Annotated in this window: 111 protein-coding genes, 1 other RNA gene and 2 pseudogenes (2 of these 114 running past the window's edge); 62 read left to right on the top strand and 52 right to left on the bottom strand. The window is 55.0% G+C overall.

Annotated features, from left to right (window positions below; all coding sequences use genetic code 11):
* Positions 1–827 carry the 3' portion of an ABC transporter permease gene (locus H6F75_RS18950; RefSeq protein WP_190753982.1) on the top strand. Its footprint begins 67 nt before the window's first position, so the window shows 827 of its 894 coding nt (coding positions 68–894); the start codon falls outside the window, past its left edge; the stop codon is at positions 825–827.
* Positions 828–923: 96 nt separating this feature from the next.
* Positions 924–1,541 carry a hypothetical protein gene (locus H6F75_RS18945; protein ID WP_190753981.1) on the top strand — a complete coding sequence of 206 codons (618 nt, stop codon included), beginning with the start codon at positions 924–926 and terminating at the stop codon, positions 1,539–1,541.
* A gap of 35 nt (positions 1,542–1,576) precedes the next feature.
* Here H6F75_RS18945 and rarD read toward each other — a convergent pair whose 3' ends face one another.
* The 5 genes from rarD to H6F75_RS18920 form a co-directional block, all read right to left on the bottom strand.
* On the bottom strand, positions 1,577–2,500 hold the full coding sequence (gene rarD / locus H6F75_RS18940; RefSeq protein ID WP_190753980.1) for an EamA family transporter RarD: 924 nt from the start codon (positions 2,498–2,500) through the stop codon (positions 1,577–1,579).
* 33 nt (positions 2,501–2,533) lie between these two features.
* On the bottom strand, positions 2,534–4,039 hold the full coding sequence (locus H6F75_RS18935) for an ATP-binding protein (protein WP_190753979.1): 1,506 nt from the start codon (positions 4,037–4,039) through the stop codon (positions 2,534–2,536).
* Between the two features lie 144 nt (positions 4,040–4,183).
* Positions 4,184–5,692 carry a UDP-N-acetylmuramoyl-L-alanyl-D-glutamate--2,6-diaminopimelate ligase gene (locus H6F75_RS18930; RefSeq protein ID WP_190753978.1) on the bottom strand — a complete coding sequence of 503 codons (1,509 nt, stop codon included), beginning with the start codon at positions 5,690–5,692 and terminating at the stop codon, positions 4,184–4,186.
* A 31-nt stretch (positions 5,693–5,723) separates the two neighbouring features.
* The gene (locus H6F75_RS18925; RefSeq protein WP_347710676.1) at positions 5,724–6,038 is read right to left on the bottom strand and encodes a glutaredoxin family protein; all 315 of its coding nucleotides are present in this window, start codon (positions 6,036–6,038) and stop codon (positions 5,724–5,726) included.
* Positions 6,035–6,949, bottom strand: a complete 915-nt coding sequence (locus H6F75_RS18920; RefSeq protein WP_190753977.1) for an AraC family transcriptional regulator — start codon at positions 6,947–6,949, stop codon at positions 6,035–6,037. Before H6F75_RS18920 ends, H6F75_RS18925 begins: the two co-directional genes overlap by 4 nt.
* Positions 6,950–7,099: 150 nt before the next feature.
* Here H6F75_RS18920 and H6F75_RS18915 point away from each other — a divergent pair, with 150 nt between their 5' ends.
* The 12 genes from H6F75_RS18915 (at position 7,100) to H6F75_RS18860 (ending at position 14,322) form a co-directional block, all read left to right on the top strand.
* A complete protein-coding gene (locus tag H6F75_RS18915) occupies positions 7,100–7,657 on the top strand; it encodes a Uma2 family endonuclease (protein WP_190753976.1) in 558 nt (185 codons plus the stop codon).
* A 99-nt stretch (positions 7,658–7,756) separates the two neighbouring features.
* Positions 7,757–8,389: an NAD(P)H-dependent oxidoreductase gene (locus H6F75_RS18910; protein ID WP_190753975.1), complete on the top strand. Its 633-nt coding sequence runs from the start codon at positions 7,757–7,759 to the stop codon at positions 8,387–8,389.
* 87 nt (positions 8,390–8,476) lie between these two features.
* A complete protein-coding gene (locus tag H6F75_RS18905) occupies positions 8,477–8,962 on the top strand; it encodes an anthrone oxygenase family protein (RefSeq protein WP_190753974.1) in 486 nt (161 codons plus the stop codon).
* 138 nt (positions 8,963–9,100) lie between these two features.
* Positions 9,101–9,454: a metalloregulator ArsR/SmtB family transcription factor gene (locus tag H6F75_RS18900; RefSeq protein WP_190753973.1), complete on the top strand. Its 354-nt coding sequence runs from the start codon at positions 9,101–9,103 to the stop codon at positions 9,452–9,454.
* The gene (locus H6F75_RS18895; protein ID WP_190753972.1) at positions 9,447–9,947 is read left to right on the top strand and encodes an SRPBCC domain-containing protein; all 501 of its coding nucleotides are present in this window, start codon (positions 9,447–9,449) and stop codon (positions 9,945–9,947) included. Before H6F75_RS18900 ends, H6F75_RS18895 begins: the two co-directional genes overlap by 8 nt.
* Positions 9,948–10,014: 67 nt before the next feature.
* A complete protein-coding gene (locus H6F75_RS18890; RefSeq protein WP_190753971.1) occupies positions 10,015–10,374 on the top strand; it encodes a DUF1428 domain-containing protein in 360 nt (119 codons plus the stop codon).
* Between the two features lie 330 nt (positions 10,375–10,704).
* Complete coding sequence (gene blaOXA / locus H6F75_RS18885; protein WP_347710675.1) at positions 10,705–11,565, top strand: class D beta-lactamase; 861 nt, start codon at positions 10,705–10,707, stop codon at positions 11,563–11,565.
* A 54-nt stretch (positions 11,566–11,619) separates the two neighbouring features.
* Positions 11,620–12,171: a dihydrofolate reductase family protein gene (locus tag H6F75_RS18880; RefSeq protein ID WP_190753970.1), complete on the top strand. Its 552-nt coding sequence runs from the start codon at positions 11,620–11,622 to the stop codon at positions 12,169–12,171.
* A 129-nt stretch (positions 12,172–12,300) separates the two neighbouring features.
* Positions 12,301–12,849 carry a GNAT family N-acetyltransferase gene (locus tag H6F75_RS18875; RefSeq protein WP_190753969.1) on the top strand — a complete coding sequence of 183 codons (549 nt, stop codon included), beginning with the start codon at positions 12,301–12,303 and terminating at the stop codon, positions 12,847–12,849.
* On the top strand, positions 12,836–13,210 hold the full coding sequence (locus tag H6F75_RS18870) for a glyoxalase superfamily protein (protein ID WP_190753968.1): 375 nt from the start codon (positions 12,836–12,838) through the stop codon (positions 13,208–13,210). The genes H6F75_RS18875 and H6F75_RS18870 overlap by 14 nt, the downstream gene beginning before the upstream one ends.
* A gap of 53 nt (positions 13,211–13,263) precedes the next feature.
* Positions 13,264–13,716, top strand: a complete 453-nt coding sequence (locus H6F75_RS18865; protein WP_190753967.1) for a VOC family protein — start codon at positions 13,264–13,266, stop codon at positions 13,714–13,716.
* 198 nt (positions 13,717–13,914) lie between these two features.
* Positions 13,915–14,322 carry a hypothetical protein gene (locus tag H6F75_RS18860; protein WP_190753966.1) on the top strand — a complete coding sequence of 136 codons (408 nt, stop codon included), beginning with the start codon at positions 13,915–13,917 and terminating at the stop codon, positions 14,320–14,322.
* Positions 14,323–15,008: 686 nt separating this feature from the next.
* Here the strand turns inward: H6F75_RS18860 and H6F75_RS18855 are convergent.
* From H6F75_RS18855 to H6F75_RS18830, 6 genes are all read right to left on the bottom strand, one after another.
* Positions 15,009–16,502 (bottom strand): cache domain-containing protein, encoded by a 1,494-nt coding sequence (locus H6F75_RS18855; protein ID WP_190753965.1) that lies wholly within the window; start codon positions 16,500–16,502, stop codon positions 15,009–15,011.
* 84 nt (positions 16,503–16,586) lie between these two features.
* Complete coding sequence (locus H6F75_RS18850) at positions 16,587–17,870, bottom strand: cation:dicarboxylase symporter family transporter (protein ID WP_190753964.1); 1,284 nt, start codon at positions 17,868–17,870, stop codon at positions 16,587–16,589.
* 15 nt (positions 17,871–17,885) lie between these two features.
* Positions 17,886–18,821 (bottom strand): ABC transporter substrate-binding protein, encoded by a 936-nt coding sequence (locus tag H6F75_RS18845; RefSeq protein WP_190753963.1) that lies wholly within the window; start codon positions 18,819–18,821, stop codon positions 17,886–17,888.
* 98 nt (positions 18,822–18,919) lie between these two features.
* Positions 18,920–19,708: an amino acid racemase gene (locus H6F75_RS18840; protein ID WP_190753962.1), complete on the bottom strand. Its 789-nt coding sequence runs from the start codon at positions 19,706–19,708 to the stop codon at positions 18,920–18,922.
* A 458-nt stretch (positions 19,709–20,166) separates the two neighbouring features.
* Positions 20,167–21,747 carry a HAMP domain-containing sensor histidine kinase gene (locus H6F75_RS29040; protein WP_190753961.1) on the bottom strand — a complete coding sequence of 527 codons (1,581 nt, stop codon included), beginning with the start codon at positions 21,745–21,747 and terminating at the stop codon, positions 20,167–20,169.
* Positions 21,748–21,898: 151 nt separating this feature from the next.
* Entirely contained in the window at positions 21,899–22,255 is a 357-nt protein-coding gene (locus tag H6F75_RS18830; protein WP_190753960.1) for a hypothetical protein, read from the bottom strand.
* A 481-nt stretch (positions 22,256–22,736) separates the two neighbouring features.
* On the opposite strand from H6F75_RS18830, the gene H6F75_RS18825 reads away from it, so the two are divergent.
* From H6F75_RS18825 to H6F75_RS18810, 4 genes are all read left to right on the top strand, one after another.
* Positions 22,737–23,366: a hypothetical protein gene (locus H6F75_RS18825; RefSeq protein ID WP_190753959.1), complete on the top strand. Its 630-nt coding sequence runs from the start codon at positions 22,737–22,739 to the stop codon at positions 23,364–23,366.
* 225 nt (positions 23,367–23,591) lie between these two features.
* The gene (gene ilvB, locus H6F75_RS18820; protein WP_190753958.1) at positions 23,592–25,442 is read left to right on the top strand and encodes a biosynthetic-type acetolactate synthase large subunit; all 1,851 of its coding nucleotides are present in this window, start codon (positions 23,592–23,594) and stop codon (positions 25,440–25,442) included.
* Positions 25,443–25,616: 174 nt separating this feature from the next.
* Complete coding sequence (locus H6F75_RS18815; RefSeq protein ID WP_190753957.1) at positions 25,617–26,144, top strand: hypothetical protein; 528 nt, start codon at positions 25,617–25,619, stop codon at positions 26,142–26,144.
* Between the two features lie 33 nt (positions 26,145–26,177).
* Positions 26,178–28,064 carry a penicillin-binding protein 2 gene (locus tag H6F75_RS18810; protein WP_190753956.1) on the top strand — a complete coding sequence of 629 codons (1,887 nt, stop codon included), beginning with the start codon at positions 26,178–26,180 and terminating at the stop codon, positions 28,062–28,064.
* Positions 28,065–28,076: 12 nt separating this feature from the next.
* Here H6F75_RS18810 and H6F75_RS18805 read toward each other — a convergent pair whose 3' ends face one another.
* The gene (locus H6F75_RS18805; protein WP_190753955.1) at positions 28,077–29,039 is read right to left on the bottom strand and encodes a zinc ABC transporter substrate-binding protein; all 963 of its coding nucleotides are present in this window, start codon (positions 29,037–29,039) and stop codon (positions 28,077–28,079) included.
* 111 nt (positions 29,040–29,150) lie between these two features.
* On the opposite strand from H6F75_RS18805, the gene H6F75_RS18800 reads away from it, so the two are divergent.
* Together H6F75_RS18800 and H6F75_RS18795 are read left to right on the top strand one after the other, a co-directional pair.
* Complete coding sequence (locus H6F75_RS18800) at positions 29,151–29,891, top strand: metal ABC transporter ATP-binding protein (protein WP_190753954.1); 741 nt, start codon at positions 29,151–29,153, stop codon at positions 29,889–29,891.
* A complete protein-coding gene (locus H6F75_RS18795) occupies positions 29,881–30,759 on the top strand; it encodes a metal ABC transporter permease (RefSeq protein WP_190753953.1) in 879 nt (292 codons plus the stop codon). The genes H6F75_RS18800 and H6F75_RS18795 overlap by 11 nt, the downstream gene beginning before the upstream one ends.
* Positions 30,760–30,786: 27 nt before the next feature.
* On the opposite strand, the gene H6F75_RS18790 is transcribed toward H6F75_RS18795, so the two are convergent.
* The gene (locus H6F75_RS18790) at positions 30,787–31,923 is read right to left on the bottom strand and encodes a HetZ-related protein 2 (protein WP_190753952.1); all 1,137 of its coding nucleotides are present in this window, start codon (positions 31,921–31,923) and stop codon (positions 30,787–30,789) included.
* A 487-nt stretch (positions 31,924–32,410) separates the two neighbouring features.
* Between H6F75_RS18790 and H6F75_RS18785 the strand changes: the two genes are divergently transcribed.
* Positions 32,411–33,022: a sugar transferase gene (locus tag H6F75_RS18785; RefSeq protein ID WP_242020129.1), complete on the top strand. Its 612-nt coding sequence runs from the start codon at positions 32,411–32,413 to the stop codon at positions 33,020–33,022.
* A 5-nt stretch (positions 33,023–33,027) separates the two neighbouring features.
* Here H6F75_RS18785 and proB read toward each other — a convergent pair whose 3' ends face one another.
* The 6 genes from proB to H6F75_RS18755 form a co-directional block, all read right to left on the bottom strand.
* Positions 33,028–34,182, bottom strand: a complete 1,155-nt coding sequence (proB, locus tag H6F75_RS18780; RefSeq protein ID WP_190753950.1) for a glutamate 5-kinase — start codon at positions 34,180–34,182, stop codon at positions 33,028–33,030.
* A gap of 337 nt (positions 34,183–34,519) precedes the next feature.
* Positions 34,520–35,029 (bottom strand): YqeG family HAD IIIA-type phosphatase, encoded by a 510-nt coding sequence (locus H6F75_RS18775; RefSeq protein WP_190753949.1) that lies wholly within the window; start codon positions 35,027–35,029, stop codon positions 34,520–34,522.
* Positions 35,030–35,162: 133 nt separating this feature from the next.
* Complete coding sequence (gene mltG / locus H6F75_RS18770; RefSeq protein ID WP_190753948.1) at positions 35,163–36,224, bottom strand: endolytic transglycosylase MltG; 1,062 nt, start codon at positions 36,222–36,224, stop codon at positions 35,163–35,165.
* A gap of 35 nt (positions 36,225–36,259) precedes the next feature.
* On the bottom strand, positions 36,260–36,823 hold the full coding sequence (locus H6F75_RS18765) for a DUF3727 domain-containing protein (protein ID WP_190753947.1): 564 nt from the start codon (positions 36,821–36,823) through the stop codon (positions 36,260–36,262).
* A gap of 103 nt (positions 36,824–36,926) precedes the next feature.
* On the bottom strand, positions 36,927–37,352 hold the full coding sequence (gene ruvX / locus H6F75_RS18760; protein WP_190753946.1) for a Holliday junction resolvase RuvX: 426 nt from the start codon (positions 37,350–37,352) through the stop codon (positions 36,927–36,929).
* Positions 37,353–37,366: 14 nt separating this feature from the next.
* Positions 37,367–38,596: a GNAT family N-acetyltransferase gene (locus H6F75_RS18755; protein ID WP_242020124.1), complete on the bottom strand. Its 1,230-nt coding sequence runs from the start codon at positions 38,594–38,596 to the stop codon at positions 37,367–37,369.
* 280 nt (positions 38,597–38,876) lie between these two features.
* Here H6F75_RS18755 and cruF point away from each other — a divergent pair, with 280 nt between their 5' ends.
* Both cruF and cruG read left to right on the top strand, forming a co-directional pair.
* On the top strand, positions 38,877–39,797 hold the full coding sequence (cruF, locus tag H6F75_RS18750; protein ID WP_190753945.1) for a gamma-carotene 1'-hydroxylase CruF: 921 nt from the start codon (positions 38,877–38,879) through the stop codon (positions 39,795–39,797).
* A 151-nt stretch (positions 39,798–39,948) separates the two neighbouring features.
* A complete protein-coding gene (gene cruG, locus H6F75_RS18745; RefSeq protein WP_242020121.1) occupies positions 39,949–41,163 on the top strand; it encodes a 2'-O-glycosyltransferase CruG in 1,215 nt (404 codons plus the stop codon).
* 17 nt (positions 41,164–41,180) lie between these two features.
* On the opposite strand, the gene H6F75_RS18740 is transcribed toward cruG, so the two are convergent.
* From H6F75_RS18740 to murI, 3 genes are all read right to left on the bottom strand, one after another.
* Complete coding sequence (locus H6F75_RS18740) at positions 41,181–41,651, bottom strand: CYTH domain-containing protein (RefSeq protein ID WP_190753944.1); 471 nt, start codon at positions 41,649–41,651, stop codon at positions 41,181–41,183.
* Between the two features lie 227 nt (positions 41,652–41,878).
* The gene (gene sds / locus H6F75_RS18735) at positions 41,879–42,850 is read right to left on the bottom strand and encodes a solanesyl diphosphate synthase (protein WP_190753943.1); all 972 of its coding nucleotides are present in this window, start codon (positions 42,848–42,850) and stop codon (positions 41,879–41,881) included.
* Positions 42,851–43,551: 701 nt separating this feature from the next.
* Positions 43,552–44,397, bottom strand: a complete 846-nt coding sequence (gene murI / locus H6F75_RS18730; RefSeq protein WP_190753942.1) for a glutamate racemase — start codon at positions 44,395–44,397, stop codon at positions 43,552–43,554.
* Between the two features lie 877 nt (positions 44,398–45,274).
* Between murI and H6F75_RS18725 the strand changes: the two genes are divergently transcribed.
* Entirely contained in the window at positions 45,275–46,258 is a 984-nt protein-coding gene (locus H6F75_RS18725) for an RNA polymerase sigma factor, RpoD/SigA family (RefSeq protein WP_190753941.1), read from the top strand.
* Between the two features lie 170 nt (positions 46,259–46,428).
* On the opposite strand, the gene H6F75_RS18720 is transcribed toward H6F75_RS18725, so the two are convergent.
* Positions 46,429–46,704 carry a hypothetical protein gene (locus tag H6F75_RS18720; RefSeq protein ID WP_190753940.1) on the bottom strand — a complete coding sequence of 92 codons (276 nt, stop codon included), beginning with the start codon at positions 46,702–46,704 and terminating at the stop codon, positions 46,429–46,431.
* A 499-nt stretch (positions 46,705–47,203) separates the two neighbouring features.
* Between H6F75_RS18720 and H6F75_RS18715 the strand changes: the two genes are divergently transcribed.
* The 4 genes from H6F75_RS18715 (at position 47,204) to H6F75_RS18700 (ending at position 50,901) form a co-directional block, all read left to right on the top strand.
* Positions 47,204–48,202 carry a cytochrome c oxidase subunit II gene (locus tag H6F75_RS18715; protein ID WP_190753939.1) on the top strand — a complete coding sequence of 333 codons (999 nt, stop codon included), beginning with the start codon at positions 47,204–47,206 and terminating at the stop codon, positions 48,200–48,202.
* A gap of 207 nt (positions 48,203–48,409) precedes the next feature.
* Positions 48,410–50,086, top strand: a complete 1,677-nt coding sequence (ctaD, locus tag H6F75_RS18710) for a cytochrome c oxidase subunit I (protein WP_190753938.1) — start codon at positions 48,410–48,412, stop codon at positions 50,084–50,086.
* A gap of 16 nt (positions 50,087–50,102) precedes the next feature.
* Positions 50,103–50,306 (top strand): hypothetical protein, encoded by a 204-nt coding sequence (locus H6F75_RS18705; protein WP_190753937.1) that lies wholly within the window; start codon positions 50,103–50,105, stop codon positions 50,304–50,306.
* Positions 50,290–50,901: a heme-copper oxidase subunit III gene (locus H6F75_RS18700; protein WP_190753936.1), complete on the top strand. Its 612-nt coding sequence runs from the start codon at positions 50,290–50,292 to the stop codon at positions 50,899–50,901. Before H6F75_RS18705 ends, H6F75_RS18700 begins: the two co-directional genes overlap by 17 nt.
* Before the next feature lie 93 nt (positions 50,902–50,994).
* Here the strand turns inward: H6F75_RS18700 and H6F75_RS18695 are convergent, their stop codons facing one another.
* Positions 50,995–52,149, bottom strand: a complete 1,155-nt coding sequence (locus H6F75_RS18695) for an acetamidase/formamidase family protein (protein WP_190753935.1) — start codon at positions 52,147–52,149, stop codon at positions 50,995–50,997.
* A 311-nt stretch (positions 52,150–52,460) separates the two neighbouring features.
* Entirely contained in the window at positions 52,461–54,584 is a 2,124-nt protein-coding gene (locus tag H6F75_RS18690; protein WP_190753934.1) for an FAD-dependent oxidoreductase, read from the bottom strand.
* A gap of 277 nt (positions 54,585–54,861) precedes the next feature.
* On the opposite strand from H6F75_RS18690, the gene H6F75_RS18685 reads away from it, so the two are divergent.
* The 4 genes from H6F75_RS18685 to H6F75_RS18670 all read left to right on the top strand — a co-directional run bounded on the left by H6F75_RS18685 (position 54,862) and on the right by H6F75_RS18670 (position 58,680).
* Positions 54,862–55,263, top strand: coding sequence for a hypothetical protein (locus tag H6F75_RS18685; protein WP_190753933.1), 402 nt, complete (start codon positions 54,862–54,864; stop codon positions 55,261–55,263).
* Positions 55,264–55,564: 301 nt separating this feature from the next.
* Entirely contained in the window at positions 55,565–57,112 is a 1,548-nt protein-coding gene (locus H6F75_RS18680) for an FAD-binding oxidoreductase (protein WP_190753932.1), read from the top strand.
* A complete protein-coding gene (locus H6F75_RS18675) occupies positions 57,113–57,949 on the top strand; it encodes a tetratricopeptide repeat protein (protein ID WP_190753931.1) in 837 nt (278 codons plus the stop codon).
* Positions 57,946–58,680: a succinate dehydrogenase cytochrome b subunit gene (locus H6F75_RS18670; RefSeq protein WP_190753930.1), complete on the top strand. Its 735-nt coding sequence runs from the start codon at positions 57,946–57,948 to the stop codon at positions 58,678–58,680. The genes H6F75_RS18675 and H6F75_RS18670 overlap by 4 nt, the downstream gene beginning before the upstream one ends.
* A 482-nt stretch (positions 58,681–59,162) precedes the next feature.
* On the opposite strand, the gene H6F75_RS18665 is transcribed toward H6F75_RS18670, so the two are convergent.
* Positions 59,163–59,411 carry a hypothetical protein gene (locus tag H6F75_RS18665; RefSeq protein WP_190753929.1) on the bottom strand — a complete coding sequence of 83 codons (249 nt, stop codon included), beginning with the start codon at positions 59,409–59,411 and terminating at the stop codon, positions 59,163–59,165.
* Between the two features lie 665 nt (positions 59,412–60,076).
* On the opposite strand from H6F75_RS18665, the gene H6F75_RS18660 reads away from it, so the two are divergent.
* The 6 genes from H6F75_RS18660 (at position 60,077) to H6F75_RS18635 (ending at position 64,819) form a co-directional block, all read left to right on the top strand.
* The gene (locus H6F75_RS18660; RefSeq protein ID WP_190753928.1) at positions 60,077–60,583 is read left to right on the top strand and encodes a hypothetical protein; all 507 of its coding nucleotides are present in this window, start codon (positions 60,077–60,079) and stop codon (positions 60,581–60,583) included.
* A 172-nt stretch (positions 60,584–60,755) separates the two neighbouring features.
* Positions 60,756–61,013, top strand: coding sequence for a hypothetical protein (locus H6F75_RS18655; RefSeq protein ID WP_190754211.1), 258 nt, complete (start codon positions 60,756–60,758; stop codon positions 61,011–61,013).
* A gap of 358 nt (positions 61,014–61,371) precedes the next feature.
* Entirely contained in the window at positions 61,372–61,968 is a 597-nt protein-coding gene (locus H6F75_RS18650) for an SMI1/KNR4 family protein (RefSeq protein WP_190753927.1), read from the top strand.
* A gap of 502 nt (positions 61,969–62,470) precedes the next feature.
* Complete coding sequence (locus H6F75_RS18645; RefSeq protein WP_190753926.1) at positions 62,471–62,965, top strand: RidA family protein; 495 nt, start codon at positions 62,471–62,473, stop codon at positions 62,963–62,965.
* A 141-nt stretch (positions 62,966–63,106) separates the two neighbouring features.
* Complete coding sequence (gene arr / locus H6F75_RS18640; protein ID WP_190753925.1) at positions 63,107–63,850, top strand: NAD(+)--rifampin ADP-ribosyltransferase; 744 nt, start codon at positions 63,107–63,109, stop codon at positions 63,848–63,850.
* A 297-nt stretch (positions 63,851–64,147) separates the two neighbouring features.
* Positions 64,148–64,819 (top strand): glutathione S-transferase family protein, encoded by a 672-nt coding sequence (locus tag H6F75_RS18635; RefSeq protein ID WP_190753924.1) that lies wholly within the window; start codon positions 64,148–64,150, stop codon positions 64,817–64,819.
* Between the two features lie 307 nt (positions 64,820–65,126).
* Here H6F75_RS18635 and H6F75_RS18630 read toward each other — a convergent pair whose 3' ends face one another.
* The 3 genes from H6F75_RS18630 to H6F75_RS18620 all read right to left on the bottom strand — a co-directional run bounded on the left by H6F75_RS18630 (position 65,127) and on the right by H6F75_RS18620 (position 67,984).
* Positions 65,127–65,918: an SDR family oxidoreductase gene (locus H6F75_RS18630; RefSeq protein WP_190753923.1), complete on the bottom strand. Its 792-nt coding sequence runs from the start codon at positions 65,916–65,918 to the stop codon at positions 65,127–65,129.
* A 409-nt stretch (positions 65,919–66,327) separates the two neighbouring features.
* Complete coding sequence (locus H6F75_RS18625) at positions 66,328–67,239, bottom strand: NmrA/HSCARG family protein (protein WP_190753922.1); 912 nt, start codon at positions 67,237–67,239, stop codon at positions 66,328–66,330.
* A complete protein-coding gene (locus H6F75_RS18620; RefSeq protein WP_190753921.1) occupies positions 67,232–67,984 on the bottom strand; it encodes a red chlorophyll catabolite reductase in 753 nt (250 codons plus the stop codon). Before H6F75_RS18620 ends, H6F75_RS18625 begins: the two co-directional genes overlap by 8 nt.
* Positions 67,985–68,458: 474 nt before the next feature.
* Here H6F75_RS18620 and H6F75_RS18615 point away from each other — a divergent pair, with 474 nt between their 5' ends.
* Positions 68,459–69,022, top strand: a complete 564-nt coding sequence (locus H6F75_RS18615; RefSeq protein ID WP_190753920.1) for a Uma2 family endonuclease — start codon at positions 68,459–68,461, stop codon at positions 69,020–69,022.
* Positions 69,023–69,053: 31 nt separating this feature from the next.
* Positions 69,054–70,964: a fumarate reductase/succinate dehydrogenase flavoprotein subunit gene (locus H6F75_RS18610; RefSeq protein WP_190753919.1), complete on the top strand. Its 1,911-nt coding sequence runs from the start codon at positions 69,054–69,056 to the stop codon at positions 70,962–70,964.
* A gap of 149 nt (positions 70,965–71,113) precedes the next feature.
* Here H6F75_RS18610 and H6F75_RS18605 read toward each other — a convergent pair whose 3' ends face one another.
* Entirely contained in the window at positions 71,114–72,865 is a 1,752-nt protein-coding gene (locus H6F75_RS18605; protein WP_190753918.1) for a cation:proton antiporter, read from the bottom strand.
* Positions 72,866–73,598: 733 nt separating this feature from the next.
* Between H6F75_RS18605 and leuA the strand changes: the two genes are divergently transcribed.
* Complete coding sequence (leuA, locus tag H6F75_RS18600) at positions 73,599–75,299, top strand: 2-isopropylmalate synthase (RefSeq protein WP_190753917.1); 1,701 nt, start codon at positions 73,599–73,601, stop codon at positions 75,297–75,299.
* Between the two features lie 64 nt (positions 75,300–75,363).
* Here the strand turns inward: leuA and H6F75_RS18595 are convergent, their stop codons facing one another.
* A complete protein-coding gene (locus H6F75_RS18595) occupies positions 75,364–75,954 on the bottom strand; it encodes a GAF domain-containing protein (RefSeq protein WP_242020120.1) in 591 nt (196 codons plus the stop codon).
* A 275-nt stretch (positions 75,955–76,229) separates the two neighbouring features.
* Between H6F75_RS18595 and H6F75_RS18590 the strand changes: the two genes are divergently transcribed.
* From H6F75_RS18590 to H6F75_RS18580, 3 genes are all read left to right on the top strand, one after another.
* A complete protein-coding gene (locus H6F75_RS18590) occupies positions 76,230–76,589 on the top strand; it encodes a hypothetical protein (RefSeq protein WP_190753916.1) in 360 nt (119 codons plus the stop codon).
* A 545-nt stretch (positions 76,590–77,134) separates the two neighbouring features.
* The gene (locus H6F75_RS18585) at positions 77,135–77,608 is read left to right on the top strand and encodes a DUF4383 domain-containing protein (protein ID WP_190753915.1); all 474 of its coding nucleotides are present in this window, start codon (positions 77,135–77,137) and stop codon (positions 77,606–77,608) included.
* Positions 77,609–77,805: 197 nt separating this feature from the next.
* Positions 77,806–78,018, top strand: coding sequence for a DUF2945 domain-containing protein (locus H6F75_RS18580; protein WP_190516358.1), 213 nt, complete (start codon positions 77,806–77,808; stop codon positions 78,016–78,018).
* Positions 78,019–78,142: 124 nt separating this feature from the next.
* Here H6F75_RS18580 and H6F75_RS18575 read toward each other — a convergent pair whose 3' ends face one another.
* From H6F75_RS18575 to H6F75_RS18560, 4 genes are all read right to left on the bottom strand, one after another.
* The gene (locus H6F75_RS18575) at positions 78,143–78,490 is read right to left on the bottom strand and encodes a carbon dioxide-concentrating mechanism protein CcmK (protein WP_190516356.1); all 348 of its coding nucleotides are present in this window, start codon (positions 78,488–78,490) and stop codon (positions 78,143–78,145) included.
* 119 nt (positions 78,491–78,609) lie between these two features.
* The gene (locus tag H6F75_RS18570; RefSeq protein ID WP_073609865.1) at positions 78,610–78,921 is read right to left on the bottom strand and encodes a BMC domain-containing protein; all 312 of its coding nucleotides are present in this window, start codon (positions 78,919–78,921) and stop codon (positions 78,610–78,612) included.
* A 41-nt stretch (positions 78,922–78,962) separates the two neighbouring features.
* Positions 78,963–79,550: a hypothetical protein gene (locus H6F75_RS18565; RefSeq protein WP_190753914.1), complete on the bottom strand. Its 588-nt coding sequence runs from the start codon at positions 79,548–79,550 to the stop codon at positions 78,963–78,965.
* A 42-nt stretch (positions 79,551–79,592) separates the two neighbouring features.
* Complete coding sequence (locus H6F75_RS18560; RefSeq protein ID WP_190753913.1) at positions 79,593–80,528, bottom strand: nucleoside hydrolase; 936 nt, start codon at positions 80,526–80,528, stop codon at positions 79,593–79,595.
* Positions 80,529–80,651: 123 nt separating this feature from the next.
* Between H6F75_RS18560 and H6F75_RS18555 the strand changes: the two genes are divergently transcribed.
* A complete protein-coding gene (locus H6F75_RS18555; protein WP_242020117.1) occupies positions 80,652–81,626 on the top strand; it encodes an S-layer homology domain-containing protein in 975 nt (324 codons plus the stop codon).
* A 130-nt stretch (positions 81,627–81,756) separates the two neighbouring features.
* Here the strand turns inward: H6F75_RS18555 and H6F75_RS18550 are convergent, their stop codons facing one another.
* Positions 81,757–82,077 (bottom strand): TMEM14 family protein, encoded by a 321-nt coding sequence (locus tag H6F75_RS18550; RefSeq protein WP_190753912.1) that lies wholly within the window; start codon positions 82,075–82,077, stop codon positions 81,757–81,759.
* Between the two features lie 522 nt (positions 82,078–82,599).
* Here H6F75_RS18550 and H6F75_RS18545 point away from each other — a divergent pair.
* On the top strand, positions 82,600–83,619 hold the full coding sequence (locus H6F75_RS18545; RefSeq protein ID WP_190753911.1) for a glycosyltransferase: 1,020 nt from the start codon (positions 82,600–82,602) through the stop codon (positions 83,617–83,619).
* Here H6F75_RS18545 and H6F75_RS28560 read toward each other — a convergent pair.
* Positions 83,616–83,744 carry a hypothetical protein gene (locus H6F75_RS28560; RefSeq protein ID WP_277874275.1) on the bottom strand — a complete coding sequence of 43 codons (129 nt, stop codon included), beginning with the start codon at positions 83,742–83,744 and terminating at the stop codon, positions 83,616–83,618. The two genes, H6F75_RS18545 and H6F75_RS28560, sit on opposite strands and share 4 nt — an antisense overlap.
* Before the next feature lie 45 nt (positions 83,745–83,789).
* Here H6F75_RS28560 and H6F75_RS18540 point away from each other — a divergent pair, with 45 nt between their 5' ends.
* Positions 83,790–84,320 carry a hypothetical protein gene (locus tag H6F75_RS18540; protein WP_190753910.1) on the top strand — a complete coding sequence of 177 codons (531 nt, stop codon included), beginning with the start codon at positions 83,790–83,792 and terminating at the stop codon, positions 84,318–84,320.
* A gap of 238 nt (positions 84,321–84,558) precedes the next feature.
* Here H6F75_RS18540 and psaK read toward each other — a convergent pair whose 3' ends face one another.
* The gene (gene psaK / locus H6F75_RS18535) at positions 84,559–84,834 is read right to left on the bottom strand and encodes a photosystem I reaction center subunit PsaK (protein ID WP_190516342.1); all 276 of its coding nucleotides are present in this window, start codon (positions 84,832–84,834) and stop codon (positions 84,559–84,561) included.
* A gap of 248 nt (positions 84,835–85,082) precedes the next feature.
* Between psaK and H6F75_RS18530 the strand changes: the two genes are divergently transcribed.
* The 4 genes from H6F75_RS18530 (at position 85,083) to thiD (ending at position 88,938) form a co-directional block, all read left to right on the top strand.
* Entirely contained in the window at positions 85,083–85,511 is a 429-nt protein-coding gene (locus H6F75_RS18530) for a hypothetical protein (RefSeq protein ID WP_190753909.1), read from the top strand.
* A 99-nt stretch (positions 85,512–85,610) separates the two neighbouring features.
* Positions 85,611–86,471, top strand: a complete 861-nt coding sequence (locus H6F75_RS18525; protein WP_190753908.1) for an FtsQ-type POTRA domain-containing protein — start codon at positions 85,611–85,613, stop codon at positions 86,469–86,471.
* A gap of 314 nt (positions 86,472–86,785) precedes the next feature.
* Positions 86,786–88,120, top strand: a complete 1,335-nt coding sequence (ftsZ, locus tag H6F75_RS18520; RefSeq protein ID WP_279308310.1) for a cell division protein FtsZ — start codon at positions 86,786–86,788, stop codon at positions 88,118–88,120.
* A gap of 2 nt (positions 88,121–88,122) precedes the next feature.
* On the top strand, positions 88,123–88,938 hold the full coding sequence (gene thiD / locus H6F75_RS18515; protein WP_190753907.1) for a bifunctional hydroxymethylpyrimidine kinase/phosphomethylpyrimidine kinase: 816 nt from the start codon (positions 88,123–88,125) through the stop codon (positions 88,936–88,938).
* A gap of 165 nt (positions 88,939–89,103) precedes the next feature.
* On the opposite strand, the gene H6F75_RS18510 is transcribed toward thiD, so the two are convergent.
* The 3 genes from H6F75_RS18510 to ffs form a co-directional block, all read right to left on the bottom strand.
* Positions 89,104–89,634 carry a hypothetical protein gene (locus H6F75_RS18510; RefSeq protein WP_190753906.1) on the bottom strand — a complete coding sequence of 177 codons (531 nt, stop codon included), beginning with the start codon at positions 89,632–89,634 and terminating at the stop codon, positions 89,104–89,106.
* A gap of 4 nt (positions 89,635–89,638) precedes the next feature.
* A complete protein-coding gene (locus H6F75_RS18505; protein WP_190753905.1) occupies positions 89,639–90,010 on the bottom strand; it encodes a hypothetical protein in 372 nt (123 codons plus the stop codon).
* A 211-nt stretch (positions 90,011–90,221) separates the two neighbouring features.
* Positions 90,222–90,318: signal recognition particle sRNA small type (ffs, locus tag H6F75_RS18500), an RNA gene on the bottom strand.
* A gap of 24 nt (positions 90,319–90,342) precedes the next feature.
* On the opposite strand from ffs, the gene H6F75_RS18495 reads away from it, so the two are divergent.
* On the top strand, positions 90,343–90,933 hold the full coding sequence (locus H6F75_RS18495) for an HD domain-containing protein (RefSeq protein ID WP_190753904.1): 591 nt from the start codon (positions 90,343–90,345) through the stop codon (positions 90,931–90,933).
* 6 nt (positions 90,934–90,939) lie between these two features.
* On the opposite strand, the gene H6F75_RS18490 is transcribed toward H6F75_RS18495, so the two are convergent.
* Entirely contained in the window at positions 90,940–92,466 is a 1,527-nt protein-coding gene (locus tag H6F75_RS18490; RefSeq protein WP_190753903.1) for a YifB family Mg chelatase-like AAA ATPase, read from the bottom strand.
* A 174-nt stretch (positions 92,467–92,640) separates the two neighbouring features.
* Between H6F75_RS18490 and H6F75_RS18485 the strand changes: the two genes are divergently transcribed.
* The 7 genes from H6F75_RS18485 to H6F75_RS18460 all read left to right on the top strand — a co-directional run bounded on the left by H6F75_RS18485 (position 92,641) and on the right by H6F75_RS18460 (position 99,373).
* Positions 92,641–93,120: a hypothetical protein gene (locus tag H6F75_RS18485; protein ID WP_206754692.1), complete on the top strand. Its 480-nt coding sequence runs from the start codon at positions 92,641–92,643 to the stop codon at positions 93,118–93,120.
* A 166-nt stretch (positions 93,121–93,286) separates the two neighbouring features.
* Entirely contained in the window at positions 93,287–94,783 is a 1,497-nt protein-coding gene (locus tag H6F75_RS18480) for an NAD(P)/FAD-dependent oxidoreductase (RefSeq protein ID WP_190753901.1), read from the top strand.
* A 159-nt stretch (positions 94,784–94,942) separates the two neighbouring features.
* Complete coding sequence (locus H6F75_RS28555) at positions 94,943–95,068, top strand: hypothetical protein (RefSeq protein ID WP_277874274.1); 126 nt, start codon at positions 94,943–94,945, stop codon at positions 95,066–95,068.
* A gap of 49 nt (positions 95,069–95,117) precedes the next feature.
* Entirely contained in the window at positions 95,118–95,642 is a 525-nt protein-coding gene (locus H6F75_RS18475; RefSeq protein ID WP_190753900.1) for a universal stress protein, read from the top strand.
* Between the two features lie 1,914 nt (positions 95,643–97,556).
* The gene (dnaN, locus tag H6F75_RS18470) at positions 97,557–98,687 is read left to right on the top strand and encodes a DNA polymerase III subunit beta (protein WP_190753899.1); all 1,131 of its coding nucleotides are present in this window, start codon (positions 97,557–97,559) and stop codon (positions 98,685–98,687) included.
* A gap of 126 nt (positions 98,688–98,813) precedes the next feature.
* Entirely contained in the window at positions 98,814–99,044 is a 231-nt protein-coding gene (locus H6F75_RS18465) for a DUF433 domain-containing protein (RefSeq protein ID WP_190753898.1), read from the top strand.
* The gene (locus H6F75_RS18460; RefSeq protein ID WP_190753897.1) at positions 99,041–99,373 is read left to right on the top strand and encodes a DUF5615 family PIN-like protein; all 333 of its coding nucleotides are present in this window, start codon (positions 99,041–99,043) and stop codon (positions 99,371–99,373) included. The genes H6F75_RS18465 and H6F75_RS18460 overlap by 4 nt, the downstream gene beginning before the upstream one ends.
* Positions 99,374–99,529: 156 nt before the next feature.
* Here H6F75_RS18460 and H6F75_RS18455 read toward each other — a convergent pair whose 3' ends face one another.
* From H6F75_RS18455 to H6F75_RS18410, 10 genes are all read right to left on the bottom strand, one after another.
* The gene (locus H6F75_RS18455) at positions 99,530–99,862 is read right to left on the bottom strand and encodes a type II toxin-antitoxin system PemK/MazF family toxin (RefSeq protein ID WP_190753896.1); all 333 of its coding nucleotides are present in this window, start codon (positions 99,860–99,862) and stop codon (positions 99,530–99,532) included.
* 171 nt (positions 99,863–100,033) lie between these two features.
* Positions 100,034–100,855, bottom strand: coding sequence for a lysophospholipid acyltransferase family protein (locus tag H6F75_RS18450; protein WP_206754691.1), 822 nt, complete (start codon positions 100,853–100,855; stop codon positions 100,034–100,036).
* A gap of 86 nt (positions 100,856–100,941) precedes the next feature.
* Positions 100,942–101,784, bottom strand: a complete 843-nt coding sequence (locus H6F75_RS18445) for a hypothetical protein (protein ID WP_199304000.1) — start codon at positions 101,782–101,784, stop codon at positions 100,942–100,944.
* A 57-nt stretch (positions 101,785–101,841) separates the two neighbouring features.
* Positions 101,842–102,168, bottom strand: coding sequence for a low molecular weight protein tyrosine phosphatase family protein (locus H6F75_RS18440; protein WP_190753894.1), 327 nt, complete (start codon positions 102,166–102,168; stop codon positions 101,842–101,844).
* Positions 102,169–102,342: 174 nt separating this feature from the next.
* Positions 102,343–103,428 (bottom strand): photosystem II q(b) protein, encoded by a 1,086-nt coding sequence (gene psbA, locus H6F75_RS18435; RefSeq protein WP_190753893.1) that lies wholly within the window; start codon positions 103,426–103,428, stop codon positions 102,343–102,345.
* 206 nt (positions 103,429–103,634) lie between these two features.
* Positions 103,635–103,982 carry a histidine triad nucleotide-binding protein gene (locus H6F75_RS18430; RefSeq protein ID WP_190753892.1) on the bottom strand — a complete coding sequence of 116 codons (348 nt, stop codon included), beginning with the start codon at positions 103,980–103,982 and terminating at the stop codon, positions 103,635–103,637.
* A 97-nt stretch (positions 103,983–104,079) separates the two neighbouring features.
* Positions 104,080–105,594: an FAD-dependent oxidoreductase gene (locus tag H6F75_RS18425; RefSeq protein WP_190753891.1), complete on the bottom strand. Its 1,515-nt coding sequence runs from the start codon at positions 105,592–105,594 to the stop codon at positions 104,080–104,082.
* A gap of 154 nt (positions 105,595–105,748) precedes the next feature.
* Positions 105,749–106,195, bottom strand: coding sequence for a MarR family transcriptional regulator (locus H6F75_RS18420; RefSeq protein WP_190753890.1), 447 nt, complete (start codon positions 106,193–106,195; stop codon positions 105,749–105,751).
* 34 nt (positions 106,196–106,229) lie between these two features.
* Positions 106,230–107,720, bottom strand: coding sequence for a carotenoid oxygenase family protein (locus H6F75_RS18415; protein ID WP_190753889.1), 1,491 nt, complete (start codon positions 107,718–107,720; stop codon positions 106,230–106,232).
* Between the two features lie 106 nt (positions 107,721–107,826).
* Positions 107,827–109,254 (bottom strand): folate/biopterin family MFS transporter, encoded by a 1,428-nt coding sequence (locus H6F75_RS18410; RefSeq protein WP_190753888.1) that lies wholly within the window; start codon positions 109,252–109,254, stop codon positions 107,827–107,829.
* Between the two features lie 587 nt (positions 109,255–109,841).
* On the opposite strand from H6F75_RS18410, the pseudogene H6F75_RS28225 reads away from it, so the two are divergent.
* The 3 genes and pseudogenes from H6F75_RS28225 to H6F75_RS18400 form a co-directional block, all read left to right on the top strand.
* A pseudogene (locus tag H6F75_RS28225) lies at positions 109,842–110,648 on the top strand (substrate-binding domain-containing protein); the annotation flags it as partial.
* A 1,002-nt stretch (positions 110,649–111,650) separates the two neighbouring features.
* A pseudogene (locus H6F75_RS28220) lies at positions 111,651–112,814 on the top strand (DUF4912 domain-containing protein); the annotation flags it as partial.
* An 85-nt stretch (positions 112,815–112,899) separates the two neighbouring features.
* Positions 112,900–113,276: the 5' portion of a DUF4440 domain-containing protein gene (locus H6F75_RS18400; protein ID WP_190753886.1), read on the top strand. It continues 16 nt past the right edge of the window; only the first 377 of its 393 coding nucleotides appear in the window; the start codon lies at positions 112,900–112,902; the stop codon falls past the right edge of the window.

Raw genomic sequence — 113,276 nt, 5'->3', positions numbered from 1 at the left:
TGGTGCTGATGGGGGTGGGCTTAGCCATCACCCTGGCGTTTATTCTGATTGCCCTACTAGCGCCGCTGATGCAGAGCTGGGGCTGGGTGCTTGACCCCACCACCGCCCTACAAAACCCCATCCATGAGCCCCCCGGCGGTGCCCACTGGTTTGGCACTACGCGGCAGGGCTATGACGTGTTTTCGCGTACGCTGTTTGGCACCCGCGCCGCCTGGCAGGTGGTGCTGCTGGCTACGCTGCTGAGCGTGGCGATTGGGGTACCCCTGGGCATGGTCAGTGGTTACCTGGGCGGCTGGCTCGATCGCGCTCTGCTGTTCTTTATGGATACGATCTACACCCTGCCGGGGCTGCTGCTCTCGGTCACCCTGGCTTTTGTGGTGGGCCGAGGGGTGGTAAACGCGGCGATCGCCCTCAGCATTGCCTATATTCCTCAGTATTATCGGGTGGTGCGCAACCACACTGTTAGCGTCAAGACTGAGCTGTTTATCGAAGCCGCTCAGGCGATGGGGGCTTCGACCTGGACGGTTCTGACCCGCTACCTGTTTCTCAACGTAATTCAAAGCGTGCCGGTGCTGTTTACCCTCAACGCCGCTGACGCCATTTTGGTGCTGGGGGGTCTGGGGTTTTTAGGGCTGGGTCTGCCCGAACAGATACCCGAGTGGGGAGCCGACGTGCGCCAAGCTCTTGATGCGTTGCCCACCGGCATCTGGTGGACGGCGCTGTTTCCTGGGTTGGCTCTGACCCTGATGGTGACGGGGCTTTCTCTAGTGGGCGAGGGGCTGAATGAGTTGATGAACCCCCTGCTACGCCGCGAAAACTGGCGCTAGCGCCCCATCAGGTCACCTCTAGAGATACTATCAATCCCAAGCTGACCCTAGCCTGGGCAGCAGGATCTACGTTGAGGAGAGGATAGGAGATCTGCGATGACAAAACCCTTGAAACCCCTGGCCGTTGGGCTGGCGACGGCGACAATCGCTTGCAGCTTAAGCCCTACCGCCTTGGCCCAAACCCCCAGGGCTATCATTCAAGGCCTGCAAGAAAATCAAAGTCTAATTCGCCAGTGCCGCCAGCTCAACCAGGCCGCTGAGGTGTTTGACAACACCAGCCTGGGGCCAGTCACCAATCGCCTGGGCACCCTGCCAGGAGGTACCCAAGTGCTCTTAACGGGGGTTCTGGCCCAAGGCCGTGCCCAGATCTTTTTAGAAAATAACTTTAACGGCCTGTCGTCGGTGCAGCCTATGGGCTGGGTTAGTGCCTCATTTTTAGGCCCCTGTGGCGGCCCACCGCCTGCGGTGCGAGCCTGCTTTCGAGCCAATGTGCGGCTTGCGGTGAGGGCCACAACTGCCAACGATGCCGCTATCTTGGCCAACTACAATGCTGGAGACACAATCTACGCATCTACCAATCCGCCCCGGCGTTGGGCCCCTGGCGATGGTAACACCTGGGTAGAGGTGACTATCTTTGATGGCAGCACCGGTTGGGTAGTAGAAACCAGCGCTAACGGCCAAGTGATCAATGCCAGCGCTGTGCCCTGTCCCTAGATGGCGCCAGGGCACCAACTGTTAGCAGGCTGCCGTCACACGCTGCGATCGCTCCCCCGAGCCCGCAGCGCTGTAACGGAATACAGCAGCAGCGCCGTCCAAATGCAGGCAAAGGTGACCACGTGAACTGGGGTGAACGGCTCACCGTAGACAAATACCCCCAGCAGCAGCGATAGCGACGGGGCCAGGTACTGAAAGAAGCCGAGGGTTGCTAAGGTCAGCCGTTTGGCCGCTTTGTTAAACCACAGCAGCGGCATCGACGTCGCCACGCCAGCCCCGACAAACAGCAGGGTAATCGGCAGGCTTTCCCCAAAGTGCCCCTGACCGCTGGCCGCGAGCCAGCTGACAAACAGCAGCACCAGGGGGGTAATGAGCAGGGTTTCGACTGCCAGGCCCACCAGCGGAGCCACCGCCACCACTTTGCGCAACAGGCCGTAAAACGCAAAGGAAATGGCCAGCGCTAGGGCAATCCACGGCACGGTGCCCAGCTGCCAGATGAAGTAGCCTACCCCCACCACCGCCAGCGCTACGGCCACCTGCTGCCCCCGGTACAGGCGCTCTTTGAGGAAGATAAACCCTAGCAGCACAGTCACCAGCGGGTTGATGTAGTAGCCCAGGCTGGCTTCGACGACGCGATCGCTGTTCACCCCGTAGATATATAGCCCCCAGTTAAAGGTCAGCAGACTGGCGGTCAGCAGCAGCACCAGCACTTTGCGGGGCGATCGCAGGAGCGTTTGCAAATCTCCCAGCCGCCGCTGCACCAGCAAAATGCCGACTAAAAATACCGCCGACCAGATCATGCGGTGGCTGAGCACCTCCACAGCAGAGGCAGCGCCCAACAGCTTCCAATAGATGGGCAGCAGCCCCCAAGTGCTGTAGGCCAACAGGGCATATATTGCCCCTGTCCTGTCATCGGAGCGATTGCTGGAGGCAGCCGACCCAGGTTTAGGTAAGGTCAAAGAAATCGCCGCTCAAAGCACACATTCTAACGACTAGGGTCGCCTGTGGTGAATGGGCAGCCGCACCACCATCGTCGTCCCTTCACCGGGCTGGCTGCGAGCTACTATATTGCCGCCGCAGTACAAGAGGAGCTGCTGCACAATCGATAACCCTAGACCGGCCCCTTCGGTTTCAGCAGGGGGCAGGTTGCGGCCTCGATAGAAGTGCTCAAAAATGTGGGGCAGATCGCTGGCCGAAATGCCGGCACCGGTATCGCGCACTTCAATCTCGGCGTAGTCTGTGGTGCTAGAAGCCGTTACCCAGACCTGGCCACCGCTGGGGGTGTATTTCAGACTGTTATTCAGCAGGTGAATCATCACCTGTCGCAGCCAGCTGTCGGGGCAAAGCACCGGCGGCACCTGGCTAGGGATGGTGTAGGCCAGCATCACGCCCTTTTCTGCGGCCAGGGGCTGGTAGGTGCTGACCACCGGCGGCACGGTTTCCGACAAATTTAGCGGGTCGAGCTGAGCCTGGCTAACGCTGGTCTCCATCTGCAACAGGTTGAGTACGCCGCTAATCAGCGCACTCTGGCGATCGCACTCATGGCTGATCATCTCCATATACCGCTGCCGCTGGGGAGGCTTGAGGTGGGGCGAATCGAGCAGAGTCAGGGCAGTTTTGATGGTGGTGAGGGGAGTGCGCAGTTCCTGGCCCACTGTATTGAGAAAATCATCCTTGAGGCGCAGGGTATTGATCAACACCTCGTTTTGAGATGACAGGCTCGACATGTTTAACGCCTGTCGGCGGTAGGTCGAGGCCGACTGGCGCAGGTGTTCCTGGCGCTTGAGCTGCCAGTTGAGCCAGCGATCGACCAGGGTCAGGTAGGTTGGGGTGAGTGAGTGAGTAGGCCGTAGCTGGGGCCACTGCTGGGTCAGGGCAGCCAGATCAAGCCCGGCATCGGCGGTGACCCCTTGCTCAATCTGGCGGCGAATGGCACTTACCACGGTCGCCACCAGGTCAGGATTAATGGAACAGCACACTGACAAATACGACGATCGCGCCGCCGTCGCTTCTCCTAGGGGCGGCGAGGCCTCATCGTCATCCTCTGGGTCGCGTTGGTCATCCGCGGTCAGTCGCTGACTTTGTGCTGTGGGCGTAGCCGACAGTGGCTGCAGCCGGTGGGCAATCAGCATGGCCGCAAAGGACTCAGACTGCACCACCACAAAGTAGTCGCCTCGCCAGGTGTGGCTCTCCGGCAAAGGCACCACGATTTCGTTGCCCAAGCTAGGCGAAGGTTCTGCATCAGGGCGCGCAAACCGCAGCACCCGATGGGGCAGCTCCAGCCCCTGGCCGTAGCGCAGCACATCCTCATTCCAGGGATCGCCCACCGGCAGCTTGACCAGCAGGTGGGCCTGAATGTCGTGGGCTTCGAGGAACTCTACAGTCGATTGTAGAATTGCCTTGAACCCCTTGGGTTTTACCTGGACATAGTCTGGGGCTGCCGCAGTAAGCTGTAGAAGCCGGTGCAGCGACACCTCTTGTTCTTGGTAAGACTGCATAGTGCTCCAACGGGCCGGGGCCAGGCTAGCGCCTACCCAAAATCAGAGCAGCACTAACACCTATTAGGGTATCTTTAACCACTGAAAATGGCGGTGAGAATGTTGCGTGTATTCACATAACACCGCCACGTTGACCTTAAATTGTTAGCCCGAATACCGTTTTTCGAGAGAATGGCGCGCCTGTTCGCGATCGTCAAAGTGGATTTTTTCGGTGCCGAGAATCTGGTAGTCTTCGTGCCCCTTGCCGGCAATCAAGATGCCGTCGCCGGGCTGGGCCATAGAAATAGCGGACTGAATCGCGGTAGCGCGATCGCCCACCACCTGATCTGCCCCTAGCGTTGCCGGAATGCCCGCCACCACATCGCGCAGAATCTGCTCGGGGTCTTCGGTGCGGGGGTTGTCGGAGGTGACGACCACCACATCGGCCAGCTCGTAGGCAATGCGACCCATCTGAGGGCGCTTGGTGCGATCGCGATCGCCGCCGCAGCCAAACACGCAGATCAGCCGCCCCGGCACAAAGGGCCGCGCCGCCGTGAGAGAACTCTTCAAACTGTCCGGCGTGTGAGCATAGTCCACAATCACGCTGATGTCCTGGGCCTCAGAAATCTTCACCTGCTCCATGCGTCCCGGCACGCCGCCAAAGCCCGGCAGGGCGGCGGCGATTGTTTCTAGGGAAACGCCCAGGTGCAGGGCCGCACCCACCGCCGCCAGCAAATTCTCTAGGTTAAACTGCCCCACCAGCGGTGAGCTGAAGGGCACGGTACCCACTGGGGTCTTCAGGGTTCCGGTGACGCCGTTAGCCTGGTAAGTGAGATCGCCGGTATAGAGGTCGGCGTCAGGATTCTGGGTGCTGTAGGTCCACACCCGGTCTGCTGGGAGTTGGGAGACAAGGCGATCGCCGTAGGGCGTATCGATATTCACTACCGCACGACCCGCCAGATAGGCCTCGCTAAACAGCAGCGCCTTGGCCTGGAAGTAATCCTCCATGTCGCGGTGATAGTCGAGGTGGTCCTGGGTCAGGTTGGTGAAGACCGCCACCTCAAAGGGACAGCCCCATACTCGCTTTTGAGCCAGGGCGTGGGAGCTAACTTCTAATACCGCGTAGCGACAGCCGGCATCCCGCGCGGTTGCCAGTTCCGCTTGGAGTTCTACCGCAAAGGGAGTCGTGTAGAGAGCGGTTTTCTGGTGCCCGGGCCAGCGAGTGTAGAGCGTTCCCAGCAGTGCTGTGGGCTGCTCCGCTGCATTTAACAAATGCTCGATCAGGTGGGTGGTTGTCGTTTTGCCGTTGGTGCCCGTGACCCCCACTAGCCCCATCTGTCGGGCCGGGTAGTTGTAGAACCGCGCCGCCACTTCGGCACAGGCCACCGACATATCGGTCATGGGCACCACGCAGGCATCGTCCTCTGCAGGACGGGTCGCTAGCGCCTGGGTGGAGACTAACGCCGCTGCGGCCCCCGCTTCCACGGCACTGGGCCAAAATTCACCGCCATCGACCCGGGTGCCTGGCATGCCAATGAACACATCCCCCGGCTGACAGGCGTGGGAATTGGTGCACAGGCCCTTGATTTCAGCATCTTCCGCTTCTGTAGCCAGGGTGAACCCGGGTACAATCAGCCCGGCAGGCAGGTCCTCAAGCAGTTGGCGCAGCTTCATGTCAGCAACTCCTCACATCATTGAAGTTGCCCTATTCTGCCTTACTCTGGCCCATATAAGTCTGTATCAATTGCTCCACCTTGGCCTGGGGTGCCCGGGGCGACAGGCGCGGCAGGGGAATTTCCTGGGGGCCCGATTCTTTCTGAATCACTTGGCACAGCACCGGAATCTCGTACTGGTAGCGCTGAAACCAGTCGTCGCGAGTGGTGATGTCGCGCACCTCTAGCTCAAAGGGCAGGTGGGCGGCGGCCACGAGTTTCTCTTCGAGCCCTTCGCACAGGTGGCAGCCGGGCTTGCTGTAGAGCACAAATTTGGTCACGGGGTCAGTCACGGGAAGGACGCTCACTGCACGATCGCTCGGTAGGCGCTGGGGGTGGTGCCGGTGGTCTGGCGAAACTGTTTGCTCAGGTGGCTATGGCTGTTGAACCCACACAGCAGGGCGATTTCCACAATAGAGTGGTTGGTTTGTTTCAACAACTGCTTGGCCCGCTCGACTCGCTGTTGCAGCACGTACTGGTAGGGAGCAACCCCCATCGCCTGCTTGAACTGATGGCTGAAATGGAAGGGGCTGAGACCTGCGATCGCCGCCAAATCAGCCAATTTTAGGTCGGCATCCAAGGCTTCGTGGATGTGATCGAGCACCGGCAAGAGCTGACGCTGGAGTAAACCGCTGGGATGAATAGGCAATTGTGGTCTAGCTATGGCGTACTGCCGCAGCAAGTGCACCGCCAGCAGGTTAGTTAACGACTCGACGTAGAGCCTGCCGCCGGGGTTGGCCTGGTTGAGTTCGTCGAGCAGCATCAGGGCGATCGCCTCTAGCCGCCCATCCCGTAGGCGAAACTCGGGGATGAGCTCGATGCGATCGGGGTTTAATCCCAGGGATTCTTGAGCGACGGTGGCCATAAAGCCAGAGTTAAGCCGCAGCTCGACGTAGTGGTCGTCGTCCTGCCAACGGGCAAAAAACGCGGTCTGAGCCGGAGTAAGGGAAATATCGCCTTTACCGTAGAGGCTGCTATGGGTTTTGCCGTCTTTAATCTGCAAAAATCGCACTGGACGGGCCGACAACGACAGACAGACCATGTGCTCCGTGTCCGAGGCGATGCGGCATTCCCCCGGCGGATGCTGAAACTGCCCCACCTGAATATGCTCCCAGCCCAAGGCTTGACTCGACAGCGTCGGCAGGCAATCTAGCGCGGTTTGAGCAGTGACTAGCTGGTTGTGGCGAGCCCTGATATCAGCGGGTTTAGCTGCATTCATCGGTAGATTCTCCACCTTGGAGCTAGGTTGAGCTAGGCCCAAACAATTCGCGAAGCTATCCGTCCCGGAATCTGCCCAACTCTCTCAAGTCTATCTGGCAGAATGGAGCGATAGGCAAACTCTCACCCTGAATGGCGGCAAGAGATAGCGATGACCCCTCACGTTGCACTTGCAAAATGGACTCTTGAGGACTACCACCAGATGATTGCGGCGGGCATTCTCAGCGATCGCCGGGTGGAGCTTTTGAACGGAGAAATCATCGAAATGCCCCCCGAAGGAGAACCCCACGCCTACTACAGCCGTACCAGTGCAAAATACTTAGATCAATTGCTGGGCGATCGGGCTGAAGTACTGCAAGGCAAACCAATGACGAGCCCTGCTACCCAGTCAGAACCTGAGCCCGACATCGCTGTGGTACAGCCTTTGGGTCGGGAGTATCTCAGGCACCACCCTTACCCAGAAAACGTTTTTTGGTTGATTGAGTTCTCAAACACTAGCCTCAAAAAAGACTCCGACCCAAAGGCCAAGGCCTATGCTGCCGCAGGCATCGCTGAGTATTGGATTGTCAATCTTCAAAAAATGGAGTTGATAATGATGCGAGATTTACTCGACGGCAGGTATCAATCGGAGATCATCCTGACCACGGGAACGGTGACACCGCTCTCGTTTCCCGATGTTGAGATATCCGTACGGCGATTGCTAGATTAATTGTCAGCTCGCCGCAAGATTTTGACAGCCTCCCAAGAATGAGATAGCGCCAGGCCAGGGAGGTTTCCTAGGCTAAACGGGTACTGACTGAGAGGCCCTATGGCACATCTGCTGCACATTGATTCTAGTCCGCGGGACGATCGCTCCCACTCTCGCCGCATGACCCGCGAATTTGTCGAAGCCTGGCAACAGACTCATCCCCATGACACCGTCACCTACCGCGATGTCGGTCGCCAGCCCGTACCCCATGTGGATGAACCCTGGATTGTTGCCGCCTATACGCCAGAGGAGCAGCGCACGCCGGAGCTACGGGAGGCGCTCAGGGTGAGCGATCGCCTGATCGACGAACTCATCGCCGCCGATACTCTAGTCGTCGGTGTACCCATGTACAACTTCAGCGTGCCCAGCACCTTCAAAGCCTACATTGACCAAATCGTTCGCACTAGCCGCACCTTCGCCATCGACCCTGAGGATGCCGAAGACCCCTATAAACCGCTGCTCCACGGCAAAAAAATGTTTGTGATCACCGCCCGGGGAGCCTCCGGTTTTGGCCCCGGCGAGCGTTACGGCCACATGAATCACCAAGATCCGTACCTACGGGTGGCATTTGGGTTCATTGGCATCACCAACATCACCTTTGTGCATGTCGAAAACGATGAGCACAGCAGCGAAAGCTTAGCTGCCTCCATTGCAGCAGCCCAGGCCCAGGTGGCAGAACTGGTTGCCGCCTGATAAGGCCTTTGACTCAAATAGCGGGTGTGATTTCAAAGATCGAGCTTTCGTCACCATCACACCCTCAATTTCCCATCAGGAGCCACTATGCCCCCTATTGATGCTGGATTCGCTCTCAAACTCTGCACTGCCCTCGGTTGTGGACTAGTTGCTGGAGTCTTCTTTGCCTTTTCTACCTTTGTAATGCAAGCCCTAGGCCAGCAACCACCGGCCCAGGGCATTGCCACCATGCAGTCGATCAACATCACCGTGATCAATCCCTGGTTTATGGGTGTGCTGTTTGGCACAGCAATAGGCTGTTTGGTGCTGGTCATCACCTCACTGATCAAGGGCAACCCACCTAGCGCCAGGTATCTGCTCATTGGCAGCCTACTCTACCTGCTCGGCACCATTCTCGTTACCATCGCCTTCAACGTGCCGCTCAACGATGCCTTGGCAGCCGTCAGCCCAGATAGTGCTGAGGGCGCAACCCTCTGGGTCAAGTACCTCACCAACTGGACGCTGTGGAACCACGTTCGCACCGTAGCAGCCCTAGCGGCAGCGGCATTGCTCACTATCTCTCTCAATCCGTAGGGTGGTTGTCCACCATCTATTTGCAGCGGCAACGTTTGGGATGTAACAGTTTGTGCGATCGCCCCACCACCCCGTTGACACTTCTATTTAGTACATTTAACCTATCAGTTAATTAACTGCGCGGTTAAATACAACTGAATGCCCACCGACCCACTGAGCGTCACCTTTGCAGCCCTAGCAGATCCCACCCGGCGCGCCATTTTGGCGCGGCTCACCCAGGGCGAAGCCTCGGTCACCGAGCTAGCTAAACCCTTTCAAATGAGCCTACCCGCTATCTCTAAGCACCTCAAAGTGCTAGAACGCGCCGGCTTGATCACCCGCAGCCAAGAGGCACAATGGCGACCCTGTCGTCTAGAAGCCGACCCTTTGCAAGATGTCGCCAGTTGGATCGGGCAATACCGTCAGTTTTGGGAGGAGAACCTCGATCGCCTAGACGACTACCTGACCAAGCTCCAAGCCGAACCGCAAACTCAGGAGAACCCCAATGGCTAACGCTTCGACATCCACCCCTCAGTCTGACCGCGAAATTGTCATTACCCGTTTGTTCAATGCCCCCCGCGACCTGGTGTGGCAGGCCTGGACCGATCCGGCTCACATTGCCCAGTGGTGGGGGCCAGAGGGTTTTACCACTCGCGTTGAGGAAATGGACCTCCGGCCCGGCGGCCAATCGCGCTACGTCATGGTCGGTCCCGACGGCACCGAGTATCCCGTCCAGGGCGTGTTTCGTGAAGTCGTGCCTCCAGAACGTATCGTCACCACCGACGAGTTTGGCGAGGGTTACGAAGAAATTACCGACATCGACCTGCCCCAGGGCATGGTGATAACAATCTTATTTGAAGATTTAGGCGACCAAACCAAGCTCGCCCTCCACATTTCGCACCCCACCGCCGAAGAGCGCCGCAAGCACGAAGAAATGGGCGTGGTTGCCGGCTGGAACTCTACCCTCGACTGCCTGGCCGAGCATTTGACAGGCGTTACAGCTTAATGGGCAGCAAACGAAAATCTTTTGGCTAAGCAGCCATCAATTCAACCATTGTAATTAGGAGAGCACCATGACCTATGTTGATGGGTTTGTTTTAGCGGTTCCTACAGCTAATAAAGCTCTATATAAGCAGCACGCAGAAACCGCAGCTCAAGTGTTCAAAGAGCACAGCGCCACCAAACTGGTGGAGTGCTGGGTCGATGACGTTCCTGAGGGCGAAGTGACGTCATTTCCCCTAGCCGTCAAACGTCAGGACGATGAGACGGTTTGTTTTTCTTGGATCATCTGGCCCTCACGGCAAGTCAGAGATGAAGGCATGCAGAAGGTCATGGACGATCCGCGCATGCAGCCTGAAGCAACAGGGGCTGAAATGCCCTTCGACGGCAAGCGCATGATCTACGGCGGCTTTGAGATGATTGTTGAGGTGTAGTTTGGGCTAGAGCGATCGCTCTCCTTATCCGTTAGAAAAAATCATGCCCAGTCTTGCTATGACAGTGCCCCTCTAGGGTTTAGTCGGCTTTATTCTGTGGACAATTGCCGTTGTTGTGCTCCTACTAAGGTTGTTCTGCTAATTGTCCGCCGGCATTCATATAACGGGCTTGAACACAAATGGGCAAGTGATCAGCCTAGGCGTTGAGTTCATTTGTCTCATTGCCTGATTGCGCTGGCTGTCTTTAAATCTCGTGAGCTGGACAAGTACTTGAGTACTGTGTAAAGTTAACTCCGCGTTCAAAAATTGCTCTTTTAGGAGATCGATATTGTGGCTCGTGCCTACCGATGGTTCTTTGGGTTAGCCGTCAGCGGCTTGGTTGCGATGCCGCTACCGCCTGCCGCTGCTCAGTCCAGCGTGGAGCCGATCGCACCGACGATCGCTCAGCAAACGGCCAGTGTAGAAGCTCAATTTGCTCAACACTTTCAAGCCCTGGGAGTGGAAGGGGCGATCATCATCCACGATCTGAACCAGAACGTGACCTATGAGCACAATCGCGATCGCAATCGCCAAGCCTTTCTGCCCGCTTCTACCTTCAAAATTCTCAACTCGCTAATTGCGCTTGAAACTGGAGTAATCGCCAACGATCTGGCTATCTTGACCTGGGATGGCGTTGAGCGCATGGTGCCCGCCTGGAATCGAGATCAAAACATGCGAACAGCGTTTAACCTGTCCGCCGTCTGGTTTTACCAGGTGCTAGCGCGGCGGGTGGGGCACGATCGCATGCAGCAGTGGGTCAATGAGGCAGGCTATGGCAACCAAACCATTGGTAGCCCCGATGCGATCGACAGCTTCTGGCTAGAGGGCGACCTACGCATTACACCCCAGCAGCAGATTGAGTTCTTGCAACGCCTGCACCGCAACGAATTGCCTTTTTCAGAGGCGACAATAGCTACGGTCAAAGACATTATGATCGCCGAGCGCACCCCCGACTATACGCTGCGCACCAAAACCGGCTGGGCTGGCTTGGGAGAGGCCGATCAACCGCAAATTGGTTGGTACGTCGGCTATCTCGAACGGGGGGACAACGTCTACCTGTTTGCCACCAACATCGACATTCGCCGTGATGCCGATGCCCCAGCCAGGCTTGAGCTGACCCGCCGCTGCTTTGAGAGCCTAAATCTTTTGTAGCGTAGTCCAGACCGCCGAAAACCTGACTCCATACCGGGAGCAAGCAGATCTGATATGGCCACCATTTACTACACGGCTACTAGCTTAGATGGTTTCATTGCCGACCCCAATAATTCCCTCGACTGGCTATTTCAGTTCGGTGAGCTAGAGCCGAACACATTTGACGATTTTTTGGCGGGGGTAGGTGCGATCGCCATGGGCTCCACCACTTACCAGTGGATCTATGACCACGATTTTTCTGCTGAGGCAGAGACCCCCCAACCCTGGCCCTACAAAGTACCGGCCTGGGTCTTCACCTCGCGCCAGCTGCCAACAATTGAGAATGCCGACGTTCGTTTTGTCAGTGGCGATGTCAAGCCCTTTCACCAGGAGATGGCGGTCGCCGCTGGCGACAAAAATGTGTGGATTGTCGGCGGCGGCGATCTGGCGGGCCAGTTCTACGATGCTGGCCTACTCGATGAAATGGTTGTTCAGATTGCCTCGGTCACCCTAGGCGGCGGCGCTCCCCTGTTTCCGCTGCGGATCGATCCACCCCTAAAGCTGCTGTCAGCCAAAACCTACGGTCACAACTTCGTGGAACTGCACTACCAGGTTCCAAGCCGATAAAAAGATCAGGCAATTTCACGCCTGCCTAAACTGACACCCTTGAAGATTCATTTCGCCTCTCGACAGATTAGTACACAAAAACTATATTAGTTGGGCGGCTAGCCAACGTTGAATCAGCAGGTAACAACCATGCCTGAGTCAAGCACCATTACCCTGCGGCCCGCTACCTTAAGCGACCTAGGCCTACTTCGCCACTGGGATGAGCAGCCCCAGGTGATCGCTGCCGACCCCAACGACGACTGGGGTTGGGAGGTAGAGCTAGCCCGCACCCCCACCTGGCGCGAGCAGCTCATTGCTGAGCTTGGCGATCGCCCGATCGGCTTTATTCAAATCATTGATCCGGCCCAGGAAGACAGCCACTACTGGGGCGACATACCGGCCAATTTGCGGGCGATCGACATTTGGATTGGCGAAGCTACTGAGTTGGGCAAGGGCTACGGCACCACCATGATGCGGCTGGCCCTAGCTCGCTGCTTTGCCGAGCCACTAGTGACGGCGGTGCTGATTGACCCGCTGACCAGCAACACCCGCGCCCACCGTTTCTATGAGCGGCTTGGGTTCAAATTTGTGGAACACCGCCGATTTGGCGACGACGACTGCTCAGTCTATCGCCTTGATCGAGCCGATTGGGCCGATGCAACACCGGATCCGGAGAGCATAGCCAATGTCGATCGCTGAGCAACGCGTCATTCCAGCGCTGCGCATTACTCAGTACGAGCGCAGCAAGTTATTTTATCTCGACCAGCTTGGCTTTGAGCTGGAGTGGGAACATCGCTTCGAGCCGCATTTTCCCGTGTTTATGTCTGTGGCCCGTGATGGTATGCGGCTCTACCTATCAGAGCACCAGGGCGATTGCCAGGTCGGCGGTCTAGTGCATTTTGTCGTTGAAGACGTCGCGGCTTGGTATCAGGAATTTCGCCAGCGCGCGGTATCTGTCACCTATCCGCCCAACTATGACCTGGGCTTTTGCCAAATGACTATTACCGACCCCGACGGCAACCAGTTGAGATACATGGAACCCACAAGCAAGGGAGCCTAACTCAGCATTCGGTTCAGACAATAGGCAACCACTTCACTTTACGAGGCAACCACATGGTTAGTAGGCTCAAACCACCTGGGGCGACAATAATTCCAACCCTGCGATACAACGATGTAGCGGCGGCAGTGGAATGGTTGTGCAGAGCCTTTGGCTTTGAAAAACATCTTGTCGTGCTGGAGGATGACGGCACCGTTGCCCACGCCGAACTTACCTTTGGCAACGGCATGATCATGGTCGATCCAGCCCGCGACGACGCCTTTGGCCAGCTGCAAAAGCCCCCTGGTCAAGCTGGAGCGGTTGTCTGTCAGAGCCCGTACATCATTGTCGATGGGGTTGACCAGCACTATGCCGATGCGATCGCCGCCGGAGCAGAAATTGTGGTTGATATCCAGGACCAAGATTATGGTGGCCGCGACTATTCGTGTCGAGATCCTGAGGGTTACCTGTGGAATTTCGGCACCTACGACCCGTGGAGCACTACATCCCCCGACGAAGTAGCGGCTTAGCTCAACGCGCAACACATCCAGTTGAGGGGACCGCTATGCAAGTAAATCCCTATCTATTTTTCGATCGCACCCCTCGGACGATCAACCGCGGCTACCTAAACTGCTTGCGTTAAACCGTAAGGCGAACCAGTTTGCCCATGCTGGACTGGTTTGACCCAGGCAAACTGCTTCTATCTAAACTTGTCAGGCTGAGACTTTATGACCCTTGAAGAGCTACAAACTGAACTTGCCGAGATCAACCGCTTGGTGTCTAACTTACAAACGTCTGCGGTTTTAGAGAAATACTACGCCGAGAACGTCGTCATGATTGAGGGAGATGGAACGGTGACCTCAGGTAAAGCAGCCTGTCGCCAGGGTAGAGAGATCTTCTTTAAGGACATGCTGGTTGAGTCTAGGCAGTCACAGTTTATTAGCCAAGATGTCGCTGTTTCGGCAGATCAAGATTACGACTTTGTCGTTGTCTCTAACTGGTACAACGATTTCACAATAAAAGTTGGCGATCAGTTAATCGAAAATAAAAGCAACCAGCTTTCAATTGGCTTTTGGAAGGATGGATTAGTTGTTAAAGAGAGCTACAACTATCCTGTCATGTCGATCAGGCAATAACCTCTCCACAATCCTCGGATTTTCACACCGAAGCCGCGTAGAATCCAGAGCTGTCAATATTGTCAGGCCACAACATCCCATCAATCGGAATGTTGTGGCTTGGCCTACAGGGCACGGACAACAGACCCTACCGTTATCGACATCGCAGGGCGATCGCTCGATCAGAGTTTTGCCGAGAGGCTGAAAGCATTAGAGCACAGGGCTTTAAAGGTATGCCCGATCGCTGAAGTTGCAGGTTGTAGTCCTAAAAACGATCGCACCTTGTCTGCTTGCAGTATCTTGTAGTACGATGTAGCATATTGAGGCGCGATGCTTATGCGCCTTCAAAGTTATGCAGACATAGTTGCTCAGGCTAATGACAAGCTCTGGCAGCCTGTTGGCGCCGAAAAGGCGCAGCAGGCTGGTGTGGTTTTGCGGGTAAAGACCTTTGCGGGTCGGTCATCGCCAAAACGGTCGCGTTTCCAGTCTTAACCGCCGAGCGCTAACCACCCAGCCGAGAAAAATCATGCTGCTCTACCTTCGCATCCCCGATTACTCCAAAGATAAAAGCTCCAATCCGCCGATTCCTGAGCCGACAAACGTTCTGCTGCAGAACTCGATTGATCGCCATCACCAAGCAACTGCGAGCAAACTTTACCAACGCGCCAGGGAGGACTATTTTTGTCAACGACGTTTAATTCTCTGATCTAAACTCCAGATTTGGCCGTTTCGGCTCCCTTGCTCTTAGCTTCAGCGATCGCAGTTTTGCCGCTGTTGCGATCGCGCAGCACTTGAGCTTTAGCCACCAAATCTTGGAAGAAGTCAGTTTCAACAATCTCTTGCACCTGCTTTTGGCGCTTGGTTTCATCGATTTCAATCCGGAGGTCGCGCACCTGCTGCTTCAGCTTTTGTTCGCGGCTGTAAACTTGCTGAGCCATGCGGTCAAACACGCGGGCGAGCTGACCAATTTCGTCGGTGCGGCGGGCGATCGCCCCTAGCTGACCCAGCTCAAACCTCTCAGCCTCGATGGCGGCGGCCGTGCGAGCAATGCCGAGCACCGGGCGGGCAATCAGGCGATCGGCCATCAGCACCGCCGCCCCAGCTGTTAGTCCTGTAAAAACAGCGATCACTCCCAGCAGAGTGCGCTTGTTGCGGTTGACCTCCACCAGATAGCTCGACTCGGGTATGACCGTGCCTACTACCCAGTCCAGCTGCTCTAGGGGGGTAAACGAAATCGAGTAGCGCTCCCCGGTAGCCGGGTCTTTAAAGGAGAAGCGCTGCAATTCGTCTAAACCCTCTAAGTCAATTCCCTGATCTCGCAGGGTTTGGCTGGCAATTCTCAGCAGCGAGTTTTCTACCGTATCAAGCTGCTGAAGGTGAGGGTCGGCGGCATCTTGCCCTTGGGTTGGCATCACTTCGGCCACGTCGGTAGAGGCAATCAACTCCTGCTGAGCATTGACAATAAAGGCCTCGCCCCTGTGACTACCCTTTAACTGCTCCAAATAGTGCGAGAGCTGAGTGAGTTCAATACCCACTCCAATCACCCCCCACACGTCCCCTTGAGAATTGACCAAGGCCGTAGTGGCATCTAACCCTGGACTTTTGGTCGTGCGGTAGACGTACACTGTCCAGGCTCGTTTTTGAGGTGACTCCAGGGCGCTCCTATACCAGGGGCGATCGGGGGCAAAGAACGATGGCTCCATTTTGTAGGTTTCAGTTTCCACTGGCGTGAACCCCTCAGCTTCAGCGCTGTAGGTATTCACCGTAGCCGTCGTACTTTGGCTTTTCTCATCCCAATCGCGCAGGTGAAAGTGCAGATTGCCATCAGGCGTGCGCTGAGCGCCAAAAAAATCGCCGTTGGCTTCGCCGTACTGCACCCAGGTAAAGTTGGGGTTAGCTCGCAACACGCTGAGCAAAAACAGCTCTCGATCCGTAGGATTGGTCAGATCGATCAAATTCTGTCCCAGGCTGCTGTTCAAGAGTGACTGCGCCGACTCTGCATTGTTAAACAGCTTCTCCACCTCTTGGGAGGTACCTAGAGTGATCTCCTGGTTCACCTGGTCAACAATGGTGTCAATGTTGCGCTTTGACACCAGCGACCAGGGCACGTAGACGATCGCCGCCGTCGTCCCCACCGTCAGCAGCATGGCTCCCACAAGGGTGGCTTTAAGACCGGGCGGTTTAGGAAAGCGAAGGGGCATGGGGAGGGGTAGGTAGAAGGCAGAGAGTAAATTGAGTGGTGAAAGCGAGAAGTCAGTGAGACAGGTGCCTACCACCTCATCTCTCTACTGCTCGCGCTCCGCCACCAGAGCTGTAGCCGCCATCCCCGTGTGCACAATGCCCAGGGTACGGAAGGGATCCATCAACGGGTCAATGGCAATAAATAGAACGAGCACCGCTTCTAAAGGAAGCTTGAGAGGATCCAGCACCAGACCCAGCATAGTGAGGGTAAGAATGCCCGTCACCCCAGAAGTGGCCATCCCCGCCAGAATAGAGCCCACAATTACTATGCCCAGACCAGCTAGTCCTAAATCGCGCTGATAGAGCTGCACCACAAATAGTGTGGCGGAGGCAAAATACACCACTGAGCCAAAGCGACACAGGGTAATAGCCAGGGGCGTTACCAGGTTTGTAGTTTGCGAATTGAATTTGAGGTGATCGCTGAGGCTAGTGATTGCCGCCGGCAGGCAAACTAAGCTGCTGGAGGTAGCCAGAGACAGAATGGTGGGATCTTTAAGGGCCAGCAGAGTGGGCCATAGCCCGGCCCCCGATCGCCGCCAGATCACCAGGGTGCTGATCAGGTAGATCAGGGCAAAGGTTGCGATCGCCACCACCACAAAGTCGACCATCGACAGCAGTACCTCTATTCCCACTTGAGATAGTTGGTAAGCCAGCAGACTGCACAGCCCGAAAGGCAGCAGATACGTTAACCCATAGATCACTTTGTTGAACGCTTGGTAAAGGCTGTCGAGGATATCAAATAGGGCAGCCGTGGTAGAGGCTTTGACCAAGCCCAGCGAAACCCCAAAAATCATGGCAAACAGCAGCACCTTTAGGGTTTGACCTTCGCTGAGGGCCGCAAAGATATTGTCGGGCACCATGCTGTTAACCAGGGTATTAACGTCGCTCCCAGAAGCTTCCGGTAGGGGTCCACTCAGGGCCATTTCCAGATCGACGCCCGACTGGTTGACCAACACCCCCAGCGTTTGCAAGGTATCTGTGGTGAGGTTGCGACCAGGGCCAGCTAGGGCGGCGATCGCGACGGCGATCGCGCTCACCCCTAGCAGACTCAGTGGAAATACCACCACAATGCGCTGCACATATTGCCGGGCATCGTGGCTCTGCATCAGTCGCCCCAAGCTGTTGGTAATGGCCGCCAGCAAAATCGGCAGCACGCACATCTTCAGTAGCCCTAAATAAAGCGTGCCAAAGGGCGCAATCCACAGGGCCACCTGAGGCTGGGTGGTGCCAATCAGTACGCCCAAGCCACCGCTGATCAAAATGGCCCAAGGGCTACGCAACCACTCAGCAGAGACCCGGCGGGGAATGTAGGCTTTCAGAGGAACCATGGGTGTTGTCAAATATTAGGGTTGCGGCGAGCTTTGGGCAGCCCAATAGGCGGCATATTCATCCAGCACCGTATCTACGGTGTATTGGGCCGTCAGAGTATCTAGGTACTGATCGACAAAAGCGAGTAGATGGGCACTGCTCCAGGGCAGCACCACAGCTAATGAGTCTTGAGTATCGGTCAGGGCAATAGTTTGCAGCTTCAGAGCCGCATCGGGCCGGTTGCGCACCACCTTCTTTACTTCCAGCTCATCCCGGTAGGCAGCCAAAATGTCGCCCTGCACCACCGCCTCCACAACGTCTTCCCAGGTGGGGTATTCCACAATGGTGGCTTGGGGAAACTTCTGCTTCAAAAAACCCACGTAGGATGATCCCTTAATTACCCCCACCTGGCCGCGCAGATCGCGAATGGTTTCAACTATCGATCGCCCCTGGGTTTGCTCCGCCATTTGCAGACGGTTCACCAGCAACCCCTGGCGCATGCGTAAGTAGGGCCGCGAAAAGCGCACTCGCTGCGCCCGCTTTAGGGTGCGGCTAATTTTAGAAATCGCTAAATCGGCCTTCTGGCCATAGACCGTGTCAACCACCTGGTCAAAGGTTTGGGCCGAGCGGGTAATGTCCAAGCTCACCCCTAGCTGGTCAGCCAGGGCGCGGGCCAGTTGAATATCCAACCCACTAAGCTGTTCTGTCGTCTGCATAAAAAACGGTGCATTGTCTTGGCCCAGCACCGCCACCGTCAGCTTGCCTCGCTCCAAAATACCTTGAATATCCGGTGGCATCGCCGGCAGTTGCACTGGGGCTGGGGCAGAAGCAGCTGGTCGAGCCTGAACAGATCCGGTGGCACGAGTCGCGGTGGCATTGGTGCTAGTAGCTGCCTTGGGGGCTGCCTGAGCCCCATCGCTAAAACAGAGGGTTAAACCTAAACAGATCGGCAGCACGAATCCAAGCGCCAAATTACTTAGCCACTCGCTGGTTATCGCCCCCCTAAACCTCGTCCAAATTCTGAGGTAAGGATCCCGAATTATCACTATTTTTTGAGCCATGCGTTCTCCTAGGCGGCTTGCCAGAGCGGCAGAGACCGAACGCCCCAGGCCAAATCCAGCGTGATGTCGGCCACTACCTCTAACGGATCCACCCAGGGCAACGGAAGCGATGGCATTTGGGCGAATGCCACAGACAATTCTGTGCAACCCGCTATTACTACCTCGGCTCCTTGGGTTTTCAGCCAGCTTGTCGCCTGCTCCAATACAGTCAATGCTTTGATAGATACCTGGGTCCCTGTGGTTTTTATTCCCCAATCGGGGTGGTAGATCGACTGCATCACCAAATCTTGCCAGGGAGACTGCGGCTCAAAACCCATGGGGGTGAGCCCCATCTGACTTAAGCTGCCGTTGTACAAGCCGCACTGCACCGTACCGTCGGTGGCCAGCACTCCAATCCGCTGCACGTTGGGGTAGGCCTGGCAGACATAACTTGTGGTGCAGGCCATCAGGTGAATCCAGGGAATACTGACTTGGGCCTGGACCTGGTCGTAGACACCATGGGCCGTGTTACAGGTCACGATTAAAAAGTCAGCCCCGGCTCGCTCCAGCAGTTGGGCATAGCGCACCAGATCCGGCACGCAGTCGGGCCCAGTGCCCTGCAAGCTGGCCGTGCGGTTGGGAATCGTGGTGCCGTTAACCAGTAGCCACACGGGATGATCTTGATCCCCCTTGGCACCCCGGCTCACATTTCGCTGAATCAACCGCTGCTCAAACTGCACATGGGCCATCGGGCCAAGGCCGCCTAAGATTCCCGGTACAGCGACTTGTCGATTTGGGGAGGGTAGCGGCGCAGTCATGGAGATCCTTAGATGAGTCTTAGGTCAGAACAGCTAATGACCTTTAGAGGCTGCGTTCCTAGCTGGCAGCAACTAACGGGTCAGTTAAAGGCATTCCACCGCCATTTCTATAACAATGCTTTTGACTAAAAAGGGGAAGTATGACCAAGGGTTCTGAGCACAAACCAATCCAGCACGGGGTTCAGTAGGGCGGTGTGACCCGTTACAGACACTGACGGAGAATGGCTACGCCATACCTATCAATAGCCTTGGCACAAAAGCTCTGCCTGAGATTGCCCAGGAGAGTCAAATGAATAGCGGCCATAAGGCGCAGAATTTAGCAATTTAGCCAAAAACCCCTAAGTTTTAACGATCAGCTGAGAAAATAGGTCTGTTTTCTAAGGGCAATTACCCATGCATCAAAAAAGGAGCCCTCTGTAGAGAGCTCCCATAAAGTTCACAGCGATCGCTTGAGCGGCTTACAGCGTTTTAGTCTCTAGGGGCAAAAATACCGTCAGCACTTCGCCAGCCTGGGGACGCTGCCGCACGATGAGTTTGCCGCCCAAGGCCTGAAACAAATTCTTGGTGGCGTTGAGGTTGAGGCTAAGTCCCCCAGTTTCGGGCTGAAACATGAGCAACTGCCCCAAGGCCTTAAAGGGCGATGAGAAGGGATCATGCTTGAGCTGGTCATCACTACCGGTGGGGGGCAGCGACTGAAACTGAAGCTTGAGCTGGTGCCCAGCTAGGGTGACCGCCAGCTCAATGTGACTGTACGGGGGCAAGCTGTGGGTAAAGCGATCGATTAACCCAGTTAGCACCTGGGTCAGCATGGCCGGGTCGCTGTTCACCATGGGCAGGCAGGGGGGTACATTCACCGTCAGACTGAGGTTGCGGCGACTGGCCTGCTGCTGCCAGCGAGGAATGGCATCGTCAAAGAGCTGGTTGAGGGAAATGGCTGACAGAGGCGATCGCGGTCTAGCCGTCCGATCGGTCTCTAGTTCCACAGCCCGAAAAATCAGGCTAAAGCGATCGATCTGCTGAGTGCATTCGCGATCGATCAGCCGCAGCCGCTTACCCACTTCATCACTGATATCTTTGCGCTTCAGCAGCGATCGCGTCAGTGTGCGAATTGTCGTTAAGGGCGTACGAATTTCGTGGGCCATCGCCTTGAGCAGTTCGGTGTCGGGGCTGCTCTCCGCGGCGGGCTCAGGATTTGCGTCAGTCGCACTGCCGAGCACAGATTCAAAATGAGGGGGCGAGTCAGTCTGAAAAGCTGCCACGGTAGGGCGAGCGGGCAGCGCTAAGGCCGGCATGGTCACAGCCGATCCGTGGACCTCAGCCTCTGCTGTTCCATGGGGCAGATGGCGCAGTTGTGCCATGAGCAAATGGCTGTAGCGAGTTACCAGACGACAGTCGGGCTCGACGGGAGGAAACTGGTCGATCAGGCGATCGAGGGCCGGCACCAAAGGGGGACGGGTAGCCATAACGCGATCGCGCAAGCGCTGCCAGCCCTGCTCCACCACTTCAGGGGCAAAGGAAAACTGAAACTGAGGTAACCCGTGGGCATCGTAGCCCAACACCAATAGTAGGCTGATGTGCTGGGTTAGCAGCAGACAAAACCGTTCTCCCACTAACGGGTCACTGCCGGTTAGGGGCACCATCTGCAGATCACAGGCGGGAGCTGCGGCTGCACCCTTTCCTTGCCCCGGCAGCAGAGGGCGGGTTACGGCCAGAATCTGCTCCAGCTGTTCGGGCACCAAAAGCCAGTGAGCTAACCGCTGCCCCTTGAGGCGATCGGGCAGCACCGGGAACGGCCCTGACAGCACCCCTCCCATCAGCGGCATTAGCCCGCCCGCCTCTGCCGATACAGAGTCTGGAGGAAGTTCGAGTAGCAGTCTGATTAGAGCTGTGAGACCACTCAGCCACTCTTGCTCAGCCTGAATGTGGGCCTGGGGCACGCTAGAGCCGGCTCCAGGCTGCCAATAGGCATCCTCTGGCCATTGGCCAGAGGGAACCTGCTGCTCACTGAGCAACGGACTAAGGGGTAGAAACTGCTGCACCAAGGCGTCACCTGTCTCTGCGATCGGCCAACTACGGCACTTAAGCCACAGTCAGCAGGTTGCCCACTCCAGACAACCCACCGTCTATTACGAGACTACGCCCTTAATCATGATTGAGCTATGGGTAGAACCGAACGGAAACCCGGCCAACCTATCCAAACCAGCTCGACGGAATGGGCTCAGCCTCAATCCGTTCGGCAATAGGGCGACGCTGCTCAATCTCAGGTCGACCCAGCAAAGCCTCAATTCCTTGGTGAATCAGCTGATTGATCTGATTGTGCTGTTCAGAAGAGTAGCAGTGCCCCGACGGGGCCATATCGCAGGCAGTGCTGCTGTCCATCGTGACGTAAACCACCGGCAGCCGAGATAGAACATAGGCCGTCAGTTTTTGCCGCAGTTCAGGAACCGCAAAAACCTGGCGATATTCATAGAGCGGATAGGCCGCTAAAATAGCGTCGATTTTATCCGTTACGATCGGTAAAGTTAGGTTGACAATGGTCTGAGCCATTCGAATTAACTCCAGGAGTATTGGGCGGCAAGATCAAGAGTAGGTACTTCACTCACAGACTAGGGATCAATCTAAACAAGTTAAGAAAAGCCTGTGAGCAAGATCAAAGAGTTGAAAAACTGGTTCACCAGATAGACCAGCTCAGCTTGAGGATTGATTTGAAGCGACGGCTAGAGCCGGTTATTAGAAATGTCTAAAGCTTTGAAGTGAAGCACCTCCTAACTGACCTTAGATATTCCCTATATATGTGCGCCAATGGCGATCCCCCTATGTAAGTTTTAGGAAAAAATCATTTTTCTCTTGCGAACGATTATAAAAACTACGTAAACTGAATCGTTTCTCAATCATTGTTTTTTCGGGCAGGAGTGTTGTTCTCCTAGCTATTACGTTGCGTGATCTACTGGGCAAAGATTGACTCAATCAAGAAAAAATGTGGTAAGCAGTGGCATTACGACAGATTGTTTTATTGATATGTGGCGGCATGCACCCGCCTAGCTACACGGGGCAGATTTTGGCCGCGATCGCCAGAGATGAGGTGTTGAGTCGTCACAGTCAGACTGTCTGCGCGCCCCAGCATGGGTTGGACGTGCTCTTGCCTTTTGCCCTACGCCAGACTCTTAAAGGCAGGGCTGAATCGAGCTGTGAGCCGGCAAAAGCATCAAGTACCAGCTCCTTGAGAAATACCCTGGACAGCACCCCTCCTGGAGATGCCCCGCCAGCGCTCATCATTTGGGCGTTTAGCGCCGGCTGCGTTGGGGCGGCTGCCCTGGCTACTCACTGGCAACGTTATCAAGCTCCGGTGCTGGCCCTCTTGATGGTGGATGGCTGGGGAGTCCCCCGCGACCCTGAGGTGCCAACCTATCGGCTCAGCCACGATCGCACAACCCACCACACCTCCCGCTGTTTGGGAGCAGGAGAGATCGATTTTTACGCAGACCCGGCCGTGCCGCATCTCCACCTGTGGCAGCATCCTCAATCGGTAGTGGGTTGGGCCGCTGCGCCGGGGAAGACTAAGGAACGCTTGACCGCTGCCGATTTTCTATGCCAGCGATCGCGCCATGCCATCGACTGCTACACCGCCGGTTCATTGTTGAATATCAACACCCCATAACCAGGTGGCCCAAAGTAAGCCCTGTGGCGACGATGACCCTAGCCTCTGCTGCTAATATGATGAGGAAATGTTCTTCATTTAACAGCATTTAGCACCACGATTCCTGTAAAGCAGCGGCGGTGAGCCTATTCACTGCCCGTGTGGCCTGAGGGAGAAAATGTTCTGACTTTATTTTCTTCTTAACTCATGCAACCTAGCCCTAGCCCAACTCAAGCACCCGCCGCTATGACAACTCCCATTGCCGCTCCTAACAGTGTTCTCGTGCGCCGCGCCTCTGGCGCTTTTGCCCTGATCGACAGTCTCAGACGGCACGGTGTAGAGCATATTTTTGGCTATCCGGGTGGGGCTATTTTGCCTATCTATGACGAGCTGTACCGAGCCGAAGCCGCTGGGGGCATCAGTCATATCCTAGTGCGCCATGAGCAGGGTGGAGCCCATGCCGCTGACGGCTACGCTCGCGCTACAGGGAAAGTGGGAGTCTGCTTTGGCACCTCTGGCCCTGGCGCTACCAACCTGGTCACCGGCATTGCCACCGCCCAAATGGACTCGATTCCCATGGTGGTGATTACCGGCCAGGTGCCCAGCCATGCGATCGGCAGCGATGCCTTTCAAGAGACCGATATTTTCGGCATTACTCTGCCCTTGGTTAAGCATTCCTACGTTGCTCGTACCCCTGACCAAATTCCACGCATGGTGGCGGAGGCCTTTTACATTGCCCAAACCGGTCGTCCTGGCCCGGTGCTGATCGACATTCCTAAAGACGTTGGTCTAGCGGATTTTGATTACGTGCCTGTGGAGCCTGGCCAGGTAAATCTGCCCGGCTACAAACCTACCATTAAGGGTAATCCCCGCCAGGTCAATCCCGCTTTGCGCCTGCTGCGTCAGAGCGAACGCCCTCTGCTTTACGTGGGTGGCGGTGCCATTACCGCTAACGCCCATGCCGAAATTCGCCAACTGGCAGAATATTTTCAAATCCCTGTGACCACTACGCTGATGGGTAAGGGCGCTTTTGATGAGCATCACCCCTTAGCCCTTGGCATGTTGGGCATGCACGGCACCGCTTACGCCAACTTTGCCGTCAGTGAGTGCGATCTGCTGATTGCCGTAGGCGCTCGCTTTGACGATCGCGTTACCGGCAAGCTAGACGAGTTTGCCTCCCGCGCCCAGGTTATCCACATCGATATTGACCCGGCTGAGGTGGGCAAAAATCGCGCTCCCCAGGTGCCGATTGTGGGTGATGTGAAGCAGGTGTTGACCACCATGCTCATCCGCCTAGAGGAAGAAAATCAGCTGCCTCCCCCTAACCAAACGGCGGCCTGGCGCGATCGCATCGATCGCTGGAAGCGCGACTATCCCCTGGTGGTGCCCACTTATCCTGACGAGCTATCTCCCCAGGAAGTGATTCACGAACTCGCTATTCAGGCTCCCCACGCCTATTTCACCACCGATGTGGGGCAGCACCAAATGTGGTCAGCTCAGTTCTTGAAGAATGGTCCCCGCCAGTGGGTGTCAAGCGCTGGGCTAGGCACCATGGGCTTTGGTATGCCCGCCGCTCTGGGGGTACAAGTGGCGCTGCCCAACGAAACAGTGATCTGCATCAGCGGCGACGCTAGCTTCCAAATGAACCTGCAAGAGCTAGGCACCCTGGCTCAGTACAACATTCCAGTCAAAACAGTGATTGTGAACAACGGCTGGCAGGGCATGGTGCGCCAGTGGCAGCAGGCCTTCCACGGCGAGCGTTACTCCTCTTCTAATATGGAAGTGGGGATGCCTAACTTTGAGGTGTTAGCCCAGGCCTATGGCATCAAGGGCATGGTGGTGCGCGATCGCGACCAGCTCACCCCAACGGTGGCGGCGATGCTGGCCCACGACGGCCCCGTACTGCTCGACGTGCGCGTGCGCCGCAACGAAAACTGTTACCCCATGGTGGCCCCTGGCAAAGGCAATCACCAAATGATCGGTCTACCTGAGGTACATGGCACTGGCAGTAGTACAGGTCTGACACCCTGTGTTAGCTGTGGGCACCAAAATGTCTCAACCAGCAACTTCTGCTCGGAGTGCGGCACAAAGCTATAGAGCATAAAAACATCATTTAAGGTTGTAGAAAGGTTCAAGATTTAGAGAGTGATCTTAACTTTTTGGACCTTAAACTCTAGCCCTTAAATGACTCATTCATTTTGCCGGTTGATGGCTCAAATTTTTCAGAATGCAGTATCCTGACTTCAGTTTCATTACTGGTGTGGGTCATCTATGTCTGCTGCGCTGAAATCCTATGTGCCCCGTCCGGTGCCGTCTCGGCCTAGGGCAGCGACAGCACATGCCCAAAGCTCCGCCACTCGACCAGCAGAGGTTAGGCCGGGGGTTTCTGCGCCAGTGGTGCTGCCCCAGGCCCCAGGCTTAAATTCTAAGAGCCCACTAGTGCGGCGACTGGCCCAGCTGCATCTAGTGTCATCAGCGCTGACTGCGTCTTTAGTAGCGCTGACCCTAGTGAGCTATGGCACGTCGGTCTATGTCAATCGCCAGCTCAATCAGGCCAGTCAGCAGCTCAATCGCCTGCAGCGCAACGAGCAGCAGCTCATCACCGCCAATGAGGTGCTTAAAAATCATTTAGCCCAGCAGGTGGAGGGGAGTGACATGGGCTTTCAGCCACCTCAGCCGGGCAGCGTCATCTTTCTCAAGCCGGCGCAGCAGGCTGCTGTGGCGATGCCGACTCCCGTACCAACATCGCTCATGGGACGATTGGCGCTACCCAAGGTGGATGTCCCTTTAGGTTATTAGGCCCTAGCCTCACCATTTACCTGCGTTGCACCCATGGCTAGCTCTGCCTACTCTAACCGTCGCCGCCGTCGCCGCAAACAGCCTCGCCCACCGGCGGTAGTTCCCTTCAACCCAGCAGCCAACCGGGTCAGAATCTTGTTGGTGTGGGGGTTGCTGGTGCTGTCGCTGGTTGCGATCGCAGGGCGGTTGGCCTGGCTACAGCTAGCCCAGGGTGACAGCTTATCGAGCTTGGCCCAGCAGCAGCGGCTCACATCGCCCGTAGAGCGGCAGGTGCGGCATTCTATTGTCGACCGGCAGGGCAATGTGATTGCCGTCGATCGTGTGGTCTACACGCTCTATGCCCATCCTCAGCTGTTTGATCTATCAATTCCAGAGATGGCAGCGACCCTCAGCCCGCTGCTAGAAAGCCCAGAGTCCAATCTAATTAGCCAGTTTAGCCAACAGCCGACCGGCATTCGGCTCGCTGACGGGCTACCCGAAGCAACGGTCGATCGCCTGCGCGCTTTGCGCCTCAACGGGCTCGAACTACACCCCCAGCAGCAGCGCTTTTATCCTCAGCAGCAGCTGTTCGCCCCCATCGTCGGCTTTGTCAATTTTGACGGGCAGCCCCAGGCAGGTTTAGAAATTGCCTATCAAGACCAGCTGGCACTCACGCCAGCCGAAGCGGTATCTCCAGCTGAGACGGAAACTACTTTAGACACCTATGGGCCTCCAGCGCCTGGTTCTAGCACAGAGGCTGCCGTCAATGACAAAGCCTCCCCAGGGGGGGATCGCTCTGTAGATCAACCTAATAAAAATACTGAAAGCAACACCGCTAGCTCGGAGCTAGACAGCACCGCCAGCCTGCGCCTCACCCTCGACAGTCGCCTACAGCGGACTGCCCAGCAGGAGCTACAGGCAGTGGTCGATCGCCACAACGCCAAACGCGGCACGGTAATGGTAATGGAGGCCCAAACCGGTGAAATGCTCGCCTTGGCCAGTGTGCCCACCTACGACCCCAACCAGTATTTCAAAACTGACCCCGAAGCCCTCAAGACCTGGGCTGTGAGCGATCTCTACGAACCTGGCTCCACCTTTAAACCAATTAATATTGCGATCGCCCTAGAAGCTGGACTCATCAGCCCCGACGAAGTTGTTAACGACAGCGGCCAAATGCAGTTTGGCGAATGGAAGATTAGAAACCACGACTACGCCACCGCTGGCGGTCGCGGGCCGATTTCTATCACTGACGTTCTGAAGTATTCCAGCAACGTGGGCATGGTGCGCATCATGCAGAAGATGCCCGCCGCCGATTACTTTACCTGGCTTCAGCGCCTCAGCCTCGATCGGCCCACCGGCATAGATTTACCCGCAGAAGCCACCGCTCAGATGAAAGACCGTGAGCAATTTGTTCGCAGTCGAGTCGAGTCAGCCACCACCGCCTTTGGCCAAGGCTTTTCGCTATCGCCGATTAAGATGGTGCAACTGCTTGGCACCCTGGCCAACGGCGGCAAGCTAGTCACTCCTCACGTAGTCAGCGGTATGGTTACCGAAGCTGACAACGAGGTGTGGGCTCCAGACCGTCCCCAGCCCAAGACCGTCTTTTCGCCCGAAACCACCCAGCAGGTGCTCACCATGATGGAGGCCGTAGTCAGCGAGGGCACTGGCGATGCTGCCAAGTTATCCGGCTACCGCATTGGGGGCAAAACCGGTACGGCCCAAAAGGCGACTGTATCGGGGGGCTATGGCCGAGGCCGAGTCACCAGTTTTGTAGGCATCTTACCCATCGAGTCACCCCAATACGTGGTGCTGGCCGTGATCGACGAACCCCAGGGAGACGATGCCTATGGTTCAACGGTCGCTGCTCCGCTGGTTAAGAAGGTGATCGAAGCGCTGGTGGTGCTTGAAGGGGTACCACCCAGTGCCGCTGCTACCCCTTAGCAGGGCGATCGCTCAAAAGGGAGATTCTGTAACTGTGCCGCCTAGGTTTTCAACAATCGATCGCGTGTTGGCCGCCATCATCTTGAGATAGCTATCTCCGTCACTACCAGGAGCACCAATAGAGTCAGAATAGAGAGCTTGGGGTGCCAAAGCCACCCCAGATTCATTGGCCACAGTCGTAATCAGCTGTGGATTAATGGTGGTCTCGGCAAAAATGGCGGGTACTCCCAACCCCTTGATCGACGCAACCAGCTGCTGCACGGTGCGGGCACTGGGTTGCTCCTCGGTGCTCAGACCAATCAGGGTGCCCGCTACTGTGAGACCGTAGGCGTTGGCATAGTACTGAAAAGCATCATGGGTCGTGACCAACTGCCGCTGCTCTGGGGGAATGGTAGCCGTTTGGATCTCGACCCAACCGTGGAGCTGCTCAAGTTCGGCAATGTAGGCAGCGGCATTAGCAGTAAATAAGTCTGCCTGGTCAGGATCTAGCTCAATCAGCTGATCCCGAATTGTCTCAACCATGGGCACTACATTGCTCACATCGCCCCACACGTGGGGATCAGGTACGGTGGTTGTCCCTTTTTGCAAATCTAGGGGCGGCACCACCTCACCTACGGCTACCCGCTGGGCTTCTACTCCCGCCGCATTGAGCAGTCGAACCAGGTTGGGCTCCAAGTTGTAGCCGTTGTAGAAGATCAGGTCGGCGTCTTCAAAGGCAATGGTATCAGCGGGTACGGGCTCATAGACGTGGGGATCGGCACCGGGCTGCAAAATGCTGGTTAGGGCAACTTGATCGCCACCTACTTCGGCGACCCAATCGGCAATGACAGTACTAGTAGCCACCACGGCGGGGCGTGAATCATCGGCTCTAGTTGAGGCGAGGTCTGACTTTTGAGCAGAGTCACAGCTTACCAATCCCAGCCCTAGGAGCAATACCACAGCGGCTGTTCTTCCATACCGTGGATACAGATTCATGCGTTGCATAAGCTGCTTTTCATAATCATTTCATTTTCACGATACAATACATTTCATAATCATTTCATTTTTGCGATTGCAGCTCCTCGTCCCTGCGTTAGAGATACCAGTATGGCTCCTGCTCCCTGCATTACTATCGACCACCTCAGCGTCAACTACCGTGACGTGCAAGCCCTACGTAATATCAACCTCACCCTGCGCCCCGGCAAACTGGTAGGCGTCTTTGGTCCCAATGGTGCGGGCAAAAGTACGCTGATCAAAGCCATGCTAGGACTGATGCCCTTGGTAACCGGACGTGTCACCTACGGCGAGGATACCCTGGCCCATCAGCTTGATCGGGTGGCCTATGTGCCCCAGCGATCGCAGATCGACTGGACTTTCCCCGCCACGGTTTGGGATGTGGTGATGATGGGCCGTGTGCAAAAAACCGGTTGGTTTAACCGATTTTCGACAGCTAGCCGTCAAATCGCTCAAGACGCCTTAAACCGAGTTGGCATGGCGGACTTTCGCGATCGCCCCATTGGCGCCCTCTCCGGTGGGCAGCAGCAGCGAGTGTTCTTGGCTCGCGCCCTGGCCCAGGAAGCCGACATCTTTTGCTTTGACGAGCCCTTTGTTGGGGTTGATCAAAAGACTGAGGATGTGATTTACAAAATTTTCCGCGAGCTAGCCGCAGTGGGCAAAATTGTTCTGGTCGTCAACCATGACCTGGGCGAATCAATTATGAACTTTGACCAGCTCATCCTTCTCAACAAGGAGCTAATTGCCACTGGCCCCCGCGACTGGGTGCTCACCCGCGACAACATGACCCGCGCCTATGGCGGCCACGTAGGCTTCTTTGGCCATGTCGCCTGAGCTGGCCTTGCTGAACGGGTTAACTGAGCCATTGCAGTACGCCTTCATGCAGCGATCCCTAGCGGTGGCGATCATGGTGGGGATCATTTGCTCAGTGGTGGGCAGCTACCTGATGGTGCAGCGCTTAGCGCTGCTGGGGGATGCCATTAGCCACTCGGTGCTGCCGGGGCTGGCGATCGCATTCTTGCTGGGCGTCAATATTTTTGTCGGTGCCTTCATCGCTGGGGTGCTCAGCACCGTCATTATTGGCTGGATTCACACGCGATCGCCCATTAAAGAAGACGCCGCCATGGGCATTGTCTTCTCGGCCTTTTTTGCCCTGGGCATAACGTTAATCACTACTATTCAAAAAGATAACAAGATCGACCTCAACCACTTTCTCTTTGGCAACATTCTGGGCGTAACGGCTGGGGAAGTGCGCGATACGGCCATTATTGCCGCATTGGTACTCCTAATCGTGGTTTTGCTATACAAAGAGCTGCTGTTCTATAGCTTTGACCCCCTCGGGGCTAAGGCCAGCGGCCTGCCCACAGGGCTGCTCCACGCCGGGCTGATGGTGCTGATTGCCCTCACCGTAGTGGCCAGCATGAAGGTGGTGGGGGTCATTCTGGTGCTGTCGCTGCTGATTGCGCCTGGGGCCACGGCCTACCTGCTGGTCCCTCGTCTGCACCAGGTCATGCTGCTGGGCGCGGGGGTAGGGGTGTTTTCGAGCGTCAGCGGCATGTATTTGAGCTATTACCTCAACCTGCCCTCTGGCCCGGCCATTGTCATGGTGGTATCGACGCTGTTTGCCCTGGCGTTTTTGTTCAGCCCCCGCTACGGGGTGCTGATCGGCTCTGGTCGCTGGCCCTTTAAAGTCAGGCGTTAACTACCACAGCTATGGGAGAAACGATAGCTACCCCTCTGATTGGGTACGCAACTCCTGGGCACGCAGGTAGAGCTGCACCCACTGAGCTTGAATCTGCCGACTCTTGAGCCCTAGACGGCGGGCTAAATCGTCAGGGGCATGCTCCGCTTTATAGGCTGTTAAGATCGCCTGCTCTTCCGGGGAAAGATTTTGCCAGAAGCCATCCCATTGGGCTGGGGTGAGACCAAAGTTGTGCTCTTGTAGCGAGGTTTTCAACCAGCCGAGCACCATAGCAGGCTGCTCCCGCAGGGCAAAAATTCGAATTGCGTGATAGCTAATTTTTTCGCGCAGGCGGTAGACCTGCTGCACGGGCAGGTCAAGCGTTTGGGCAATTTGCTCTTGAGAGAGACCGTTGAGATGCAGCTCTAGCCAGCGAGCCGCCGTGTCGTCAAGGTTGCGGCTGAGGTAATTGGCAAAGGAGTTTTTGACCTGCTGGCGCATACTCTGCTGCTCCAGTTCGTTTTGCTCGTCCTGGTATTGGTTCCAGGCCTCTACGTCGAGCAGGCTGAGCGAGTCTTCACTGTCGTTGGGGGCAATCTCGTCAGAGACCAGGCGAATCAGCTCTCCTGTGGGAACCTGGGTCATGCCGCCTTTTTGGCTGCGGCGCAGATAGTTAACGAAGCGATAGATGATTAAGGGCTGGTTGCGAATGGGGCGCAGGCAGTATTCTTCAAGGCTGGCCAGCATTAGCAGATTGCGCAGTCGTGAGTTTTGGGTGCAGGTCGAGATCCACTTGAGCTGCTGGGCGAGGTGGCGATCGCTGCGCATCATCTCTTGAATCACTTCCTGGATGACATCGACTACGGTGCGGCGGCGATCGCGGCTGAGGGAAATCCAGGTTTTAATCTTGTTGCGAATCAAAAACAGACTGCTGAGCCGCTTGATTAGCCGCTGATAGCCCTGCTCTGGGCTCACGTCCCAATAGCGCTGCTGCAAAATGCGATAGCGATACTCAATCGCCTGACGGGCGATCGCGAGGTCAGCATCAGCCAGGGCAGCCAATCGTTCCGGCGTTTCTCCTAACAGCCAACTGACAACGCTTTGACAAACCGACTGGGGCTGATTGGGAAAGTCCTCCCGCAAACGGGATAACCAAACCTCGGCTATAGTGTCTGCCGCGACCATGCAATCAAATCCTTTCCGGGTGTGCCCAAGCTGGCTGTAGGCTTTATCTTAGTATCTGATCTCTTCAGACTCACGATCTAAAGCGTGTTTTTTAGCCTGCGCAGGCTGCGGTGGCTAACACTAGGTCAAAAGCTTTACACAAAATTTATGTCTTTTGTCGCTCTAGTAAGATTCTGCGAAGGGTATTCTCTACGGCCAAATTTGCCCTTCACAGACTGATAGTGTGCACATGAACCCATATGTACTTATACGGTAATCATCTTGTGACAAAGGTCACACTAAGTACCCCGTAGTTCCAGTATGATTTCGGCTAAAGCAGTATTTGTGTAAAAAAAGGCACAAATTGACCTGGCTTTTAAGCGTATCTACTGACAAGTTGGTATAAATTTTTCAAGCCTCTAGCACACGCGTTCCGTCAACAGGGTCTACCATGCTATCCCTTCAGACAAATAGCTCTGGAAGTGCTTCTCCAGAGACTTCTATATCTATGATTCATCCGTCAGCCCGGTGCCTAATAAAGCGTTCCATCGATATCTTGGGTGCCCTGATAGGATTGGCCATACTAGTTTTGGTAGCGCTGCCAGTTGCTCTAGCCATTAGGTTAGATAGTCCTGGCCCTATTTTCTATGCCCAAACCCGTTACGGTCTCAAGGGTAAGCCCTTCACCATCTGGAAATTTCGCTCCATGGTGCAAAATGCTGATGCCCTTAAGAAAACAGTATCGAATCAGGCCCAGGGGCTGATCTTTAAGAACGAAAATGATCCCCGCATCACCCGAGTTGGCCGTGTTTTGCGAAAAACAAGCCTGGACGAGTTTCCACAGTTTTGGAATGTACTCAAAGGCGATATGAGCCTGGTGGGCACTCGCCCCCCCACAGAAGATGAAGTCTCTCGCTACAGTCCTCACCATTGGCGGCGACTCGATGTTAAGCCTGGCATCACCGGACAATGGCAAGTCAGCGGCCGCTCGGCGATCAAAGACTTTGAAGAAATTGTGCACCTAGACTTGCAGTACCAGGCTATCTGGTCACCCTGGTACGATCTTCAAGTCATTCTCAAAACGGTCACCGTACTGCTCGATCGCAGAGGTGCTTTTTAAAGGCACTAGTCCTGCAAATCAATGCTCTCGTCGACCTCAGTGTCTGTAGCAATTACCAGGTTATCGCGATGGATAACCGTATCTGCTCCAGCGTAACCTAGGATAGCTGGGATATCTTCTGACCGGCGACCCAGAATCTGAACGAGGTCTCGGGCACTATAGTTAATGATGCCTCTAGCAATATCTTCGCCGCTAGCAGCACAGATCACGACAGCGTCCTGGGCTTCAAAATCCCCTTCTAAACGGGTAATGCCAGCGGCCAAGAGCGACTTTCCTCCCTGCAGAATGGCTAGAGTTGCACCCTGGTCTAAGTAAAGACGGCCCGAGGGAGCAAGGCCAGCGGCAATCCAGCGCTTCCGGGCACGGCTAGGTCGGGGCGATGGGGCAAATTGCGTGCCTACTGCTTCTCCCGCGATTGCCTTGATCACATTCTGGGGCTGACGACCGTCGGTAATGACGGTGCGCACCCCTGCCGTAGTAGCGATTTGAGCAGCTTCTAGCTTAGTTAGCATACCGCCCGTCCCCCAGGCCGATCCCTGGCCACCCGCCACCGCTTTGAGAGCCTGAATGTCTGCTAACCGATCGATCGCGATAATCGGCTGAGCTTCAGGGTTAGAACGGGGATCAGCAGAATATAAGCGATCGACATCGGTCAGTAGAAATAGCCACTGAGCACCAATCAGACTAGCGACCAAAGCCGAGAGGGTATCATTATCGCCAAACTTAAGTTCTTCCACAGCAACCGTGTCGTTCTCGTTGACGATGGGAATTATGCCCATCTGCAATAGCTGACGAAAGGTGCGGTAGCTGTTGACATAGCGCGATCGCTGGGCCAGATCGCTGCGAGTTAGCAGCACCTGGGCAATGGGTTGATTTAGGGCCGAAAACAGGTCATCGTAGATGCGCATGAGGCGTCCTTGCCCGACGGCCGCTACGGCCTGTTTCATCGCCAGAGTTTTAGGCCGCTCAGCCAGGTTGAGGCGGCGGCAGCCAATGCCTACAGCCCCTGAGGATACTAAAACAACCTGATGCCCCTGCTGACGCAGAGTGCAGAGGGTTTCGACCAGTGCAGCCAGGGTAGAAAGGGCAAATTGACCAGTGCTAGTGCCAGTCAAGCTGGAAGTACCGATTTTGACCACTAGGGTTTGAACTGAGCTCACGGGCGGGCAGTGTCAGTAGAGATAGCCCTGGCAGTATAACAATCGCCCTAGACGTAGAGCACAGTCGCGGTAGTCACAAAGGGGCGTGGATGAATATTAGAGGCCTCTAAAAACTTTGGGTGCCAACCCGAAAGCCGACACCCAAAAATGGCTTATTAAATTTAAGAGCCTATATAAACTGGCCCCCGTTTATGTATCATTACTATCGCAACGATCCTAAGGTTTCGTCTTAACTCTAATGTTTTCTTTATATTTAGCCCTACGAAGTTTCTCACCCAAGCGATTGCGATATGTGAACTTTTTTTAGATATATTAAGCCAACATTTCAAACGCAATCTTAAAACGTAACCCCAAAGTATTGGGAAATCATCACCTCAAGCGTCCGTAGGGGCGAAGTGCGCGCTACTTGATTAAGCCCCGGCATAGGGTGGACCAAAATAGTAAACAAACCCACTCGGTTGCCAGCTAAAACATCGGTGAATAGGCGATCGCCTACCATGGCCACCTGATTTACGGGAAGGTCCATAGCTGCCAAGGCCAGCTTTAGCTTGCGTCCCGAGGGCTTGCCGGCACTGGTTAGGTAAGGCACATCAAACAACGCGGCAATCCGACTAATACGGTGAGCGTTAACGTTGTTGCTCACCAGCCATACCGTCGAAATAGCCTTCATCTGATGCATCCATTGGGCTAGGTCGGGGTTGGTTTCAGCCTGACGCAGAGGCACTAGGGTATCGTCCACATCCAGGATTAGCCCCTTCAGGTTGTGCTGAGCCAGCAGCTCAGGGGAAATTGCTAAGACGTTGCCGTCCAGCACTAAATCGGGTTGCAGCAGGCGAGAAAACGACATAAAAAAACCATAGCCCCAAACGTAGCATAGTCTAGATCGACAGCCTAAAGCTGCTTGAAACGCCAGCCGCAACTGATTGCAGCGGTTGAACCACGGCGATCACGCAGAGGACTATAGCGCAAACGAACTAGGGCTAGTTGTCGATGGTGGCGCGGATGGCATCACGGGCGGCTTCGTGCTCGGCCAACGTGCGGCTAAACACATGGGTACCGTCGTAACGAGCTACAAAAAACAAGTAATCGGTAGACGCGGGGGCTAAGGCCGCTTCTAAACTGGCTTTACCGGCACTGGCGATCGGAGTTGGTGGTAATCCTGGGTTGATGTAGGTGTTGTAGGGCGAAGGGGTACCCACCTGAGTCCAGGTGAGGGGCTGCTCAGGTGTCTGCACAATACCCAAACCGTATTCGACCGTAGGATCGGCCCCTAGAGGCATGTTCTGCTTGAGCCGGTTGGTAAAGACTCCGGCAATGGTGCCGCGCTCATCGGCAATCACGGCTTCTTTCTCGACGATGCTGGCTAGGGTAGCCCACTCCAAAAGGGTTAGGTCAGTCGTTGCCTGTTGGTAGACGGGTAGCGCTACCGTCTCAAAACGGCTCAGCATTGCATTGACCACCGCCTCCGGGGTCACCCCCTCAGCCGGGAGCTGATAGGTATCAGGGAATAGAAAGCCCTCGACGTGAGGAAGGCCAGCGGGCAGCCAGGGGTATGCATCCTTTGACACCTGCTCGGTAGCCGTTAGGAAGGCATCGGCGGAGAAAAATCCCTCTTCCTCAAAGTAGATTGCCATTTGGCGGCGGTTCCAACCCTCAGGAACCGTAAACGAGGTTTGCACCACCTGACCACTGCGAATCACCTCAGCGATCGCAGTCATCGAGTCAGCTGGGTTCAAGGCATAGGTACCCGCCTGAAACCCACCCTCGGTATTTTGCCAGGTTTGCCAGCGCGACCACAGCTTCCAGGCCAAGGCTGAGCGAATCAGACCAGCCGCTTCTAAATCTTGGCCAATCTGCTGGCCTGGAGTACCCGGCGGAATTTGAATTTGCACCGTTTGAGGCGCGGTTTCGGCAGCGGTTTCGCTGACCGGTTGATTGGCCCAGCTCCACCAAGCCCAGCCCTGCCAAGCTGCCACTCCAGCAGCCAGGGGCACCAATAGTCCTAAAAAACTCCACCGAACCCAGCGTGAACCTTTAGCCATGATTGCACTATCGATAATCTCCGTTGCGGACGTCCCTACTCTAATAGATCAAACAGTTTTTCCTCTAGGCCGCCACGAATAGTTTGAAACTCTTCTGGAGTCACCACCTCTAATGAGCCATCGCTAGTGCGGTGAGCAAAGATCAGCAGCGGGTCGAGGGGAGTGCACAGAGTATATTCTTCGTCCTCGTAGAAGCAGGTTGCCAAAATCTGAAATTCTTCAGTAACGGGATTACCGGCGTCGTCGAGGTCATCTAGCTCTAAGGTAAGGCAGTTATCTTCCTCAGCCTCGGGAACCTCTCCTGAGGCCGTCAGGGTGATAGCAGTGCGCTGGAGGGTCAAATTTTGCTCAGCCAGTACGGCCTTAGCGGTGAGAAAAACCTGATCGATCTCCTCTTCTTCCACATCCATTAAGACGTCGTCGTCGTTGTCGTCTTGCTGCCAAACAAAAATTTCGATGGGGGCATCAATCGGCAGCAGCAGCAGGTATTCGCGATCGTTGAGCTGAAAACTCTGCTCTACCTGACAGGGCAAAAACCGCCCGGCGTCATCGGTGAGAACTACGGCTGACTCGTCAATGGGTTGGGTATTATCCGCCATGGAGGCTACTCTTCTCTCGGTAACCAGGCGCAGTGGGTCAACACCGCAGCCCAGTATGAACACTGAACGGTGTTATCAGAATATCCCATTCGGTTGCGTCTGATTATGATGAGCGCCGTTCATCTAGCCAGCGCTGCAGGATGATGGCAGCCGCTTTACGGTCAATTAAGGCTTTTTCCTGAGCTACAGAATGACCTGAGGCACGCATTAGATGTTCGGCCTCTACAGAACTCAGGCGCTCATCGACATAGACTACCGGCAGAGCCAGGGCCTGACTGAGGCCCTCAGCCACCTTACGCACTTGGCGAGACTGAAAACCCTCTTTCCCATCCATAGTTAGGGGCAACCCCACCACCAATACCTGGGCCTGTCGAGCTGTGACGAGGTGCCGCAAATCGGCCACTAGGTCTTGAAACGATCGCCGCTGTAGCGTCGTCAGCCCGGTGGCAATCAGGCCGGTGCCATCGCAACCCGCGACCCCAATGCGCCGCCGACCAATGTCTAATCCCAGAGCTGAAACCAGCGCCATAGCCTTGCAAAACCTCAGCGATCGCCTTCAGGAGGCGCATCGGCACCCATATCTGGTTTTTGCGACCCCAACATAGCCTGCCAACGCTCTGCCGACCAAGTCATGCGACCAGGCACCGGCTTGCCCGCAGGCTGTAGGCCTGTTAACACATCGGATAGCTGTAGCCCCTCTAGGGAAAGGTGGCGAGCTTCGCGCACTTTGTGCCACACCGATCGCGACATCAGCAGCGCGTGGGACTCAGGAGTCGCTTGAATTTGAGTGAAGCACTCCTCTCGCTCGGGTTGATAATCGAGGGAGGTCAGCCGTAGAGACTGAGCGGGGAAGGGCTGCAAAATTTTAGCCATCTGCGTCATCAGCTCAGGGTAGAGCCAGGTGTAGGCCGGATGCACCGTTAATCCTGCCTCGTGGGGCTGCTGTCCATCGCGGGAGATAGCGAGCTTAAATTGGCCAATCGCCGCTTTACGCTGCTGCTCAAACACGTAGGCGCTGACGGTTTCTACCTGATTGACCAGGCGATCAGCGGTGGCGGTAACACTGCCCAATAGCCCAGTCTTGAAGTCCTGAATTTGGTGATCAAACACCTGGCGGACCAGCGGTGGCATGGAAGCTGTGTCCAGCTGATACAAAAGCTGAGAATCGGCGTTGCTGATCGGCAGCAGGTTGGGTAAATCAGGCTCACGCTGAGCCAAGGCTTCGATCTGCTCAGATGCCATCTCCCAGTAGGTCATCTGAGCCAGAGGCTGAAACCCATTGAAGCGATAGAGCGCTAGGGCCGAGGTGTGGTTGACATCCACTTCGAGCACCCAGGTTCTGGCTTCCCAGATCACCTCGAAGCAGTGGCGCAGCAGCCTTGAACCAACATCCATATAGCCCGAGGCCGCTACATACCCAGAGGTCGCTGTGTCGACCAAAGCGCGACGGTTGATGACCACCTGCTCTACCCGCCAAGTGCTGCGAGTTTGATTGAACGGCGACACCTGAATAAACCCCACCAAACTCTTTTGGCGCTCGGCTACAAAGGTAGTCTGACTTTGCTGCTGCACAGAGCGGGGCAGCCAGCTTAAGACTTTAAGGGGACCATACCAGCGGCGCTGATGATCGAGCCATGTCACAATGGCCTGGGCAGCGTCAAGGTCACCGCCAGCTTCCAGATCCTCTGGCTGCCACTGCTTTAGGTCGTCTAAATCGCGATATTGCAGCGGCCTTACTGTTAGGGTATGGCCAGGGGTCGTCATAGGTGCCATAGGATCTCAGAGATCTGACCTGTATGCCGTCATCCTAGCCGATTTTCCGGATTTCCACACCGCCCCTTGGCGGGGCGAGAGCTGCGTCGACTGGCTTCTAAACAGGTAGAGCTGCTTTCGTAGAGAAAAGGATTCAGCGTTGGCGAGGCTGCAAAATTCACCATTTACAAAACTTATGATTTAGGCGACGATTGCAACTATGGCTGTTATTCAGCTCTCATCTATTAAGAACATTAGAGGTCGAGCTACACAGCCCGACCAGCGGTATCTAGGAATTACCATGAGAAATCTTTTAGCCATCGAGCGGTTTTGCCTATACGGTCACGTTGTCGCCATGGTCTTTGGCCTGGCCGGGCTGCTGTGGGTGGTGCCCCACCCTGGCATCCTAGAGTACTTGCCGGCAGGGCCAACCCTCTTCCGGTGGAGCATGGCCGGGGGCGGTGTTGGCTACATTTTGCTGGGAACTATGGCAGTAGCCCTGTATGCCTATCGCACCCTAGGACTGGGTAGCTTGATCACGTTTGCGATCGCAGCAGTCGGTGTTTCGCTCACGAGTGAGCTGCTGGGCACCAGCACTGGTTTTCCCTTTGGCAACTACAGCTATCTCAACGGGTTGGGCTACAAGGTAGCCGGGCTTGTGCCCTTTACTATTCCACTTTCGTGGTTTTATTTGGGACTGGCGTCGTTTTTGCTGGCTCGCAGCGGTTTGGCCGCTGGGGGCGGTGCCGGCCGCTATAACTGGGCGCGATCGCTAGCCGCCGTGTTTCTGGGGTCTATACTCCTTACTTCTTGGGATTTTGTGCTCGATCCGGCCATGAGCCAGACCGCTCTACCCTTCTGGTACTGGCACGAACCCGGCGCGTTTTTTGGTATGCCCTACCAGAATTTTGCTGGCTGGCTTGGCACCGGAGTCGTGTTCATCGGTATAGCCCTAGGCCTGTGGAAAACCTTCAAATTTTCGCCTGAGCTAGACCAGGGGCAGCTCACCCTCCCCCTAGTCGTATACCTAGCCAACTTCGGCTTTGCCCTGGTGATGAGTCTGGCGGCTGGCTTCTACGTCCCCATCGCTTTGGGAATTTTAACTGGAGCTTTGCCTGCGGTGCTCTGTTGGCGTGCCACCGCCCAGGAAGAGCTGTCAGGTGCATTAGTTGAGTCCGCCCAGGTCATTGAAGCTTCGGTAGCGGCGACTAAAGGTTCTTAGATAGCGCAGCTCTAATTTCTGCTCATTTCTAGAAGTTAACCCCTCAGCCTCGGATGGTAGATACTATCCGAGGCTTAGTATTCTGAAATTGAGTTCGTGAGTCCACAGTCAATAGATTCCATAGTTGTAATGTCCATTTTGAGGTGCTCCTTTGTCCACTGATGTGGTCGCCCTATTTCCTTGGCCAAGTTTTGTAGCGGTCGTGCTGCTGGTGGTGCAGTTGCCAATGGTGGCAGTACTGCTGTCGCGGTTGATGCAGGGTCCCTTTCGCAGACCACCTCTGGCTCCAGCGCCCCCCGACCTCGATTTGCTAGGCACGGTTTCGGTGGTGGTGCCGACGCTCAACGAAGCGGAGCGCATACGTCCCTGCCTGGAGGGTTTGACTCATCAGGGCTACGAAGTGCGGGAAATTTTAGTTGTAGACAGCCGCTCAACCGACGGCACCCAGTCGGTAGTTAGTGCTTACCAGGCCCACGACCCACGGCTGCGCCTGCTAGAGGATGACCCTTTACCCCAGGGTTGGGTGGGGCGCCCTTGGGCCTTGGACTACGGCTTTCGCCAGACATCAACCGCTAGCACCTGGGTGTTGGGCATCGACGCTGATACTCAGCCTCAGCCTGGCCTAGTGGCGGCTTTGGCTAAAGCGATGAACAGCGAGGGCTATGACCTCGTGTCCCTCGCGCCTCGGTTCATTCTCAAGCACCCCGGCGAATTTTGGCTACAGCCCGCTTTGCTGATGACGCTGGTGTACCGCTTTGGCCCGGCGGGCAGCCCCAGTGGCTCGTCTCAGAGAGTGATGGCTAACGGCCAGTGCTTCATGGTGCGGCGATCGCTGCTCGAAAAACTCGACGGCTACCAGGCCGCTTCTACCTCTTTCTGCGACGATGTCACCCTGGCTCGCCACGCCGCCGCCCAGGGTGCCAAAGTGGGCTTTTGGGATGGCACTCGCCTGCTAAAAGTGCGCATGTACGAAGGCATGGCCGAAACCTGGCGCGAGTGGGGTCGCTCTCTCGACCTCAAAGATGCAGCTCCAGCAGCTCAGGTCTGGTGGGATTGGACATTTCTGGCCGTTGTGCAGGGGTTGCCTTGGGTGCTCGTACCGGGACTAGGGATACTTCAGCACTTTGCACCCGCATTGTGGTCGTTGGCGCTCCAGATCTTGCTCGCCGTGAATATGACATTGCTCTTGATGCGCTTGGGCATGCAGGCAGCGGTAGCAACGGCCTACGATCTCAAAGGAGCACCAGGAGCCTGGGCTTTTTGGCTGTCGCCCCTGGCCGACCTGGCAGCGGTAGCCCGCATTGGTCTCTCTTCTCTGCGGCGGCCTACCCAATGGCGAGGGCGGCAGTATCCAGTTGTGGACTAGAGCACAGGGGTAAAGCTTTAGGCATTCCAGCTTCTATAGGGATAGCGAGCAAGGTTAGAGTTCTGATAGCGCGGGTCGTCACTCACCTCTGCGCCTATCCAGTCAGGCAGGTCGACGACTTGATCGGCACTGGTAAGCTCGACCTCTGCGACAATCAATCCCTGGTTTTCGCCCAGAAACTCGTCTATTTCCCACACTACATTCCCCAGGGGAAGGCGATAGCGCGTTTTTTCAATCAGGGGCGGCTGACAGAGGGTTGCCAGTATAGTCTGGGCATCGGCAACCGGAATAGAATACTCGAATTCGGGACGCACTAAACCCACAGCTGGGCCTTTGAGGGTGAGATAGGCGCGATCGCCCACTCGCCGCACCCGCACAGTGCGTGCATCTTGAGTGGGAATGTAGCCCTGACAGATCAATTCACCCTGGGCAACCTGCCGCCAGTCGTCGCCCACCACCAAAAATTTGCGCTCGATTTCTTGGCCCATTGACTTGCTCTAGGAGCTACCTTTGCAGCGTAGCCTAACTTGCTATGGCCTAAGGGATTTTAGCGAATTCGGCTTAGCAACTCCCTTGTGCACTACCGCCTACATGCAAGGTGGTTAGCGCTCCCGAATAGCGTTGGCAGAGCGCAGCAGCACTATGGGGCGATCGCCCTAGGGCATAGCCTAGTGCCCGTCCCAATAGGAGGATGGAGCAGCCAACATGAGCTTTCCTAAGAAATACGCCGCAGTACGTAGCTAGTCAGGTCTTGGAGGGCCTGGCGAGCGGCAGAAGGGGGCAGATGCTCTAGGCAGGTTGCCGCTAGGCGAGCATGAGTGGCGGCAAGTTCACGCGATCGCGAAATACCGCTGCTTTGATGTACTAAGTTAATCGCCTGCTCAAAATCATCGGCCTCAGAAAACTCTCGCTCAATGAGAGTTGTGAGAAAAGGGTGCTCAGCCATCGCATAGAGCACAGGAGCAGTCAAATTGCCACTCCTCAGATCGGAGCAGGCAGGCTTACCCAACACCTCATCAGAACTAGTGAAGTCGAGAATATCGTCAACCACCTGAAAGGCCAGGCCCAGATGCCGACCGTAGTCATAGAGCTGCTCGATTACGGTTTCCGACATTTCGCTCAGCACCCCTGCCGCCTTAGCGCTATTAGCCATCAGCGATGCTGTCTTGAAGTAGCTCTTATCCAGATAGGCATCAATGGAAAAGCTGGTATCAAAGCGGTTTAGACCCTGCTGAATCTCGCCCTCGGCCAAATTCATAATCACCTGGGAGAGCAGCTTGACCACCCGTAGGTTGTCTAAGTTAGCCAAATACCACGAGGCTTGGGCAAACAAAAAGTCACCCGCCAGCACGGCGATGCGGTTGCCAAAACTACTGTGCACAGTGGGCACTCCGCGCCGCACACTGGCTTCATCGACCACATCGTCATGCACAAGGCTAGCCGTGTGGATCATTTCGGTAATCTCGGCCAGGCGGCGGTGCTTGGGAGTTATCTCTTGCCCCGGCAGGGTGGCCTTGGACAGCAGCAGAACAATGGCTGGACGCACCCGCTTGCCCCCAGCACCAAACAGATGCTCGGCCGCCGCTGACAAAATGGGATGCTGTGCCCCGACTAACCCCTTTAGGTTTTGGGTCATCAGGTCAAGGTCGGACTCAACCGGTGCGAAAAGAGAAGTTACTGAAGTCATAGACCCCGGCAAGAGCGCTAAAGTTACGAATTTTTACATATTCTATCGTCATTCTAAGACAACCCCAGGAGGAGTATCGGTAAAAGCTCAGCCTTTTTGTTGTCTACCAGCCTTTGGCCAAAGCCTAGCCAAGGGTCAATCCTAAGATGAAACCCCTTGGCAAGCATGGATTACACGCTCTAAACCAGCACCACAGCGTTGGCTAAACAGCACGAACCGATTTTCAAAATTAGCCCAAAACTTCAGCAACTTTACGCCTCATATTTCCCACCCGACAGCAGAATACCGTGATAAAATTAACTTAAGAATTTCTCAAGAAAATAAACAGAGTCGGCAAGATAGCTTGCCTGGTTTTGTTTTATTTGGCCGTTTGAGGCGATCGCGGTGCTAAGTGGGTTCCCACTGGTTTCCTGAGCGCTCGGTCGTTTTCAATGGCTTCTATGGGTGTGTCATCACCCAAGATTGTTGGCGAGCAAGCTCCTTTTATAGAGAGGGGGCTGGTTTTTTGCAGCATTTGTGCTGCTTTTGACTGTACCCGCAGCTCGTCGGGCATTCACGGTCTTCTCTCATCTGCTGCTACCAACTATGACCTATTCTGCTTCTCTCACCGTTATTCCGCTGCTGGCGATCGCCTACCTACTCCTGATCTACGGCATGCTCGTATTAGCCCAGCGACTGAGCACCCGGCGTCGCTCTCAGGGCTAGCCCTTGGGGTTAGCCACCAGTTCTGGCAAACGGACCTGGCGCACGGTGGGCTGGTGACCCAGCCATTGCACGGCTAGTCGCTTAAACTCAGGAGCCGAGCCACTTACATAAAACTCTGTCGACCAGGCAGGGGTACTACTGCGGAGCCCTAGGGCATCAAGTTCTTTGGCAGCGGCAGCCACCATAGAAATTGCTGGGTCAACGTATTGGGTTGTGGTTGGCAAAATTGGCTTCAGAACCGGAGCCAGGTGAGGATAGTGAGTACATCCGTAAACGAGAGTATCGATGTTGGCGGCAATCAGCGGTTGTAGATAGGTAGCGGCAACACGTTGGGCCTGAGGCGATTGAATCTGGTTCTGCTCGACAATGGGCACAAAGCTAGGACAGCCCACCTCCCACACCTGACAGGTCGAGTTGATCTCTTGAATAGCATGGGTGTAGGCGCGGCTGGTGACCGTAGCCTGGGTAGCAATCACCCCAATGCGACGCCCCTGCAAAGCTGCTGCTTGAGCCCCTGGCCGAATTAGCCCCAGCACTGGAAAGGGAAACTCACCCTGCACCGGATCGAGGGCTAGGGCCGAGCTGGTATTACAGGCCATAATTACCATCTTGACCCCCTGGTCAGCCATCCAGGTCAAGATTTGGCGCACAAAGTAGAGAATCTCTTCGGGCGATCGCGAGCCATAGGGCAGTCGCGCCGTGTCGCCAAAGTACAGTACTGACTCGTTGGGCAACTGGCGATAGATTTCTCGTAGCACGGTGAGGCCGCCTACACCGCTGTCGAAGATGCCGATAGGAGTCGGTCGCGTAGCTAGCAGGCGATGGTCTAACCCGTTTTTCATGGGTGCTTATGCTTAGGGATGAAAAATAATCTCACTGAGTCTACCGGTTTTTGAGCAGTCGCTAGCAGGTTGTGTGCCAGTGCCGGTGAGATCAGGTTATGGGGAGTCGCCAGGTTGTAGTATGCTGCCAGACCTGCCATAGAGTTGCCATACCGCCGACACACCCCTGCTACACAGTTTCAGTATCTTAGGGCTTGAAAAGTTTTGATCTACTCCTCCGGCTAGTTGATGCAGCAGGTTCGGTTTTCTCAGGAGGGAAACCCCCATACCTAAAGGCTTCGATCATTGAAAATGAAGATGTTCTTAAAGCATCAGCCTCAAGTCCAGTTTGGAACTGAAACATCTGATGCAGACCGCTCTGCCGCAGTTGGCTAACCTAACTCCTTCGGGAAACAAAGTGACCCCTACCCCCGTCAAACGCATAACTACACCTGTAGCACTTTACGCAACCAGAAAGTTGTTATACTCTGGAGGAGTAAACTCGTAATGGCTTCGAGTTTTGTTGAGAACTCTGGCCCTCCGTATCCAGCCTCAGGCTTTGCAACGTTGATCAAACCGCAGCTTCAGCAGATACAAGTCTGGACAGCCGTTAGATTGGTGACTCTGTATTGCAAGTGATTAACTTAGTCCTGATCGCTAAGGATCAGCGATGAAAATTGCAGAACCGCATCCTGTCAGAGCAAAGGGATGCGTGTCGAGGCAGAACTCAAGTTTGATTGCTCTCAGTTCAGTATTGAAGCCGACATAAGGCCGAGAAGCTTGCTATCTCTCCGTGATTCGGCCTAGGCATTTTTGAAAGGTGATCGTTTTCTTATCAATTTTTGGGTTTCAGCATTCAGCGTTTGCCGCATCGTCAGTGGAGGACAAAGGTTAATTCATGGCTAAAACAAAGACCCGTACGTTAAAAAGCAAGCCCCTCTACAGTGCTGACGCTGTACGAACCTACCTCCATGAGATTGGCCGCGTACCGCTGCTCACCCACGAAGAGGAGATTATCTTCGGTAAGCAGGTGCAGTCCTATATGGCGCTGCTAGAGCAAAAAGAAGGCCTGACCGAGACCTTGGGCCATGAACCCAGTCTAAACGAGTGGGCCGAAGCTGCTGATTTAGACGAGGCTCAGCTCAACCATACAGTGCGTCAGGGCGAGCGAGCCAAGCGCAAAATGATTGAGGCAAACTTGCGTCTGGTAGTGGCGATCGCCAAGAAATACCAAAAGCGCAACCTAGAATTTTTAGACCTCATTCAAGAGGGCACCTTGGGGTTGGAGCGCGGCGTTGAGAAGTTTGATCCCACTAAGGGATACAAATTCTCAACCTACGCCTACTGGTGGATCCGCCAAGCCATCACCCGTGCGATCGCGCAGCAGGCACGCACCATTCGCTTGCCCATTCACATCACCGAAAAGCTCAACAAAATCAAGCGGGTGCAGCGCGAGCTGTCTCAGCAGCTGGGCCGCAGCCCCAACGCCAACGAAATCGGTGAGGCGCTAGAGCTAGAGCCCAAGCAAATTCGCGAGTTTTTGGTGTTGGCGCGGCAGCCTATTTCGCTAGATGTGCGCATTGGCGACAACCAGGATACTGAGCTGCAAGAGCTGCTGGAAGACGACGGCATTTCGCCTGAAACCTTCACCGCTCAAGAGTCGCTAAAGCAGGACATTCGCAATCTACTGTCTGAGCTTACCCCTCAACAGAAAGAGGTGATCACCCTGCGCTACGGTCTTGAGGATGGCAATGAGCTGTCGCTGGCCAAGGTGGGCAACCGCATGAACATTAGCCGCGAGCGGGTGCGTCAGCTAGAGCAACAGGCTCTCAAGCACCTGCGCCGCCGCAAATCCACCATGCATGGTTACATTGCCAGTTAAGTGATTGTGCCGACTGCTGACCGCCCCTTGCTCAGGATAGACTTGTCTGGAGCAAGGGGCGGTTTTTGCTTTATAAAATTAGGTAGTGCCTGGTGGGATGCGATCGCCTATTTCGCCATTTCTGAAAGGATTGGGGGGATTGAGGGGGTGGGTAGCGGCAGCAGCTCTAGCTAAAACTCACCAGTGACGCGCTTCTCAAACTCTTGCCGCACGTCCTCAGCAATTTCGAGCGCCTTGGGGTAGATGTCAGCATGAGACTCTTTAAGCCAAGCGATCAGGCGGCTGAACTGGGCGTTACGCAGTTCTAAATCGGCCTGAAAGATAGAAGCAGTAGCCATGTGCTGGGCATAGCTGGGGGGATGACCCTGCTTAACAAACTGGGCCGTTAGGGCCACAAGGGCTTCTTTGCGAACATCGGGCTGGCTAGAGGCCATCGGAAAGTCCATGTGCAATTTCTCCCTGGGTACAAAAGCCCGCAGCCGTCAGTCAAGTCTGTGACCCGAGCAATGGGCTTAGAATGCCCATTCCTCAGCCACTACCCTGATATGCAAGAAAATGTAACTCGGCAACCCAGCATTTAACGACAGGGGCTATGCCTTTTTGCTAGCAGCGTTTAGAGAGAATTGAGTTTCAAAACACTACAGCCAACCATTAACCGTCTCCAATTTGGCAGGATCTGCGTTAGACCCTAAGGATGGTTTTTTTTGGAAGTCCTGGTTTCTTGACGACCCCAGAAGTTACATAGCTTTACAAAGATGACGCGGTTCGTTGACAGAGTTGAAGCAAATCAGAAGTTTCTTAAGCCAGACTAGATCTGACCTTTAGCATGCGAAGAGACATGGCTGATGGTTTTTTAGCCCTGGTAGTTAATTCGCACGTTCCAGATGTATATCCTCACGAGGCTGAGGTTTGCATCCTTCGCAACATCTCCCTAGGAGAGTAGCCATGAAACAAATTCCCGCCCCCTTTTGGACACTGATTCTCGGTATTGCCGTCACTCTGATCAGTCTTTGGGTGGGGCAAAACCACAATCTACTGCCGGTGCAAGCGTCTGAGCAGGCACCCTTGGTAGATGACCTATTTAACGTCATGATGACTATTGGTACAGCCCTGTTCATTGTGGTGCAGGGGGCGATCGTCTATTCGCTGATTCGCTTTCGCCAGCCTAAGGGCGATGATACCGATGGTCTGCCCATTGAGGGCAACCTGCCCCTAGAGGCATTTTGGACCGCTATTCCCGCTGTGATTGTTGTGGGTTTAGGCCTGTACAGCGTTGTGGTATTTCAGGAAATGGGCGGCTTTTCGCCCGGTGGTCACCACGGCCACGGTGCCATGGTGGCAATGGCACCACAGCAATCGGTAATTGATGTGGCCCCCCTACTACTAGCCCAGGGCCTTGACGATGACACTGTCTTTGGCAAAACCCAAGTCTATGGATTTGGTGCCAGCCCCTTGGTGCAGATGAATCAGCCCGATGTGACGGTCAACGTGACGGGTATGCAATTCGCCTGGATTTTTCGCTACCCCGATACGGGGATTACCGATGGAGAACTGCACATTCCCGTAGACAAAGACGTGCAGCTTAAAATTGAGGCCCAGGATGTAATTCACTCTTTTTGGGTGCCTCAGTTTCGCCTGAAGCAGGACGCCCTGCCCGGTGAACCCGGTGAACTGCGTTTTGTAGCAACCCGCGAGGGCACCTATCCAGTAGTCTGTGCTGAACTATGTGGGTCCTACCACGGCGCCATGCGAACCCAGGTGATTGTGCACTCCCCCGAAGATTACGCTGACTGGGTGGCCAGTCGTGTAGCCGAGGCGACGCCCACCACCACCGTGGCTCAACCCATTGAGAAGGCTACCGATGCTGAGTACCTGGCGGAAATCGCTCCCGATTTGGCAAGATCTCCAGTTCAAATCGCCCAAACAGGTTTAGTGAATCACTAACACCAATCTCACCGGCTTCACCTAAACGGTCTAGTGCTGGGTCAGGGTTAATTTGTGGGTTGGGTGAAGTGCCAGCAGAACTCAACAAAGTTAGGCACTGCTGGATTGCACTCCGTTTCCCCCAACCTGCAAAATTTCCCAATTTGTGATGAATCCCTTAAACCGCCGTACCCCGCAGTTTTTATAGCCCTCATTAGCAAACGATTTATGGCTCAAGCAGATGTTTCGATCAAACCCACGGAGCTCCAGGGTGGCCACGGCCATCCGGACAAGTGGAAGTGGTACGACTACTTCACCTTTAACGTTGATCACAAGGTGATTGGCATTCAGTACCTGGTGACATCGTTTTTGTTTTACCTGGTGGGCGGCTTTATGGCGGTGCTGATGCGCACTGAGCTGGCCACTCCCAACTCTGACTTTCTGAGCCCCGAACTCTACAACGCCTTTTTGACTAACCACGGCACAATCATGATCTTTTTGTGGATCGTGCCGGCGGCGATCGGGGGGTTTGGCAACTACCTGATTCCGCTAATGATTGGAGCACGGGACATGGCGTTCCCTAAGCTCAATGCCATAGCCTTTTGGCTTAACCCACCTGCGGGTGCGGTACTGGCTGCCAGCTTTTTCCTGGGCGGTGGTGCTCAGTCAGGGTGGACCTCGTACCCTCCTCTGAGCGAGATTACCGCCAACCTGCCCCAGACTCTGTGGTGCGTGGCCTTGATTATGGTGGGTACTTCCTCCATTTTGGGATCGGTAAACTTTCTGGTCACGATCTGGAAGATGCGGGTGCCCAGCATGGCTTGGGACCAGATGCCGCTGTTTTGCTGGGCCATGGTGGCTACCTCAGTTTTGGCGCTGTTTGCGACGCCGGTACTGGCGGCGGCCATGGTGCTACTGCTGTTTGACATCAACTTTGGAACCTCGTTCTTTAAGCCCGATGCGGGCGGCAACGTGGTGGTGTATCAGCACCTGTTCTGGTTTTACTCGCACCCGGCGGTGTACCTGATGATTTTGCCCATCTTTGGCATTATGTCGGAGGTGATCCCAGTGCACGCTCGCAAGCCGATTTTTGGCTACAAGGCGATCGCCTACTCGTCTCTCACCATCTGCCTGGTGGGGCTATTTGTGTGGGTGCACCACATGTTCACCAGCGGCACGGCCCCCTGGATGCGGATTTTCTTCACTATCTCAACGTTGATTGTGGCGGTGCCCACGGGGATCAAAATCTTTAGCTGGGTGGCGACGCTGTGGGGCGGCAAGATTCGCTACACGACCGCCATGCTGTTTGCGGTGGGCCTGCTGTCGATGTTTGTGTTTGGCGGCCTCAGCGGCGTCACGTTGGGCGCAGCTCCCTTTGACATTCACGTGCACGATACCTACTACGTGGTGGGCCACTTCCACTATGTGTTGTACGGCGGCTCGGTGTTTGGCATCTATTCGGGGATTTACCACTGGTTCCCCAAAATCACCGGGCGCATGCTGAATGAGACCCTGGGCAAGGTGCACTTCGTGCTGACTTTCATTGGCACCATTCTCACCTTTACCCCCATGCACAACCTGGGTATGCAGGGCATGCCTCGCCGGGTTGCCATGTATGACCCGCAGTTTGCCCACCTGAACCAGCTAGTGACGGTGGGAGCCTACATTCTGGCGGTGTCGGTGATTCCTTTCTACTTCAATGTGATTTGGAGCTGGATGAAAGGGAAGGAAGCTGGCCCCAACCCCTGGAATGCCATGACGATGGAGTGGACTACCGACTCGCCGCCGATTATCGAAAACTGGGAGGTGCTGCCGGTGCTGACCCACGGTCCCTACGCCTACGGTATGGAGAGAGCGGATGAGGTAGGCCCGGCGGGTGAGCCGCTGCCAACGTCGCGACCGTAGGGAGCTAGGCCCAGCGTTGACCTCAGGACTTGAGAGTTCTAACTTTGGTAAGTTTTCTCACGGCGATCGCCCCAGTACCCTGCTAGTCAAAGGCGATCGGGTTACGCTTGAATATAAGTCCAGCCGGGGCGATCGCATCGAGGCCAGTCTGCTCCTATCCTGCTTCACCCCATCCACCCCCTGCCCTTTACCCCAGATAACCTATGCAAGGCGCAATTGATTCTACCCCTGTGGTCACTGGCCACGAGGTGGCGGCCCACGAAGAGCACCAGGATTTGCGGGTGCTGGGCTTAATTACCTTCTTGGCCTCAGAATTTCTGATGTTTGCCGGCTTTTTTGCCGTATTTCTTGTGTTTCGCGGCAGCCACGTGCAGTGGCCGCCGGAAGAAACCGAGGTTGAGCTGCTGCTGCCGGCGGTGAACACCCTCATTCTGGTGTCGAGCAGCTGGGTAATTAACCTGGGCACCAAGGCGATTAAGAAGAACGACTTGGCGGGCATGCGCAAGTGGTTTGGCATCACCGCTGCCATGGGCGCCATCTTTTTGGCCGGCCAGGTGTATGAGTATATGAACCTGGGCTATGGCCTCAAGACCAACCTGTTTAGCAACTGCTTTTATCTGACAACAGGGTTCCACGGAGCCCACGTGTTCATCGGGCTGTTGCTGATTTTGGGGGTGCTGTGGCGATCGCGCCGCGCCAATCACTACACCGACATCACCCACACTGGCCCTGAGATGGCCGAGATCTACTGGCACTTTGTGGACGTAGTGTGGATTGTGCTGTTTAGCCTCATCTACCTGCTGACGCTGATCTAGGCCAATTGTCCCTAAAACGCAGAACCCCGGTTTCTCAAGAAACCGGGGTTCTTTTTGCGCTATGCCCTACCGTGTGGGTTGCTTAAGCGATCGCTACTTCTCCAGCGCGGTAAAGCGGTCCTTGGGAATCACGCCATGGATGCCCTTGACGATATCCACGACCTGAGACACCTCAAAGTCGATATCGGCGCTGCCGTAGAGCAGCGCATCAGCTTTAGTTAGCCCGTACTTTTCTTCCATGATGCGCAGGTATTCGCGCACCGACTTTTTCATGGCTTCGTTTAGGTCGGTGTCTAGGCCAACGGCAATCCAAGCGTCGGCGGTTTCACCCATGGGAGCAGGCAGCTCCATATCTTTGTGCAGCACTAGCTCAAAGGTGGGTAAGAGGGAACACTCGATCGCCGTCAAGGCCACTTCGCCATTGCCCTGGGCACAGTGCGGGTCGCCCGAGTAAAACAGCGCGCCGGGCACCTGCACCGGTAGGTACAGACTGCTGCCTCGACCTAGATGCTTGATGTCGACGTTGCCGCCATAGAGGCCAGGGGGTACGGAGTTGGCCGCGTCCTCCACCGCTGCGGGAACTACACCCATCAGACCCATAAACGGCTTGAGGGGAATTTCGAGATCCGGTAGCCCGTTAGAGGGCTTAAAGATACCAATTTCCCGCTCGGCGTCGATGGGAATGATCTTGGTGTAAATGGGGGCATCGTTTTCGGGGTATTCGCCCGGTAGCGACCCCTTGCCGTGGCGGTTGGAGATAACGCCGTAGGGGGCGCGGTAGGCAATGTCGAGGGTTCTGATTTCGAGCACGTCGCCGGGTTCGGCATCTTCAACGTAGATTGGCCCGGTGATGACGTGAGGGCCTGGCCCAGATTTAGGCACGGTACCCTTGATGGTGAGCTGATCGGGCAGAATGTCATCGGCCTTGATGCCGCCGCCGGTCAAAAACTCAACGGTGTCGCCCTGATCGGCCAGAATGCCTTCGTGGGAAACCGTTTCCATGCGAATGCGATCGCCCGATTTGACGGTTAGAATCGGCTCGCTATCAGGCTTAAACAACTCTCCCCAAATCACGTTGCCGGGCACTGACTGAACGTCGTAGATTTCAAACTGGGCGGCAGCGGGATCAAACCACGACGACCAGGCTGTTGCCACCAGCAGACAAACCCCAACTCCACTGACAAGCTGCAACAGCCGTTTGGACGCTTTCAGGGGCGACTGGCGCTTAATTCGCTTAAACAATTTCATCGGCTAACTGACCATAAACGCCTAATTGACCAAATCTAGTGAACAGGGTTCTAGGCGCCGCCGTTGTAATGTTTATTACCTAAATTCTGGCAAAAACCACCTTTAGACCGATCTTTGCGGCCAAGACGGGAAAATGGTCGCTTTCGTGGGGCGTACCGCTGCTAAGGACAGGATTCAATCGGTCGTTGGTGCTAGGTAGGCTGTCAGTTTGGTCGTGAACAGCGAGACCCGGTACAAAGCATAGGGTATAGGGTTTAAGGCCTTCCGTGAACCTTATACCCTGTACCTGAAACCCTTCCCATTGCCCTACCCTAAATTCCCAGTCGGCCTTTCAGCACCTCATAGAACACGCGGGAGAGTTCGCGGCGCTGGAGGTTTTGGCGATCGATGGGGGTGCGACCAAAGGCTTTGTCGTAGACCTCGGGCATGGCTCGCTTAACCAAAAATGAGAGCTGTTCGCGGGTGATGGGAGCATCGGGGGCAAAGCGGTCTTTGCTGACTCCAGCAATCATGCCATGGGCGTAGAGGGTTTCGATGGGTATGTAGGCCCAGTGTTTACCGGGAAGAACGTCCTTGAACGTCGGCCCTGAGGTGGATGGGTCAGGCAGGGTTGTAGGCAGCTTGAGCACGTTGACTAGAGCCGTAGCCACTACCGCTCGGTTCACCGGGGCGTGAGGTCTAAATCTGAGATGCGTTGGATCTTCGCTGCGAATAATGCCTGCCGCTGCCAGCACCTGAATGGCCTCAAAGTCGGCGTCATCGTGGCTGATGTCGTTGAACCAGAAGATCGGGATGCCGCTGCGAGCCATGAAGCCTTGAATTTTGCGAATGTGCTTTTCTTCGGTAGCTAGCACTCTGGGATCCAGCCCTGTCCATACGGCAAATACCGCTAGGAAGCCGCTGGCTTCGCCGATCGCCCACTCCATCGGGTGCATGCGGTAGGCAGCGTTGGTAATGTGGGTGGTGCCCAGGCTCTTAGCCGACAGCACCAGGCCATCAGTATCCTGAGGCACCAGGGAGCCTAGGGGCAGGCTAAAGGGCAGAGCCACCACATCCTTGCCCCGAGGGCTGACGTGACCCTTGGCATCGTTGCCGTGCAGATCCAGGTAGTGGTATTGGCCAATGCCCACCGAATCGTCGAAGCACCGCGCCCGCGCTAGGTCGGGGAAAAAGGTTTCGGCCACATCCTCATGGCGAACGGTGGTGAGGGCAATGCCGCGTCGGGCTTCGCGAATGTAGGGTTCGAGGGCAATGCCGTCGCTGGTCCAGGTGAGGTCGCCCCGGGGTTTGAGGTCAGCGGCCCCGTGGGTTTGCAGGTAGTGAACGTAGGCCCGTGCCCGCTGCCGCGCCCGCTGGATATGCAGCTGCCGCTCTTGGCGACTGACGCCCACCAGCCGCCCTGGGCGGTAGTCGTTGCCGCAGCAAAAAGCGCGATCGGGCTCGCTGGAGGTACCCCAGTTGAGCACGGCAACATCGCCGGGGACGACCTTTTTCTCGTTGGTTTGCGACCTGAGCAGCCTGCGATAGCGAAAGATGCCAAAGTCGCTAAAGAAGCCCCACTTTTGCCACTGGTCGGGCTTAGCTTTGGTCCAAAAGTTGCTGGTGAATTCCTTCAGGCCAATCCAGCCTTCGGTTTCAAACCCGTCGGGCTTGCCGATGGGCACCCCCTTGCCCCGCGCCGTGTGCTCTACCACCACATCGAAGGTGATCGACTGCTGGCATTGAGGCCGGGCATCTTCGGGCAAAATCGCCTCGCTGGTCTCGTGGCGGGCCTCCTGACCCACGCGGGAGGGGATATTGCCGACCTCTAGCAGGTCGCCCAGGTCAGTGGCCTCGACGGTGACTTTGGCATTGACGGTGAAGGTGTGGCCCGTTTGGGTGTCGCGGCAGACGACGGCCTGCACGCGCGATCGCCCGTTCACCGTCTGCATCACCACCTGAGCCGGCTCCGCAAACGGAATCAGGGTAAGGCGACCATCGCGCAGGTAGGGCAGCAGCGCCTCATTCATGGCCGTCGCGGCCACCACCGGGGTCGTCGCCAGCGGGCTAACCCAGCCGCCGCCAGGGTTGGCCACCTTTTGGCCACCTACCGGTTGCAGCTCGCGCTGGCGATCGCGAAAGGCTCGCTGCGCTTTAGAAATCGCAAATTCTTCGCCATCGACGGTGTAGAGCGTAGCCTTGGCCTGGAGCAGGTCGCCGTCGTCGGAGGCGGGCAGCGCTTGGGCGGTAAACTGCCCTCCCACCACTTTGTGGGGCTGCACCAGGCACACATCTAAGTTGAGCCGCAGGGCGGTCAGTGTCGTGGTGTAAGCCGCTGTCGATCCACCGACAACGAGAATTGAGCAGGTTAGCACTGCCCCGCTGGCCGGGCGGGTAAAAGCCCCCTCCGAAAGAACGCCATTTCGCTGGGTGACCGGGTTAGAGGCATTGGCCATAGTGAGGGTAAGACTTTAGATTGCAACGATTTTAGGCTAGGCGGCCCGTGGTGCGCTAGAGCTGCCCACGGGTGACACGAAGATTTGTGGCACGAATAGTTTGTTGACAGAGCGTCAGCCAAAAGTAAGAGACAGGGTGGTTGCAATCTGTAACTAAATTGCTAAACCAGATCTACCCGCTGAGCGAGGTCTTGCTGCTCCTGCTAGCTCTATAACAAGACAAGCACCAACACTTTACTAATTACTGGTGAGTGTGACTTTTCTCAGGAGACTTTTCATGACTGTTAATGCGATCGCGTCAAAACTTCAGCGCCTTTTGTGCGTTGGCCTCGCTACTTTGGTGATTGGCTCTAGCCTTTTGTTTGGCTTCAGCACCCCAGCAGCAGCTCTGGGTAACGAAGCCGGAGACATTGTGCAACAGCGGGCTGAGAGTGAACTTGACCGCATTACCAAAGACGGCGACACCGTCAATCAGGTCAAGCTCCGGCTGCAAGAAGGTCTGGGTGGTGTACCCGCTGATGTAGACAAAGGCACCACGAGCGGCCTCAGCGATCGCGAGATTAACCGGGCTAAGCAGGGTCTTGATCGCAGCCAGAACGCCGTTGAAGATGCTGGCAACGCTGCCAAAGATTCCGCCGAAGGCGTCGTTGATTCTGTCAAAGGCTTCTTTAACCGGTAGAGCGGTTGCCTCGGCAAAATTGCTTTTAGTTTTTCATTTTCGCTGATTTGCTTGTAGCAGCTTCAACTTTGGAGCTGCTTTTTTGTCGGTTTTTTAGAGCTACCCTCAACTTAAACGTGCTACGTCATCACTGCCGATTCCAGGTCTAGCCATTGCCAGATTAGTTCGAACAGGCTGCATTGCTGCAATCGCGATCGCCTATACCCTGGAGCGCCACCCCAGGTTTGCCGGTGCCAGCCCGTAGTTCAAGTGATTTACATTTAGACTGGAAACAGTATTCTCTGGCCTTTTGCGGCATTGTATGAGCCTGACTGAACAAATGCTCTCTGGCCTACCAGGCTATCCTTTAGTAGGGCTTCAGCGGGCTGACAACCTGTGGCTGCGCTATCGCACCGGCAACCTACCCAAGCAGCAGGTGATTCACCAGGCTGAAACGCCGCTGGCATCGGTTGAGTGGGATGTCGTGATTTGCGGCGGCACCCTGGGGGTGCTGGTGGGGGCGGGGCTGGCCCAGCGAGGCTGGCGCGTGGCCCTGCTCGAGCGCGGTCTGTTGCAGGGCCGCGAGCAAGAGTGGAACATCTCTCGCCGCGAGCTGAGGACTCTAACCGAATTGGGATTGCTGACCTCAGACGAACTGGATGCCGTCATCGCCTCAGAATACAACCCGGCCCGCATTCAGTTTGGCGATGGCGAACCGCTGTGGGTTGAAGACGTGCTCAACGTGGGGGTTGACCCCAAAGGCCTGCTAGAGCGACTCAAGGCCAAGTTTTTGGCCGCTGGGGGCCAGCTGTTTGAGCACACCGCCTTTGACTCTGCCCAGGTGCACCCCAATGGCGTAGCGGTAAAAGCCGGCCAGCTATTCACCACTCGCCTGCTGATCGACGCGATGGGCCACTTCTCGCCCCTGGTGCAGCAGGCGCGAGGCGCCAGCCAGCCCGATGCGGTGTGTTTGGTGGTGGGCACCTGCGCCCAGGGCTATGCCCAAAACGATACGGGGGATCTGATCGCGTCGTTTACGCCCCTGCGGCACCAGTGCCAATACTTTTGGGAGGCGTTTCCAGCGCGGGACGGGCGCACGATCTATATGTTCACCTATATGGATGCTGACCCTCGGCGGCTGAGCCTGACAGATTTCTTTGAGGAGTATTGGACGCTGCTGCCGGAGTATCAAGGGGTAAGCCTGGAGGAGCTGCGGGTGCAGCGGGCGCTGTTTGGCTTTTTTCCCTGCTACAGAGAAAGCCCGCTGCGATATCCGTGGGGGCGTACCCTGGCGGTGGGCGACAGTAGCGGCAGCCAGTCGCCCCTAAGCTTTGGCGGCTTTGGGGCCATGATTCGCCACCTGGAGCGGTTGGTGACGGGCATCGATGAGGCCTTGGGGTGCGATCGCCTCAGCTCCACCGCCCTGGGCGCTCTCCAGCCCTACCAGCCCAACCTGTCGGTCACCTGGCTATTCCAAAAATCGATGAGTGTGGGGGTTGAGCAGAAACTGGCTGAGCAGCACATCAACACCATGTTGACGGCGATCTTTGCCGCCATGGCTGATCTGGGCGAGCCCACCCTCAAACCCTTTTTGCAGGATGTGGTGCAGTTTTCGGCCCTGGCCAAGACCCTGGCAGTCACATCCCTCAAATATCCGGCGCTGGTGGCCAAAATCATTCCCCAGGTGGGCTTAGGGGCTTTGGTTAGCTGGCTGGGGCACTACGGCAGCCTGGCCGGATACAGCGCGTTGGAACCCCTGGCTCGCGTCCTGAGTCCAGTAATTGAGTCATTACCACCGGTGCCGCGATACTATAGCCATCGGTGGCGCGATCGACTGTTCTATGGCAGCGGAAAGGATTACGACGCTTAAATGACCCATTCTGCATTGTCCCGAGAGCGCCTCTACCAAGAGCTGCAACGGCCAACAGCTCAGGTGAGCCTGGCCCGAGCGGCGCTGTATATTGCCCAAGAAGACTACCCCCACCTGGTGGTAGACGACTATTTGGCCATGCTCGATCGCATGGCTGAAACCCTGCAACAGCGACTACCCCAGGATCGCTACCCCCTCAAAATTATTGGCGCGATCAACGACTATCTGTTTAGCGAGCTCAACTTTAGCGGCAACAGCGTTGACTACTACGACCCGCGCAACAGCTTTCTCAACGACGTCCTGGAGCGGCGGGTGGGCATTCCGATCACGCTGTCGCTGGTGTATCTAGAACTAGCCGATCGCATTGGCTTCCCCATGGCGGGGGTCAGTATGCCGGGGCATTTCTTGATTCGCCCCACCTTGAACGAAATGGATATTTTTGTGGATCCATTCAATCGGGGCGAGATCATGTTTGAGCAAGACTGCCGCGAGCGGCTCAAGCAGATGTTTGGTGACCCTACTCAGCTAGAACCCCATCACCTGATTCCGATTACTCCAGCCACCTTTCTGGTGCGCATTCTCACTAACCTGAAGCTGATTTACCTGCAAAATAGAGATGTACCCAAGGCGCTAGATGCCATCAACCGCATCTTGCTGATTGCCCCCGAGGCCGTGGGCGAATGGCGCGATCGCGGCCTGATCCACTATCAGCAGGGGATGCTCGATCAGGCTCGGCTTGACCTAGAGCGCTACCTCCACCAGCACCCCGACGCTGGCGATGCCTTTGAGATTCGCCGGGTGATTGAGCAAATCGAGCGCGTGCAAGATGAACCATGACCAACACCCTCAAAGCTCCCCAACAGCAACCTGAATTTCCTAAAACCGACGCATCGCCTCTGCTGACGTTTTATCGCTCGTCAATGGGCAAAAAGCTGATCACCGGATTCACCGGGCTGGCGCTGGTTACCTTTGTGCTGGTGCACATGGCCGGCAATCTGCTGCTGTTTGTCGGTCGCGATGCCTACAATGCCTACGCTCTGCTGGTGAGCAACTTTAAGGTTGTCTACTACGCGTTTGAGCTGGCGCTAGCGGCGATCGTGGTGCTCCACGCCTGGGTTGGCATTGAGATTTTTTGGCGCAAGCGGCAGGCGCGGCCCGAGGGCTACAGCACCTACCAGTCGGTCGGCGGCAATAGCTACCAAACCCTTAGCTCGCGCACCATGATTGTCACCGGCCTGGCGCTGGCGGTGTTTTTAGTCGTTCACCTGCGGACGTTTAGGTTTGGCACCTACTACCCCACCGAGCTAGGCGGCGACACCGTGCGCGACCTGGCCCGGTTGGTGATTGAAAAGTTCCAGGAGCTGCCCTACGTGGTGGGCTATACGGTCATTTTGGTGCTGCTGGCCTCTCACCTGCGCCATGGGTTTTGGAGCGCGTTGCAATCGATGGGGCTGTTAGATCGAGGGATTCGGCCTCTGGCCTACGGAACGAGTGCGGTGGTTGGCATTGGCATTGCCGCAGGTTTTTTGGTGCTGCCCTGGGCGATCTATTTGGGTTGGGTGAGCTAAGCCTGAACCGTGGACTTGCTTAGCCAATGCGAAGCCTCTCTAGCAGAGAATCGCTCGTACTTGCTTCGCACTAGCCCGTACTTCCTTCGCGCTGACCTGCACTTACTTATCACCCGGCTGTACTTGCTTCGCACTGGCCCGTACTTGCTTCGCGTTGGTCTGTAATTGCTTCGCACTGGCTTGTACTTACTTATCACCGGGTTGTGATTACTTGTTACCGGGCTGTGATTCCTGGTGCTCAGTTCTGCCTGAGCATCAATCTAGTAGGGCTCTACCACCAGTAGGGTGGGCACTGCCCACCTTCCACCTGCCTCTCTCACAAGGGACTTTGATGGAAAGGGTTTGGTGGTGAGTGAATAGGTGAGGTGGTGGGCATTGCCCACCCTACCCACTCTGTTGGTTTGCGATTAGCAACCCGGGGGTCTGCTGCTTGTAGCCCAGACTGGGCAAAAACAGCAGACCCCCAATTTCGTTGACAGAAACTACTCAATCAGCAAGATCTTGGTCAGGATCACCATCCACTGGTTGGGTTGATCGGTGGGCAGCGGGTCGCTCCAGTCGTTGGGGTCGGCGTAGCCGTAGGCGTGGAGAATTTTGATGGTGCGGTCTATGGCGGCCCGACTGCCGTAGAGCATATGGCGCACCTTTTCGGGTCGGGGATGTGATTTAGCAGGTTGGGCAGGCGGAAGATTTGACGCGCCAAAGGCGTCAGGATCGAGATATTCAAACATTGGTTCTGTCTCCAGTTGTGGTTGAGGAAGACAGAACGCAAAAACCCCAGCCACCCGCAGTTGAAGTGCAAACTGAGGGGGCTAGGGTACGATGAGCCTAGCCTCGCAATCTGAGTGCAAGATTTGCGGGGTTAGCTGTCTGTTGGTGGTTCCAGCACCTTCAGGCAGCGCCAAGATTTTTGAGTTCTGTGTGGTCACCGTTCTACTCAAACGGCTTAATGGATGATGATAGTGGTGCGATCGCTCCCCGTCAACTATGGAGGTGCGATCGGGGTCACAGCTGCTCTTGTAGATTGCAAACTCAAAACCTGCTGGATAAGCCCTCTCACCGAGTGTGTATCCAGCATAATTGACGAATAAGTGCCCCAACCTTAGAAGTTGACTATTAAAGGTAATCGATAACACCTTGAAACTGGAGGCTCATCTATCAGTTTTGACGCTTAACATAGTTAGACATCTTCCTTGGGCTGATCCAAATACTCTCTCTCATAAAACCACCTTCGTTTAGTTAGGATTGAGGTTCAGCATATATTGAGATCATGCTGGCAGTTAGTGTAGAGGAAGTTACAAATAGAAGCGGGAAATATTAGATATAGTGGCCTGCACAAAAGCTTGATTGAAAGCTGGTTTGATAGATAGTGTTACTACTGAGCGGTCTGTGTAATATGGCAGTTAATAACGGACTAATTGTTACACTTTTTATTCTAGTTGCAACTAGCCTAGCTATTAGCTATGGCTTTGGTGTCAAAGCTCAACGTCTTCCCTTTTCGGCAGAAATTGGATGGAGTGAACAGCAGTTATCATTTTTAAAGTGGTGGGTCAAGTTAGCCTTGGTTGCTGGAGTGTTATTGCCTATTGCTTTATGTGTTCAGGCTTGGGGACAACCTTCCTCATTAACGTTCTGGAGAAGTTACCTACTGGTAGTCGCTGTGCAGCTAATTTCTGAGCGCCTGTTCAGTCAGTGGTTAGTCTCTAGTGTCGTAGTGCCTATTGGCTTTTGCTACACCGCTTTTCGATTGTGGCAATTACTGAATGGATTCACCTGGCTATCATTGTCCTATTTGGCATTGGTGGGTTTTATTGGTGTTGTATTGTTCTGGATTGCAAACTTAGTGATGTTGATGACAATAGCAATTCCACAGATTTCTAAAGGACAAAGACTTCAAGAGTAGATTTTTATATTGGGGCAAGGATCGCCTGCGCTTAACAGATAAAGTTATAGAGCGGTCGCATTCTCCGCTGTAGGTTGAGTTGACCTTACTCTGCATCAACCTCTCCCAGCAAACGAACCTCGCTATCAACCACCCCATCGTCAAAGGATTGGATCCCTATTTTTAGCTAAGTATGGAAATTTTGAATTTAGCTATTCGAGAAAAAACTAGGGTTTTAATAATGAAAAAAGACAATGACTCAAAGCCGTCTCGCCAACAGAAGCAAAAATCGCTTGTCGTTTTGATTGGAGGTCTTGTCTCCGGAATAGTCGTTGGGGCTGGAATCGGTTTGCTAACATCGAATATGGCAGCTGGGTTAGGCATTGGTTTAGCTGTTGGGTCTGGTGGTGGTGTTCTTGCCGCGCTGTACTATGGCGGTGATCTGAAATGAGTTTTACCTCCAACAGTCTGGACAACTTTAGAGTCAGAGCGATTGCATTCTCCGTTGTAGGTTGAGTTGAACTTACTTTGCACTAACCTTTCCCAACGAACAAACCTCGCTATCAACCCCCAATTTATTGAAAACACCGATACTCTTGTAGATTGCAAACCCAAAAGCTGCTAGGTAAGCCCTCCCACCGGGTGTGTATCCAGCATAATTGACAAATAAGCACCCCAGACTCAGGAGTCAACCATCAAAAGTAATTGATATTATCCTAAGACTGGAGGCTTATCCAAAGCTTTGACGCTTAATACATAGTTAGCTCGCTGTAATTTCAAGCAATCGTTTACCTTGTAAATCATTGGTTATGAATGATCTGTGGCACCGTTTTGAGAATTGGCTTGAACAAAATATTCCTGATGCTCTTCAAACACTTAACCCTGGAGCTTCGTCAGAAGAAATTGAAGCGATCCAAAATATCTTGGGCATCAAGCTACCTGAGGATTATATTGCTTCCTGTATGATTCACAATGGGCAAAATCAAGAACTCCCAAGTTTGACACGCTGGGGAACCTTGCTTTCTTTAGGCGTCGTAAAAGACTCTTCTTTCAATACAGTCCGTGTTGAATGGGAAATGTTAAAAAGTGTCTATGAGGAAGATTGGATTAATGAACCTGAAGGAAATCGACAGAATAATTTAGTCAAAGGCTTTTGGTGGATTCCACAATGGGTTCCAATCATATCTGATGGAAGTGGGAATGGACTTTGTCTCGACCTTGATCCTGAGGGAAACGGTACACGAGGACAAGTGATAGAGTTTATTCATGACTCTGAAAGTCGAGAGGTGATAGCACCAAGCTTTCGAGCCCTGTTTGAGCAATTGGTAAACGGAGTTGAAGAAGGAAGTATTGTATATAACGAAGAATGGGGACTAATCTCAAGAGATGAGCTAGGTGATTTATGAGTGGAAGCACTTCATCCAGCTAACAATGTCCATGCATACTGACCATCAGAGGTGCTTAGTGTGATACAAAAGCTATCTGCGGTGGGTGATGGGCAATGTTAGCGGTAGAGCGATTGCATTCTCCGCTGTAGGTTGAGTTGAGCGTACGTAGGCTTTGCCTTCTCGCAGAGTAACCCAACACATACTTACTCTGCACCAACCTTTTCCGGCAACAAACCTCGCTATCATCCCCCAATCTATCGAAGTCACAGATGCTCTTATAGATTGCAAACCCAAAGCTGCTAGATAAACCCTCTCACCAGTATGTATCCAGCATAATTGACGAATAAGCACTTCAAACCCAGGAGTTAACCACTAAAAATAATCGACACCACCCTAAAACTGGAGGCTTATTCAGCAGCTTCGACACTTCGCTTAATACATAGTTAGCATCACAACTCGTCTGGAATGCAGTTTAGACAAAGTAGGGCGCAGCCTTTCGCCCAGACAACGGAGGTAACAGATGTCCACAACTGAACAAAGACTGCAAGACCTTGGAATTGTTCTTCCGAAGCCACTCCAACTGCCACCCGGAGTCATCTTTCCCTTCCCCTGGGTCCGGATCGTCGGCACAAGGGCACTGATCTCGGGGCACGGGCCTATCAATCCAGATGGATCACTCGCCCAACCTCTAGGAAAAGTTGGGCTAGACGTTTCACTAGAGCAGGCATACGTGGCAGCGCGTCTGACCGGCTTGGCTATCCTCAGCAGCCTTCAGCACAAGCTAGGAAGTCTTAATCGCATCTCAGCTTGGGTCCGCATATTTGGAATGGTGAACTCTGCTCCGGGTTTCAATCAACAGCCCGCTGTTATCAATGGCTTTACAGACTTAATCATCGAGGTCTTTGGTGCTGAAGTAGGCGCGCACGCCAGGAGCGCAGTCGGACTGACAGAGCTGCCTTTCAATATTCCAGTGGAGATTGAAGGGGAGGTTGAACTTCATCCGAATGACGCCTAACAACCGCAATGCACCAGAACTTTGAAGTATATAGTTTGTCGGCAAGAAGTACTGATGTCCGGTGATTGCGATCGCTAGCGTTTAACGGCCTAAGGACAAGCAAATAAATAGATATTCCAATAATTAGGAGACAAAATAATTATGGAATTCAACCCAAACAACAATGTTGTTAAACTTTGTCTTCAAGGCATGGGCATGGAAGAAAAGGGCAAGCCTGAAGAAGCAAGCAAACTATTTCTTCAAGCCTGGAACGAAGCGACATACGACTTTGAAAAATTTATTTCAGCTCACTATGTAGCCCGACATCAAAAAAGCGTCGTCAGCAAATTAGAATGGCTCGAAACGGCTTTACAGTTTGCATTAAAAATAAATGACGACACTGTCAAGAGTGCTTTCCCTTCTCTGTACTCAAACATCGCCAAGTGCTACGAGGATTTGAGTGACTCTGACAAGGCAAGAAAGAATTATGAATTAGCAACTCTATTTAAGGATAAACCTTCTGACAAAGGCCCTTTTTATCACGGGACGAAGGCAGACTTGCAGTTTGGCGACTTATTGATAGCGGGGGGCAGTTCTAATTACAAACCTGAACTTAAAATGAATCACATTTATTTTACAGCCCTTGTCAATGGAGCCGGACTAGCTGCTGCATTAGCAAAAGGCAATGAACGTGAACGTGTTTATATCGTTGAGCCGACAGGAAGTTTTGAAAATGACCCAAATGTTACAGACAAAAAATTTCCGGGCAATCCGACACGTTCATATCGCTCTCAAGCACCTTTGAAAATTGTTGGCGAAGCAACAGATTGGGTGAGACAAACACCTGAAGAAATCCAAAGATGGCGTGAAAAGTTGGCCAACAACAAAGGAGAAATTATTAATTAACTTCTCAGAGCGATCGCAGTCTCGGCTATAGGTTGATTTGAACTCACGCTGCACCAACCTTTCCCAGCAAACAAACCTCGCTATTGCCCCCAATCTGTCTGGGACAGAGGTGCTTTGTAGATTGCAAACCCAAAAGTTGCTGAATAAGCACCTAGCTAGAGGAGTTACTCAGCGTTTTGATGCTTAATACAAAGTTGGGCTAGTCGGCTGTCGGTGAGAAATTCTGTAGGTTGTCGATTTTGTGTTGCACCATTCGACTAATGAGAGCAAGCACACAATCCATCAAGGAGCAGGAAAATGCGCAACTGGAGTTCTCGAACAGTCCCAACCATTACCGTCTTTGAACAGTCGCCCGATCGCGGCCAGGGGCTAGCGCGTGACATGCCCGTGCGCTGGGCGCTTGAGGAAGTGGGCCAGCCCTATGACGTTCGCCTGGTTTCGTTCAGTGCGATGAAGGAAGCCACCCATCGTGCGCGTCATCCTTTTGGGCAAATACCGACCTATGAAGAAGGCGATCTCGTCTTGTTTGAGTCGGGGGCGATCGTGCTCTATATTGCCGAGCGCCATGCCGGTCTGCTGCCACAGGATGCGAATGCCCGGGCGCGCGCCATCACATGGATGTTTGCAGCGATCGCCACGGTAGAGCCGCCCATCGTTCAGCGCGAAGCCGCGATGTACTTGGAGCACGACAAGACCTGGTACGAGGAGCGTCTGCCCCTCGTCGAGGACGGCATCCGTAACCGATTGGATGACCTTTCCAGGCGTCTTGGCAATGCCGATTGGCTCGACAATGGGTTCAGTGCCGGTGATCTGCTGATGGTGCAGGTGCTGCGCAGACTGAGCGGCTCAGGTATTTTGGAGAAATATCCGACCCTCGCTGCCTACGTCGCCCGTGGCGAAGCACGGCCCGCCTTCAAACGTGCTTTTGACGCCCAGTTGGCAGTTTTCACTGGGCAAGCCACCACCTGATAACAGAAGAGACGAAATCAGAGCCGATTTGCCCTACTCGCCTTTAGGAGCGATGAATAAACCGGAAAAACAGCGCATGTCCACGTGGAGAGCGATCGCATTCTCCGCTGTAGGTTGTGAACACTCACAAAGGTAGGTGAGGTTTTGTTGAATGCATTATGTGACGGCGCAGCAGAACAATTTGGTGCAGCGGCGAATAGAACCCTTTCGTTTATTCCGTTGTCAGTAAGTTGGCTCCGTTTACTCCGTCAGAATTAGTGTCTTACCGGTTCATTCTATTAACCAACCTTTGAAAGCGAGAACGTAATTATTTGTCACCATCATGCCCTAATACCAGCTTCCAGAAGCTAGAAATCCCCTCTCGTGGTAGAAACCGAGGCAGCGCAGCAAGAATAGGATTAATGGGGTTGCCAGGAACCACGATCGACTCTCGTTTTTCAAATGCTTTTAGGGCATCTCGTACAACAGTCTCAATCGGCGTGTCAAATTTTGCAGCTACGTTAACTAGAAACGGTGGAAATCCCGCTTCTTTGAAGAATTTAATGCCAGCTGGGCCCGGACAAACGGCTAGCACATGCACTCCATAACTACGATTTTCTGCCCATAAAGCTTCACTAAAGCTAAGAATAAAGGCTTTTGTTGCGGCGTAGATCGAGAAATAGGGCATAGAGTGAAACGCTGCCACCGAAGACAGGTTGATTACCCCTCCAGTTTGTCGCTGCCGCATCCCTGGTAAAAAGCGATGGGTTAAATCCACAATTGTCGCGATATTGAGCTGCACCGCTTTAAGCTGAAAGTCTCGATCGCTTTCGGCAAAATCACCATAATCTCCAATTCCAGCATTGTTAACCAACAAATCGATCGAGCGTCCAAGTTGCTGCACAGTTTGAAAAATCGTCTCCGTAGCGTCTACTGCCGTCAAATCCTGGACAATAACATCTACTTGAATCTGATATTGATGATTGAGTGAATTGGCAAGTTCCTGTAGCTTATCCTGGGAACGAGCAACCAGCACAAGATCCGTTCGACGCGCTGCTAGTTGTTGGGCAAATGCTGCACCAATGCCGGCAGAGGCTCCAGTAATTAAGGCTGTTGTCATGCAATCTTATAAGTTTGCTTTACTAGAATACATTGGACTAAATTCATAATTTCTGCATCAATCTAGAGTATTATTGCGTCGACAATGAAGGGAATAGCGATACGGTAACCGTGTCTAACTACTGGGTTGCAGCGGGCGGGCAGAAGCGCTGGGGCGATCTCGAGGAGTGCTTGGTGCCGCTGAACCGGCTCATTACTGCTAAGCCACGTTCAATCGGGTCTTAAAGCGCTTGGCAAAGTGCAGCCCGATGCCGCTATTACCGGCTCCGAACCGTATTGGTAGAGCGCTGGTCTAACGCTCATGTTGAGAGCGATCGCGATCGCCCCTCCTAACCCCCCTACTTGCAAGCTTGGAAGACGGCAATAACTAGGATTAGGAATAGATTACTCGTACCAATCCTTGAAAGATTTTATAAATCCTGGTACGTCAACTTTGCGTTTGCCCAATTGGTTTCTTGCAAAAAGTCAGCAAAAGTGGTTAGCAGCCCAGGAAATTCCTCTCTCAAGGCAGAAACATTCGCTTGATAGCCTTGCTTGCGATACCACTGAATCAAATCAAACAGCGATTTACGAAATAAGAGTAAGAAAATCCAGGGAGGAACCTCTTTGTAGACAACAGGGCTTCCCTGAGCGTTAGCAAATGCCTCCGCCATTTGCTTCGGGGTTAAGAGGTCTCCAGCCAGTTCAATGTCTTTGCCCATATACTCAGAACGGTGCTTCATCACGTAGGCAGCCACCCGTCCCATGTCTTTTGTTGTAATCAAATGCAGCGGCTTATTGGGCTGCACCGCAAAAGGGAAAGACCCTTTGAGTACCGATGGGCGAGTGTATTGCTTCCAAAGCTCTTCCATGAATAAGCACGCACGCAACATAGTTGTAGGCAAATTTGCCTGCTTTAGAATCTGCTCTACTCGATACTTTTGCTCGATGTGAGAAATGCCGGACTTGCGATCGGCTCCTCCCGCAGAATTGTAGACAAAGTGGCTGACATTAGCTTGCTTAGCAGCTTGGGCAATTCGTTGTGCCCTGACAACTTCTCGGGGGTCAGGCTTAGCAGAATCTGGGGCAGTTGCGTGACAGTAAACCGCCGAAACACCTGCGAAAGCTGCCTCCAACGAAGACTCATCATCAAGATCTGCTTCAACTAGCTCAACACCGCTGTTGTGTAGTTTAGATAGGGAAGGACGCTCAAGGTTGATTTTGCGGGTAATTGCGCGAAGGTCAGTTACCTTTTGTTCGAGCAATCCTTTAACAGCATTGCTGCCCGTCCCCCCAGTCACACCGATGAGTAGCACTTTGCCGATCGCTTCTGCATTACTCATAGTCCTTGCTCCACAACGCGCAGATTAACTGGTCTGCCAACTCTGCCCCAAAAATCTGCTTGGCTACAACATTACCTGGGTCGCGCTCGGCGACAGTTTTTCGCATCAGTAAATCCCGTTTTGCCAGTGCAGATTGGCGCCCCACGGAGACAGGTTCTGCCTGCTTAACCCAGGTGAGCCAGCGAAAACACATTTCTCGAGCGGTATGTTCAATTAACGAGACAGAGTCCTGGGTTGCAGGGCACGTAAAGCAAAGCGGCGTTGGGGACTGCAACTGCCGGATGTACAACGCCTTGCTCACAAACAAAGATAGATTAGGATTCTCTCGCAGCGTCATATAAGTTGCATCTAAAGGCTCATAGTAGTGTTCTGAATAGCTTAAGTCAGCCCACAAATCAACTCTAGGTATGTAATCGATGTAGAAGAAGAGATCGGGCTTTGTGCCAAATTCAACGGCTAAGTGAGGCACCTGAATCAGTGGGCTTAGCCAAAGGGTCAGGCGCGTAGTGCCAAATTTCATCTGAGGGGCATTAAACCATGAATAAACCAGCCAATCTAGCTCCTCTCCAGTAAAGGTTAGAAGCGAGCCTGTCACATTGCCATCGGGGCTTCTAAAGCTTTGAAGGGGTTGATTTAAATGAGGAAAAGCTGCAAGCTGTTGGGTTACTTCTCTTTGCAACTCACTTAAAATATTTTGCAGTTGTGCAAACAGGGTGGCGTGGTCTAGGTCAATTTGAGAAGTCATGCCTGTTTTTACTAGGTTAACTACTTGTCAAATTTTGGTTTCAAAGGTCAAGCATTAAGCAAAGTTGTAATGCTAGTCTAAAAACTAAACTTTTTAGGTTTTAGAATTGCGTGGGAGGGCGAGATCGCCGCTGCACAATATTTTGCGATCGCGAGTAAACAACAGAACAACTCAAGCCTGTTTGTGGTCGAAGTCTACCACATTGTTGAAATGGACAGATGAGAGGCATTCACTCGAAGTTTCGAAGGCCTTGCTGCCACACAGCTTCGTCATTGCCAAGTTACATGCAATATAGCGAGAATAGAATGGGACCATGGCCATGGGTTTGACAAAGCCATGAGCGATCGGTCTACTTGACAGCCGTTGAGCGAGAACCTGCAGCGTGTCAAAGATACTCCCCTGCTCCTTAAGCATCACAGAGTAATCGCTCCGCTATGCTTAAGGAAGAAGCAGTTTCTTCGATAGCCCTTGGCAATGGTACAGTCCCCGCCCAAGCTAATGACTCTGGAGGAGTTTCTGGATTTGCCAGAGACCAAACCTGCCAGCGAGTACATTGACGGGCAAATCATTCGGAAACCCATGCCTCAAGGGAAGCACAGCACTATTCAGACCGAGTTCTCGGCGGCAGTAAACAGCGTGCTCAAGCCCCAAAAAATTGGCAGGGCTTTCTCAGAACTCCGCTGTACGTTTGGTGGCCGCTCAACTGTTCCTGACGTTTCTGTGTTTACCCAGGGCAGAATTCCACGGGATGAGAATGGTGAGATTGCGAATAGTTTCCCTGCTCACCCAGACTGGACGATTGAAATTCTCTCCCCTGACCAAAGCCAAACAAAAGTTACCAAAAATATTCTGCACTGCCTCAACCACGGCACCCAATTAGGCTGGTTGATTGACCCCGACGAGCAAACTATTTTTGTTTACCTTCCCAAGCAGCAGCCCGAAGTCTTTGACGAGCCGGCTCAATCTTTGCCAGTCCCCACCTTTGCAAACGGGCTTAGTCTCACTGTAGCTGCTGTTTTCGGCTGGCTCCTTGAGTAGTCTTTATCTTCCCCATCTCTCCTCCCTCCCCATGCTTGACCCTCGCATTCCCGCTGGTCCGCTGAACCAAAAATGGAGCGACTTCAAAGACCACTGTCGCCTAGTTAGTCCCAAAAATAAGAGCAAACACACCATTCTCATTGTCGGCACTGGCCTAGCGGGAGCCTCGGCGGCAGCGACCCTGGCAGAGCTGGGCTACAACGTCAAAAGCTTTTGCATTCAAGACTCACCCCGCCGCGCCCACAGCATTGCTGCCCAGGGAGGTATCAACGCCACAAAGAACTATCCCAACGATGGCGACAGCGTATGGCGGCTGTTCTACGACACCATCAAAGGCGGCGACTATCGCTCCCGCGAGGCCAACGTGCATCGCCTGGCGGAGATCAGCAGCGGCATTATCGACCAGTGCGTGGCCCAGGGCGTACCCTTCGCGCGGGAATACAGCGGACTGCTCGACAACCGCTCCTTTGGGGGGGCACAGGTATCGCGCACGTTTTACGCCAAGGGGCAAACCGGGCAGCAATTACTTCTGGGGGCCTACAGCGCCATGATGCGCATGGTGCAGGCAGGCAAGATCGAGGTGTATGCTCGCCGTGAGATGCTGGAGCTGGTGGTGGCTGACGGTAAGGCGCGGGGCATTGTCGTGCGCAACTTGGTGACGGGGGAGCTGGAGCGCTACGCCGGGGATGCGGTGCTGCTGTGTACTGGGGGCTACGGCAACGTCTATTACCTCTCAACCAATGCGAAGAACTCCAACGTGACGGCAGCCTGGCGCTGTCATCGGCGGGGGGCCTACTTTGCCAACCCTTGCTATACGCAGATTCACCCCACCTGCATTCCGGTGTCGGGCGATTATCAATCGAAACTTACGCTGATGAGCGAGGGCCTGCGCAACGACGGGCGGGTGTGGGTGCCGCTAAAACCTGGGGATACTCGCCATCCCGACGACATTCCCGACGCGGAGCGCGACTATTACTTAGAAATTCGCTACCCTGCCTTTGGCAACTTAGTGCCTCGGGATGTGGCCTCGCGCAATGCCAAGGCCATGACCGATGAGGGGCGCGGCGTAGGTGACACGAGGCTGGCGGTGTATTTAGATTTTCGGGATGCGATCGCCCATCAAGGCCGCGACACCATCGCCGCCCGCTACGGCAACCTGTTCGACATGTATCAGCGGATCTCGGGCGAAAACCCCTACGAGACGCCGATGCGTATCTACCCCGCCGTGCACTACACAATGGGCGGCCTGTGGGTTGACTACCACCTGATGAGCACTATCCCCGGTTTGTTTGTGCTGGGCGAGGCGAATTTTTCTGACCATGGCGCTAACCGGCTAGGGGCCAGCGCGCTGATGCAGGGTTTGGCGGATGGCTACTTTGTGATTCCCTACACGTTGGGTGACTACATTGCGGGGCAGTCTTTGCCCACCGTAACCACCGACGACGATGCCTTTGGAGAAGCCGAGGCTAGCGCTAAGGCCCGCATTACCAAGCTGCTGAGCATTCAGGGCAACAAGACGGTGATGGAGTTTCACCGCGAGCTGGGCCGCATTGTGTGGGATAACGTGGGCATGGCGCGCAATCGGGAGGGGCTGGAGAGTGCGATCGCCCAGATTCAAGACCTGCGGGCCGAGTTCTGGCAAAATCTCAAAATCCCTGGCGAGGCCAACACCTTGAACAAAAACTTGGAGTTTGCCGGGCGCGTAGCCGACTTTATCGACCTGGCAGAGCTGATGGCCCGGGATGCCCTGCAACGAGAAGAATCCTGCGGCGGTCACTTTCGCGAAGAGTACCAAACCCCCGATGGCGAGGCCAAGCGCGACGACGAGCACTTTGCCTTTGTGGCGGCTTGGGAGTATGCGGGGGAAGGGCGAATGCCCCAGCTGCACCGGGAAACTCTTGAATTTGAAAATGTGCAGCTCACCCAGCGCAGTTATAAGTGAGCCAGACAAAAGCCCCTGAAAGCGACGCTTTCAGGGGCTTTTGTCTTAGCAGGCGACGGGTATGTAGCGCCGGGTATAGATGGAGCCGACTTAAATCCATCTTGTTTTCAACACCTCCACTACCCATCCACCCACTACCCATCCACCCATCACCCCTCGCCCACCTGCACCGCTGGGCGAATACTGCGGTAGCGATCCTGGCGAATCCAATCCAGCACAGCCTGAATTTCGACCGACTTTTCGCCCAGAGTATTCAGCACGTGAGAGCCCAACTCTAGGGCCGCCTCAAACTCCGGCTGCACCACCTCCCTGGCCCCGAGCTGGGTAAGTACGTCGATCTCTTCGTTGTTGTGCGATCGCGCAATGATATCCAGTTCAGGGGCTCTCAGCAGCGCCCGTTGCAGCACTAGCCGGGTCGTTGTCGGGTCGGGCAGGGTAATGGCCAGGGCTTTGGCGGTTTCCAGAGAAGTTTTCTCTAGCACCAGTTCGCTGTCAGCATCGCCGTAAACAAAAGGGATTTGCACCAGGGGCGCATGGCGGTTGCGCAGACGTTGAATCGCGGTTTCGCTATTTTCGACCACCAGCACCGAATAGCCTCGGCTGAGCAGCACATTGACCAGCACCTCGCCTACTCGGCCATAGCCCGCCACAATCACATGGTCGTGAATATCGCCAGGTACAGACAGCAGTTTGGGATCCTCGGCCTGGTTGAGAAAGTCCTTGAGCACCGGCAGGTTGTGCAGCCAGTCGGCTACCTTGGGGGCCAGGTTAATCCACAGCGGGGTGAGCATGAGGGAAATGGCAATCGTGCCCAGCAGCAGCGAGTAACGTTCCTCGTTAATCAGCCCGAGCTCTAGCCCCATCAGCGCCAGCACAAAGGAAAATTCGCCGATTTGGTTGAGTCCAAAGCTGGCCCTCACCGCCGTTTTCAGCGAATAGCCAAACCCCAGCACGATGGGCAAAATAATTAGCGCCTTGCCCACCATAATCAGCGCCACCAGCTCCAGGATTCTGCCCAGGTCGCTGAGGATCAGATGGGGATCGATCAGCATGCCGATGGAGGCAAAAAACAGGCAGGCAAAGGTGTCGCGCAGAGGCAAAATCTTGCCTAAAGCCTGATCAGCGTAGTCGATTTCAGAAATCATCAGGCCAGCGACGAAGGCTCCCATGGCGATCGAGAGCCCCAGAAAGGAGGTGATCCAGGCAACGCTCAGGCAGAGGGCGACCACGGTGAGCAAAAACAGCTCGCTGCTCTCGGTGGCGGCAATGTGCTGAATTAACTGAGGCACTACCCAGCGGCCCAGGGCGATCGCCCCTGCCAAAAACAACCCAAACTTGAGCGCTGCGATCGCCAGCGCTGGCCCCAGAGCGTCGGGCTGGTTGAGCACCGGCAGCACCGCTAGCATTAACCCCAGGGCAATGTCTTGGGAAATCAACAGCCCCAGCATCACCTGACCATGCACAGTGGCGGTTTCCCCGCGATCGGTGAGGGTTTTGAGCACCACCGCCGTAGACGACAGCGATAGCACCAGCCCCAAAAAAAGGCCCTGGAGCGGAGAGTTGGCCGTGCCCGACAGCAGCGACACCGAGCACACTAGCAGCGTGGTCAGCCCTATTTGCAAAAAGCTGCCCTTGAGGGCGATATCTTTGACCCGCTTTAGCTCTGTCAGGGAAAACTCAACCCCTAGGGCAAACAGCAAAAAGGCAATGCCCACCTCCGCTAGACCCTGAATTTGCTCCACATCGGTTTGTAGTCCGAGGCCAAAAGGACCGATGATCAGCCCGGTAACGAGGTAGCCCAGCAGCGCCGGCTGTTTGAGTCGATGGGCAATATAGCCGCCAATAGCAGAGGCCCCCAGGGCCAGGGTTAAATCGAGGACAAAGTTTGGTTCAGCGGTCATACAGGATCACGTTAGGGCACTGAAAATTAGAACGGCTTACAAAGCCCCCTGCACGAGTAGACGCAGGGGGCTGAAAACAGCCAAAAACAGCAGCTTGAGTTAACAAGGGCTAGATGTTGCCCTGGCTAACCGCTCAGCCAATCGAAAGGAGCGAGATCCCCGACTTCTATTGTCACTAATAAGTGGTGTGCGCGCTATTAACTGGGCTGAGTTAAATTACTTCTGGCTAATATTTCCTAATTCTGCGATCGCGTCCTTGACCCATCCTATCTAGAGCGAGCCTCGCCGCTCAGAGCGATCCACTCTCGCGATCGCGAAGTCCCAGCTCTTGACGCTGCTTTGCAACGCAGTTACTATGCGTGTGTTGTGCAATTTTGCGCCATCCCCGTTTGATGTTGTCTTTGCAGCTATCCCTCGCTCCTCTCTTCAGCCTGCTCCTAGGGCTGGGACTGCTGCTGCGCCTTGGGCGCAACTAAATTTCGAAATAAAGGCGAAATGCCCTGAATAGCTCGACTCCCCAGGTCAAAGGTTTTTCCTAGACCTAGCTACTGCTGGGAAGTTTGAGCGCTGTTATCCGGCTCGACTGGGGTGCAAGGTATAGGGTTTACGGCCCGCCTCCACCCCTACCTTGCCCCTGAAACCCTTCCTTACACCTGCAACCCTTCTTCTCACCCTTGTCATAGTTCATGACTGGGCAAGCTTTTTTACTGCTGAAACTTTAGAGACAAAACCCATGTTGACCAATCCCGCCGAAAAGTATCGCCCCTTTGCGCCGATCGCATTGCCCGATCGCACTTGGCCCAGCCAGGTGATCGCCAAACCCCCAATTTGGCTCAGCACCGATCTGCGCGACGGCAATCAGGCGCTAATTGAGCCAATGTCTGTCGAGCAAAAGCTGCGCATGTTTGAGCTGCTGGTGGCGATCGGCTTTAAGGAAATTGAAGTAGCGTTTCCATCGGCCTCGGAAACCGACTTTAACTTTGTACGCCGCCTGATTGAAGAAAACCGCGTGCCTGATGATGTCGAAATTCAGGTGTTGACCCAAGCGCGGGAGGACTTGATTCGCCGCACATTTGATTCCCTTGAAGGAGCGAAGCGGGCGATCGTCCATGTCTACAATGCTACGGCCCCAGTGTTTCGGCGGGTGGTGTTTCGCAACGACTCAGCGGCAACGATCGCACTAGCGGTGAAGGCCGCTACGCTGATCCGCGACTTGGCGGCAGAGCGGCCGGCAACCCAGTGGCGCTTTGAATATTCGCCGGAAGTGTTTTCGCAGACCGAGCTGGAGTTTGCGCGGGATATTTGCAATGCGGTGCTTGAGGTCTGGCAGCCAACGCCCGATCGCAAAGCGATCATCAACCTGCCCGCTACGGTGGAGAGCGCTACCCCCAACGTCTTTGCCGACCAGGTGGAATGGATGCACCGCCACCTCGCCTACCGCGATAGCGTCGATTTGAGCGTGCACAACCACAACGACCGAGGCTGTGCGATCGCCGCCGCCGAGCTGGGCCAAATGGCTGGAGCTGACCGGGTCGAGGGCTGCCTGTTTGGCAACGGCGAGCGCACCGGCAATGTTGACATCGTCACCCTGGCATTGAACCTTTACACCCAGGGCATTCATCCGGGGCTAGATTTCTCGCGCATCAACGAGGTGGCTCGCGTTGTCGAAGACTGCACTCAGCTGCCCATTCACCCCCGTCATCCCTACGTGGGCGACCTGGTGTTCACCGCCTTTTCGGGCTCCCACCAGGATGCGATTCGCAAAGGCTTTGCGGCCCGCAACCCAGAGGATCTGTGGGACATGCCCTACCTGCCCCTCGACCCTGCTGACCTGGGTCGCTCCTACGAGTCGGTGGTGCGAGTGAATAGCCAGTCGGGCAAGGGGGGCATTGCCTTTTTGCTGGAGCGTGACTACAACCTCAGCCTGCCCCGCCGCTTGCAAATTGAGTTTAGCCAGATCGTGCAGCGCGCCATGGATGCTACCGGCAAAGAAATGACCGCACCCATGCTGTGGAATCTCTTTGAGCAGGAGTATCTGCGGGTCAACTTGCCGTTCAAATACGTCAGCCACCACTGGCAGGATGATGAAACGCCATCGGCCATTTCCACAACCTTGGAATGTATTGACGTAAGGCTCACCCGGGCGGGCCATGGCAACGGCCCCATCGACGCCTTTGTCGATGCGCTAAATCTAGGGATTCGGGTGCACAGCTACGAAGAGCGGGCCATTGGGCACGGCAGTGATGCCGATGCGATCGCGCTGATCGAGATTGCCGCCGACTGGCTGGAGGGCACCATTCACGGGGTGGGCATTCACAGCAGCATCGTCACGGCCTCGCTACTGGCAGTGTTGAGCGCGGCTAACCGGGGGCTAGCGACCTTAACTCCTAGTCAAAGACAAGCGGTTTTGTCTTTGCCGCAGGCTGTTTCCTAGACAGCGCTTCTACGGGTGAATGCTGACTGCCAGCGGTCGAGCTGTATTCACCCGTAGATTTCTGCTACTTGCTTGTTGCTAACTCTGGCTCAGACTTCACGTAGTCGATGGCGAAGGGTGTGAGCCGGGTGACGGCCTGCCCAATGAGTTGGCGATCGCTCTGGCTCCACGCTCGGGGCTCTTCGAAGACACAGGCCTGCAAAATGCCCCAAAGAGTTTGCTCCGAGCGCAGGTGGGCGTGAATCAAGGCTCGATGCCCAAAGGTTTGGCGCTCAAACTCGCGATTCAATACCTCTGGACCAGCAGTTTCCACGTCCTCTACAAAGATACTGGGCTGAGCCTTCAGGGCAGCCGCAAACATGGGGTCATCCTCTGCCAAAGCCGGGTCTTCCGACTTCCAAGCGGGGTCGTAAATAGTGGGTACCGATGGCTGCTTTTTCCAGCAGAAGGGCACTCGCCCTATTTGAGCATCGGGAGAGCGCAGGTATAAAAAGACGCGATCGCACTGCAACTGCTGCCCAAGCCTGGCCAGAACGTTATCCATTACCTGGGTTGAATTTTTGCTATGGGGCGGGGTCTCAAACAGTTGATCGATGAGGGTTCCTAGCGTATCGTCATGGGTCACATCGACAGTGGAGTCGTTTAGCTGAGGCATAGCTCTCTTTAGTAGTTAAGTAGTTACGTCAGCACCTTAAAACCGACTTCTCCCGTTCTCCCCCTATCATGGTGAGGTTTTAGTCTCATCCCTCCGAAAGAAATACTTTGGTTAGGGTATGCAGGCAACCAGAAAACTCAGCAACTTTCAGTGCTTTTGAAGATATACCTTTTGGGCGATAAGCTTCCTAGGAGAGTTACCTAACGTGTCACTAGAGGTTCAGTAAGCAATTTGCTTCTGACTCGTAAGCTTGAGTAGATATTAGGTAATTTGTGATGAAAAATATTTTTGGAGCTTTAAAAGGAATGCTAAGCCGCATTCAGTGGCGGCAGTTTGCGGTGGCTTGCTCTGCTATTGTCATTTTGATGACTGCGAACGGCGTCAAAGCTGAGCAAAATACCGGCAATCGCGCTTATTCTAATGAACTGCCACCCACCCAAGAGGTTGGTCGCCCCCGCACTATGGGTCAATGGGAAGCTGAGAAAGACTCGCTGGAAGGCCAACCTGGCAAAAGGATCAAGCGTATTGCCGAAGAGTCGGCTGACGCGGTCAAAGATATGGCCGGAATCTATCCCCAAAATGCTAGAACTCTGACGCCTGGAGTGGACAACGGAGAGTTGCCTAACGACGACTAATCGTTAGCCCTGTCATTACTACAACTTTGGGTGAATCACTGTGCTCCGTTGAGATCTCTTAGCGGAGCACAATGAATTTGTTGGGGCGAATTTGATACACCTCGAGGCCCTAGAACTGGAGTAGTTTTCGTTTTTCAGAGTTGTCTAGAGGTTTGGGAAGCTCAAGGTTCCATAGCTCTACAATCGGGTAAGAGCGCCTGTAATGCTATTTTCACCAGATTTGGATAAATGGGAAGGGGCTAGATGCGATCGCTATCCTGTCAAAACCAGCTCAATTCTTCTTCTACGCTGGCATTTTCTTAATTTGCAGTGATAGAAAAAGTCTTTGGAAGATGCTATAGGCAGGGAATCAACTTTCATTAAAAATCTACTCTACCCAATGACCTATCAACAACTATTTCTCTTTAGAGAGGCTCAAACCAATCAAACTCTTTAGAGTCTAGTTAATTGTTGCGGGTTCACTCCTGGCTAGGTGGTGAAAGGCTTTACCAAGCTGCTGCAAGCTTAACCCAAAACTGTTATCTGACGTTTACCTCAGAGTTATCATGAAAGCTGCACAAAGATTTGCATTAATTATCGGCATAGTCTACCTTACCATAGGTGTTTTGGGCTTCATTCCTGCCCTCGTTTCTCAATCTGGCGCTATGCCCCCTTCGATCGAGAAGCTGGGTGTTGTTTCTGGATTTGGCTATTTGATGGGTCTATTTCCAGTTAATACACCTCACAACATTATCCACCTCGCTACAGGTTTGTTGGGAATCGTTGCTTCTATCGCGTTAGATAGCTCTCGCCTATTCTCTGGGCAATTGGGTATCTACTACACTACCCTGGCTGTCCTAGGTCTAGTACCGGTTGCCAATACTTTCTTCGGACTTTTTCCGCTCTATGGAGCCGATGTTTTTCTGCACGGGCTAACGGGTGCACTGGGTATTTATTTCGGCTTCTTTGCTACCCCTTCCCTGCTAAGTCTGTTCAAGAAAGAGCTGAAGGAAGACGCTACTTCCGGCGAAGTTCTATAGCCAACGCTTAATTAGTAGATGAACTGACCTGCTTGGGATTCAGGCTGTTGGAAGATGGTTTAACTTCCACTGCATCTAGCTCAAGCAGGCTGGACGGCAATTAGTCCTTCAAAACCAATTCAGCTCAGGCTGGTCTGCTGTCATCACACCGACAGTATGACTAGATGTTGAGTAATAGATGAGTTCAAGTGATCGCCATGGAACAAGCTTTCAAAAAAGGAGACAAAGTTTCCTGGAGTACAGCTCAGGGAAAAACGGTAGGTACGATAGTCGAAAAGCTAACATCTCGTACCGAAATCAAAGGTCACACCGTTGCTGCATCTAAGGAAAATCCTCAGTATCTGGTAGAAAGCGAAAAAACCGGCAGCCATGCAGCTCACAAGCCAGAGGCTTTGACAAAAGAAGACTAGTTGTCTTTGCTAAAACTACAGAGCACAAAAACTATGCCCGCTAAAGAAATTAACTTTCTCTAGCGGGCATAGTCTTGGGGTAATTAGCTAATCAAGAGATCATCTAGCCGGCCAACAAGCAGCTCTAGCGACCGGTAGAACCGGGCAGAATGGGTTGCTCGACAGCCTGGCGGAAGATTTCGGTCTCATCGTTAAATTCGATCGGCAGCACGGCCACCACGTTTTCGTGGGGACGGGGGATAATCACCCAGGTTTCGAGAATGCCACCGGGAGTTTTTTCGGCAGCTTCTACCCCAGCGGCCATGGCGGCCTTAACTTCGGAGACATCGCCACGGATGTTGATAGCGAAGCGGGCACTACCGGCGCGGATGTAACCAATGAGTGTAACGCGCCCCGCTTTTACCATCGCATCTGCGGCGGCAAGCACCGGGGGAAACCCTCTGGTTTCGAGCGACCCGACGGCTTGTGGCATGGTTGTACTCCTGAGAAAGTTTTGCAGGTAAAAAATTCAACCTTCATTGTACGGGGCGGTGGTAGCGATCGCGCCGTGTCGATTTATTAAAGACTGTGGGGGGCCCGTAATAGTAGAACTTATACCCGGAACGGTTCTGAGGCCGAAGTAAACCCAATGGGCAGAATCGCGTCGATGTTGTCGGTGGGGTTGGGGATGATCACGTGGGAGGTGACTTCGGCCAGGTTGGGGCAGGCCTTAGCGGCGACCAGCCCGGCTTCCATAGCGCGCTTTACCTCGGCCACTAAGCCGCGTATGACCACAAACTGCCGCCCGCTCTCGGAGCGATCTTGCACGGAGACGGTGACGTTGGCCGCTTTAACCATGGCATCAGCGGCGGCCAGCACTGCGGGAAAGGTTTGGGTTTCGATGACGCCGACGGCAATGGCCATGGGGGTGCTCCTAGGGAAAAGCTGCGTTATTCAACTCCCAATCATACCTTGATGCCGCTGGGTTCTCCGGCGGTGGCGATGATGCGATCGCACCCCGACTCAGGCTTGGCCCAGTCGCAGTGGCAGTCCTTAGGGTCGCCCCAGCACAGGCTGAGATACAGCTCATCTCGCGTGGCGGATAGCTCGGCCCACTCACTGGCGGCAATCAGCTGTTCTACGGCCTCTGGGGTAGTGGGCTGGGGCTGATTTCCAGCCATCCACAGGCGCAGGCCGGCAATGGATTGTTGCCAAAACTCGACTATGGCTGGCTTTGCCCCCACCAAAACTAGCTTATCGGCGGGAATAGCGATCAGCTGGGAATGCAGCTCGGGCACGCGCAGGCTACGGCCCTGAAACTGGCAGGTGTGCCACATCAGACCTGACACGCCGTGCTCGTGCTGGTAGTCGTGAATTTGAGCGCGAAAGTCTTGAATGGCGAACACTTTACTGAGCTTGTCGGCCCCGATCGCCTTTGAGAGCACCGGATTGTCGATGCGATCGGCGGAAGACAGCACCACCCGCTCGCCCTTCCAGGTGGCGCGAAGTTCCTGATCGAGAAAGTCCAGGAGTTGCTCGGTGGTGTAAGCCATAGGGCTATCTTATCAAGTGCGCTGGGGGAGTTTTGTGCCCGACTATAGTTTCCCAAGCCGTTCTGTCAAAAGTGCATAGATACCGTCGGCATCGGCAGTTTCGATGACGGTGGCGTTGGCGGGGGCAGTGGGGGGCAGGTGCCCATTGGCCACGGTGCGCCCCAGGCAGAGGCTGCCTTCGGTTTCAATCGCCAGGTGCATAGGCCGACCGGTAAAGAGGTCGGGGCGCAGCAGATAGGCGATCACACAGGGGTCGTGGAGCGGTGGCGCAGTTAATCCATGGCGTTCCACATCTGACTGGCCGTAGTAGCGCAGCATGCCTGCAGCAGCTTTGCCCACAGCGGTGTCCAGGGCCTCAAGCGCCGCTAGGCGATCGGGGGTGGTCACGACCTGGTGGGTGACATCTAGGCCGATCATGGTCAGGGGCAGACCGGCATCTACGACTACTTTGGCCGCGTGGGGATCGACGTAGATATTGAACTCAGCGGCGGGGGTAATGTTGCCGCTCCCCAATGAGCCCCCCATCATCACCACCTGATCGATGCCCTGGGCAATCTTAGGACACTGGATTAGTGCTACAGCTAGGTTAGTGAGCGGGCCCAGGGTAGCTAGGGTGATGGGAACCGAGGTTGTGGTGAGTTGTTCAATCAGAAACGCGACGGCATGTTGAGATTGCAGCGGCAGGGTGGGTTCGGGAAGATCGGCCCCCTGTAAGCCCATTGCGCCGTGGATGTCTTCGGCAGTAGTGAGCGATCGCAGCAGCGGGCGCGGGCAGCCCGCATACACCGGCACATCGGTGCGCTGGGCCAGGTGGCAGATGCGGCGAGCATTGGCCTGGGTGAGCGCCAGCGGCACGTTGCCCGCCACAGTGGTGATGCCCAGCAGGTCGAGCTCAGCGGTGGAGGCGAAAGCGAGGAGGAGGGCGATCGCATCGTCAACCCCAGGATCGCAATCAATAATGACGGGTCGAGGCGGCATAGACAGGTTCCAAACGGGGTTCTACAGGGGGTGGCACAGCGTAGCCAGCAAAGGCTACGGGCGCTGTCCTAAAATACGCTGTGTAGGTACTGCATCAATTCCCCCGCTAAGGAGGTTGCTCCCTTGTCTGCTGCGCTGCGTCTCACGATCATGGTATCTGGGCTGAGTCTGCTACTGGTCGCCGGTTGTGCGGGCAGTCCCCTAGAGCAGTCCCTTGAGGCCGATCCGCAACTGCAAGATCGGCCCGTATTCAATGGCGAAGAGCCCGAAACCCCGGCTGCAACAGAGGCCGAACCAGACCCGGCTGAGGCAGCCGCCGAGGCCCCCTCCGAGGCCGAGCCTCCAGAGTCAGAACCCTCACCTGAGGACAGCGCTGCGACCCTGGCCGAAGTACCCGAAGACCTGCGTCCCTACGTGCAAAACTGGCTAACTCTTGGGGTTGTCGAGCCAGCACGGCCAACGGCCGCTGGCACCACAGCAAAGCCCGAATTTGCCCCTAACCAGACCATTACCCGGGGTGAGTTCGCCCACTGGCTGCTCGCCGCCAACAACAGGTTCTATCAAGATGTACCGGCCAAGCGCCTGCGCCCTGCCGCTGCTGGCACTGCCCCCGCCTTTCAGGATGTGCCTGCGTCGCACCCCTACTTTGCCGCCATTCAAGGGTTAGCCGAAGCGGGGATTATTCCCAGCGCCAAGACCGGCAATGCCACCGCCGTCACCTTTCGGCCCGATGCACCCCTCACCCGCGAAACCCTCGTGTTGTGGAAGGTGCCTCTAGATTCTCGGGCGCCGCTGCCGACGGCGGCGGCCGATACTGTCGCCACTGCCTGGGGCTTTCAGGATGCCGCTAAAATTGAGCCGTTGGCGATGCGGGCGGTGTTAGCCGATCACCAAAATGGCGATTTTGCCAATATTCGCCGCGCCTTTGGCTATACCACCCTTTTTCAGCCCCAAAAAGGCGTTACCCAGGCTGAGGCCGCTGCCGCTCTGTGGCGATTTGGCAACCAAACCGAAGGTATTTCTGCTAAGGACCTGATAGAACGACCTGCCACCGAGGCAGATTCTCCAGAATCGACTGACCCGACAAACTCCCCTTGATTTTCCAAAATCAGCCACCTATGGAGCGAGGGCTCTCCTCTACGCCTTCTTTGGAGAGGCTAACGTCAGCGGAGAGGTCGTTACGCCATTACAAGGCCAAGGCGATTCCGACCCTTCACTCATCCACCCCTTAGATAATGCCAAACAGCGAAAGCCCCATCCCCACAAACGCCAACACCCCCGCCACAATCATGATGACGGCGGGCATGGCTTTGCGGGTCTGCATCCAGCGGCGAACGAAAATAAACACAAGGGCCACCGTGACTCCCATCGCCATGCCCGCCCCACCGGCTGAACCGGCCTGCCACAGCCAGGCCCCCAGTAGCAGCAGGGCGGCGCTCACCAAGCCGCTGGCCAACGACACCTGGCTGCGGGCTTGGGCGTAGCCAATTAGGCCGCCGATCGCAGAGAGGGCAGCATAGGCGATCGCACACAGGGCTCCAGTGGGCATGGCAGCTTGCACAATAAGAACATTCTCAGGCTAGCGAGGTTTTTGCTGCCGCACAACCCTAACTAGCAGGGTGCACCGGAGGGGCGATCGCAACAGTTGTGCCAAGTTTCACGGAACCAGCCATGTATTAAGCAACACATCCTTTTTGAACTAGTTACTACTTCTAGGTTCATCTAGGAGAGCATTCCTCGTGCCCTAGCCTCAGATTTGCCACCTCCTCAAAAACAGAGATTGGCAATAAACATCCTTTGTGAGAAGAATTACAAAGAAATCACGAGAAGGAGAATTTTTTCATGATTTCTGCAAAATGACTGTGATGGTTTCTCCACCATAGAGTGCTTTAATTTACTGAAAGCCCCATGCAACAGACTCCTTAGACCTTCCCGAAGTCATTCTAGACATCACCCAAGGCACGTGCTCTTGCTAAGAGATGCTCTATTGCGGGAAAAGTTGGGCGATTAGTTCCCTACATGGTCGTATTTTTTCCAAAGCTCAGTACTTGTTCTTAGGCATAACTGGTTCATGAATGTCAGCTCAGGTCATGCATCAAGACCCAGCATTTCTGTCATTATCCCTGTGTATAACGGTGGGGAAAACTTCCGTCGCTGCCTTGAGAGCCTGGGCCAATCCGGTCGGCAGCCTGACGAGGTGATTGTGGTTGCCGATGGCGACACCGACGGTTCATGGGAAGTGGCCAAAGCATTTGGGGCCAAGGTATTTCGCTACGACTCGGCGGGCGGACCGGCCCGCGCTCGCAACCGAGGGGCATCGATGGCCCAGGGAAACATTCTGTTCTTTATCGATGCCGATGTCACCGTTGCTCAGGACACCATTCTCAACGTTGAAATCGCTTTTCAGAAAGACGTTAATCTGGCAGCATTGATTGGCTCCTACGACGACCAGCCGGGGGCCTCTAATTTCTTATCGCAGTACAAAAATCTGCTTCATCACTACACCCACCAGGTATCGTCCGAAAAGGCCTCGACCTTTTGGGGGGCCTGCGGAGCCATTCGCGCCGAAGCATTTCACGCCGTGGGTGGGTTTGACGAGCGCTACCTCAAACCCTGTGTCGAAGATATTGAATTAGGCTACCGACTGCGACGGGCGGGCTACACGATTCGCCTATGCAAGCACATTCAGGTCAAGCACCTGAAATGCTGGCAGCCCGGTTCACTATTGCGGGCCGAAATTCTCTACCGCGCCCTGCCTTGGGCAGAGCTAATTCTGAGCCAGGGGCAACCGATGAATGACCTCAACCTGAACCGCACTAACCGCCTGAGTGTGGTGCTCAGCTTTGCGGCGCTGGTGTGTTTGCTGGGCGGATGGATTGAGCCCTTTTTGTGGATTGTTGCGATCGCCATTATGGTCGGGCTGCTGGTCATCAACCAGCGGGTTTATCGCTTCTTTTGGTATAAGCGCGGACCGCTCTTTGCTCTGCGGGTAATCCCCTGGCACTGGTTCTATTTTCTCTACGGCGGTGCCGCCTTTGCTTACAGTTTCGCCACCTATCGGTTTCGGCAATTTTCTACCCTTGCCGATTAGCCAGCCATCTTCCCAATTTTGGTCAGTGTAGGCCCCCCAGCGTTGGTTGGCGGCCTTACTGCTTTCAACAGGTGCGATCGCGCCGCATCCCAGGGCAGGTCAACGTCGAGCCGCTGAAGCTTCACCGGCAGTTGCCAACCGGCTGCTGAATTTGAGCTTGTCTTTCGGGATTGTGGCCACCATCGGCTGGCCCAGCAAAGAGCGGGGCGATCAACTTTCTCGCCTTTGTCGGGGCCTACATTGTGATTCCAGAGTTTTTACTGTTTCGCCCCACCGCTCCCCTACAAACCCTGCGCTACCACTGGCCGAAATGGCTGCTGATTGCGGCAGGACTGCTCGTTGTTTGCCTGGTGTTTCCGCCCCTGGACACCCCCTACGGCAACATGGGCAAGGTGGCCGATCTGCTGCCGTTTTATGGGTTGGTGATGGCGATGTACTACGGTCTAGCCCTGCTCACCTGCCTGCGTTTTACCAAGCCAGACCTGCTGTTTTGGATCATCGCCTTCAACGCCTTGATCATGATGAAAGCCATTCCTTGGGATCGCTACGTGCTGTCCCTGGCAGTGGCCTTCTGGTATCTCAAATCCGTCCGATGTGGCACCGACGCCCAGCTTCGTGACCCCGACCTTCAACCTCTAGCACAGCCCACTACACTTGGGCAGGATCCAGACGGGCGGCCGAAGCCTAATCAGCGCTTCTAAACCGTCAACGTAGCCAGCAGCAAACCGCTAAGACTATCGAACCCGGCTCTTGGCAATGATTGCGCTTGGGCCACTTATCGGCACACCAATAGCAGGGTTGTCGAGGGCGATCGCACGCTTTGCACCGACCTTTAAATCTCTCTATCACTGCCCACAGTGAGCTTGCCTAGCCATAAAACAAATCCCCAAGAAAGTTAAGTAACCTTCCTGGGGATTAAAACGCTAAACCCAATCTGGACTAAAGGACACCCAGATTCGCTAGGCCTAAAATTACCCCAGTGCCAATCAGGTGGCCAAAGCTGGCGCTGGCCAGCACTGCCGGCAGGCCAAGGTTGCCAAACAGTGCACCGCCGGGCATTGCCGGCGGTGCACTGGGGTATTTAATCCTGAGTCTGCCAATGACAAGGGCCAAGATATTGCAGAGAATCATCACGACGGCCACCTTAGGGCTCCAGTCGGGCGTATGCGGAACCGCAGCTAAAATTGGTAGGAATGCCAATGTACCAGCCTCCATAAATGCAGTGGAATGGCAAATCAATTGCCTAGGCCTACTTTTTCATGGAGCCAGGAAGTTCTGTCGGTAGCCGTTGCAAGACTTTACAATTTATAGGATAGGTGCTCACGGCTGAGCTAGGGAGATTGAAGCGTTAGACGCTAGGGGTTACTGCTCTAACTCCTAAATTATCGGGTGATCTAATCTCAACCGGAGCCACCCCCAAACCTGTTTAGCTGACTGCTAACCCGCAAGGTAAACACAATCTTATGGAACGAGGACTTCTGTGGCTGCCCCTGCTGGCGGTATTTATTGGCTTAGCCTGGGCGGGCTGGCACGAGTTTCAAAAGGTGCAGGCCTACGAAGCTTGGGCTACCGAGTTCGATCGCAGCAAATACGACATTCGCTCGATGCTTGGGCAGCGGGGCGATGAACTCACCTGGGGCCGCCCCACCCGCCAGGGACCCATCGACCTCACCACGCTGTCGCTTCAGCAGGTGACCACCCTCCAACTCGAAATCAATGGCAAAACCGTGCCCGCCGACCAGACTAGCCCCACCGGCAAATCAGTAGAGTTAGCTCTGGCCACTGCCAACGGCGAAACCTACCGGATTCCCTTTACCGACGGGGATTTAGCCCGCCGCTGGGAAAAAGCGTTGCATCAATCTCTTCAGGCGTTAAAATCGGCATCAGCTTAACGGCAGCTTGGCGTTGACAAGGGTTTTAGCCCTTTCTAACCCTTGAGCCGTTTACGGCAGATCCGATCGCCGGGCTCTCTAGCCCTCACCCCCGATGCCATGACCCGTGTTTCTTCCCTGTCCCGCGACGAACTCAAGACCCGGCGAAAAAGCCTCCGGCGGCGGCGGCGCGTTTCTATCAGCCAGGCACTTTGGCGATTTTGGGCGCTCTCGGGGCTGACAGCCGCCATTTTTTGGGGGGCCACACGCCCGGTATGGCTAATTACTAGTCCCGCTCAAATTAACGTGACGGGCAACGAACTGCTCAGCGACGAAATGGTGCAGAGCCTGATGCCGCTGTCCTATCCCCAATCCCTGATGAAGGTGGAGCCGGAGGTGCTGGCCCGACAGCTGCGCGATCGCGCCCCCATTACCACCGCAGAAGTCACCCGGCAGCTGCTGCCGCCGCGCCTCAATGTCAAGGTGCAGGAGCGGATGCCCGTAGCGGTAGTGCTGCCCGTGGGTAAGGCCGACGGTAGCGACACTCAATATCTTCAGGCTGGGTTTCTCGACGCCCACGGAGCCTGGATGCCCTTAGCTAGCTTTGGTTTAGGCAGCGCCTCACCGCAGCTGCCCACTCTCCAGCTGCGAGGCATTCAGCCCCACTACCAACGCTACTGGCCGCAGATTTATGAAACCATCGTCGGTAGCCCAGTAGCCATTACCGAAATCGACTGGCACGACCCCAACAACCTGGTGCTTGAGACGGCCCTGGGCACGGTCTACCTAGGTCCTTACAGTCCTGAACTAGAGCAGCAGCTGGCTACCCTCGACAAAATGCGCAACCTGCCCGGTCAGTTGACCGATTCTGAGGTAGCCCGCATCGACCTCAGCAATCCCGACGCGCCCTCGATCGCCATAGTCGACACCGCCGCTCCAACGGCAAGCCCTGCGCAGACAGACGCTAACGCCAGCCCATAAACCGCAGGAGCACCCTGGTTTCCTAGAGTGCTCCTGCATTTGATATAGATATGCATCCTGCGTCTAAATAGATATGCATCCTGCACCTGAATAGAGATATATAAAGGATGATGCTATTGACGCAAAGGGGCTCGTTTTTCCTATTTCAATGGTTAGATCAAGTAGTTTAAGACTTGCCAAGGCAGTTTGGTTTTTCTCAATGAAGTACTCTATAGTTGTCTAGCATCAGCCAGGGTTTAGATTTTTAGGGCTTAGGTGTTATCTTCGGTTATCTAGTACGGGTAATTATTATATTGTCTACGGCCTCTAACTCTATGACCCCCGACAACCCCCACGGCAATGGTGCTGGCCACAGCAACGCTGACTACGAGTCTTACTCGACTCATCAGGCCGAGACTGCAACCTCTGACCTGATTCCAGCGGCTGATGCTGTGACCGCCTTCGCTGGCCCGTCTAACCCGTTTAGCCACGGCGAGCTTACCTCCAGTCAACCCCACAATGCCAGAGCTATGCCCGGAGAAACGTACACCAAAAACACGGCTTTGCCCAGCAGCGTCGCCCGCATTAAGGTAATTGGGGTCGGCGGCGGTGGCTGTAATGCCGTCAACCGCATGATTAGCAGCGGCCTGTCGGGGATTGAGTTCTGGTCCATCAACACCGATGCCCAAGCCCTCGACAACACCACCCAGACCAACAGCCTGCACATCGGTCAAAAGCTGACCCGTGGGCTCGGCGCTGGGGGTAACCCCGCCATTGGCCAAAAGGCGGCCGAAGAATCTCGGGAAGAAATTGCCGCAGCCCTTGAAGAGTCTGACCTGGTATTTATCACCGCCGGCATGGGGGGCGGCACGGGCACAGGGGCGGCGCCCATTGTGGCCGAAGTGGCCAAGGAAGCCGGAGCACTGACCGTTGGCGTGGTCACTCGCCCCTTTACTTTTGAAGGACGCCGCCGCATGAACCAGGCCGATGAGGGCATTGCTGCCCTTCAAGGTCGGGTCGATACGCTGATTATCATCCCCAACGACAAGCTGCTATCCGTTATCTCTGAGCAGACCCCGGTGCAAGAGGCCTTTCGCACTGCCGACGACATTCTGCGCCAGGGCGTACAGGGTATCTCAGACATTATTACAATCCCCGGTCTAGTCAACGTTGACTTTGCCGATGTACGGGCCATAATGGCCGACGCGGGTACAGCCCTGATGGGGATTGGCATGGGTTCTGGCAAATCACGGGCGCGGGAAGCAGCGATCGCCGCTATTTCCTCCCCCCTGCTCGAATCTTCCATTGATGGTGCCTCTGGAGCCGTGTTCAATATTACCGGCGGGTCGGATCTCACTCTCCACGAAGTCAATGCAGCCGCCGAGATTATTTACGAAGGGGTGGATCCCAACGCCAACATCATCTTTGGTGCGGTAATTGACGAGCGCATGCAAGGTGAAGTCTGTATCACGGTGATTGCCACCGGGTTTAACACCCGTGCCGGGGTCCAGCCCGAGATTGAGGTAGCCCGCGTTACGCCCTTTAAGCGCACCCTGGCTACGCCGCCCGCTGCGCCGCCAGCCAGCAGCAGTGGCGGTGGCGGCGGTTTGGGAGCCGGACTAGATATCCCCGAGTTTCTGCAGCGGCGGCGGCCTAACGGCAATCGCTAGCCATGACAATGACGCCTACCTGGCCTGCGGCCCTAACCATCGCTGGTTCTGACAGCGGCGGCGGGGCTGGCATTCAGGCCGACCTGCGCACCTTTGCCTTTCACCTGGTCCACGGCACCAGTGCCCTGACCTGCGTGACCGCTCAAAACACTCTGGGGGTGACACGGGTTGATGCCTTGCCGCCCGAAGCCGTCACGGCTCAGATTGCAGCAGTGACCAACGACATTGCGGTGCAGGGAGTCAAAACCGGCATGCTGCTTAACCAGGGCATTATTCAAGCGGTGGCCGAGGCTTTAGGTGCTCTCCCGCAGGTACTTCCAGTAGTTGTGGATCCAGTGATGGTGTCACGCACTGGGGCGCAGCTGATTGATGACGATGCGATCGCCACCCTAACCCGCCACCTCATCCCCCAAGCCCGCATTCTCACGCCGAACCGCTACGAGGCCCAGTTGCTCAGCGGTTTAGAGATCACTACTCTAGCCGATATGGAAGCAGCGGCCTGCAAAATCCACCAGCTTGGCCCCCAAGCCGTTCTAGTGAAAGGGGGCGGCATGACAGATGCTCTGCGCAGTACCGACGTCTGGTTTGACGGGCGCCAGGTAGTGGTTTTAGAGGCCGAGGTTGTGGAAACGAAGCATACCCACGGCACCGGCTGCACGCTATCAGCGGCGATCGCCGCTAACTTAGCCCTGGGCAAAGACCCGCTAACCGCCGTCAAAGATGCCAAAAATTACGTCACCAACGCTCTCAAGCACGCCCTAGCGATTGGCCAAGGGCAGGGTCCTGTCGGCCACTTCTTTCCTCTGATAGCTCGGTAGGCAAGGCCTAGTAGTCCGCTAAGTTAACAGCGGTAGGTTAGTGAGGGTTTAGGGTTCACGGTCTTCGGTTTAAGGCAGACCATGAACCGTATACCCAAGACCATGAACCCTAGAGCCTATTCACACCCAACTTAGTCGGGCGCTAGCCTAGCCCCGCCTACTGGCCTACTGATCTTTCGGCTCCGGCCAAACGGATTCCCAGTCGGAGCACTGACGTTCTTCTTCAGGGCCATAGGGGTGCATAGCGCACACCAGTGTATTGCCGCCATAGGACTGGCCGCAGAAATTACGACAGCCCACACAGACCGGATAATTCTGTAGCAGGGGTTCCACAGTGCTGTTGAAGGGGCCTGATACCTCCTCAAACCACTGGTCAATGCCTGATAGTCCTGCCAACAGTGGCCCTAAGATCTCATTGAGTTCGTCAGCTACATAATCAATCTCAGCATTGACCGTAACTCGAAGCGGCTCTACGACATGGTTGAACTCGACTGCAATGCGATCGATTTCGGGGTCAATGGCTTCCTGCACCTGCTCAGCCCACTGATCGGTCGTCTGCACCAGAGCGTCAGAAGCGCTAGCCAGCTGTTCGACCAGGTTATCAAGCCAGCGCTCTGTGTCCTCAGAGATCTGCTGGGTAAAATCCTGCACGGCGTTGCCAAAGGCATCAAACAATTGCTTAGACCAGTCATCCATAGGGCTAGTTGCTCGACTTTTGCTTCAGGGTTTCTAGTTCTTGGCGCAGGGCAGCTACCTGCTCACGCAGGGCAGCGGTTTGGGCGTCCGTGGGGTTAGCCACAGGGGCGTCGTCATCCAAAATTTCAATGGGCCGAGGCTGCGGAAGGTTTTCGGTTGTGGGAGTCGCTCCGTCCTGGGCGCGGTTGACCATCTCATTTACCAGGCGCTGGGCTTCTTCAGCCGTAATTTCGCCCCGCGCCACCAGTTCATTGACGATGCCCTGGGTTTGCTCGCGCAAATCTTTGAGGGTGTCGCCCGCTTTCTCACCCGCGTAGGAAGCGACCCCAACTCCTAGATAAAACGCCTTTTTTACCAAATCTCCAAAACCAGCCATGTTGGCAGCCTCCCCATTGCTCTGTATACACTGCCAGCTTAGAGAAGACGCTGGCCCAATGACCAGGGGCAATGGCACGCTGTCTCAGGCGGAAAACCCCACCCCCTAGCCCCAGGCTAAGCAAAACTAGCAAAAATGAGGATAGTCAGAAATCTTACGTTACTCTAGCGGCTTAAACGGTGTAGCGAAGTTCCACTTAAGCGCCAAACTAAAAGACCCGGAGTCCACGCCTGTCACAAGCATCCCGTAATGCTGCTACCTTCCGGTCCTGACATGATTTGGGCGTTGCGACCGCATGGGTCCGAGTCTTCTCCACTATAACACTTGCCTCTATGACCAGCCAACGACTCCAGCAACAAATTGCTTTTGTGGTCGAAATCGACCGGCTCAAGCAGGTTTTGCGTCAAACCCAGCTGATGGATGCCTCCCGCCGCGAGAACAGCGCCGAGCATTCCTGGCACCTGGCGGTGATGGCTCTGGTGCTGGCAGAGTACGCTCCCGCTGAGGTGGATATGCAGCGGGCAATTCACCAGATGCTCATTCACGACCTGGTGGAAATCGATGCCGGTGACACCTTTTGCTATGACGCGGCGGGGCATGACGGCAAGGCCGAGCGCGAGCAGCGGGCCGCCGATCGCATCTTTGGTCTGCTGCCCGAGGCGATCGCCCAGCAGCTCCGCCATCTGTGGGATGAGTTTGAAGCCCAGGTTACTCCCACCGCCCGCTTTGCAGCCTCCCTTGATCGCATTCAACCGCTGCTACACAACTGGCAAACCCAGGGCGGCACCTGGAAGCAGCACGGCATTTGCCGGGCCCAGGTAATGCAGCGGATGGCCCCGGTGAAAAACGGTGCTCCAGAGCTATGGCCCTTTGTATTGGAGGTGATTGAAGAGTCTGTAGCGAAGGGATATCTCAAGCCATAGATTACGTCACTGCATGCGATCGATGGTGCGGTACTGGATGGCTTCGGCAATGTGGTGGGTTTGCAGATCCTCAGCGCCATCCAAATCAGCGATGGTGCGGCCGACTTTGAGGATGCGATCCATGGCGCGGGCCGAGAGGCCTAGCTGGCGCACGGCTCCTTCTAGCAGAGTTTTACTGGTGTCATCCAGCGGGCACCAGTGCTTTAGGTGGCGGCTCTGCATATCGGCGTTGCACTGTAGGGCAGGCTCGGTTTTGAAGCGATCGTGGGCGCGCTGGCGGGCGGCTTGGACGCGATCGCGCACCGGTTCCGATGCTTCCCCTGGCTGGTGCTGGGTCATTTCTTCGGGTTTGATGCGGCTGACCACCACCTGCAAATCAATCCGATCCATCAGGGGTCCTGAGAGGCGCGACCAATAGTTTTCGCGGCTGCGGGGGCTACAGGTGCAGGGTTGCACCGAGTCACCGTAGAAGCCACAGGGGCAAGGGTTGGTGCTAGCAATCAGCGTAAACTGGGCGGGGAACACTACCGACTGCCGAGTGCGGGTAATCGTGACATAGCCATCTTCGAGGGGCTGGCGCAGATATTCCAGCACATCGCGCTTAAACTCGGTCAATTCGTCTAGGAAAAGGATCCCCCGGTGGGCTAAAGAAATCTCTCCCGGCTTGGGGTAGCTGCCACCGCCGACCAGGGATGGTCCCGAGGCCGAGTGATGGGGACTGCGAAAGGGGCGCGTATTCACCAAAGTTCCTTTCTCCTTCAGCAAACCCGCCACAGAGTGAATCTGGGTGACATCCAAGGCTTCTTCAAACTGTAGCGGTGGCAGGATAGAGGGTAGACGACGGGCCAGCATGGTTTTACCACTTCCAGGAGGCCCCACGAAGATAAGATTGTGGCCACCCGCAGCAGCGATCTCTAGAGCACGGCGAGCCTGGGCCTGGCCTTTGACGTCTCGCAAATCCAGCGCGTTTGCAGCGGAGTTCATTATCAGTGTGGTGTCAACGACCACCGGGCTATGGCCTGAAGGGTTGTTGAGGAAATCTGCAACTTCCGACAGGTGGTTGAAGCTGTAGACCGTCAGCCCTGGCACCACGGCGGCCTCGCGCCCGTTGTCGGCGGGCACTACCAGACAGCGAATACCGAGTTTTTGCGCTGCTGCTGCGATCGGCAACACTCCGGCTACCGCCCGCAGGCTGCCGTCTAGGGATACTTCTCCCAAAAACAGTAGGTCGTTGAGGGCGTCGGTGTTCACCTGTTCCGAGGCGGCGAGAATGCCAACGCTGATGGGCAAGTCAAAAATAGGGCCTTCTTTGCGCAGGTCGGCGGGGGTGAGGTTGATCACCACCTTGCGCATGGGGAAGGGAAAGCCAGCGTTCTTAAGCGCGGCCTTGACCCGTTCGCGGGACTCTTGCACAGCGGTATCAGGCAGACCTACGACAACTACGCCGGGTAGACCGCCAGAAATATCGACTTCGACCCCAACTTTGAGGGCATCGATGCCCACTAGCGCCGCGCTCCAAACCCTTGCCAACATGTTGTGTTTCCCCTGATTCTGAGGTTTAGGGTGCCCAGGGGCAAGGGTGCGATCGGTAACCAAGAGCTGTCATCTGCGATTTGGCTGATTGCGCTACCGTGCGGATGTTGTAGCCCAAGATCTCGCAGATTTGCTACTTAATACATATTTATTCCCCTTCGCTGAGTTCATTGCATGAATGAGATGCCAAAGTATACGCTCCTTGAAGTCGAGCGTCGCTGGCTCGTTGACCTATCTGCTATAGATCTCGCGCCCCTGCCTTACCGTGAGATTGAGGATCTCTATATTTCCGACTCGCGGCTGCGATTGCGGAGAGTTGCCGGGCCACGCGAGGTCGTTTTCAAGCTCGGCAAGAAATACGGCAAGCGCACGCCACTTGCCGAACCGATAACCAACATTTACCTGACAGAGAGCGAGTACTCACAATTCGCTGACCTTCCAGGTCACCGCGTCCGCAAGCGTAGATATTCATTGTCTGGCGGTTCTTTGGACATCTACCTAGAACCACAGCATGAGCTCGCAATATTTGAAGCAGAGTTCTCAGACGAACGATCGGCGAGGGGTTTCGTGCCGCCTTCCTTCGCTACACGCGAGATCACAAACGACGCGGCTTTTAGTGGTGCTACGATTGCGGCACATATTCCAAGGGCATGACATCCCGTTGCAGAGGACGGTTATGGATAAACTGCCACGGCACATGCGGTATCATGCCGCCTCTGAACCAGAACTTTAGTTGACGTCATCAAAAAATCTCAAGGTTTGGGAACTTGTTCTGTGGGCAATCTAGCGTTGAGATACTATCCGTGCGATCGCATCCCCCATGGCTCCCACTACAGACATCATCATCATTGGCGCAGGCATTTCAGGGCTGGCCGCCGGATGCTATGCCCAGATGAATGGCTACCGCAGCGTTATCTTTGAGGCCGAAAGTCAGCCAGGGGGCTTGTGTACCGCTTGGTCGCGCCAGGGTTACACCTTCGATGCGGGCATTCACTACATCTTTGGCACCGGGGAGGGGCAGCCGTTCTACGAGCTTTGGCAAGAGCTGGGGGCGTTGCAGGGGGTGGAGTTTACCAATCAGACGGAGTTCATGCAGATCCACGGCTCCCAGGGGGAGGTGCTGCGGGTGCACAGCAAGCCCGACGAGCTGCAAGCGCACCTGCTGGCTCTGGCTCCAGAAGATGCCAAGCTAATCGACGCCTTCTGCAAGGGGGTGAGCAAGTTCAAAGAGTTTGACCTGTCGATGTTGCAGCAAAAGCCCAAGTCGCTGATGACGGCGACGGATTGGGCGCGGCTGGGCAAGCAAGTGCTGCCCTTTATGGGGGTGCTGGGCAAGTGGAGTCAGCTCTCCCTGAGAGATCTAGCGGGGCAGGTGAAGAATCCGTTTCTGCGATCGGCGATGCCCCACATGTTTGCCTGGCCCGATGTGCCGGTGATGGTGGGCATGTCGCTGCTGGCCTATTTGGACAACAGCAACGCGGGCTCGCCGGTAGGGGGGGCGATCGCATTTTCCCGCGCGATCGCGCAGCGCTATCTAGAATTGGGCGGTGAAATCCACTACGCATCGCCGGTGGAGCGCGTGCTGGTGGAGAATGACCAGGCCGTAGGAGTGCACCTGATCAACGACGAAGAGCACCGGGCAGCTCGGGTGATTTCCGCCTGCGACGGTCGCCGCACCATCTTTGATTTGTTGAAAGGGGGCTACGTCAACCGCAGGCTGGAGAAGCTCTACGACGGGCACCTGCCGATGCATTCCCAGTTTCAGGTGTCGCTGGGGGTGAATATGGATTTTTCGCACCGGCCCCATTGGGTGACGCATTTATTGAATGAGCCGATCGCGATCGCCAACCAGCCCCATACCGAAATTGGCGTCAAACACTATTGCTTCGATCCATCGTTAGCTCCTGCTGGTAAGTCAGTCGTGAGCCTGATGGTGACTACCCACTACAGCGATTGGCAAGGCCATGCGACCCATCAAAATCAAGTGGCGGAGACGTTAATTGAGCGCATGGAGGAGTTTTACACAGGCTTGGGGGCAGCTGTGGAAAACATGGAGGTAACCACCCCCCTTAGCTACGAAAAACTCACCGGCAACTGGCAGGGTGCCAGCTGCGGCTGGCTGCTGACCAAAGACACCCTACCGCTGATGATCAAAGGTGTGCCCAAGCGCCTCCCCGGCCTAGACAACTTCTACATGGTGAGCCAGTGGACTGAGCCGGGTGGCAGCTTGCCCATCGTGGCGCTGTCGGGTCGCAACATGATTTACGAAATCTGTCGCGAAGATGGGCGCACATTTGAAGCCACCGTGCCGGGGTAGTGAAGGATTATCTTTGGCCAAAGATAATGAATTGCGATCGCACATCAAGCTTCGTTGCAGTCCTTTGCCCACCCCAGAAGCTCGCAGGAAAATGGAATTAAGAGGTCTGGTTGCCAAGAACCATTCCTCAAGGTGCGATCGCCCTGGGAGAATCACGCCATGCTGTTTCTCACGCTGAGCTACCACGACCGGTTGTATCTAGCGACCGAACTCGGTGCGTTAGGACTGGTGCTATTGCTTTACTGGCTAACATTCCGCCTCAGGCACCACCAGCCTCTGCCCTAGCTGCGATCGCCTCACGCCTGATTCGCTTCAGTCATTGGGAGAACACCCCATGTATCGCAAAATTTTGGTCGCCCTAGACAACAGCCTTGCCAGCGACACCTTATTTACTCAAGCCCTTGAGCTAGCCCAAGCCACCGATGGCGCCCTCCTGCTGGTACACAGCCTGTCAAACCAGGAAGAAAGCAGCCCCTTGCCCCTGTCACCCCGGCTCGACAACATCTACTGGGCACCCGGTACCGAGCTCGATCTAGAGGCGTGGCGGCAAGCTTGGGTGCGCTACGAACACGAGAGCTTTGACCGCCTGCGCCACTACGCCGCGACAGCCAACACAGCGGGAGTCCCCACCGAGTTTCGGCAGCTGGTTGGCAACCCCGCAACCGTCATCTGCAAAGCCGCTCAAGAGTGGGGAGCTGACCTCATTCTCATCGGCAACCGAGGCCGCACAGGCCTGGCTGAGTTGGTCTTAGGCAGCGTTAGCAACCACGTCATGCACCGGGCTACCTGCTCTGTGCTGGTGATGAAGGCCAATGTCCTTAGCTCTAGCGAAACCCCTGTCACAGCCGAAGCTGCCTGATTCAAATTCCCTTTTAGGGACGAAAGGATTTTGCTCGGTGCAAGAACCACAGCCTAACTAGAAGGAATTGGTTTACCCTCCAGCACCACAAAGACCCTCTCTGTGGAAAAACTCCCCGAGAGGAACCGAGTTCTATGGGCATACAACTCTATGCACTTAGGAGAGATGACCTGTTTCCCTTTACAGAAAAAACTGAGTAAAACTCTCTTGTCAAAAAGCAGGAGTGGATCCAATTTAGCGAATAACTTATTTGTCAGCAGCAAGACAAAGCAGTCCCAAAAAAAGCAAAGATTACCTCGCGATGAACAAATAGGATCCTAATAAAACCGAAAAAGGATCCGATTCAGCGAGTAATCTGCCTGTTAACAGCAAGGGAAACAATTATCAAAAGAACAAATATTATTCCGCGATAAGCGAATGGGATCCCAAGAGAACCAAAGGCTGAAGAAAGACGTAACAAATTGTGATCATTTTCTTAAATCCCTCTGGGGAAAACAGTGCAAAAACCGTGGGAAATCTCCTCCTTTAAAGGGGATAACTTCTCTCTTTGAAATCACATTCATGCTGCCACTTCTAGGGTGTGGAAAACTCAAACTTTTCTTCACCCTTTTTCCCCAATAGAGTTAATAGTGCAACCTATACTCATTCAACAGTTCAGCGGTTATCCCCAGTTTTCACAGGCTCTACTTCTACTACTACTCTTTAAATTTTCTTATTCCGGAAGGCAGAGCTTGTTTAACAGGGTCAGCGCTGATAGGGCAAAAAAAGGGTGATAGGATGAGCACCGAATTGAAAAGTAGCTTCTTTCAAAAACGTTAGAAAGCTCTTGAATAAGGGATCCACCTCTTCGAGATCCTATAAGAAGAGCAGTTTTATTCAGTAATCCATCACAAAAGAGAATTGCTCTACTCTCAGCGTTATAAAGGATCCCTCTGTGGAAGAACTCTTCAAGAGAACCGAGCCCTTTGGCCGTAAAACCATATGCGCCTGCGAGAGAGGGTCCATTTCCCTGCACAAATTAGGCTGAGTAAAATTATCCTTTTAAGAAACAAATGCGGATCCAATTCATTGGTAATTTATCTATTAACGGCAAGACAAGTAAGAAACAAATACGGATCCAATCTAGCGAATAATCTGTCTATTAACAGCAAGACAAAATAGTCATCAAACGAGCAAAAAAATTACTCCCAATGAACTAACGGGATCCCAAGAACACTGAAAAAGGATCCCATTCAAGGAACTAATTAAAACCATCTTAGTCGATAACAGATGTGGATCCGATTTGGCGATAATCCATCTGTTAACAGCAAGACGAAACAGTGATCAAACGGAAGAAAAATTAACCCTACAGCAGCCGAACAGGATCCTAAAAAGACCAAATCTTGAAAGAGGCATAACAAATTACGGTCTTTCCTCAAGTTCGATCGGGAAAAACGGCGAAGACTGTGGAAAAGCTTCTCCTTGAAAAGGGGATAACTTCTCTCTTTAAAGGAATCTTGCTGCTGCTTCCACAGGTGTGGAAACTCTAGGCTTTTCCCCAATAGAGTTAACAGTGCAGCCCCAGACCCATTCAACAGTTCAGCGGTTATCCCCAGTTTTCACAGGCTCTACTTCCACTACTGTCCTTTAGATTTTTCTTTTCCAAAGGCAGGGCTTGTTTAACAGGGTCAGCGCTGATGGGGCAAAAAAAGGGTGAGTAGGATGAGCACCCAGTTGAGAAGTAACTTCCTTCGAAACCGCTATAAAGCTTCTGAAGTGGGGGATCCAACTCCTCAAGATCCTATAAGAAGAGTAGTTCTACCCAGCAATCCATAACAAAGGTGAGATACTGCTAGTACGGAATTAGCCAATTCTCACAGATAGATAGGCTGTGCTGGCGTTCCCAATCAGTTGCGTTTCTTTTTCTCCGTTGCCATGAAGTTTATCTGCCCCCAGAACGAGCTGAGTGCCCAACTGTCTTCAGTTAGCCGTGCTGTATCGTCGCGTCCCAACCGGCCAGTGCTGGCCAATATATTGGTCAAGGCCGATATTGAGAACCAATCAGTGACCTTGGTGGGCTTTGACGAAGTGCTGGGCATTGAAAGTCGCTTTAGCGCCCAGGTAGAGGAACCCGGCACGCTGACGCTGCCCTCTAAGCTCTGGGGTGACATCGTTTCTCGCCTAGCCAACGAAGACATCACTCTGGAGTCTGAGGGTGACAGCACCACTGTGACGCTTACGTCTTCCTCTGGTCGCTACGAGGTGCGGGGCTTGAGCGCGGAGGATTACCCTGCGCTGCCCACGGTAGAAGAGGGTGAAGCGATTTCGCTCTCTGCTGATGCGCTGCTCAGTGGCCTGCGCGGCTCGCTCTTTGCCACCAGCGGCGACGAAACCAAGCAGGTGCTCACTGGCGTGCACTTGCTCTCTGAAACGGATGCCCTGGAGTTTGCCGCCACTGATGGCCACCGCCTATCCGTGGTGCAAACCACCGATGAGTCGGTCACAGATACCCCCTTTATGGATGTCACCGTGCCTGCCAAGGCGCTGCGGGAGCTAGAGCGCATGATTCAGGGTTATACCTCTAATGAGCCGGTGGCCTTGCGGCTCGATGAAACTCAGGTGTTGTTTGATCTGGGCCGCCAGCGCCTCACCACTCGCCTGCTCGAAGGGCAGTATCCCAACTACCGGCAGCTGCTGCCGAAGCAATTTGCCCGCCAGGTGACGGTCGATCGCAGACTGTTGATGGCCAGCCTAGAGCGCATTGCTGTGCTGGCTAGCCAGAAAAACGACATTATTAAAATTACCCTCAACCCCGGCGATCAGAGCATTGCCCTCTCAGTGGAAGCTCAGGAGGTAGGCAGCGGGCATGAAGAACTGCCTGCCCAGGTGAGCGGTGATGAGCTCGATATTGCCTTTAACGTGCGCTATCTGCTGGATGGGCTAAAAGCGTTTGACACTACCGAGGTGCAAATGCAGTGCAATGCGGCAACTAGCCCGGCAGTATTCGTGCCCCTGGGAGAAACTAAGATTACCTACCTAGTCATGCCTGTGCAGATTCGGGGATAGGTTGTCGCGACGGGGCTTTTAGACGATTGGCAACCTCTTTGGTTGAACCGTCTAATGGCTGCTCGTCTTTGCTGCAAGGTGTTCGCTTACTCTAGACTTAAGCGTACACAAGCACCTTGCCGGCATATGAGCTATCGCGACATTATTACGATCGAGCCCGATAAGCGCGGCGGCAGACCCTGCATTCGCCGTATGCGAATTACGGTTTACGATGTGCTGGGTTGGTTAGCCGCTGGCATGTCGATGGCTGAAATCATCGATGATTTCCCAGAGCTGACGGAAGTCGATATTAGGGCCTGTTTGGAGTTTGCGGCTGACCGTGATCATCGTTTAGTTGCTTCAGTGAGTGCTGCTTGAAACTGCTGTTTGACCAAGACCTAAGTCGAAAGCTGGTTGATCGATTGGCTGATATTTTTCCGGAAGCTAGCCACGTGCAGCTTAAGGGTCTTGCCGAGAGGACAGATACCGAAATTTGGAACTTTGCTAAATTTAATGATTTCTGTATCGTGACCAAGGATGCTGATTTTCCAGAGAGAAGCCGGCTGTATGGGGCTCCGCCTAAGGTGGTGTGGTTGCGATGTGGTAATGCGCCAACTAGCCAAGTTGAAGCGTTACTGCGCTCTGGAGAGCGAGCAATTCAATCACTTTTATGCGAGACCGCATTGCACTGCTTAGAATTACATTAATTTTTTAGTCTTATCAGGCATGATGGGCAGCTGCTGAAGTCAGCTAACGCTTGAGTTAAGAGGCGCGCTCGCAGAGACCATTCAAAACGAATTGGCCTTTGATATCAAAATTTGAGGTGGCGCAAAGGAGTTGGGCCACCTACTTGGCAGCAGTGCTCATCGGGTAATTCGTTGAAGGAACCGGATGCCGTCGAGGATCTCGACCACCCGTGCCTCGGCAAGAGTGCCGATATAGGGGCCGAGTTGGGTTTTTTGCAGCGATGTGAGTTTTCCCGCCTCGACAAAGCTTCGTTTCGGTAGGCCGGCCTCGCCAGCCTCGAGGGCCACGTTGCCGGGAAGGCTTATGCGCTTGTGGTTGGTAGTGAGGGCGCAGGCGACGACGGTGGGGAGGTGGCTGTGGTTGAATAGGTCGTCCTGCAGGATGACATAGGGGTGAGGGATGGCGGAATCAAGCGTGACCCAATAGATATCGCCGCGGTTGATCAACATGGCTGTTCCTCTTTAAGTGAATTAGGCCCCTTGGGTGAATTCGGATAGCCACCACGCCTCAATCCCGACCCCAGGACAACCCTCTGGGGCAACCAATTCCGAAATGCAGGCGATTTAGGAAATGGCTTTACCGGGAGCAGCACAATCCATCTGTATCTGAGGCGTTTGTCCTCATTTGCGAGTTTGCTTATCAATCAGGTGATTGAGGTCGTGCTGCATTTTGTGGTGCACCTGCCAGTAGCAGGCATCGACGTAGGTGCGATCGCGCGCCGCCTCTGCCCCATAGCGCTCAAAATAGATCGGCGCGCCCACATAGGTAGCTATGGGGCGAGGCCAGGGAATGTTTGGCAATGGCCCAAACGCAACGCCCCAAGGCAGCCCCAGGTAAACAGGAAATACCTCCGGATCGATACCCAGCAGCCAGGGCATGCCCAGTTGGTGGAGGCGCTCTACGAGGGGATAGATGTCGGCCAGTACCAGCAGCGTTTCGTGGGCACCCCAGGAGACCACAGGCACGACGGGAATATGGCGCTGAATGGCAATTTTGACAAACCCCTTGCGATTGCCCAGCTGAATCTGATCGCGCTGGTAAAACGGACGAAAAACATCCTGTGCCCCGCCGGGATACACCAAAATGCTGGCACCGCGATCGAGGGCGGCCAGGGCTGTTTTCGGGTGAGCGGCGATCGCTCCAGCACGTTCGGCCAGACTAGCCACAGCTGGGCAGGCTTGCCACACCTTAGGATGCATCAGACCGTAGACAATGCGATCGGTGCCAAAGCGCCGCACCCAATCGTAGACCATCATAAACATGTCGGGTGCCCCTAACCCGCCATTGTGAGAGCCCACCAGCATGATCTGACCCTCAGGAATCTGCTCCCACCCTTGGGTCTGAACGTGAAAATAATGCTCGTATAGCCAAGCCCAAACCGGCTGAAAGGCTTCAATAAACTGAGGATCACGACGATCTAATGACCAGCCTGGTTTCTGCATCGCCTTAAGGCCGTAATTCCTCATTTAATCGGTATTTCCTGACCGTATATAGGCGACTGCATTGTATTACTAAATGCTATCTAGAACTAGTACGGAGCCTCAATGGCTTCAAACATCATGTCATTGAAGTCAAATAACACAGTTTCATTTCTCAATCCATCTTTGCAAACTTGGGCTGCGTAAAGCTTGCCCGCAGCTGCCCAGACGAGCCGTTGGTTGTCCATCTCGGCCCACTCCCAGGTTGGGCAAGCTATGGTTGTGGCGGCATCAGGGCCAATCAATTCATGCTCATCCCAATAGCAGCCCTTGCCCACCGGAGCGCCAACTTCTGCATGGGCAATTTTGCGCAGCGTCCAGCCCTGACTGACGGGCTTCTCAAAAATGTCTTTGTCCTGCCACTGTCCAACCTTGATGCGCTCTACCCAGGTCCAACCGTCCCGCAGCAGGCGTGGGTAATACACGCTCAGGCATTCGCCACCGCAGCCGCCTTTGGGTTGATACTGGGTGTCCCGTTGCAGAGACGATGGGTTGAGCGAGCCGGAGTGGCCATAGCCGTCATTCAGCCAATATTTTGTCTTCCCAGTCCACAGACCCCCGCCGTGCCAGCAGTCACCCTTCGGGAAAAATGCGATCGCCTTCAAATAAGGCACTTGCGAAATTGCCGTCCATGCCCCCCGCGACTCCGACTGCCATTTACCGTTCATAGCAAAATAGATAAGATGTTTGCCGTCGAGTGAGATATCGCTGCGGCGTTCATAGATGCGGCCCTTGAGCCATTGGCCAAGGTGAAAGGTGTCGCGATCGCGATCCCAAAGCATAGTCGCTACGCGCTTCGACGGCCCCCTACGAATCACTAGGCCAACGGGAGCGTGGCTGGCTAGCAGAATATGAATACGAGGGGGAAACTGCGCCATAGTCCATTCAGCCATAGTTCCGTAGCCAAACCGCTCAAGCCTGAGCGATGTATCGCTTACTACTCACTGCTCTTAGAAAGTTCCCAGTAGCGGCAGTACCTTTTGCTTTAGCAACTCTATTAAAGTTGGATCCATATATCCGTATTTGTCCGGAATATCTAAGCAGATCACCCGTTTTTGCTTCAGCCAAGGCCGAAATTTCTTTGATAGCTGACTGCGGTGAGACGGCTCCATTACAAAGATCACGTCTGCCCACTGGATAGCTTCGCTGGTTAACGGCATCTCTGCCTCCCGATTCAACCCGGCTGAATCCACTTCTAACCCGTCATATTCTGCAAATACAGCTTCAGCGGTAGGGCTGCGCAATCGGTTACGACTGCAAACAAACAACAATTTCATAGACAGCGATCTACTTGAATCAAGGAATTGCCTTTCTAACAGTCTTTTGAAGGGTTCCCTCATGATGGCCACATTTCACCAACAAAAAACGCCCCAGAATTCTGGAGCGTTTCATACCTTCATTCGACCTGTTCACAGGATGGGCGAGGCGCTAACCTCGCCCAAATTCAGAACCTAGCCGTTGATTACAGGAGCTTGTAGTGCAACGGGGGTAGCCTCACCAGCCGAAGCTAGGTCGAGGGGGAAGTTGTGAGCATTGCGCTCGTGCATCACTTCCATACCCAGGTTCGCCCGGTTGATCACATCCGCCCAGGTGCCAATCACACGACCTTGTGAGTCAAGGATCGACTGGTTGAAGTTGAACCCGTTGAGGTTGAACGCCATGGTGCTGATGCCCATGGAGGTGAACCAGATGCCAATCACAGGCCATGCACCCAAGAAGAAGTGCAACGAACGGCTGTTGTTGAAGCTGGCGTATTGGAAGATCAACCGACCGAAGTAGCCGTGGGCTGCAACGATGTTGTAGGTCTCTTCTTCTTGACCAAACTTGTAGCCGTAGTTCTGAGACTCGGTCTCGGTGGTCTCACGCACCAGAGAACTGGTAACGAGTGAACCGTGCATGGCGGAGAACAGGGAGCCACCGAACACACCCGCGACACCCAGCATGTGGAAGGGGTGCATCAGAATGTTGTGCTCAGCCTGAAACACCAGCATGAAGTTGAAGGTACCGGAGATACCCAGAGGCATACCGTCGGAGAAGGAGCCTTGACCCAAGGGGTAGATCAAGAAGACGGCCACAGCCGCAGACAGCGGTGCAGAGTAAGCGACGCAGATCCAGGGACGCATACCGAGACGGTAGCTCAGTTCCCACTGGCGACCCATGTAGGCAAAGATGCCAATGAGGAAGTGGAAAATCACCAATTGGTAAGGACCACCGTTGTACAGCCACTCATCGAGGGAAGCAGCTTCCCAGATGGGGTAGAAGTGCAGGCCGATGGCGTTAGAAGAAGGCACAACCGCACCGGAGATGATGTTGTTGCCGTACATCAGAGAACCGGCAACCGGCTCACGGATGCCGTCAATATCTACCGCAGGAGCGGCGATAAAGGCGATCACAAAGCAGATGGTTGCGGAGAGCAGTGTAGGGATCATCAGCACGCCGAACCAGCCCACATACAGGCGGTTCTCGGTGCTGGTAACCCACTGACAAAACTGCTCCCAGGCTCCCGCACTATCGCGGGCGCGAAGAGAAGTAGTCATAGTAAGAGTCCAATGAATAACAACGAAAAATGGATGATAAATGCGCCACTAGAAATCCAAGCCCAGAAGTAAAAAATATTTTCGGAAAGCTAAAGCCCCGAGCTGAACTTGGCATAATGACTCACTCCTATGCAGTGTAAAGTTTCTCCTTTCTACAAAAAACGCTGAGAAAAGAAAGTTTATTTCGTTGCACAAAAGTAAATAACTTAGCCCGGTGGCCAATCTAAGCTACGTCCGCCAAGCAGGTGTAAGTGCAGATGGAAAACGGTTTGCCCACCGTCGTTGCCGGTGTTGATCACCACTCGATAGCCGTTTTCAGTTAGACCGGCCTGATCGGCTACCTGCTTAATGGTCAGCAATAGATGTCCCAACAGTTCTTTATCTTCAGAGGTTGCCTCCGACAAGTTTGGGATGGGCTTTTTGGGGATGACCAGAATGTGGGTGGGAGCTTGAGGCGTGATGTCAGTAAAGGCTAGGCAGAGATCATCCTCGTAGACAATATTGGCCGGAATCTCTTTGCGGATAATTTTGCCAAAGATAGTGTCGCCACTCATGGGAAAAGCTGGGCTAAAAGACGCCGCTATTGTCGCATGGGCCTGAGAGTGGTGGTGCGTTGCCTCAGTAAGGTCATAGGAAACGATGTGCCGAGAGTTAATTACAGGCTTTCTGCTCCAGCGGTTTGACGGTGGGGCTATGGAGAATCTTGCCGTCGCAGCTAAAGCGGGAGCCGTGGCAGGGGCAATCCCAGCTTTTCTCGGCCTGATTCCAGGCGACGATGCAGCCCAGGTGGGGGCACACAGCGGAAACGGTGTGCAGCTGACCGTTGTCGTCGCGGTAGGCGGCAACTTTCGCCCCTTTGTGGGTGACAAGTTTGCCTTCTCCAGGGTTGACGCTATCGGTGGAATCAAACAGGCCCTTGAAGCGATCGCCCACCCAGTGCGACCCGACATCCAAATTTTGCTGAATCGAGGTTTTGGTGACCAAGGGCGTCGGGCGGGTGGCGTCGTAAAGGTCTGTCCAAGGGTGCCTATGCCCCAAAATGCTGTCTGTCAGCACCATGCCCGCGATTACCGACTTGGTCATGCCCCAGAGGCTAAACCCGGTGGCGACGTAGGTGTGCTGGTGGGTCAAGGTGAGCTTGCCGATGTAGGGCAGCTTGTCAAAGGATTTATAGTCTTGGCTGGACCAGCGATAGGCGGGTTCAACCTTAAACTGGTGGCGCAGAAAGTCTTCCAAACGCTGGTAGTGTTCGTCGGTGGCATCATCTTGGCCAACTTTGTGACCCTCACCGCCAACTAGCAGCAGCAGCCCGCCGCCGTCGGTACGGGCAGTGCGAATGGAGCGGTAGCCTTCGCCCACGCCAATATACATGCCTTGAGGTGCCCGGCTAGCGTCGATGTGCCCACTAACTAGATAAGACCGCTGTGGATAGCTCTTGGCAAAGAAAAGCCCAATATCCAGAATGGACGGGTTGGTGGTAACCACCACATCTTGAGCAGTGACCGTAGGCCCGTTTTGGGTAATGACGCGGCCAGGGCCGTCATCTTTAACCGTGTCTACTCGGGTTTGCTCAAAGACATGGCTGCCGTTGCCGGGCAGGGTGGCTGCGATCGCCAGCATGAACTTGCGCGGGTGAAACTGCGCCTGATCGGGCAGCATGATGGCTCCGGTGACCGACAGTGGCAGGTCTACGCTCTCGACAAACTTGACCGGTAGCCCAATGGCCGAGGCGGCTTCGACTTCGTCTTTGATCTGTTCGAGCCCGGCTTGATCGGTAGCGAAGGTGTAGTTAGCTTTGCGTTCAAAGTCGCAGTCAACGTTTTCGGCGGCGACTAACTCGGCTAGGCGGGCGATCGCGGCCTGGTTCGACTCTCCGTAGAGCCGGGCTTTCTCGGTACCGTGCTGGGCAATTAGATCCGCGTAGATCAGCTGTTGTAGGGCAGACACTTTGGCGGTGGTGTGGCCCGAAGTGCCTTGCCCAATGCGATCGGCTTCAATCAGCGCCACGGTCTTTCCAGCCTGCTTGAGCAGCTTGGCAGTGATCACTCCCGCCAGCCCAGCGCCCACAATGGCCACATCTACCGTCACATCCTGACTCAGAGCCGGGTAGGTAGAAGGCAATGTCGAATCAATCCAGTAAGAAATATGCCTTCCGGTACGAGTCATAGCAGAAAACCAGATTGGGGAGATTACTGATCCTCTTAAACTTCGCTGTTACCTCCCTCACTCCTAGGGCGAGGATCGGTCTGCGCCTTCGAATAGATGACTTCGTCCTTTGGCCAAGGTGATTAGGAACGTGTGGTGAATAAGCAGCTCATCGCTAAAACGCCTGCCGCAGCTGCCCTAGCAGCACCCGCAACTGCTCCATATTGTCCGCATCTAGATGGTCAAAGCGCGCTCTAAGGTGAGCAATATGGGCTGGAAACACGTCCTCAAACACCCGGTTTCCCTCGGGCGTCAGCTGCACAATGACGCTGCGCCGATTGTCTGCCGGGGTCGATCGCTGCACTAGCTGCTTCTGCACTAGGCGATCGACCACCCCGGTCAGAGTGCCCTTAGTAATCAGCGTTTTTTCGCCAATGTCGCCCATGGTCATGCCCTGGGTGTTACCCAGGGTAGCAATGACATCAAACTGAGCGGGGGTCAGATCAAACTGCCGCACATGGGCGTCAGAGTAGGCCGAAAACGCCTGATAGGCCCGTGCCAGCTCTCGCATTACCGCAATAAAGGGCTCCTGGGCAGCTTGAGCAGGGGAAGCAGAGGCCATCGGCACAACCCATACAGTTCTAGTTAGGTTGATTCTAACCCCGAGCTTCCTCTAGGCTGCGGTCTGGGCCAAAGTAGTGGGGCACAAAGTTACCGTGCAGGCCATAGGGCACGTGGTGAGGTAGCTTGAGCCGGGCCACAGGACCAGCGGTAATATCGCGCCCTTCTAAAATCACCAAATCAGAGCAGCGGCGCTCGGCGTTGTACATCAGCACCAGCACCCAACCGTCATCCTCCCCTTGGCCCTGCGGGCGGGGCACAAACAGGGGCTCGCCCATAAACCCGCGTGGGGCAGCGCTCCAGAGCTGGGTTTCACCCGTGTGGGTGTCGAGCTTGAGCAGGGCTTGCAGCGGGGCATTGCCCTTAGACCCATGGGCTGTTCCTATAAATAGATGTCGGTAGGGCTGACCCAGGGCGTCGGGGTGTAGGGTGGGGAACTCCACACAGCGGGAGAGCAGCGTGTCGACCTGGGTGGTGCCTGCCGCTACGTTTACTGTAAAGCGCCAGAGCTGCCCAGCCGGAACGTGGTCAAAGTCAACCTCAAGGTAGTCGCTGCCGTCTAGAGACGGGAAATTTTCGTAGCAAACGGAGTCGATAATCACCTGGCCGTCTTGTTCAAAGGCATTAGCATGGTGAAACACAAAGCAGGGATCGGTCTCTATCACCTGCATAGGGTCGCCGTTGCGAGGCACCAGCAGAATTTTGGTGGGCTGCTTGGGATTGAAGTTAATGCATTCTGCCGCCCCTTTGAACCCCAGCAAGAAGGGCAGGGGTCCAAAGCTCACCGGGTTTTGGAAGAAGATGGCGTAGCTAGGGGTAAGGGCAAAGTCATGGATGAAAGCGAAGCCAGGAATGCTGTGGCTGTGCTGGCTGAGAGCATTGCCCTGGGCGTCGAGTTCGTAGAGAGTAATGGTGCTGGAAAGGCCGGTCTTAACCGAGAAACCCACCAGCCGCTGGTCGCCATGGTGGCCAGGGTCAAGCTTAGGATGGGCCGTGAAGGAACCACCGGGAGCAATCAAGCCGTTCAGGTAGTCCAGCCCCAAGGTGTCGAGGGTAGAAGGATCCAACCGATGGGGTTCGGCAGCTTCCCACAGGGCCAGCAGCTTGTCGGCCCAGTAGACAATGTTGGTGTTGGCGATGTTTTTCAGCTTGAGGTCAAAGGCATTTGCCAAGGGGCCACCGGGCTTCTGGGTGCCAAAGACGCCTCTGTAGAGCGGTTTTTTTGCCTGCTGCTCAGCTACGTAGCCCTCCGTGCGCACAAAGCGGTTGCGAAAGTAGGCCCGTCCGCCCTGAATGGCAATGCTGCTGATCATGCCGTCGCCGTCGAAGGGGTGCTTGACAGGGTGGCCGTGGGTATCAAGCAGGCCAGGACCGTTACGAAACAGAGTGCCCTCTAGATCGGCAGGGATGGTGCCCTCAATATCGTCGATCCAGTAGCTGTACTCATGGGGTTGGGAGCGGTAGCCGCTGCCCCAGTCTTCGACGGAGAAGGTGGCGGCGGTGGGACGGGGTTGGGTCGCAGTCATGGTGGGGTAGTTGAGGAGTAAGGGAGATAGGGGAGATCAGGAGGCCAGGGAGATGGGGAGAAAACTGTGGGGTGCATCCACGAAGCGATGCAACAGTTTCTATCCGTCACTCTCGCTCGCCTACGGTTACTGGGTGCTCAGTGACATGGGTTGAGAATAAACTGGTTGAACCCAGGGGCGTATCTGCCGGGGGAAGGCTTTCTGTATGGTCTTCGCCGCGATCGCCAACTCCTTGGGATGAGGTATTGGGCAGCAAAAACAGCAGAGGTAGGGGCAGCAGCGTGGTGAGATTGGTGATCAGCACCAGTTTCCAAAGGTTGTCGAAGTTGGTCTCTGTGACGCTGAGCCAGTGGGTTAGCACTGCTCCCAACTCGTGGGAGAGCAGCCCGGCTAGGTTGACCACCGACATCAGCAGCGCAAACAGGGTGGCCTCTACGCCGGGGGGGCAGAGCCGCGCCGACAGCACCAGCACTGGCATGAAGGCAATTTCACCCATCACGGTGAGCACTAAACTATCGCCGAGGCTAAACCACTCGTCGCCAATGCCCAAGTTGCGGTTGGCGTGGGTGACCAGCAACAGCATGCTCATGCCGAGCACGCTGGAAAGCACCGTAGACCAGGCAAAAATGGTGCGAAAGGGCACCGTGCGCAAAAACCGCTGAAAGACCCAGATGCCCAGGAGGGCGGCCAGACTGGTGACCAACCGCACCCGGCCCAAAAACTCGGGTTGAAAGCCTAAATCGTTGGTCGTGAAGAAAAAGAAGGCAGCATCGGCGGTGGGGGTAGCCTGCCACAGGAATAAGAATAGAGCGGGCATCCAGATCGCCCGCTGGCGGACGGCTTGCCAAAGCTGTTTGACCTGGTTGCCTACCACCGCCCAGCTAGGCGAATCGACCGGGTCTTCGATGATGAGCACCGCGACTAGCGACACAATCAGCGGAAAAGTGGCGGTGATGCCAAATACGGTGCGGGTGCTGATGTGCTGGAGCAGCGCTCCCCCCAGATAGGCTGTCAGTAAGCCCCCTACCGCCGAGGTGCCCCAAGCGAGGGATTGCAGCGTGCCAGCGTTGCCAAGGGATTCACCCCGGGCCCGCTCTACCACGAGAGAATCCACAATTACATCGCTAACGGCAACGGAGAGGGAGCTGAGGGTGATGGCTGCGATCGCAGCCCATCCCGTCTGCACCACCGTAGCTAGCGCTAGCCACGCTCCCGCACCCAACAGCCCAGAAAGGATCAGGTAGGGCCGCCGTCGGTAGCCGAAGATCGGCAATCCATCCGACAGCAGGCCAAATACGGGCTTGATCGTCCAGGGCAGGGTGGCGATACCGCTGAGAGCAGCTACCTCGGCAGGGGTGAGGCCCAGGTCGTCTTTGAGAAAAAAGCTCACCGCTAGCCGCGCTAGGCCCAAGATGCCCTGTACGAAGTACACCAGCAAAATGGCGGCCAGTTCTGAGGTTAGGGGCTGGCCAAGCAGAAGGCGCTGCTCCACAAAACCCTTGATGCCGCTAGAAGTGGGGGAGGAAGCCGTCATGAATAAATCAGTCTTGCTAAATAAACGTGCTGAAATTTGTTAAGAAATGTCAATGGTTTTTCCCATGATAACCCGCTGGTTGCGGGTGGGTAGGGCGGTGACCGTTCTCAGCGGGTCTAGCGAGGGGGCAAAAACCCGGTACAGCCGCCACCTGAACTGAGGCGTGAAGTACCTTGTCGCAACCTTCTGCATGAACCTTTTGGTTGAGAGATAAACGGCACAGCTGAGACAGCAGAGAAACCTTGTCGAGTGATTTTTGAGAAAATTGCCGAGCATAGGTTGTGAGGTCTGACCTAGCCCACGCTGTCGATAGGTTCGTAGCGTCTAGCGTCACACAGCTATTTCGGGCTGCTGAAGGAGCTGATTTTTCGCCATATTTAGGGATTTAGAGCCAAAATTTGCCTTTGACTGCCGCTGGCCCTCAACCATTGACTCCCCTGGCGAATGCTGCAATAGTTGAGCGTAATTCTCGGGTACGCACCAAATCTGGGTCAATCAACGGGTTCTGCGAGACAGCATCAGCCTGTTGTGCCTATGGACTTGGTATATTTGCCTAGCCTCCCGTTCTTTGCCTCCCCCGCCAAGCGATGCAGTATTCAGTCAAGCTTCTCGTTGCCGCACTGTTTGTCCTGAGCCCCGCCGCCCATCCCGAGCTGAGGAACTTTGCCCTAGCCCAAGTGGTCCAGAGCCCGGCTTTTTCGCTGCCCGAAACCGTACCCTCCGAAACTACCCTCTCGATTCAGAGTTCCCCAAACTTGGGCTTTGCAGCCGATGCCCTCAAGCAGGAGTTTGAGGCTGCCTACGACGGCACTGAAGTGGGCGTGGAGGTGACCAACAGCGATGGCGCGATCGCGGCGTTGATCGATGGCGACACTGACCTAGCGGCGATCGGGCGTCCCCTGACAGAGGAAGAGCAGGCACAAGACTTAAATACCGTTGCCCTAGAGCGGGCCAAAATAGCCATTGTCGTTGGTGCCGACAACCCCTTCAACGGCAATCTGACATTTGAGCAGTTTGCCGGCATGTTTCGCGGTGAAATTACCGACTGGGCTGAAGTCGGTGGAGAGCCTGGTCCAATTCGCTTTGTCGATCGGCCTGAAGACAGCGACACTCGCCGTTCGCTGAGCCAGTACGAGGTTTTTCGCGGCGCTTCGTTTGAGGCTGGCCCTACTACCGACACAGTCGCTGAAGATGACACGGCAGCGGTGATTCAGGCGTTGAACGACGACGGCATTAGCTATGCGATCGCGCCCCATGTCACCGATCAGCCGGCGGTCAAAATCGTGCCCATGCACCAGACCCTACCCGACGACCCCCGCTATCCCTATTCGCAACCCCGCTACTTTGTCTATAAAGGTGAACCTAGCCCCGCAGTAGCTGCCTTTTTAGGCTACGCCACCTCCTCCACCGGGCAATCGGCCTTAGCTGCGGCTCAGGTTGCTGAGGTGGGAGAGGTGGCGGCAGGGGTGACCGCCCCAGGCTCCCCCGCTGCCGAAGAAACCCCAGCGGCGGCTCCTGCCCCTGGTGAGACAGACCCCGCTGCTACCGCGGCTCCGGCCGATCCGGCCCCGGTAGCCGACAACAACGCTGGCTTTCCCTGGTGGTGGCTGCTGCTGCCTTTGGCGGCTCTGGGTGGGTTGGCCTGGGCGATCGGTCGCAGCAGACGCGGTTTGACGCCTGGCGATAGCACCCCTGTCGTCGCTCCTCCCGCCACCGAACATCCTTTGCCAACGCCAGTTGATCCTACTGTTGCGCCTCCCCCAGTTGAACCAGTTGTGGTGTCGCCCGTGGCAGTAGATGAATCTATTCCAGTAGATGAGCCTATAGCCGCCGCTGTGCCAGAAGCGCCCGCGCCAGTTGCAGTAGATGAACTTGGTCCAGTAGATGAACTTATTCCAGTAGATGGGCCTATAGCCGCTGCTGTGCCAGAAGCGCCCGCGCCAGTCGTCGATCTTCCCGAACCTGCTCCAGTCGTGCCACCCGCACCTGAACCTGAAATTGTCGCTGTCGATGAAGTACCCTCGGCCCCTGAACCGGCAATAGTTCCCCCAGAGCCTGATTCGATCGTGTCCGCTGCTGTTCCCATGACGCTGGGAATCGCAGGCTTGGCTGCGGCGGCCGCTGTGCCAGAAGCGCCTGCGCCGGTTGTCGATCTTCCCGAACCTGATCCGGTCGCGCCACCTGAACCTGAAATTGTCACTGTAGATGAGGTGCCCCCGGCCCCCGAACCGGCCATAGTTCCCCCAGAGCCTGAACCGATCGCTGTGGATGAAGTGCCCTCTGTCCCCGAACTGGCAGTAACCCCGGATCCTGAACCGGCCATGCCCGCTGCTGTTCCCATGTCGCTCGGGCTTGCAGGCTTGGCGGCTGGGGCCGCAGCATCGTTGGCCAGTACCGAAGATCAGTCTGCCGTTGAGGCTAGTAAATATAACGTAATTGGTCGACCGGCTGAAGGCGATTTGGATCTGTCTACTATTGATGACGGCCTGCCGCCCCTGCCCGACGGCTATGGCGAAAGCCGCATCGTGCTCATGCCCCGTGACCCCCAATGGGCCTACGCTTACTGGGATACGCCCAACGTTCACAAAGAAGAGCTGCGCCGTCAGGGGGGAGAACATCTAGCCCTACGGTTATATGACGTCACCGGCATCAATCTGGATAGTCAAGCTCCCCACAGCCTGCAACAGGTGGGCTGTGACGAGCTGGCCCGCGAGTGGTATATGCAGATTCCGGTGAGCGATCGCGACTACCAGGTCGAGATTGGCTACCTGACGGGCGATGGCCACTGGCTGGTGCTGGCCCGCTCTAACACCATTCGCGTGCCCCCCGTTTACCCCTCCGACTGGACAGAAGAACATTTCCTCACCGTCATTTGGGACGAAAACCTGCGCGGCAAGACCATCATGACCCTGGTCGACCCTCGCGTTAAGAGAGCCGATACCGGCGGTCTGCACGAACAGCTCTATGCCTTGGCCCAGGGCGGTGAAACTCTGCGCGTTGACGGCTCTCTGTTTGGCTCAATGCAGCATGTGGCTGGGTCTGTAGCACCCTCCATCAGCTCCTTCGTGTTCCCGTCGGGAGCGGGTCTGGGCGCGGCGGCAATGGGTCCCGGTCCGACCATGTCCGGAGTGTCGGGCTTTACCTTCTCTGGCTTCCCTGGACCAACGGCAGAATTTCCTGGCCTGACAATGTCGGGCCTTGGTAGTCTTTCCATGTCTGGGATTGCTGGTCTGACCATGTCCGGGGCAGGCTTTTCGGCTTCTGCACCACCCATTCGGCCACGCAAGTTTTGGCTAGTGGCCGATGCTGAACTGATTGTCTACGGCGCTACGGAACCCGATGCCACCGTAACCATCGCCGGTAACCCCATTCAGCTCAGTGAAGACGGCACCTTCCGCTTCCAGGTTTCCTTCCAAGACGGCACCCTTGACTACCCAATCATGGCGGTGGCGGCAGACGGGGAACAGAACCGCAATATTCACATGACCTTTGAGCGCCAAACCCTCGATCGCAACACCAATACAAAAGACGAAGCCCAAGATGAATGGCCTAGCGTGTAAAGCTGATCGATAGTTTCTCACCGATGAATGGCCTAGCGTGTGAAGCTGATCGATAGTTTTTCACCCAAAGTCAGGGAGAAACCCCATGACTCAGATGTCGTTGCTGGCCATTCTCCGCGAACTAGAGTGCGAACTTCATCAGCCGCAGTGCCGAGCTGATCGAGAGCGCCTTGAGCAACTGCTTGCTATTGATTTTAGGGAGTTTGGTCGATCAGGAGCGTCCTACACGCGCAATGACATACTGGCCAGATTGCCCCTAGAGACGGAAGCACCACAGATCCATGCTCAAGACTTTGCTGTGCATGAGCTTGCAGACTCAATTGTCTTACTCACCTATCGGTCAGCCCATAGGAGTTTGTCAGGAGAGTTGTTTCGTCATACGAACCGCTCATCAATTTGGCGTCTCGGTTCAACAGGCTGGCAAATGGTGTTTCATCAGGGTACGCCCACAGACTCTTTTGA

The organism is Nodosilinea sp. FACHB-131 (assembly GCF_014695395.1).
In the GTDB taxonomy this organism is placed as follows: domain Bacteria; phylum Cyanobacteriota; class Cyanobacteriia; order Phormidesmidales; family Phormidesmidaceae; genus Nodosilinea.
Note: the sequence above shows the minus strand (reverse complement) of the source record. Positions and strands in the feature narration are given on the sequence as shown.

Bases quoted from the DNA above. Each gene is read 5' to 3' on its own strand.
- H6F75_RS18945 (WP_190753981.1), top strand. From the start codon at position 924: ATGACAAAACCCTTGAAACCCCTGGCCGTTGGGCTGGCGACGGCGACA.
- H6F75_RS18935 (WP_190753979.1), bottom strand. From the start codon at position 4,039: ATGCAGTCTTACCAAGAACAAGAGGTGTCGCTGCACCGGCTTCTACAG.
- H6F75_RS18930 (WP_190753978.1), bottom strand. From the start codon at position 5,692: ATGAAGCTGCGCCAACTGCTTGAGGACCTGCCTGCCGGGCTGATTGTA.
- H6F75_RS18920 (WP_190753977.1), bottom strand. From the start codon at position 6,949: ATGAATGCAGCTAAACCCGCTGATATCAGGGCTCGCCACAACCAGCTA.
- H6F75_RS18915 (WP_190753976.1), top strand. From the start codon at position 7,100: ATGACCCCTCACGTTGCACTTGCAAAATGGACTCTTGAGGACTACCAC.
- H6F75_RS18910 (WP_190753975.1), top strand. From the start codon at position 7,757: ATGGCACATCTGCTGCACATTGATTCTAGTCCGCGGGACGATCGCTCC.
- H6F75_RS18905 (WP_190753974.1), top strand. From the start codon at position 8,477: ATGCCCCCTATTGATGCTGGATTCGCTCTCAAACTCTGCACTGCCCTC.
- H6F75_RS18900 (WP_190753973.1), top strand. From the start codon at position 9,101: ATGCCCACCGACCCACTGAGCGTCACCTTTGCAGCCCTAGCAGATCCC.
- H6F75_RS18895 (WP_190753972.1), top strand. From the start codon at position 9,447: ATGGCTAACGCTTCGACATCCACCCCTCAGTCTGACCGCGAAATTGTC.
- H6F75_RS18890 (WP_190753971.1), top strand. From the start codon at position 10,015: ATGACCTATGTTGATGGGTTTGTTTTAGCGGTTCCTACAGCTAATAAA.
- H6F75_RS18880 (WP_190753970.1), top strand. From the start codon at position 11,620: ATGGCCACCATTTACTACACGGCTACTAGCTTAGATGGTTTCATTGCC.
- H6F75_RS18875 (WP_190753969.1), top strand. From the start codon at position 12,301: ATGCCTGAGTCAAGCACCATTACCCTGCGGCCCGCTACCTTAAGCGAC.
- H6F75_RS18870 (WP_190753968.1), top strand. From the start codon at position 12,836: ATGTCGATCGCTGAGCAACGCGTCATTCCAGCGCTGCGCATTACTCAG.
- H6F75_RS18865 (WP_190753967.1), top strand. From the start codon at position 13,264: ATGGTTAGTAGGCTCAAACCACCTGGGGCGACAATAATTCCAACCCTG.
- H6F75_RS18860 (WP_190753966.1), top strand. From the start codon at position 13,915: ATGACCCTTGAAGAGCTACAAACTGAACTTGCCGAGATCAACCGCTTG.
- H6F75_RS18855 (WP_190753965.1), bottom strand. From the start codon at position 16,502: ATGCCCCTTCGCTTTCCTAAACCGCCCGGTCTTAAAGCCACCCTTGTG.
- H6F75_RS18850 (WP_190753964.1), bottom strand. From the start codon at position 17,870: ATGGTTCCTCTGAAAGCCTACATTCCCCGCCGGGTCTCTGCTGAGTGG.
- H6F75_RS18840 (WP_190753962.1), bottom strand. From the start codon at position 19,708: ATGACTGCGCCGCTACCCTCCCCAAATCGACAAGTCGCTGTACCGGGA.
- H6F75_RS18830 (WP_190753960.1), bottom strand. From the start codon at position 22,255: ATGGCTCAGACCATTGTCAACCTAACTTTACCGATCGTAACGGATAAA.
- H6F75_RS18825 (WP_190753959.1), top strand. From the start codon at position 22,737: ATGCACCCGCCTAGCTACACGGGGCAGATTTTGGCCGCGATCGCCAGA.
- ilvB (WP_190753958.1), top strand. From the start codon at position 23,592: ATGACAACTCCCATTGCCGCTCCTAACAGTGTTCTCGTGCGCCGCGCC.
- H6F75_RS18815 (WP_190753957.1), top strand. From the start codon at position 25,617: ATGTCTGCTGCGCTGAAATCCTATGTGCCCCGTCCGGTGCCGTCTCGG.
- H6F75_RS18810 (WP_190753956.1), top strand. From the start codon at position 26,178: ATGGCTAGCTCTGCCTACTCTAACCGTCGCCGCCGTCGCCGCAAACAG.
- H6F75_RS18805 (WP_190753955.1), bottom strand. From the start codon at position 29,039: ATGAATCTGTATCCACGGTATGGAAGAACAGCCGCTGTGGTATTGCTC.
- H6F75_RS18800 (WP_190753954.1), top strand. From the start codon at position 29,151: ATGGCTCCTGCTCCCTGCATTACTATCGACCACCTCAGCGTCAACTAC.
- H6F75_RS18795 (WP_190753953.1), top strand. From the start codon at position 29,881: ATGTCGCCTGAGCTGGCCTTGCTGAACGGGTTAACTGAGCCATTGCAG.
- H6F75_RS18790 (WP_190753952.1), bottom strand. From the start codon at position 31,923: ATGGTCGCGGCAGACACTATAGCCGAGGTTTGGTTATCCCGTTTGCGG.
- H6F75_RS18785 (WP_242020129.1), top strand. From the start codon at position 32,411: ATGATTCATCCGTCAGCCCGGTGCCTAATAAAGCGTTCCATCGATATC.
- H6F75_RS18775 (WP_190753949.1), bottom strand. From the start codon at position 35,029: ATGTCGTTTTCTCGCCTGCTGCAACCCGATTTAGTGCTGGACGGCAAC.
- mltG (WP_190753948.1), bottom strand. From the start codon at position 36,224: ATGGCTAAAGGTTCACGCTGGGTTCGGTGGAGTTTTTTAGGACTATTG.
- H6F75_RS18765 (WP_190753947.1), bottom strand. From the start codon at position 36,823: ATGGCGGATAATACCCAACCCATTGACGAGTCAGCCGTAGTTCTCACC.
- ruvX (WP_190753946.1), bottom strand. From the start codon at position 37,352: ATGGCGCTGGTTTCAGCTCTGGGATTAGACATTGGTCGGCGGCGCATT.
- H6F75_RS18755 (WP_242020124.1), bottom strand. From the start codon at position 38,596: ATGGCACCTATGACGACCCCTGGCCATACCCTAACAGTAAGGCCGCTG.
- cruF (WP_190753945.1), top strand. From the start codon at position 38,877: ATGAGAAATCTTTTAGCCATCGAGCGGTTTTGCCTATACGGTCACGTT.
- H6F75_RS18740 (WP_190753944.1), bottom strand. From the start codon at position 41,651: ATGGGCCAAGAAATCGAGCGCAAATTTTTGGTGGTGGGCGACGACTGG.
- sds (WP_190753943.1), bottom strand. From the start codon at position 42,850: ATGACTTCAGTAACTTCTCTTTTCGCACCGGTTGAGTCCGACCTTGAC.
- murI (WP_190753942.1), bottom strand. From the start codon at position 44,397: ATGAAAAACGGGTTAGACCATCGCCTGCTAGCTACGCGACCGACTCCT.
- H6F75_RS18725 (WP_190753941.1), top strand. From the start codon at position 45,275: ATGGCTAAAACAAAGACCCGTACGTTAAAAAGCAAGCCCCTCTACAGT.
- H6F75_RS18720 (WP_190753940.1), bottom strand. From the start codon at position 46,704: ATGGACTTTCCGATGGCCTCTAGCCAGCCCGATGTTCGCAAAGAAGCC.
- H6F75_RS18715 (WP_190753939.1), top strand. From the start codon at position 47,204: ATGAAACAAATTCCCGCCCCCTTTTGGACACTGATTCTCGGTATTGCC.
- ctaD (WP_190753938.1), top strand. From the start codon at position 48,410: ATGGCTCAAGCAGATGTTTCGATCAAACCCACGGAGCTCCAGGGTGGC.
- H6F75_RS18700 (WP_190753936.1), top strand. From the start codon at position 50,290: ATGCAAGGCGCAATTGATTCTACCCCTGTGGTCACTGGCCACGAGGTG.
- H6F75_RS18695 (WP_190753935.1), bottom strand. From the start codon at position 52,149: ATGAAATTGTTTAAGCGAATTAAGCGCCAGTCGCCCCTGAAAGCGTCC.
- H6F75_RS18690 (WP_190753934.1), bottom strand. From the start codon at position 54,584: ATGGCCAATGCCTCTAACCCGGTCACCCAGCGAAATGGCGTTCTTTCG.
- H6F75_RS18685 (WP_190753933.1), top strand. From the start codon at position 54,862: ATGACTGTTAATGCGATCGCGTCAAAACTTCAGCGCCTTTTGTGCGTT.
- H6F75_RS18680 (WP_190753932.1), top strand. From the start codon at position 55,565: ATGAGCCTGACTGAACAAATGCTCTCTGGCCTACCAGGCTATCCTTTA.
- H6F75_RS18675 (WP_190753931.1), top strand. From the start codon at position 57,113: ATGACCCATTCTGCATTGTCCCGAGAGCGCCTCTACCAAGAGCTGCAA.
- H6F75_RS18670 (WP_190753930.1), top strand. From the start codon at position 57,946: ATGACCAACACCCTCAAAGCTCCCCAACAGCAACCTGAATTTCCTAAA.
- H6F75_RS18665 (WP_190753929.1), bottom strand. From the start codon at position 59,411: ATGTTTGAATATCTCGATCCTGACGCCTTTGGCGCGTCAAATCTTCCG.
- H6F75_RS18660 (WP_190753928.1), top strand. From the start codon at position 60,077: ATGGCAGTTAATAACGGACTAATTGTTACACTTTTTATTCTAGTTGCA.
- H6F75_RS18655 (WP_190754211.1), top strand. From the start codon at position 60,756: ATGGAAATTTTGAATTTAGCTATTCGAGAAAAAACTAGGGTTTTAATA.
- H6F75_RS18650 (WP_190753927.1), top strand. From the start codon at position 61,372: ATGAATGATCTGTGGCACCGTTTTGAGAATTGGCTTGAACAAAATATT.
- H6F75_RS18645 (WP_190753926.1), top strand. From the start codon at position 62,471: ATGTCCACAACTGAACAAAGACTGCAAGACCTTGGAATTGTTCTTCCG.
- arr (WP_190753925.1), top strand. From the start codon at position 63,107: ATGGAATTCAACCCAAACAACAATGTTGTTAAACTTTGTCTTCAAGGC.
- H6F75_RS18635 (WP_190753924.1), top strand. From the start codon at position 64,148: ATGCGCAACTGGAGTTCTCGAACAGTCCCAACCATTACCGTCTTTGAA.
- H6F75_RS18630 (WP_190753923.1), bottom strand. From the start codon at position 65,918: ATGACAACAGCCTTAATTACTGGAGCCTCTGCCGGCATTGGTGCAGCA.
- H6F75_RS18625 (WP_190753922.1), bottom strand. From the start codon at position 67,239: ATGAGTAATGCAGAAGCGATCGGCAAAGTGCTACTCATCGGTGTGACT.
- H6F75_RS18620 (WP_190753921.1), bottom strand. From the start codon at position 67,984: ATGACTTCTCAAATTGACCTAGACCACGCCACCCTGTTTGCACAACTG.
- H6F75_RS18615 (WP_190753920.1), top strand. From the start codon at position 68,459: ATGGTACAGTCCCCGCCCAAGCTAATGACTCTGGAGGAGTTTCTGGAT.
- H6F75_RS18610 (WP_190753919.1), top strand. From the start codon at position 69,054: ATGCTTGACCCTCGCATTCCCGCTGGTCCGCTGAACCAAAAATGGAGC.
- H6F75_RS18605 (WP_190753918.1), bottom strand. From the start codon at position 72,865: ATGACCGCTGAACCAAACTTTGTCCTCGATTTAACCCTGGCCCTGGGG.
- leuA (WP_190753917.1), top strand. From the start codon at position 73,599: ATGTTGACCAATCCCGCCGAAAAGTATCGCCCCTTTGCGCCGATCGCA.
- H6F75_RS18595 (WP_242020120.1), bottom strand. From the start codon at position 75,954: ATGCCTCAGCTAAACGACTCCACTGTCGATGTGACCCATGACGATACG.
- H6F75_RS18590 (WP_190753916.1), top strand. From the start codon at position 76,230: ATGAAAAATATTTTTGGAGCTTTAAAAGGAATGCTAAGCCGCATTCAG.
- H6F75_RS18585 (WP_190753915.1), top strand. From the start codon at position 77,135: ATGAAAGCTGCACAAAGATTTGCATTAATTATCGGCATAGTCTACCTT.
- H6F75_RS18580 (WP_190516358.1), top strand. From the start codon at position 77,806: ATGGAACAAGCTTTCAAAAAAGGAGACAAAGTTTCCTGGAGTACAGCT.
- H6F75_RS18575 (WP_190516356.1), bottom strand. From the start codon at position 78,490: ATGCCACAAGCCGTCGGGTCGCTCGAAACCAGAGGGTTTCCCCCGGTG.
- H6F75_RS18570 (WP_073609865.1), bottom strand. From the start codon at position 78,921: ATGGCCATTGCCGTCGGCGTCATCGAAACCCAAACCTTTCCCGCAGTG.
- H6F75_RS18565 (WP_190753914.1), bottom strand. From the start codon at position 79,550: ATGGCTTACACCACCGAGCAACTCCTGGACTTTCTCGATCAGGAACTT.
- H6F75_RS18560 (WP_190753913.1), bottom strand. From the start codon at position 80,528: ATGCCGCCTCGACCCGTCATTATTGATTGCGATCCTGGGGTTGACGAT.
- H6F75_RS18550 (WP_190753912.1), bottom strand. From the start codon at position 82,077: ATGCCCACTGGAGCCCTGTGTGCGATCGCCTATGCTGCCCTCTCTGCG.
- H6F75_RS18545 (WP_190753911.1), top strand. From the start codon at position 82,600: ATGAATGTCAGCTCAGGTCATGCATCAAGACCCAGCATTTCTGTCATT.
- psaK (WP_190516342.1), bottom strand. From the start codon at position 84,834: ATGGAGGCTGGTACATTGGCATTCCTACCAATTTTAGCTGCGGTTCCG.
- H6F75_RS18530 (WP_190753909.1), top strand. From the start codon at position 85,083: ATGGAACGAGGACTTCTGTGGCTGCCCCTGCTGGCGGTATTTATTGGC.
- H6F75_RS18525 (WP_190753908.1), top strand. From the start codon at position 85,611: ATGACCCGTGTTTCTTCCCTGTCCCGCGACGAACTCAAGACCCGGCGA.
- ftsZ (WP_279308310.1), top strand. From the start codon at position 86,786: ATGACCCCCGACAACCCCCACGGCAATGGTGCTGGCCACAGCAACGCT.
- thiD (WP_190753907.1), top strand. From the start codon at position 88,123: ATGACAATGACGCCTACCTGGCCTGCGGCCCTAACCATCGCTGGTTCT.
- H6F75_RS18510 (WP_190753906.1), bottom strand. From the start codon at position 89,634: ATGGATGACTGGTCTAAGCAATTGTTTGATGCCTTTGGCAACGCCGTG.
- H6F75_RS18505 (WP_190753905.1), bottom strand. From the start codon at position 90,010: ATGGCTGGTTTTGGAGATTTGGTAAAAAAGGCGTTTTATCTAGGAGTT.
- H6F75_RS18495 (WP_190753904.1), top strand. From the start codon at position 90,343: ATGACCAGCCAACGACTCCAGCAACAAATTGCTTTTGTGGTCGAAATC.
- H6F75_RS18490 (WP_190753903.1), bottom strand. From the start codon at position 92,466: ATGTTGGCAAGGGTTTGGAGCGCGGCGCTAGTGGGCATCGATGCCCTC.
- H6F75_RS18485 (WP_206754692.1), top strand. From the start codon at position 92,641: ATGAATGAGATGCCAAAGTATACGCTCCTTGAAGTCGAGCGTCGCTGG.
- H6F75_RS18480 (WP_190753901.1), top strand. From the start codon at position 93,287: ATGGCTCCCACTACAGACATCATCATCATTGGCGCAGGCATTTCAGGG.
- H6F75_RS28555 (WP_277874274.1), top strand. From the start codon at position 94,943: ATGCTGTTTCTCACGCTGAGCTACCACGACCGGTTGTATCTAGCGACC.
- H6F75_RS18475 (WP_190753900.1), top strand. From the start codon at position 95,118: ATGTATCGCAAAATTTTGGTCGCCCTAGACAACAGCCTTGCCAGCGAC.
- dnaN (WP_190753899.1), top strand. From the start codon at position 97,557: ATGAAGTTTATCTGCCCCCAGAACGAGCTGAGTGCCCAACTGTCTTCA.
- H6F75_RS18465 (WP_190753898.1), top strand. From the start codon at position 98,814: ATGAGCTATCGCGACATTATTACGATCGAGCCCGATAAGCGCGGCGGC.
- H6F75_RS18455 (WP_190753896.1), bottom strand. From the start codon at position 99,862: ATGTTGATCAACCGCGGCGATATCTATTGGGTCACGCTTGATTCCGCC.
- H6F75_RS18450 (WP_206754691.1), bottom strand. From the start codon at position 100,855: ATGCAGAAACCAGGCTGGTCATTAGATCGTCGTGATCCTCAGTTTATT.
- H6F75_RS18445 (WP_199304000.1), bottom strand. From the start codon at position 101,784: ATGGCTGAATGGACTATGGCGCAGTTTCCCCCTCGTATTCATATTCTG.
- H6F75_RS18440 (WP_190753894.1), bottom strand. From the start codon at position 102,168: ATGAAATTGTTGTTTGTTTGCAGTCGTAACCGATTGCGCAGCCCTACC.
- psbA (WP_190753893.1), bottom strand. From the start codon at position 103,428: ATGACTACTTCTCTTCGCGCCCGCGATAGTGCGGGAGCCTGGGAGCAG.
- H6F75_RS18430 (WP_190753892.1), bottom strand. From the start codon at position 103,982: ATGAGTGGCGACACTATCTTTGGCAAAATTATCCGCAAAGAGATTCCG.
- H6F75_RS18425 (WP_190753891.1), bottom strand. From the start codon at position 105,594: ATGACTCGTACCGGAAGGCATATTTCTTACTGGATTGATTCGACATTG.
- H6F75_RS18420 (WP_190753890.1), bottom strand. From the start codon at position 106,195: ATGGCCTCTGCTTCCCCTGCTCAAGCTGCCCAGGAGCCCTTTATTGCG.
- H6F75_RS18415 (WP_190753889.1), bottom strand. From the start codon at position 107,720: ATGACTGCGACCCAACCCCGTCCCACCGCCGCCACCTTCTCCGTCGAA.
- H6F75_RS18410 (WP_190753888.1), bottom strand. From the start codon at position 109,254: ATGACGGCTTCCTCCCCCACTTCTAGCGGCATCAAGGGTTTTGTGGAG.